This window comes from Neobacillus sp. MER 74 (assembly GCF_023714155.1).
Genome location: NZ_JAMAUV010000015.1, coordinates 1 through 102226, shown reverse-complemented (window position 1 = coordinate 102226; position 102226 = coordinate 1). Strand labels below are relative to the sequence as shown.

General features: G+C 39.5%; 93 protein-coding genes. 76 read left to right on the top strand and 17 right to left on the bottom strand.

Going from position 1 to position 102226, the window contains the following annotated elements:
* The first annotated feature begins 149 nt into the window (after positions 1–149).
* The 10 genes from M3610_RS20595 (at position 150) to fabF (ending at position 10804) form a co-directional block, all read left to right on the top strand.
* Positions 150–1469 (top strand): MFS transporter, encoded by a 1320-nt coding sequence (locus tag M3610_RS20595; protein WP_251462026.1) that lies wholly within the window; start codon positions 150–152, stop codon positions 1467–1469.
* Between the two features lie 214 nt (positions 1470–1683).
* Positions 1684–2715, top strand: coding sequence for a dihydroxyacetone kinase subunit DhaK (locus M3610_RS20590; RefSeq protein ID WP_251462023.1), 1032 nt, complete (start codon positions 1684–1686; stop codon positions 2713–2715).
* Positions 2705–3373 carry a dihydroxyacetone kinase subunit DhaL gene (gene dhaL / locus M3610_RS20585; RefSeq protein WP_098576094.1) on the top strand — a complete coding sequence of 223 codons (669 nt, stop codon included), beginning with the start codon at positions 2705–2707 and terminating at the stop codon, positions 3371–3373. Before M3610_RS20590 ends, dhaL begins: the two co-directional genes overlap by 11 nt.
* A gap of 45 nt (positions 3374–3418) precedes the next feature.
* Positions 3419–4342 (top strand): dihydrodipicolinate synthase family protein, encoded by a 924-nt coding sequence (locus M3610_RS20580; protein WP_251462020.1) that lies wholly within the window; start codon positions 3419–3421, stop codon positions 4340–4342.
* Positions 4343–4417: 75 nt separating this feature from the next.
* On the top strand, positions 4418–5230 hold the full coding sequence (locus tag M3610_RS20575; RefSeq protein ID WP_251462017.1) for a class I fructose-bisphosphate aldolase: 813 nt from the start codon (positions 4418–4420) through the stop codon (positions 5228–5230).
* A gap of 86 nt (positions 5231–5316) precedes the next feature.
* Positions 5317–6216 (top strand): sugar phosphate isomerase/epimerase family protein, encoded by a 900-nt coding sequence (locus M3610_RS20570; RefSeq protein WP_251462014.1) that lies wholly within the window; start codon positions 5317–5319, stop codon positions 6214–6216.
* A 47-nt stretch (positions 6217–6263) separates the two neighbouring features.
* Positions 6264–7055: a triose-phosphate isomerase gene (locus M3610_RS20565; protein ID WP_098576090.1), complete on the top strand. Its 792-nt coding sequence runs from the start codon at positions 6264–6266 to the stop codon at positions 7053–7055.
* A 319-nt stretch (positions 7056–7374) separates the two neighbouring features.
* Positions 7375–8160, top strand: a complete 786-nt coding sequence (locus M3610_RS20560) for a DeoR/GlpR family DNA-binding transcription regulator (RefSeq protein ID WP_098576089.1) — start codon at positions 7375–7377, stop codon at positions 8158–8160.
* A gap of 190 nt (positions 8161–8350) precedes the next feature.
* Positions 8351–8734 carry a hypothetical protein gene (locus tag M3610_RS20555; protein WP_098576088.1) on the top strand — a complete coding sequence of 128 codons (384 nt, stop codon included), beginning with the start codon at positions 8351–8353 and terminating at the stop codon, positions 8732–8734.
* Between the two features lie 825 nt (positions 8735–9559).
* The gene (gene fabF / locus M3610_RS20550) at positions 9560–10804 is read left to right on the top strand and encodes a beta-ketoacyl-ACP synthase II (RefSeq protein WP_251462053.1); all 1245 of its coding nucleotides are present in this window, start codon (positions 9560–9562) and stop codon (positions 10802–10804) included.
* Between the two features lie 231 nt (positions 10805–11035).
* Here fabF and rlmN read toward each other — a convergent pair whose 3' ends face one another.
* Positions 11036–12094 carry a dual-specificity RNA methyltransferase RlmN gene (rlmN, locus tag M3610_RS20545; protein WP_251462011.1) on the bottom strand — a complete coding sequence of 353 codons (1059 nt, stop codon included), beginning with the start codon at positions 12092–12094 and terminating at the stop codon, positions 11036–11038.
* 321 nt (positions 12095–12415) lie between these two features.
* On the opposite strand from rlmN, the gene M3610_RS20540 reads away from it, so the two are divergent.
* The 3 genes from M3610_RS20540 to bioB all read left to right on the top strand — a co-directional run bounded on the left by M3610_RS20540 (position 12416) and on the right by bioB (position 15301).
* On the top strand, positions 12416–13777 hold the full coding sequence (locus M3610_RS20540) for a D-serine ammonia-lyase (RefSeq protein ID WP_311315844.1): 1362 nt from the start codon (positions 12416–12418) through the stop codon (positions 13775–13777).
* A gap of 69 nt (positions 13778–13846) precedes the next feature.
* The gene (locus M3610_RS20535; RefSeq protein ID WP_251462008.1) at positions 13847–14005 is read left to right on the top strand and encodes a hypothetical protein; all 159 of its coding nucleotides are present in this window, start codon (positions 13847–13849) and stop codon (positions 14003–14005) included.
* 297 nt (positions 14006–14302) lie between these two features.
* Positions 14303–15301, top strand: a complete 999-nt coding sequence (gene bioB / locus M3610_RS20530; RefSeq protein WP_251462005.1) for a biotin synthase BioB — start codon at positions 14303–14305, stop codon at positions 15299–15301.
* 69 nt (positions 15302–15370) lie between these two features.
* On the opposite strand, the gene M3610_RS20525 is transcribed toward bioB, so the two are convergent.
* On the bottom strand, positions 15371–16204 hold the full coding sequence (locus M3610_RS20525) for an RMD1 family protein (RefSeq protein WP_251462001.1): 834 nt from the start codon (positions 16202–16204) through the stop codon (positions 15371–15373).
* Between the two features lie 260 nt (positions 16205–16464).
* Between M3610_RS20525 and M3610_RS20520 the strand changes: the two genes are divergently transcribed.
* The 8 genes from M3610_RS20520 to M3610_RS20485 all read left to right on the top strand — a co-directional run bounded on the left by M3610_RS20520 (position 16465) and on the right by M3610_RS20485 (position 25163).
* On the top strand, positions 16465–17631 hold the full coding sequence (locus M3610_RS20520; RefSeq protein WP_251461998.1) for a M24 family metallopeptidase: 1167 nt from the start codon (positions 16465–16467) through the stop codon (positions 17629–17631).
* 48 nt (positions 17632–17679) lie between these two features.
* A complete protein-coding gene (locus M3610_RS20515; RefSeq protein ID WP_251461995.1) occupies positions 17680–18678 on the top strand; it encodes an ABC transporter ATP-binding protein in 999 nt (332 codons plus the stop codon).
* Entirely contained in the window at positions 18671–19657 is a 987-nt protein-coding gene (locus M3610_RS20510) for an ABC transporter ATP-binding protein (protein ID WP_251461992.1), read from the top strand. The genes M3610_RS20515 and M3610_RS20510 overlap by 8 nt, the downstream gene beginning before the upstream one ends.
* A gap of 34 nt (positions 19658–19691) precedes the next feature.
* Complete coding sequence (locus M3610_RS20505) at positions 19692–21299, top strand: ABC transporter substrate-binding protein (RefSeq protein ID WP_251461989.1); 1608 nt, start codon at positions 19692–19694, stop codon at positions 21297–21299.
* Positions 21300–21367: 68 nt separating this feature from the next.
* A complete protein-coding gene (locus M3610_RS20500; RefSeq protein WP_251462047.1) occupies positions 21368–22372 on the top strand; it encodes an ABC transporter permease in 1005 nt (334 codons plus the stop codon).
* A 23-nt stretch (positions 22373–22395) separates the two neighbouring features.
* Positions 22396–23292 (top strand): ABC transporter permease, encoded by an 897-nt coding sequence (locus tag M3610_RS20495; protein ID WP_251461986.1) that lies wholly within the window; start codon positions 22396–22398, stop codon positions 23290–23292.
* A gap of 74 nt (positions 23293–23366) precedes the next feature.
* Positions 23367–24533: an amidohydrolase gene (locus M3610_RS20490; RefSeq protein WP_396953664.1), complete on the top strand. Its 1167-nt coding sequence runs from the start codon at positions 23367–23369 to the stop codon at positions 24531–24533.
* Positions 24534–24635: 102 nt separating this feature from the next.
* A complete protein-coding gene (locus tag M3610_RS20485; RefSeq protein ID WP_251461984.1) occupies positions 24636–25163 on the top strand; it encodes a GbsR/MarR family transcriptional regulator in 528 nt (175 codons plus the stop codon).
* 118 nt (positions 25164–25281) lie between these two features.
* Here the strand turns inward: M3610_RS20485 and M3610_RS20480 are convergent, their stop codons facing one another.
* On the bottom strand, positions 25282–26730 hold the full coding sequence (locus tag M3610_RS20480) for a L,D-transpeptidase family protein (protein ID WP_251461973.1): 1449 nt from the start codon (positions 26728–26730) through the stop codon (positions 25282–25284).
* Between the two features lie 303 nt (positions 26731–27033).
* Between M3610_RS20480 and M3610_RS20475 the strand changes: the two genes are divergently transcribed.
* On the top strand, positions 27034–27948 hold the full coding sequence (locus tag M3610_RS20475; protein ID WP_251461971.1) for a fumarylacetoacetate hydrolase family protein: 915 nt from the start codon (positions 27034–27036) through the stop codon (positions 27946–27948).
* A gap of 101 nt (positions 27949–28049) precedes the next feature.
* On the opposite strand, the gene nspC is transcribed toward M3610_RS20475, so the two are convergent.
* From nspC to M3610_RS20455, 4 genes are all read right to left on the bottom strand, one after another.
* Positions 28050–29177 carry a carboxynorspermidine decarboxylase gene (gene nspC / locus M3610_RS20470; protein ID WP_251462041.1) on the bottom strand — a complete coding sequence of 376 codons (1128 nt, stop codon included), beginning with the start codon at positions 29175–29177 and terminating at the stop codon, positions 28050–28052.
* 1 nt (position 29178) lies between these two features.
* Entirely contained in the window at positions 29179–30417 is a 1239-nt protein-coding gene (locus M3610_RS20465; RefSeq protein ID WP_098576058.1) for a saccharopine dehydrogenase family protein, read from the bottom strand.
* A gap of 678 nt (positions 30418–31095) precedes the next feature.
* Positions 31096–32082: a glycoside hydrolase family 43 protein gene (locus M3610_RS20460; RefSeq protein WP_251462040.1), complete on the bottom strand. Its 987-nt coding sequence runs from the start codon at positions 32080–32082 to the stop codon at positions 31096–31098.
* A 131-nt stretch (positions 32083–32213) separates the two neighbouring features.
* The gene (locus M3610_RS20455) at positions 32214–32975 is read right to left on the bottom strand and encodes an IclR family transcriptional regulator (protein WP_251461969.1); all 762 of its coding nucleotides are present in this window, start codon (positions 32973–32975) and stop codon (positions 32214–32216) included.
* A gap of 243 nt (positions 32976–33218) precedes the next feature.
* Between M3610_RS20455 and M3610_RS20450 the strand changes: the two genes are divergently transcribed.
* The 10 genes from M3610_RS20450 to M3610_RS20405 all read left to right on the top strand — a co-directional run bounded on the left by M3610_RS20450 (position 33219) and on the right by M3610_RS20405 (position 46677).
* The gene (locus M3610_RS20450) at positions 33219–35213 is read left to right on the top strand and encodes a YjhG/YagF family D-xylonate dehydratase (protein WP_251461967.1); all 1995 of its coding nucleotides are present in this window, start codon (positions 33219–33221) and stop codon (positions 35211–35213) included.
* Positions 35214–35328: 115 nt separating this feature from the next.
* Positions 35329–36264, top strand: a complete 936-nt coding sequence (locus tag M3610_RS20445; protein ID WP_251461965.1) for a dihydrodipicolinate synthase family protein — start codon at positions 35329–35331, stop codon at positions 36262–36264.
* 383 nt (positions 36265–36647) lie between these two features.
* Positions 36648–38030 (top strand): glycoside-pentoside-hexuronide (GPH):cation symporter, encoded by a 1383-nt coding sequence (locus tag M3610_RS20440; protein ID WP_251461962.1) that lies wholly within the window; start codon positions 36648–36650, stop codon positions 38028–38030.
* Between the two features lie 5 nt (positions 38031–38035).
* The gene (locus M3610_RS20435; protein ID WP_251461959.1) at positions 38036–39637 is read left to right on the top strand and encodes a glycoside hydrolase family 43 protein; all 1602 of its coding nucleotides are present in this window, start codon (positions 38036–38038) and stop codon (positions 39635–39637) included.
* Between the two features lie 29 nt (positions 39638–39666).
* Positions 39667–41148: a glycoside hydrolase family 5 protein gene (locus tag M3610_RS20430; RefSeq protein ID WP_251461956.1), complete on the top strand. Its 1482-nt coding sequence runs from the start codon at positions 39667–39669 to the stop codon at positions 41146–41148.
* A 775-nt stretch (positions 41149–41923) separates the two neighbouring features.
* A complete protein-coding gene (gene xylA, locus M3610_RS20425; protein WP_098576050.1) occupies positions 41924–43255 on the top strand; it encodes a xylose isomerase in 1332 nt (443 codons plus the stop codon).
* A 71-nt stretch (positions 43256–43326) separates the two neighbouring features.
* Positions 43327–43512 carry a hypothetical protein gene (locus M3610_RS20420; protein WP_251461953.1) on the top strand — a complete coding sequence of 62 codons (186 nt, stop codon included), beginning with the start codon at positions 43327–43329 and terminating at the stop codon, positions 43510–43512.
* 16 nt (positions 43513–43528) lie between these two features.
* A complete protein-coding gene (gene xylB, locus M3610_RS20415) occupies positions 43529–45028 on the top strand; it encodes a xylulokinase (protein WP_098576049.1) in 1500 nt (499 codons plus the stop codon).
* A 48-nt stretch (positions 45029–45076) separates the two neighbouring features.
* Positions 45077–46060, top strand: coding sequence for an aldo/keto reductase (locus tag M3610_RS20410; RefSeq protein WP_098576048.1), 984 nt, complete (start codon positions 45077–45079; stop codon positions 46058–46060).
* Positions 46061–46074: 14 nt separating this feature from the next.
* Positions 46075–46677 carry a polysaccharide deacetylase family protein gene (locus M3610_RS20405; RefSeq protein ID WP_251461950.1) on the top strand — a complete coding sequence of 201 codons (603 nt, stop codon included), beginning with the start codon at positions 46075–46077 and terminating at the stop codon, positions 46675–46677.
* 64 nt (positions 46678–46741) lie between these two features.
* On the opposite strand, the gene M3610_RS20400 is transcribed toward M3610_RS20405, so the two are convergent.
* Positions 46742–47356: a YesL family protein gene (locus tag M3610_RS20400; protein WP_251461947.1), complete on the bottom strand. Its 615-nt coding sequence runs from the start codon at positions 47354–47356 to the stop codon at positions 46742–46744.
* 173 nt (positions 47357–47529) lie between these two features.
* Between M3610_RS20400 and M3610_RS20395 the strand changes: the two genes are divergently transcribed.
* The 6 genes from M3610_RS20395 (at position 47530) to M3610_RS20370 (ending at position 53563) form a co-directional block, all read left to right on the top strand.
* Positions 47530–49308, top strand: coding sequence for a sensor histidine kinase (locus M3610_RS20395; RefSeq protein ID WP_251461944.1), 1779 nt, complete (start codon positions 47530–47532; stop codon positions 49306–49308).
* Positions 49274–50065 (top strand): response regulator transcription factor, encoded by a 792-nt coding sequence (locus tag M3610_RS20390; protein WP_396953662.1) that lies wholly within the window; start codon positions 49274–49276, stop codon positions 50063–50065. The genes M3610_RS20395 and M3610_RS20390 overlap by 35 nt, the downstream gene beginning before the upstream one ends.
* Positions 50066–50201: 136 nt before the next feature.
* On the top strand, positions 50202–51491 hold the full coding sequence (locus tag M3610_RS20385; RefSeq protein WP_251462035.1) for an extracellular solute-binding protein: 1290 nt from the start codon (positions 50202–50204) through the stop codon (positions 51489–51491).
* A gap of 78 nt (positions 51492–51569) precedes the next feature.
* Positions 51570–51761, top strand: a complete 192-nt coding sequence (locus tag M3610_RS20380) for a hypothetical protein (RefSeq protein WP_251461941.1) — start codon at positions 51570–51572, stop codon at positions 51759–51761.
* A 15-nt stretch (positions 51762–51776) separates the two neighbouring features.
* The gene (locus M3610_RS20375; protein WP_251461939.1) at positions 51777–52652 is read left to right on the top strand and encodes a carbohydrate ABC transporter permease; all 876 of its coding nucleotides are present in this window, start codon (positions 51777–51779) and stop codon (positions 52650–52652) included.
* A 17-nt stretch (positions 52653–52669) separates the two neighbouring features.
* Entirely contained in the window at positions 52670–53563 is an 894-nt protein-coding gene (locus M3610_RS20370; RefSeq protein ID WP_251461936.1) for a carbohydrate ABC transporter permease, read from the top strand.
* A 473-nt stretch (positions 53564–54036) separates the two neighbouring features.
* On the opposite strand, the gene M3610_RS20365 is transcribed toward M3610_RS20370, so the two are convergent.
* Positions 54037–54930: a LysR family transcriptional regulator gene (locus M3610_RS20365; protein WP_098576042.1), complete on the bottom strand. Its 894-nt coding sequence runs from the start codon at positions 54928–54930 to the stop codon at positions 54037–54039.
* Between the two features lie 131 nt (positions 54931–55061).
* On the opposite strand from M3610_RS20365, the gene M3610_RS20360 reads away from it, so the two are divergent.
* The 14 genes from M3610_RS20360 to M3610_RS20295 all read left to right on the top strand — a co-directional run bounded on the left by M3610_RS20360 (position 55062) and on the right by M3610_RS20295 (position 69867).
* A complete protein-coding gene (locus M3610_RS20360) occupies positions 55062–56108 on the top strand; it encodes a YeiH family protein (RefSeq protein ID WP_251461933.1) in 1047 nt (348 codons plus the stop codon).
* Positions 56109–56519: 411 nt separating this feature from the next.
* Complete coding sequence (locus tag M3610_RS20355; RefSeq protein WP_251461930.1) at positions 56520–57305, top strand: sulfite exporter TauE/SafE family protein; 786 nt, start codon at positions 56520–56522, stop codon at positions 57303–57305.
* A 34-nt stretch (positions 57306–57339) separates the two neighbouring features.
* Entirely contained in the window at positions 57340–58548 is a 1209-nt protein-coding gene (locus tag M3610_RS20350; RefSeq protein WP_251461928.1) for an NAD(P)/FAD-dependent oxidoreductase, read from the top strand.
* 57 nt (positions 58549–58605) lie between these two features.
* Positions 58606–60036, top strand: a complete 1431-nt coding sequence (locus M3610_RS20345) for an MBL fold metallo-hydrolase (RefSeq protein WP_251461924.1) — start codon at positions 58606–58608, stop codon at positions 60034–60036.
* A gap of 230 nt (positions 60037–60266) precedes the next feature.
* Positions 60267–61451, top strand: coding sequence for a MalY/PatB family protein (locus M3610_RS20340; protein WP_251461920.1), 1185 nt, complete (start codon positions 60267–60269; stop codon positions 61449–61451).
* 59 nt (positions 61452–61510) lie between these two features.
* Complete coding sequence (locus M3610_RS20335; protein ID WP_251461917.1) at positions 61511–62950, top strand: sigma-54 interaction domain-containing protein; 1440 nt, start codon at positions 61511–61513, stop codon at positions 62948–62950.
* 208 nt (positions 62951–63158) lie between these two features.
* Positions 63159–64637, top strand: a complete 1479-nt coding sequence (locus M3610_RS20330; RefSeq protein ID WP_098576035.1) for an amino acid permease — start codon at positions 63159–63161, stop codon at positions 64635–64637.
* Positions 64638–64736: 99 nt separating this feature from the next.
* On the top strand, positions 64737–65114 hold the full coding sequence (locus M3610_RS20325; RefSeq protein WP_098576034.1) for a RidA family protein: 378 nt from the start codon (positions 64737–64739) through the stop codon (positions 65112–65114).
* Positions 65115–65204: 90 nt separating this feature from the next.
* Positions 65205–66200 carry a D-cysteate sulfo-lyase gene (gene cuyA, locus M3610_RS20320; RefSeq protein ID WP_251461915.1) on the top strand — a complete coding sequence of 332 codons (996 nt, stop codon included), beginning with the start codon at positions 65205–65207 and terminating at the stop codon, positions 66198–66200.
* 119 nt (positions 66201–66319) lie between these two features.
* Complete coding sequence (locus tag M3610_RS20315; RefSeq protein WP_251461913.1) at positions 66320–67093, top strand: amino acid ABC transporter substrate-binding protein; 774 nt, start codon at positions 66320–66322, stop codon at positions 67091–67093.
* An 11-nt stretch (positions 67094–67104) separates the two neighbouring features.
* Positions 67105–67788: an amino acid ABC transporter permease gene (locus M3610_RS20310; RefSeq protein ID WP_251461911.1), complete on the top strand. Its 684-nt coding sequence runs from the start codon at positions 67105–67107 to the stop codon at positions 67786–67788.
* Positions 67789–67808: 20 nt separating this feature from the next.
* Entirely contained in the window at positions 67809–68276 is a 468-nt protein-coding gene (locus tag M3610_RS20305; RefSeq protein ID WP_396953661.1) for an ATP-binding cassette domain-containing protein, read from the top strand.
* 271 nt (positions 68277–68547) lie between these two features.
* On the top strand, positions 68548–69474 hold the full coding sequence (trxB, locus tag M3610_RS20300; RefSeq protein ID WP_251461909.1) for a thioredoxin-disulfide reductase: 927 nt from the start codon (positions 68548–68550) through the stop codon (positions 69472–69474).
* A 57-nt stretch (positions 69475–69531) separates the two neighbouring features.
* Positions 69532–69867: a thioredoxin family protein gene (locus M3610_RS20295; RefSeq protein ID WP_251461908.1), complete on the top strand. Its 336-nt coding sequence runs from the start codon at positions 69532–69534 to the stop codon at positions 69865–69867.
* 272 nt (positions 69868–70139) lie between these two features.
* Here M3610_RS20295 and M3610_RS20290 read toward each other — a convergent pair whose 3' ends face one another.
* The 4 genes from M3610_RS20290 to M3610_RS20275 form a co-directional block, all read right to left on the bottom strand.
* Positions 70140–70949, bottom strand: coding sequence for an AAA family ATPase (locus M3610_RS20290; RefSeq protein ID WP_251461906.1), 810 nt, complete (start codon positions 70947–70949; stop codon positions 70140–70142).
* A gap of 53 nt (positions 70950–71002) precedes the next feature.
* Positions 71003–71566, bottom strand: a complete 564-nt coding sequence (locus M3610_RS20285; RefSeq protein WP_251461904.1) for a helix-turn-helix domain containing protein — start codon at positions 71564–71566, stop codon at positions 71003–71005.
* A 22-nt stretch (positions 71567–71588) separates the two neighbouring features.
* Positions 71589–72140: a recombinase family protein gene (locus M3610_RS20280; protein ID WP_251462032.1), complete on the bottom strand. Its 552-nt coding sequence runs from the start codon at positions 72138–72140 to the stop codon at positions 71589–71591.
* 337 nt (positions 72141–72477) lie between these two features.
* Positions 72478–73032 carry a helix-turn-helix domain-containing protein gene (locus M3610_RS20275; protein ID WP_251461901.1) on the bottom strand — a complete coding sequence of 185 codons (555 nt, stop codon included), beginning with the start codon at positions 73030–73032 and terminating at the stop codon, positions 72478–72480.
* Positions 73033–73146: 114 nt separating this feature from the next.
* Here M3610_RS20275 and M3610_RS20270 point away from each other — a divergent pair, with 114 nt between their 5' ends.
* From M3610_RS20270 to sdaAA, 12 genes are all read left to right on the top strand, one after another.
* Positions 73147–73734, top strand: a complete 588-nt coding sequence (locus tag M3610_RS20270; protein ID WP_251461898.1) for a LysE family transporter — start codon at positions 73147–73149, stop codon at positions 73732–73734.
* Positions 73735–73743: 9 nt separating this feature from the next.
* Complete coding sequence (locus tag M3610_RS20265; protein WP_251461895.1) at positions 73744–74127, top strand: Rid family detoxifying hydrolase; 384 nt, start codon at positions 73744–73746, stop codon at positions 74125–74127.
* Positions 74128–74349: 222 nt separating this feature from the next.
* Positions 74350–74517 (top strand): aspartyl-phosphate phosphatase Spo0E family protein, encoded by a 168-nt coding sequence (locus M3610_RS20260; protein ID WP_251461890.1) that lies wholly within the window; start codon positions 74350–74352, stop codon positions 74515–74517.
* A 40-nt stretch (positions 74518–74557) separates the two neighbouring features.
* A complete protein-coding gene (locus tag M3610_RS20255; RefSeq protein WP_251461888.1) occupies positions 74558–75856 on the top strand; it encodes an aminotransferase class I/II-fold pyridoxal phosphate-dependent enzyme in 1299 nt (432 codons plus the stop codon).
* A 175-nt stretch (positions 75857–76031) separates the two neighbouring features.
* Complete coding sequence (locus M3610_RS20250; RefSeq protein WP_098576026.1) at positions 76032–76619, top strand: cysteine dioxygenase family protein; 588 nt, start codon at positions 76032–76034, stop codon at positions 76617–76619.
* Positions 76620–76858: 239 nt separating this feature from the next.
* Entirely contained in the window at positions 76859–77308 is a 450-nt protein-coding gene (locus tag M3610_RS20245; RefSeq protein WP_098576025.1) for a YaiI/YqxD family protein, read from the top strand.
* Positions 77309–77610: 302 nt separating this feature from the next.
* Positions 77611–78795 carry a sulfite reductase subunit alpha gene (locus tag M3610_RS20240; protein WP_098576024.1) on the top strand — a complete coding sequence of 395 codons (1185 nt, stop codon included), beginning with the start codon at positions 77611–77613 and terminating at the stop codon, positions 78793–78795.
* A 501-nt stretch (positions 78796–79296) separates the two neighbouring features.
* Positions 79297–80478 (top strand): glycine C-acetyltransferase, encoded by a 1182-nt coding sequence (locus tag M3610_RS20235; protein WP_251462029.1) that lies wholly within the window; start codon positions 79297–79299, stop codon positions 80476–80478.
* Positions 80479–80560: 82 nt separating this feature from the next.
* On the top strand, positions 80561–81541 hold the full coding sequence (locus M3610_RS20230; protein ID WP_251461886.1) for an L-threonine 3-dehydrogenase: 981 nt from the start codon (positions 80561–80563) through the stop codon (positions 81539–81541).
* 196 nt (positions 81542–81737) lie between these two features.
* Positions 81738–83135, top strand: coding sequence for an amino acid permease (locus tag M3610_RS20225; protein ID WP_251461884.1), 1398 nt, complete (start codon positions 81738–81740; stop codon positions 83133–83135).
* Between the two features lie 112 nt (positions 83136–83247).
* A complete protein-coding gene (gene sdaAB / locus M3610_RS20220; protein ID WP_098576021.1) occupies positions 83248–83907 on the top strand; it encodes an L-serine ammonia-lyase, iron-sulfur-dependent subunit beta in 660 nt (219 codons plus the stop codon).
* A gap of 53 nt (positions 83908–83960) precedes the next feature.
* Positions 83961–84860, top strand: coding sequence for an L-serine ammonia-lyase, iron-sulfur-dependent, subunit alpha (gene sdaAA, locus M3610_RS20215; RefSeq protein WP_098576020.1), 900 nt, complete (start codon positions 83961–83963; stop codon positions 84858–84860).
* A gap of 415 nt (positions 84861–85275) precedes the next feature.
* On the opposite strand, the gene M3610_RS20210 is transcribed toward sdaAA, so the two are convergent.
* Positions 85276–85743, bottom strand: coding sequence for a phage tail protein (locus tag M3610_RS20210; protein ID WP_098576019.1), 468 nt, complete (start codon positions 85741–85743; stop codon positions 85276–85278).
* A gap of 274 nt (positions 85744–86017) precedes the next feature.
* On the opposite strand from M3610_RS20210, the gene M3610_RS20205 reads away from it, so the two are divergent.
* Genes M3610_RS20205 through M3610_RS20195 form a run of 3 tightly spaced genes read left to right on the top strand, consistent with a single transcriptional unit; the run spans position 86018 to position 90210 of the window.
* The gene (locus M3610_RS20205) at positions 86018–88114 is read left to right on the top strand and encodes a DUF4179 domain-containing protein (protein WP_251461882.1); all 2097 of its coding nucleotides are present in this window, start codon (positions 86018–86020) and stop codon (positions 88112–88114) included.
* A 14-nt stretch (positions 88115–88128) separates the two neighbouring features.
* Positions 88129–89511: a M14 family zinc carboxypeptidase gene (locus tag M3610_RS20200; RefSeq protein WP_251461881.1), complete on the top strand. Its 1383-nt coding sequence runs from the start codon at positions 88129–88131 to the stop codon at positions 89509–89511.
* 57 nt (positions 89512–89568) lie between these two features.
* Positions 89569–90210: a pyridoxamine 5'-phosphate oxidase family protein gene (locus M3610_RS20195; protein WP_251461879.1), complete on the top strand. Its 642-nt coding sequence runs from the start codon at positions 89569–89571 to the stop codon at positions 90208–90210.
* A gap of 150 nt (positions 90211–90360) precedes the next feature.
* Here M3610_RS20195 and M3610_RS20190 read toward each other — a convergent pair whose 3' ends face one another.
* A complete protein-coding gene (locus M3610_RS20190) occupies positions 90361–90993 on the bottom strand; it encodes a histidine phosphatase family protein (RefSeq protein WP_251461878.1) in 633 nt (210 codons plus the stop codon).
* A 337-nt stretch (positions 90994–91330) separates the two neighbouring features.
* Here M3610_RS20190 and M3610_RS20185 point away from each other — a divergent pair, with 337 nt between their 5' ends.
* Genes M3610_RS20185 through M3610_RS20160 form a run of 6 tightly spaced genes read left to right on the top strand, consistent with a single transcriptional unit; the run spans position 91331 to position 97395 of the window.
* Positions 91331–92434: an amidohydrolase/deacetylase family metallohydrolase gene (locus M3610_RS20185; protein ID WP_251461876.1), complete on the top strand. Its 1104-nt coding sequence runs from the start codon at positions 91331–91333 to the stop codon at positions 92432–92434.
* The gene (locus tag M3610_RS20180; protein WP_251461874.1) at positions 92412–93521 is read left to right on the top strand and encodes a DgaE family pyridoxal phosphate-dependent ammonia lyase; all 1110 of its coding nucleotides are present in this window, start codon (positions 92412–92414) and stop codon (positions 93519–93521) included. The genes M3610_RS20185 and M3610_RS20180 overlap by 23 nt, the downstream gene beginning before the upstream one ends.
* Positions 93518–94273 (top strand): 2-dehydro-3-deoxy-phosphogluconate aldolase, encoded by a 756-nt coding sequence (gene dagF, locus M3610_RS20175; RefSeq protein WP_251461873.1) that lies wholly within the window; start codon positions 93518–93520, stop codon positions 94271–94273. Before M3610_RS20180 ends, dagF begins: the two co-directional genes overlap by 4 nt.
* A complete protein-coding gene (locus M3610_RS20170; RefSeq protein ID WP_251461870.1) occupies positions 94266–95279 on the top strand; it encodes a sugar kinase in 1014 nt (337 codons plus the stop codon). The genes dagF and M3610_RS20170 overlap by 8 nt, the downstream gene beginning before the upstream one ends.
* Before the next feature lie 15 nt (positions 95280–95294).
* On the top strand, positions 95295–96017 hold the full coding sequence (locus M3610_RS20165) for a GntR family transcriptional regulator (protein ID WP_251461869.1): 723 nt from the start codon (positions 95295–95297) through the stop codon (positions 96015–96017).
* A 52-nt stretch (positions 96018–96069) separates the two neighbouring features.
* The gene (locus tag M3610_RS20160) at positions 96070–97395 is read left to right on the top strand and encodes a GntP family permease (protein ID WP_251461868.1); all 1326 of its coding nucleotides are present in this window, start codon (positions 96070–96072) and stop codon (positions 97393–97395) included.
* Positions 97396–97522: 127 nt separating this feature from the next.
* Here M3610_RS20160 and M3610_RS20155 read toward each other — a convergent pair whose 3' ends face one another.
* Complete coding sequence (locus M3610_RS20155) at positions 97523–98143, bottom strand: TetR/AcrR family transcriptional regulator (RefSeq protein ID WP_098576000.1); 621 nt, start codon at positions 98141–98143, stop codon at positions 97523–97525.
* Positions 98144–98395: 252 nt separating this feature from the next.
* Between M3610_RS20155 and M3610_RS20150 the strand changes: the two genes are divergently transcribed.
* The 3 genes from M3610_RS20150 to M3610_RS20140 all read left to right on the top strand — a co-directional run bounded on the left by M3610_RS20150 (position 98396) and on the right by M3610_RS20140 (position 101392).
* Positions 98396–99049 (top strand): HlyD family secretion protein, encoded by a 654-nt coding sequence (locus M3610_RS20150; protein ID WP_251461867.1) that lies wholly within the window; start codon positions 98396–98398, stop codon positions 99047–99049.
* 308 nt (positions 99050–99357) lie between these two features.
* Complete coding sequence (locus tag M3610_RS20145) at positions 99358–100914, top strand: DHA2 family efflux MFS transporter permease subunit (protein WP_396953663.1); 1557 nt, start codon at positions 99358–99360, stop codon at positions 100912–100914.
* Positions 100915–100993: 79 nt separating this feature from the next.
* Complete coding sequence (locus tag M3610_RS20140; RefSeq protein ID WP_251461865.1) at positions 100994–101392, top strand: DoxX family protein; 399 nt, start codon at positions 100994–100996, stop codon at positions 101390–101392.
* A gap of 110 nt (positions 101393–101502) precedes the next feature.
* On the opposite strand, the gene M3610_RS20135 is transcribed toward M3610_RS20140, so the two are convergent.
* Positions 101503–102000 carry an acyl-CoA thioesterase gene (locus tag M3610_RS20135; RefSeq protein WP_251461864.1) on the bottom strand — a complete coding sequence of 166 codons (498 nt, stop codon included), beginning with the start codon at positions 101998–102000 and terminating at the stop codon, positions 101503–101505.
* Positions 102001–102226: the final 226 nt, after the last annotated feature.

Sequence of the window (102226 nt, the reverse complement as noted above, 5' to 3'; positions counted from 1 at the left end):
GATTAGGTGTTCGGTGTGGTAACCTCACTTTTAACCTAATTTCACGGGGGTGGCAAGTTTTTTGCATTTAAATCCCTTTAAATCAAGGATTATTAACTTTTTTAATATAAAAGTTTTGACAATACGAAAATAGATGTAGGAGGAATAACATGAAAACAGAACAAGCGCTTCAGACGGATTTCCCGGTCAAGGCAGCGAAACCAAAAAAGAATTTCCGTTGGACCGTTGTTATTTGGCTATTAATCGGTGGAATTATTAACTATTTAGACCGAACCAATCTTTCGATTGCAGCACCAGCGATGGTTGAAGATTTAAACCTAAATATGACGCATATCGGTCTATTAGGAACGATCTTTTCTTGGACATATGCTTGTATGCAGCTTCCTTCCGGCTGGTTAATTGATAAATTCGGTGCAAAGCGAATTTACTCGATTGCTGTTTTGTGGTGGAGTATTGCTACTGCTTTAACAGGTGCGTGTAACAAGCTGCTTACCTTAGTTGGAGCAAGGTTCTTACTTGGAGTCGGGGAAGCGCCATGTATGCCTTCTAATGCTAAGATTACTGCCCAATGGTTCCCTAAGAGTGAACGGGGATTAGCAACTGGGTTTTGGGATGCCTCATCAAAGGTTGGTCCTGCTATTGCACCACCTATTTTAGTGGCTATTCAGGTTGCATTTGGCTGGCGTGCATTATTCTTCATTACTGGTGCAGTTGGTATTGTCTTTGTCCTTTTATTTATGAAATTCTACAAAACACCTGATAAGAGTAAGCTGCTTTCTAAAGAGGAATATGATTATATTAAGGCTGAAGGCGGCGCAAGCAATGATACTGTTGAATCAACCAATATCAAATGGAGAGAGTTATTTAAATATAGAAGTGTCTGGGGAATGATCGGCGGCTTCTTCTGTACGATTTGGATTTGGAATATTTTCCTTACGTTCTTACCTTTATATCTATTAAAAACACAAGATATTACCTTTAAAGAACTCGGTATTTATGCGGCTATTCCATATTTCGGAGGGATTGTCGGAAACTTAGGCGGCGGTTACATCACAAAGGTGTTAGCGGATAAAGGAATTTGTTCTCCAATTAACGCGAAACGTGGTCTGATTGCGATCAGTGCACTTTTAGCTGCTGCGTTTGTTATTGCACTTCCATTTGTACATGGGTTAGGGATCACGATTACTTTGATGACTTTAGCACTTTGTGTGGTTTCAGCGATTACTGGCAGTGCATGGGCATTGTCTGGTGACGTAGCACCTCCTGCCATGGTTGGATCTGTCGGTGCGATCCAGAACTTCGGTGGATACTTCGGTGGAGCATTTGCGCCATTAGTAACAGGTATCATTTTAGATGCAACAGGTTCTTATTCCATAGCCTTTATTTCCGGTGGGGTTATTGCTGGATTTGCAGCTATCTTCTATTGGTTTGTTGTGAAAGAACCAATTAAACCAACTAAAGCAGCATAATGATGAAGAAGAATAAGAGGGCTGCTAATTGTAGCCCTCTTATTCTTTTAACAAGAAATGTTGATATTTGTCGAAGAAAGAGAGAAAATTTAATTTATTTTTAATAAAATGAAAATTGACACAATAAAACATGAAGGTTATGATTATAAATGAAAACAAATAAAAACAAATGAAAATACAAAGAGTTTTGTTTTAATAGAAAGGGGAGTTTAGTTTGAAGAAGATTATTAACCAACCCGAACGCGTAGTTGAAGAAACAATTGAGGGCTTTCTAGCAGCTTATAAAAGTACTTATCAAAAAGTTGAAAATGTAAACGGAATCATTCGGCGGAATCTCAAGGATAAAGTGGCGATCGTTACTGGTGGCGGCAGCGGCCACGAACCATTGTTTTTGGGGCTGATTGGGGAAGGACTAGCTGATGGGGTCACATTAGGGAATGTTTTTGCAGCTCCGCCGCCAACGAATGTATTTGAAGTAGCGAAGGCAGTGGATTCTGGCAAGGGAGTTCTATTTATCTACGGAAACTATTCTGGCGATGTATTAAACTTCGGCATGGCAGAAGAATTACTTGAAATGGAAGATATTCAGACAAAGACAGTCCTCGTAACTGATGACGTAGCATCCGCTCCTGTTGAACGAAAAGGAGATCGCCGGGGGATTGCCGGAGATATTTTCGTCGTTAAGATTGCTGGGGCTGCGGCGGAAAAAGGACTGTCATTAGAAGAAGTTACACAAGTAACCCAGAAAGCGAATGACCATACGTTCTCCATTGGTGTTGCCTTAGCTCCAGGATCGATTCCCGGTGCGGTAGAGCTGCCATATACACTAGGTGACGATGAAATTGAGATTGGCATGGGCATCCACGGGGAGCCGGGAATGGAACGCACGAAAATGATGCCTGCTGATGAGTTAACAGATAAGTTATTGGCAAAGCTGCTTGAGGAAAGCAATATTGAGGCTGGCGATGAAGTGGCTGTATTAGTGAATGGCCTCGGGTCCACAACACTAATGGAACTATTAATCATAAACCGCAGAGTGGCACAAATTTTAGAAGAAAATGAGATTAAAGCGTATGACATGGATGTAAATAGCTATTGTACAACACAAGAAATGGCTGGATTCTCAATCACATTACTGAAGTTGGATGATGAATTAAAAGATTTATATAATGCACCTGCAGATTCACCGTATTACAAAAAAGGATTAATACCTGCAAAAATCGGAGGGAACGTTTATGCCAAATAGTGTCCAAGAGGTTAAGTTGAATGCTGAACAAGTAAAGAATATGTTCTTGTATGTTGGTGAACAAGTCATTGAGAACAAACCGTTTTTAACCAAAATTGATAGCGCTATTGGTGATGGAGATCATGGAATTGGCATGGCAGTTGGATTTACAAAGGCAGAAGAAAATTTGACCAAAAAAGAGTTTACAACCATCAATGACGTCTTTAAAACAATAGGTATGTCGATGATTGCGAATATGGGCGGGGCTTCTGGTGTTATTTTTGGAACATTGTTTACTGGCGGTGTGAAAGGTCTTGAACCACAAGAGGAACTGTCCCTGCCGCTATTAGCGCAAATTCTTGAAGGATCCGTGAAATCTATTAAAGAACGCGGGAAGGCTGAATTAGGAGATAAAACGATGATTGACGCACTAGAGCCTGCCGTGGACGGACTTAAACTAAGTGTGGAAGCAAATCATAGTTTACTAGAAGGACTTGCCCTTGCTGAAAAACATGCAGCAGGCGGTGTAGAAAAGTCGAAGCAATATGTCGCGAAGTTTGGCAGGGCAAAATCACTTGGAGAACGAGCAATCGGTCACCAAGATGCCGGAGCAACAACCGTCTGGATCATGTTCAAATCAATGAGAGAATGGGTCGAGAAAGCCGCCGTTCAACAATAAAGTTGGTATTGTGATAAAACTATTAAACAGGCAGGAGAAATTAAAATGACAAATAAAAAATTCCAGGGAGTTATTCCACCAGTATCAATTATTGTTGATGAACAAGGCAGACTTGATAAAAAAGGAATGGCAACTGTTATTGATTTCTTAATTGAAGCTGGTGTGGATGGTTTGTTCTTTTTAGGAACAGGCGGCGAATTTTCACAAATGTCTGTGGAAGAACGCAAAGAAGTAGCTTCGTTCACAACCGAATATGTAAACGGCAGGGTGCCAGTTTTAATTGGTACAGGAAGCACGAATACACGTGAAGTCGTGCTGCTCAGTCAACATGCCGAATCAGTAGGAGCAGATGCGGTAGTGGTCATCAACCCTTACTTTTGGAATTTAACTGAAGAAAACTTATTTGCTCATTATAGTGAAATTGCCAATTCTGTTAACTTACCGATTTTACTTTATAATTTCCCAACCATGACAGGACAGGATTTAACTCCGGAATTTGTCCTTAAATTGGTTGATGCACATGAGAATATCGTTGGAATCAAGGAAACAGTTGAAAGTGTTTCACATATTCGCGACATGATTTTAACCGTGAAAGGGAAACATCCGGATTTTGTGGTGTTCTCTGGTTTTGACGATCATTTCCTACAAACCTTGACTCTTGGCGGTGATGGTGCGATTAGTGCTTCTGTTAATTTCGCTCCGGAATTAGCGCTTGGTGTTTACAAGGGGTTCAAAGAGAACCGTATTGATGAAGCAGTATCATTCCACCAACGAATGGCCGTATTGCCAACTATGTACAAACTTGATTCACCGTTTGTAAGTGTGGTAAAGGAAGCCATGAAATTGCGGGGAATGGATATTTCCACGAACGTTCTAGCACCAGCAAGGCCATTAAGTGCTGAAAAGATTGAGGAGCTTAAAAAGATTCTCGTTCAAGCGGACCTATTAGAAAGTGCACCAGTTAAATAATTTAGAAGAAAAGATCTCCACCGTGGGATCTTTTTTACAAGGTTTAGAGATGTGAACAAAGAAAGGGAGCCGGTTATGTCCAAAACAAGAAGAATGTCACGCATTTTTTCAAATGATGGTAAATCAATTACACTGGCGTTGGATGGATACTATTTCTCCACCAAGACGGCAGGAATTGATCAAACGATTGCCCTTTTGCCACAGCTGATTGAGAACGGGCTTGATGCTGTCATTGTTACATATGGAATGGCAAAATTATACGCAGAGTCCTTTAAGGACGTTGGGTTGGTTGTCCGTGCTGACTTATCTACCAGCGTATTTGATGCACGGATTCCCCAGACTACGGACATTCTTTCGGTTGAAGATGCACTAAAGCTTGGGGCAGACAGTGTTATTTCGATGACTTTCCCCGGTGCGGATGGTGAAACGGCCTCACACAAAATGGCCTGGGAACTTGCCAAAGCGGCAGATAATTGGAATGTTCCATATATGTGTGAGACGCTGCCGTATAGCTATCATGTGACAAGCCCAGAATCCAATCAAATCGAGACGATTGCCGCAGCAGCACGGATCGGGACAGAGTTGGGAGCAGATATTATTAAGACTAGATTAACTGGAGATCCAGCTGATGTGAAAATCATTGAAGCTGCCAAACGGCCCGTTCTTGTGTTAGGGGGGCCAAAAACGGATAACATCCTTGACTATTTCAATTATGTAAAACATTGCATGGATGTGGGCGCAAAAGGTGTGGCTGTTGGTCGGAATATTACCCTAGATGAAAATCCAATTGGTGTCGTGGCGGGGTTAAATACAATTATTCATCAAAATGGAACGCCCGCAGATGCTTACCAAAGCTATCAATCTAGCTTTGCTCTGCTTCAAGCCTAAGACATAGGATGGCTGTGTCATTTAACTGATAGTTAGGAATAACAAGAGAAGCATTTGATAACCTATCGATAAAGGAGAAATGTAAAATGAGTACCCGGTTTATTCCATCCCTGCTTGTCCCTGAAATTTATTTTCCAATGCAACAAGAAAAAGATTTCACTGTCAATTTGCTAGAAAAAATGGCTGTTGATGGTTTTTATCGCTCGTATGAAATAGCAGACGGGCAAAACCATCAAGAGAGAAAACGTATTTTGGCCTTAAAGGAACAATACAACTTTCAACTAACACAATGGTTAACCTTTTTAATAGATAAAAACAAGCTGGATGTTTCCTCGTTGGATTCACAATTGCGCTCTGAATCCGTTCGTCAGATTAAAGAGAATATCTATTTGGCTGCAGAGTGCGGGGCAAGCAATATTGCCTTTGTTCCAGGTCCAGATCCAGGCCCAGAGCGTCGACTTGAAGCGATGGAAGGCTTTTATGAAGCGTTATGTGATATTTGCGAGGAAGCCGGCAAATATCGAATGAATGTGTTGGTCGAACATTTGGATCGCTTTGCCCATAAAAAACGTCTGATTGGTCCAATGAGTGATACCGTTGAATTGCTTTCAAGTGTGGCTAAAAAGCACAGCAATATTGGTTTAGCCTTTGATACCGCGCATGCTGCCTTAAATAAGGAAGACATTTCGGAGGCATTAGAACTAGCAAAAGCACAAATTCATCAGATTCATTTTTCCAATGCGGTGGTCGATCCGACCAGTGAATTATATGGGGATTTCCATATGCCTATTGGAGAACCAGGCTTCTTAACTATTGAGAAGATCAGTGATATTTTACGAAAAGCTGACGAACTTAGTCTCCAATCCGAACATGGGCTCCGTGTCGCTGTGGAAGTAAGAGGGAAAGATAAGGACAATTACCAAGAGAATGAAACAATCGTCCGGTCAATTTTAGAAAAAGCATTAAATTTAGTAGCCAGTAGATAATGATAGAATCAACAAGAAAAGATTGGACGAGGGAGGTAGGTTTCTAGATGAATAAGATTTGGATCGGGACTAATTGGAAGATGACAAAGACCATCGCAGAAGGAATCGACTTTACGAAAGGACTTAGACAGATTTCAAAAGCGATCACTTCGAATCTCCAATTATTTATTATTCCTTCTCATACATCCCTTCTTCCTATTAAAGAGATAACCGCTGGTTCCGATATTTATTTGGGGGCCCAAAACATGCATTGGGAAGATAGTGGTGCATTTACAGGAGAGATTTCTCCGCGAATGCTAACTGAAATTGGTATTGATATGATTGAGCTTGGCCATTCGGAACGCAGACAATATTTTAATGAAACGGATGCAGCAATTAATAAAAAAGTTCATGCTGCCTTACGCTATTCAATGAAGCCTCTGATTTGCATTGGAGAAAACATAGAGCAGAAGAAACAGCAGATTTCGAAAGAAACATTGGCAGCACAGCTAAAGGTTTGCCTGCAGGGAGTATCCAGGGAACAGGCAAGGGAGGTTCTGGTCGCTTATGAACCTGTCTGGGCGATTGGCGAGCAGGGCGTTCCTGCAGATGCCGGGTATGTTTCTGAAATCCATGACTTTCTTCGACATACATTAGAAGGGCTTTTTGAAGAAGTTGGCCGTGAAATACCGATTTTGTATGGCGGCAGTGTGAATCATGATAATTTTCTTGAATATATCGATTTAGAAAATGTGAATGGACTCTTTATTGGCAGAGCTGCTTGGAACATCGACAGTTTCCAAGTCATTCTAAAGCAACTTGAATTACATCTAGAAAGTAAAGCAAGTCAAGTTCTATGATTGAATCTCCTCTTTAGTAGGAAGAGAAGCGAAGTCTTCTCTCTACTTCGGAGGGGACTTTTTTTTCCGATTTTATTGGTTATTTTGCTAAGAAGTATGAAATTTTGTTTTCCTTTATTTTCAAATATAGTTAATTAACGCGGTAAAGCAAAATAAAACAAAATAAAGTGAAAGTAGATTTAAATGGAAAAAATAAATATTTTAGCATATTCGGTGATTAAACAGGACTTTTTAGCCATTTAGCTATATAATATGAATAAATATATTATTTCGGTAGAATGTTTAGTAAACTTTCGAAAATAAATGAAAGGGTGGAACTATGTTCGCAGATCAACGCAGAAATTTAATAATTGAATTACTGACAGAAAAGGGAGTCGTAACTGTAAATGATTTGACCGGTTTGCTTAATATTTCTGCAGCCACCATACGATCGGATTTAAACCAAATGGAGAAACAAGGCTTGCTTTTACGTACACATGGCGGGGCGATGCTGAAAGCGGAAGAAACCAATAAAGAATCGGATCAACTTGAAAAAAACTATGAAATTCGCGAAAAGAAATTCCGCGCGGAAAAACAAAGGATCGGAAAGAGTGCGCTTAAGTATATACAAGAGGGGCAATGTATTCTTTTAGATGCGAGTACAACCTGTTTCGAACTAGCCAAATTTTTGTGTGACACAAAAAAGAGATTAACAGTCGTGACAAGTGGAATTGCAACAGCGGCGATGTTAAAAGAGAATCCATATTTAACCGTCATTATCATTGGCGGAATTGTTAGGAACAATTCTAATTCCATCGAAGGGTTATTAGGGGAGGAGCTATTACGGAAAATTAATATTGATATTTTATTCACATCTGCCCACGCTTTTAATATTCGCGATGGCCTCTCTGATTTTAGCTTATATGAAGTAGAATTAAAAAAGGTTATGGTTTCCGTTGCGAATAAAGTCATTGGATTGCTGGATCATAGTAAAGTTGACAAAAGCTCCATTGCAACGTTTGCGCGTCCTAATGAAATCGACATTTTTATTACGGACGAACCTGTTTCTGAAGAAATAAGTTATTTTTTCACTTCCAATGGAATTGAACTGGAAATTGCAGAATAAGGCATAATAATCAATGTTAAAGTTAAGACAAGGGCAGAACTGCTCTTGTCTTCTTGGGTTTTTTTGAAATAGGTAGAAGGATCTTTCTATATTAATAATTAATTAGGGAATCATATACAAAAGTGCGATGAAACCTTATGGGGATTTGTTCGTATAAATATAACAAAGGTTAAAAGGAGAGGTACGTGTAATGTTTTTAGAAGAACTAGAGAAAAGGGAAAAAATCGCATTTCTTGAATTGGCTGCAATGATTGCCAGAATTGATGGCAAATTATCCATATATGAAAATTCCTTGCTAAAAAAATATCAAAGGGAAATGGAGCTGGACGATTATGAGCTCGAGGGTCTCTCTATAGAAGAAATTTTAACGGAATTTAAAAGTGAACGCTCTAAATATATCGTCTTAACTGAAATCTTTCAGCTTATTTATTCTGATGGAGTTTTTCACGATCATGAAAGCGAATTTGTCCATATAATAAAGAGGCACTTTGGATTCGATGCAAGTGAATTTGGAACGTTCAAGGATTGGGTTGAGAAAATAAAAGAATTATCGGTAACAAAGCGAGAGCGTTAGAATACCCTTAATTGAGTACATGATCACTTTAGATAAAAATACAATGGCCCCTATCCTTATTGGACTAGGGGCCATTTATGCTTTAATTGTTATTCCTCTTCTGTATATGCTTCCGTGGTGGTATCCATGCACTCCCAGCATTCACTTCGATTCCTTTCATACTTGGATAATTCACTCCCACAAGAAATACAAAAATCCATAAGAATTGATTCCCCTTTCAAGTGAAGTTTATATATATGTTTATTTATATTCCAACATAGCTTGTTAGAGAACCATGTACCTGTAAGCAAAAATAAATTCCTATAGGAATGTGGGCTGCAGCTGTGATTAACATCTTTTTATAAAACGAGTCTAATCAGGTTTTTTATTTTTTCATATTAATATAGTAATCAATTTCTAGGAGGTGGAGATATTGACACGGAGAAAAAAGAGCCTGCCCCTCTGTATTTTCCCAAATTATCGCTGGTGCGGTCCAGGATGCAGCGGGCCGGGAAGACCCATTAATGATGTAGATAACTGCTGTTACCATCATGATCGCTGTTTAAGCCAAGGGAATTCCTCATGTTATTGTGACAAACAATTCATAAAATGCCTCAGCACAAAAATGAATCCTCATACCCAAAAGGGTAGAAATGCACGATTAATGTATATGTTCATGAAACTGAAAACAACCTTCTGTCCGAAATAGTTCTTATATTGCTAAAGCATTTGCTTCCATTTGAATAAACTAAATCCTAAAATCGTTTGCAATCAATTTGTCCATCCTCTCTGAATTCGATACACTATAGAGTGTAGGTAACTTATAACTGGGTGGGAGAGAGCATTATTATGAGTAAAAGAGTAGTGATTACAGGTATTGGAGCAGTCACTCCTTTGGGGAATGATGCTCAAACAACATGGGAAAATATTAAAAATGGTGTATCGGGTGTTGGCCCAGCCACTATCTTTGACGTAGAAAAGGTCGATATTAAAATTGCGGCGGAAGTAAAGGGCTTTGTACCAGAAGAGTTTATGGATAAAAGAGAAGCAAGAAGGATGGGGCGTTATAGCCAGTTTGCGGTGGCAGCAAGTCAAATGGCTGTAAAGGATTCGGGGATTCAGATCGGAGAAGACATTCCAGCAGAACAGGTCGGTGTCTGGATTGGTTCAGGAATTGGCGGACTAGGTGAATTCGAGGAACAACATAGAAAGTTTATTGAAAAAGGACAAAGAAGAGTCAACCCGTTTACCATTCCGATGTTTATCCCAGACATGGCAGCTGGACAAGTTTCCATTGCACTGGGTGCTAAAGGAATCAACAATTGTTCGGTGACTGCATGTGCATCCGGGGCCAATTCCATCGGTGATGCATTCCGCGTTATTCAAAAAGGGGATATGGAGATGATAATTGCGGGTGGAACAGAAGCAACGATTACTGAAATGACCGTAGCTGGTTTTTCGAATATGACCGCTCTTTCTAAAAATCCTGATCCGAACACAGCAAGTCGGCCTTTTGATAAGAATCGCGATGGTTTTGTAATTGGGGAAGGCGCAGGAGTTGTGGTCCTAGAAGAACTAGAACACGCAATTGCCCGTGGTGCTAAGATTTATGGAGAATTGATCGGCTATGGCGCAACCGGTGATGCCCATCATATTACCACGCCTGCACCCGACGGAGAAGGGGCTGGCAGGGCAATGAAATTGGCATTAGACGATGCGGATATTTCCCCTGAACAAGTGGACTATATAAATGCACATGGGACATCCACTTATTATAATGATTTGTATGAAACGTTAGCCATTAAAGAAGTTTTCAAAGAACATGCCTATCATTTATCGGTTAGTTCCACGAAATCAATGACTGGTCACTTATTGGGTGCTACTGGTGCAATTGAAGCGATATTCTCTGTTTTAGCCATCAATGAGGGAATCATTCCGCCAACCATCAACTATGAAACGCCGGATGAAGAACTGGATTTAGATTATGTTCCAAATGAAGCAAAGAAGAAAGATGTTCAAGTCGTTTTATCCAACTCATTAGGATTCGGCGGACATAATGCTACATTAATTTTTAAAAAGTTTACCGAGTAACGATAGCAAATAGCAAAAAAAAAGGGTGTCTAAAGATTATTTAGATACCCTTTTTCTATGGGTTTAGACTATTTCCGACAAAAATAAAACTAACCAAACGTTTGATTAGTTTTAGTATAAACACTTGTATCAACTGAATTTTTTCCCGGGAAATGGAGGGGAAAGTGTCGAAATCCGAATCGACAAAAAAAGACCGGGTATCGCTACCCGGTCTTACCTAAAAAACTATGCTTAAGCATTTCTTATTTGTTTGCTTCGTAATTGACCGCACGCGGCATCAATGTCTGTGCCATGCTCTTGGCGGATCTTACAATTAACCCCGCCCTTTTTCAACGTATCATAAAAGGACAATACCGATTCCTGTTCACTTCGTTGATATTGACTGTGTTCATCAACCGGGTTATATGGAATTAAGTTTACATAGACTTTCTGACCGAGTGGACGAAGCAGGTCGACAAGCTCCACAGCTTCTTGTTTATGGTCATTAACATCTCGCAACAGAATATATTCAATCGTAATCCGTCGATTTGTTTTGTCTACGTAATACTCCATCGCCTTCATTAATTTTTCAATCGGAATGGCCCGGTTTATTTTCATAATACGCGTACGAAGTTCATTATTTGGCGCATGTAATGACACTGCAAGGTTTACCTGCAGCCCTTTATCCGTGAACTCAATCAGCTTGTCCGCAAGACCGCTTGTGGAGACGGTGATCCGTCTAGCCGCGATGGCTAGTCCTTTATCATCTTTAATTACCTTGATAAAATCTAATAGGTTTTCAAAATTATCAAAAGGTTCCCCAATGCCCATCACGACCACATGACTGACGGTTTCTCCCCGGCCTTTTTTGTCCAGATGCAGCTGCACATTCATAATTTGCTCAACAATTTCCCCACTGGATAAATCGCGGCTTTTCGCTAATAACCCACTTGCACAAAAGCTGCAGCCGATGTTACAGCCTACTTGTGTTGTCACGCAAACGGAAAGGCCGTATTTCTGCCTCATTAAAACCGTTTCGATTAAATTGCCATCCTGCAATTTAAACAAAAACTTAATCGTGCCATCAGCGGATTCTTGTTTAATGTGTTCCTGTAAGGTTTGGATCACGAAGTTGTCTGCTAAAAGTTGAACACACTCTGGATTAACTTCCGTCATCTCCGAGAATGCTGTGACACGCTTTCGATAAAGGTACTCCCAAACTTTCTGTGCCCTTGACTTCTTCTCGCCGTGGGCCTCAAGCCAGGCGGCTAATTGATCGATCGTTAATCCGTATATACTCTGTTTATTCATATGTTCCTCCTCTTTTCGTAACGATAAAACTTACTAAAATTTATCTTTACCTACTATATAAATAGTGAATTGACTCTAAATCAGTTAATCACCATACATGTAATTTTAAAAACATTATCTATTATACCAAGAAAAGACACATTATAAAAAAATACCTTTAATTGGTTGTTATTGAAGTGTAGCCGTTTGTTAAATAAAAAAATTAAAAAATTGGCGGGGTCACCGTTTTCAAATATATGTTAAACTGCATTTAACAATTATTAAATTATATTTTACGTTGTGCTGAAGACTATAATCAAGTCAATGAGGAGGACTATCAAAGTGAAAGAGATTGAATTCGGAGATTTACAAACATGGAGAGAAAACTATCCTTTACTAAACAAACTCATTTCGATGAATGAAATATTATGGTTAAATCCTAAACTTGAAAAGTTTAAAACAGGAATTAAAAAATCCCCCCTTACTCAAGTTGATGTAAAGGATGCAGATGAAAGATTGAAACGTTTTGCTCCATATATTGCCAAGGTTTTCCCAGAAACCAAAAAGAAGAATGGGATAATAGAATCTCCATTGGTGAGAATTCCTTCTATGAAACAATCTTTAGAGCAGAATTATCGACAACCGATATTAGGTGAATTATTGCTTAAGTGTGATAGTCACCTCCCTATATCAGGGTCTATAAAAGCAAGAGGCGGGATTTATGAAGTTCTCAAACATGCCGAAGATTTAGCTCTTCAACATCAATTGTTGACGATTCAAGATGACTATTCCATTTTAGATAGTGATAGGTTTCGAACTTTCTTCTCCCAATACTCCATCGCAGTAGGTTCGACTGGAAATTTAGGACTTAGTATAGGCATCATAAGTGCAAAGTTAGGTTTTAATGTGACCGTTCATATGTCGGCTGATGCAAAACAATGGAAAAAAGACTTACTTCGAAGCAAAAATGTTAATGTAATTGAATATGAATCGGATTATAGTAAAGCAGTAGAGGAAGGTCGACTCCAAGCAGATAGGGATCCTGCATGTTATTTTGTAGATGATGAAAATTCTTATGACCTATTTTTAGGATACGCAGTAGCAGCATCTCGATTACAAAAACAATTAGAAGAGTTAGAGATAACAATTGATGAAAATCATCCTTTGTTTGTTTACCTCCCATGTGGAGTAGGCGGTGGTCCTGGCGGAATAGCTTTTGGTTTGAAGTTAGTATATCAAGACCATGTTCACTGTTTCTTTGCAGAACCTAGCCACTCTCCATGTATGTTACTTGGTTTAATGACTGGACTTCATGATAAAATTTCTGTGCAAGATATTGGTCTTGATAATGTAACAGATGCTGATGGACTTGCTGTAGGAAGACCATCTGGATTTGTGGGTAAAACCATAGAACCGTTTCTAAGTGGTAATTATACGGTTAGCGATGAACAGTTGTATAAGCTATTAAAGGAACTAGTTGATACAGAGGGGATTCGTTTAGAACCTTCAGCACTAGCAGGCATGATAGGACCAATTAAATTATCTAAAGATGGAACGAATTATTTACTGAAGCATAATTTAACGGAAAAAATGAGTAAAGCTACTCATATTATCTGGGGGACTGGTGGAAATATGGTTCCTGAAGAAATGATGAAGCAATATTATCAAAAAGGATTGAATTTATCGTTAGACAATCAAAAGTAATTCAACACAGGGGTTAGTTGACCCCTGTGTTTTTATTGAGAAAAATTTTTTATTTGAACGGGAACTTGAATGTATCCTTTGGCCAAGCATCGCCCTTTTGATGAAGAGGGAAAAGAGAAGTTTTTAGAAGATATGATTGGTTGGTTAGACGGTCAGATTGATAAAAAACAAAAGGTGCGTTACCGGGAGGGTGTTCAAGGTATGGTAAGAGGCACTTTGCCTGAATAGAGACAAAAGAGTGTTTATATTTTCAATAGAATACGTGATTTTCAAGAAAAAGCGGAGATATTCCCGCTTTTTTTTGCGCCTTGTCACCGATTTCTCTAATCAACGGGCGAATTTTTCAGGTTAATGGGCGAATATGGGGTTCCAATCAGCGAATTTTAGAATGCATCGAGCGAATCTAGTATTTCAATGAGCGAATCTATTTTTATTTACGATTATATCGTTTTATTGTTAACCTATTTATTATTATAGTTTACAATAAAAGAATAGATATATTTATTATAAAATGGAGGGATAAAGATGAATAAATGGATGAATCTTGCAGAGCGAGTATTAGATGGGATGGATATAACCAATCAAGAGGCACTTTCCATATTAGAATGTCCAGATGATGACGTTCTTCTGCTAATGCACGCTGCTTTTCAAATCAGAAAGCGATATTATGGAAAAAAGGTAAAACTTAATATGATTATGAATGCGAAATCTGGTCTCTGTCCCGAGAATTGTGGCTATTGCTCTCAATCATCTATTTCGACAGCACCGATTAATTCTTACAGAATGGTAGATAAGGATACGATACTTGAAGGCGCAAAACGTGCACATGATTTAAATATAGGGACGTACTGTATTGTGGCTAGTGGCAGAGGGCCAACTAATAAAGATGTTGCACACGTAGTGGAGGCAGTTAAAGAAATAAAGGAAACATATGGATTGAAAGTTTGTGCCTGTCTAGGGCTGTTAAAACCAGAGCAAGCGAAGCAGCTGAAAGAAGCAGGTGTGGATCGTTACAATCATAATATCAATACATCAGCGCGCAATCATGCAAACATCACAACATCGCATACATACGATGATCGAGCCAATACGGTGGAAACAGTAAAGGAATCCGGAATGTCCCCATGTTCAGGTGTCATTGTTGGGATGAGGGAGACAAAGCAAGATGTAGTTGATATGGCTAATAGCTTAAAAGCTCTTGATGCGGATTCCATTCCAGTTAATTTCTTACATGCGATTGATGGCACTCCATTAGAAGGAGTAAAAGAATTGAGCCCGCTATATTGTTTAAGGGTATTGGCATTATTTCGTTTTATCAATCCAACAAAGGAAATTCGGATCTCAGGTGGAAGAGAAGTCAACCTACGTTCGTTACAAGCATTGGGTCTTTACGCGGCCAATTCCATCTTTGTCGGTGATTACTTAACGACCACTGGACAAGAAGAATCCGAAGATCACAAAATGTTACTTGATTTAGGATTTGAGGTAGAAACCGTAGAAGAAATGAAAGCGAGCTTAAACTAGAGGTTTATTCTAATACTAAATCAAAGGGAAGAGGCACCCGGTCCGAAGTCACCGGGTGTCACCTTTTATTTATAGCCAGCCGCCAATTTCCAAAACCGTCAGGACAATCTCAATGACAATAAGAGTGACGATGATCCATTCCACGAATAATCCTCGAATGGAATGGCTGATGGTGGAAAAACCGTCCATGATGTTATATAAAATCTCCGTTTTGCTCTTCAATATTTTATAGCGATCGTTCAATTCAAAAAACTCCACCATTCTGTCGTAAAAACCGCTGGCCGCACTGCTCGTCCAGGTAATATCAGGCTTATCCAAAATCATAATATACGCAAGGGTATTGTACTCGTGACGGACGATTTTTGCTGTAGTCCGGGCCAGCTCCTTGTTGCCAATTCTCAGGTTGCCTTTCTCCAGTCTGTCGATCATGGTTTCGAGTTTGTCATGGATTTGCCCAAGTTGTTCCTCTGTCTTTTCAAGCGCGACGGACTTTGCTATTACTGTAGAAATCAATTCAGGGTAAAATTCCTCATATTCAGGGACGACTACATATTCATCCGTCAATTCAAGGCTTTCCGTTTCTGTAATATGAAGGCAGTAATCGTCGCTATATCTGTCCGCTTGTTTAATGTCAAAATCTGGTTCGAAGGAATGGATGTAATGCAATAAACTCTCGATCTCATCAGCACATAAATGATTAATGAAGACGATACTTCCAAAGGAAAAGATCAGGACCATTTGCGAATCGTCGACATGGTTATGGAGAATTGATTCTAGAATAGCGCCTCTGAGGATTAACGGTTGTTCCCAAGTGAATTTTTTGGGAATCCCGCAATGAATGGCAATTTTGTTCAAGTCAATTTCATGGGTGACAGCAAATGCTTTAAAGGTTATTTCTTTCACTTTGATCACCCTTCCAGTGATTTGTCCTTTTTTCGATTTTATTCTACTTCTTTCAAAAACATGCTTACACTGAAAAGGAGTATTTTAACGTTTAGAAAAAATTAAATGTTTTAAATTTTAGAAATATTTGTTATACTATGAAAGAAGAGTCAATATACTGGTTTGGCATTAGTGTATTGCCAATTTTTATTGCCTGTTCGTTTAGAAAATATTAAACGTTTTAAACGTTTGAAAAATATAATAGAGAAGGAGGTTTGTACATGGTATTTGAGGCCGGAGAATTTAAAGAGCGATTACATAAAACAAAGGCTGAAATGCAAAAAAGAGAGATTGATATATTAATAACTACAAATCCAGCAAACATGAATTACCTTTCAGGTTATGATGGCTACTCCTTTTATGTCATTCAAGGTGTAGTCGTTCTGATGGATGAGCCGGAACCGCTGTGGATTGGCAGGAAGATGGATGTTCCCGGTGCAGAATTTTCCACATGGCTCAGTATAGAGAATATCTTCGGCTATGGAGATGATTTCGTCCAATCTAACACGAAACATCCGATGCACTTTTTTGCTGATGTTTTATCTGAAAAGGGTGTTACCAACAAAACGATTGGTCTCGAATGGTGTCAGGACTCTCTAAGCGTTACCTCTTTTATGGAATTCCAAAAAAAACTACCTAATTGCCAGTTTAAAGATGCATCCTTTTTAGTCAATCAGGTGAGAATGATTAAATCGGATATGGAAATTTACTATATGAAACTAGCAGGAGAAATTACTGCTAACGCGATGAAAATGGCCATCGACTCTATTAATGAAGGAGTAAAAGAATCAGACGTTGCTGCGAGAATTTATCAAACCCTGATTAAAGGGACTGAATTACAGGCTGGAGATTATCCAGCGATTATTCCTCTCATGTCTTCTGGTAATAAAATATCGGCACCACATTTGTCTTGGACAAACAGTTCATATAAAAAAGATGATATTGTTACCCTAGAATTATCCGGCTGTGTTCATCGTTACCATGCACCATTAGCAAGAACCGTTTACATAGGCACTCCTCCTCAGAAATACATCGATATTGTAAATATTGTTCTAGAAGGCTTACAAGAAATGCTTCAAGTGATTAAAGCAGGGGTAACCTGTGATGAGGTTGCTAGGAGCTGGAACAAGATATTAGCAAAATCTACAATAACAAAAGAATCCCGCGTTGGTTATCCCATTGGAATCGGTTATCCCCCAGATTGGGGTGAACAGACGATTAGTATTCGTCCTGGAGACCGAACGAATTTACAAAAAAATATGACCCTTCATATCTTACCAGCACTATTTCAAGCTGACACAGGATTTGTCGTCAGTGAATCGATCAGAGTAACAGAAGATGGATCTGAACTTCTTACACACTTACCTCAAAATCTTGTTCATAAATAAGAAGAATGAATTAACCGAGATATACCATGTCATTAGAGAGGTGAAACGATGAGGAGTAAACCTGTATTAGAAGTGAAAAACCTAACGACATCATTCTTTACGGATGAAGGAACCATCCCGGCAGTAGATAATATCAGTTTTCATATTAATAAAGGGGAAATTCTAGGTGTTGTCGGTGAATCTGGGTGTGGAAAAAGCGTTACATCTTTATCGATCATGGGATTGGTTCCAAATCCTCCGGGAAAAATCGTAAGCGGTGAAATATTATTAAACGGTGAGGACCTAACGAAACTACCTAAAAAAAGAATGCGGCAGATTCGCGGAAATGATGTTGCGATGATTTTCCAAGAACCAATGACCTCTCTTAATCCCGTTTATACAATAGGCAATCAATTAGTTGAAGCCGTTCGACTTCATCAAAAAGTGGATAAAAAACAGGCTAGGAATCGGGCGATTGAAATTATGAAGCTTGTGGGTCTGCCGAGAGCGGAAGAATTAATTGATGAGTATCCCCACCAATTATCTGGTGGAATGAGACAACGTGTGATGATTGCAATGGCAATGGTATGTGAGCCTAAATTATTGATAGCGGATGAACCAACAACCGCACTGGATGTGACAATCCAGGCTCAAATATTAAGACTTATGAAAAGATTAAATGAAAACTATCAGACAGCCATCATGCTGATTACCCACGATTTAGGAGTCGTCGCGGAAGTCTGCAAAAGGGTAATTGTAATGTATGCAGGTAAGATTGTTGAGGAGGGGGATGTTGAATCGATTTATGAAAATCCAAAACATCCTTATACGATTGGATTAATAAAATCAGTTCCTGATGTCAATCAGAAGATAGACAAGCTATATTCCATCCCTGGTAATGTACCAAAGCCTGGATCCATCAAACAAGGATGTGCATTTGCAGCGCGCTGCGAATTTGCGATGAATCGCTGTTTTTCAGAAAATCCCCCATTACTTGATAGTGGTCAAGGACAGAGTGTCCGCTGCTTCTTACACGAAACAGTAGAGGATGTGAGCTACAGTGTCTGATACTTTACTAGAAGTTAAGAATCTAAGGAAGCACTTCCCGATTAAAGGAGGCATCATAGGTAAGCAAGTAGGCTCGGTAAAAGCCGTTGATGGTGTTTCTTTTCATATAAAAAAAGGGGAAACATTGGGATTAGTAGGTGAGAGCGGCTGTGGGAAATCCACTACTGGCCGGCTATTAATGAGATTACTAGAACCGACAGATGGTGAAATTTACTTTGAAGATCAGGATATTACAAGACTTTCAAGGAAAGAGATGAAAAGCCTTCGAAAAGAAATGCAAATGATTTTTCAGGATCCTTTTGCTTCATTAAACCCAAGACATACGGTAGAACGAATTTTATCAGAGCCCTTAATTGTACAGGGAATTGGCAGTGCGGAGGAGCGGAAAAGAAAGGTCAGAGAAATGCTGGAGGTCGTGGGCTTAAGCAGCTATCACGCCAAGCGTTATCCTCATCAATTCAGCGGAGGACAAAGGCAGCGGATTGGAATTGCCAGAGCATTAATGACAAGACCCAAATTAATCGTAGCGGATGAACCTGTTTCCGCACTAGATGTCTCGATCCAATCACAGGTTTTAAATCTCCTGCAGGAATTACAAAAGGAATTTGATTTGACGTACCTTTTTATTGCTCACGACCTAGGAGTTGTCAGGCATATTAGTGATCGGGTTGGCGTGATGTATTTGGGGCATTTAGTGGAACTGACCGAGAGTGAATGCCTTTATGAAAGCCCCTTGCATCCCTATACCAAAGCTCTATTATCAGCTGTACCAATTGCGGATCCGAAAGCTGTTAGAAATGAAAAAGAGATTTTAACCGGTGATATTCCAAGTCCTTCTAATCCTCCTAAAGGGTGTCCTTTTCATACAAGATGTCCTAAAGCCATGGATGTTTGTCAGTCACAGAGTCCTAAACTTCAGGAGGTTGAGCCATCTCATTATGTTGCTTGTCACCTTTATCATGATGGGGAACTGCAATAATAAATTATAAAAGATAGGGAGAGGGATTGATTAAATGAAAACTAGTCGGTTACTTTTTATTCTTCTGGGTGCTTTTTTACTATCTATTGCATTAGTGGGATGCTCAAAATCAGGAAAAGGAAATCAAGTTGACTCAAAAGCCCAAGAAGGTAAAAAGACCTTTGTCTTTGCCCGGGGCGGCGATTCGGTTTCTCTGGATCCATCAGAGGTTACTGATAGTGAATCGGAAAATGTCTCCCAAAGTATTTTAGAAACATTAGTGACATTTGCTGAAGGAAAAACAACGATTGCTCCACTATTAGCAACAAAATGGGAAGAAACCAATAATGGATTGACGTATACCTTTAAACTTCAGGAAGGTGTTAAATTTCAAGACGGGACAGATTTCAATGCAGATGCAGTCGTTTATAATTTTGAGCGTTGGATGAATGGAAAAGATGTTGCGAAATTCCCTGTGTATGGTTCTGTTTTTGGAGGGTTTAAGGGAGATGAGACTCATAACCTTCAATCTGTAGAAGCCGTGGATGCCACTACAGTGAAATTTACATTGAAACATGTTATGCCGACATTCTTAAAAAGCCTCGCCTTAACACCGTTCTCCATCTCAAGTCCAGCAGCAATAGAAAAATACGGTAAAGATTATAGCACCCATCCAGTGGGTACCGGTCCGTTTGTCTTCGATGAGTGGAAAAGAAACGATCGAATTGTTTTAAGTAAAAATAAAAATTACTGGGTAAAAGGTTATCCGAAAATGGATCAAGTTATTTTCCGGACAATTGGAGATAATACAGCTCGCTTAAATGCATTAATGAGTGGGGAAATTGATATGATGGACGGAGTAGATCCTGGAAATATTCAACAAATAGAAGCGGATAAAAATTTTAAGATTCTATCCAGGCCTTCTCTTAATATTGGATATTTAGGTTTAACAGTTACGAGAAAGCCCTTTGATAATAAGTTGGTTCGCCAAGCATTAAATTATGCCATTGATAAAGACGAAATGATTAAAGCATTCTTCGGCGGTCAAGCGATTCCAGCTAAAAACCCAATTCCACCAGCAGTCGAAGGATACAATGATGAAATTGCTGCCTATCCATACGATGTAAATAAGGCGAAAGCGCTCCTAGCTGAGGCGGGATTCCCTAATGGTTTTAATATGGAATTATGGGCAATGCCCGTCTCTCGTCCTTATATGCCTGATGCAAATAAAGTGTCAGTTTTCCTTCAATCAAGCTTTGCTAAGATTGGAGTCAAAGCAAAAATTGTTACTTACGAATGGGCGACATATTTAGAAAAAGCGAAAGCTGGGGAAGCAGATGCTTTCCTCCTTGGATGGACAGGTGCGAATGGTGATGCGGATGACTTCATTTACTCATTATGGCATAAAGACAATATCGGTAGCCTAAACTCAACTCGTTATTCAAATGATGAGGTAAACAAGACTTTAACTGAAGCAAGATCGATTACAGATGAAGGAAAACGGAACGAAATGTATCAGCATGTACAACAAATCATGCATGATGATGCCCCAATTATTCCTTTAGTGCATACAACACCGGTGTTAGCAGCAAGAGGTGATATTACTGGCTTTGATCCTCATCCGACAGGAAGAGTAATTACAACTAAAATTGATTTTAAATAATGGAATAGGCGGGAGGGTGGAGTGCCCTCCTGCTCAACTAATAATGAATATGTTAAGAGGTGATTACGATTATTTCTTATACCATACGGCGCCTATTAATGTTAATACCTGTCTTATTTGGGATGACCCTTATCGTATTTTTTATATTACGACTCATCCCCGGTAATCCTGCCCAATTAATTTTAGGTCAGCGAGCCACCAAAGAATCCCTTGCAAGCATGACCAGCCAATTAGGTTTGGATCAGCCATGGTATGTTCAATATTTTTCTTATATTAAGGGCCTGTTTACAGGTGATATAGGTACATCTATACGGACGGGAGTCCCAATAAGCCAGGAGATATGGCCATTTTTCATCGCTACGATCGAATTATCTGTTGCTGCTCTTCTCATTGCCATCATTATTGGGATGAATGCTGGCATAATTAGTGCCTGGTTTCAAAACTCATGGTTTGATTATACTGCTATGGTGATTGCTTTAATAGGGATATCGATGCCTATATTTTGGTTGGGATTAATGGATCAATGGTTTTTCTCAATTGACTTAGGCTGGCTGCCGTCTACAGGCAGAGAGAATGTTCGAGATCCTGTTATTCCGATTACTAATTTTTATTTAATAGATACCTTGATACAAGGGGATTTTAGTCAATTTAATGTTGTGGTAAAACACTTGATTTTGCCGGCATGTGCCCTTGGAACGATTTCCATGGCGATTATCGCTAGGATTACAAGGTCCAGCATGCTTGAAGTTATGCGCTCAGACTATATCCGTACGGCACAAGCTAAAGGAATGCGCATGTTTTGGGTAGTTTACAAACATGGATTAAAAAATGCATTAATCCCAGTACTTACTATTATAGGGATGCAAATGGGGATTTTATTAGGCGGTGCTGTTCTAACAGAGACGATTTTTGGCTGGCCGGGAATTGGCCGATATATTTATGAGGCGATTAATTTTAGGGATTATCCTGTTATTCAAACTGGTATATTAATCGTCGCTGCTTTCTTTGTTTTGATTAATTTAGTCGTGGACTTGTTGTATGCAGCCATTGATCCAAGAATTAAATATCATTAACCATTAGAATGGCAGGGATGTTCATGCAAGAGATAATAAAAACTCGGCAATTTAAGCAAGTAAAAGAGGTTGAGGGGATTCATTCCCCCTGGCTTGAGTCGTGGCGGAGGTTTAGAAAGAATAAGCTGGCGGTAATTGGTCTCGGGATCATATCGTTTTTTGTAATTATCGCTATTATTGCACCCGTGCTTGCACCAGAAGGAATTAATGACCAAAAACTAGCTGAAAGATTGCAATCTCCGTCAGCCGGCCATTGGTTAGGTACAGATGATTTTGGGCGGGACATATTATCGAGAATTATTTACGGTACAAGAATTTCTTTATGGATTGGGACTTTCTCTGTACTAGGCTCCATCATTGTAGGGAGTATTTTAGGTATATTGGCAGGTTATTATGGCCGCTGGGTGGATACACTTATTTCTCGCGCATTTGATATCATGCTTGCATTCCCAAGCATCTTGCTTGCGATTGCGATCGTAACCATCCTGGGCCCCTCATTATCCAATGCGTTAATTGCCATTGCTATTATCAATATACCGAACTTTGGCCGGCTCATTCGTTCGAAAGTTTTAAGTGTGAAACAAGAGGAATATATTATCGCTGCAAAAAGTATTGGAATGGGAGATTTACGAATTCTATTCCATCACGTATTACCTAATAGCATGGCACCAGTCATCGTTCAAGGGACACTTGCGATAGCAACATCAATCCTAGAAGCTGCTGCTCTTGGCTTCCTTGGTTTAGGTGCAGAAGCACCCAATCCCGAGTGGGGAAAAATGTTGTCTGATTCCAGACAGTTTATCACCCAAGCCCCATGGACAATGGTGTCACCAGGTATAGCTATTATGCTTGTCGTTATTGGTTTTAATCTTTTGGGAGATGGACTGCGAGATGCCCTTGATCCCCGAATGAAGCACTAGAAAGATAGAGTTTTACACAACTACTAGGATGATAGAAAGGAGTTTTTATTTTGTTACAAAATGGTGTTATTACTATAATGCAGAAGGCATTTGATTCCCTAGAAGGTATCTATTCGGAACTTGTTGAAATTCGAAGAGATTTACATATGAATCCTGAACTCTCTTTTCAAGAGAAACGAACTCCAGAATTCATTGCAAACTACTTAAAAGATTTAGGTTTAGAGGTAAGAACCGGTGTTGGCGGAAATGGAGTAGTAGGGTATTTAAAGGGCGGCAAGCCTGGGAAGACCATTGCTCTTAGGGCGGATTTTGATGCGCTGCCCATCGATGATGAAAAGGATGTTCCCTATAAATCAAAAGTACCCGGTGTCATGCATGCTTGTGGACACGATATTCATACTGCCGCCTTACTCGGAGTAGCAAAAACATTAAGTAAAGTGAAAGATGAAATAAAAGGAACAGTCGTCTTTCTCCATCAGCATGCCGAAGAATTGAGTCCAGGCGGTGCCGTCGGCATGATCGCAGATGGATGTTTGGAGGGAGTCGATGAAGTTTATGGTGCACATGTGGAAGTGAATTTTCCAATTGGAACCGTAGCATTGAATGATGGATATGTACATGCGGCATCGGATGCCTATGATATTACCATTTATGGTAAGGGTGGGCATGGGGCAGAACCACATCGTTGTATTGATCCAGTCGTCATCGGCAGCCATCTTGTTATCGACTTACAGAACATTGTGAGCAGACGGATTGACCCTCTGCATCCAGCAGTAGTCACAGTTGGAGCTTTCCATAGCGGGAATGCCCATAATGTCATCCCGGATAAAGCCTATTTAAAGGGTACCGTAAGAACGTACGATAAAGATGTTAGACTACAAGTCGAGAAAGAGCTTAACCGGATTGCAGAGCAAACAGGAGCAAAGCATGGCGCTAAAATCGATGTAAAGTACACAAAGGGTTATATCTCCTTGTATAACCACCCGAAGGAAACAGCCTTCATTAAAGAACTTTCTATCGATATTTTCGGGGAAGAAAATGTGGTTGTTAAACCCGCTGATATGGGTGGAGAAGATTTTGCCTATTACGTTGACGCGGTTCCCGGAACATTCTTTTGGGTAGGGGGAGGAAATCCGGACTTAAATGCCGTGTATCCTCATCATCATCCGAAATTTGATGTAGATGAAAGGTCAATGATAAATATCGGGAAAATCTTTATTTCAGCGATATTAAGCAACTAACCATCGATTTTTTTATAAATTTAGTTTAAATTAATAGGTAGAAGTAATGTGAGAAAATTTAGGTAAAGATGGTGAAATGGATTGAATGATGAACTCAAGAGGGTGAGAGACCAAATAATTGATCATAACTCAGATCATCAGACATTATTCTCCATGCCTCATACCGTTAGACGTTTAATGTCTGTGATGTATTATTTTGAAAAACCGATGACTTTAGATGATATGACAGAACTGTTAGGCATGAGTAAAGCAAGTATGAGTATTGCTGTAAGAGAACTGGATGAAATGGGCTTAGTAAAAAAGGTTTGGAAAAAGGGAGAACGAAAGGATATCTACCAGGTTGAAGAAGACAATTATGACAGTTTTATCAAATTCTTTTGTTATCATTGGCGGAAATCCGTCTTTCCACAAACCACTGCACTGAAAAAGTTTATTGATGAATTAAATGAGATAAAGGAAAAAGGCGATCTAGATGAGGAATCGAAAGAGTTAATTGAGAAGGACTTAAATAAGCTTCATTCTGGTTTGGAGTATCTTGATTGGCTTAATCGTCTAATCCAATCGTTTGAATCACATGAGATTTTTGATTTTATTCCAAAAGTGGGAGTAGATGAAAAAATATTGAAATAATGTTTTGATCTTATTTACCTTAAGATATTTTTCCCCTGAGAAAAATAGCGATGTATAAGGTACATTTTAAAGCACAAAAAAGAGATTGGAAAATTCCAATCTCTTTTAATTTACAGTCTTAATAGACGATAACCGGCTCGTATGTGCTGAGATTATTATATACGGTACTCATAGCACTTGGCGGTGTATTAACGCAGCCATGCGATCCTGCATTTAAGTAGGCATTACTTGCCCAGTTTGATCGAAAGCCGGCATCGTGAAATCCTTGTCCATCATTCGTAAAAGGTGCCCAATAATCAACTTGTACTTCATAACTCGGTTTTCCTCCGAGCTCTCTGCCTGTTAGTGTGGCAGGTGTTCGTTTATAGAGGATATACCACACTCCTTTTGATGTATCATTCCCAGTGCTGTGTTTACCAGTAACGACATTCGTTGTGATGACTAATTTACCCTTTTTGTAAATCCAAATACGCTGTTCGGCAATCGAAACTTCCGCATATGTATCACCGATGCCATTGTTTGTTGTGGTATCGTATCCGTAGCCTTCACCACTCCAGCCATGTCCGACCGTATTAGATGCAGAAACGGAGGTCGTTCCTTTTTCAAAAGCGGACTTTACCTGTTTGGTTTCTTTAGCCACGTCTAATGCCCAGCCATAACCTTGTCCTTTAACTGAAATGACTGAACCTGAATGGGTTTTAAATTTAAAATTTTTATCTAATGTGGATTGAGACTCATTTATTTCTTCGATTTTCTTTTTAAGAACACCTTTGTCAATCTTAACCTTCATGTCTTTTGAAACCGTAGCATTTTTTATTAATTCGCTGCCTTTTAAAGAATAAACCTTGTCCTGGACTTTGTACTCAACGGTTTGTTGAAGAAGATCCTGCAGCTTTTTCTCTTCATTTTTGACAATCTGACTGTCTTCTTTAATTGGCTGGATGTATACAGGGCTCAAATGGATTTCACTAGTATATCCATGCTTATCGAAGTCTTTTAAAAGACTGGCAACATCATACTGCTCACCATTCTTACTTTTTGAAATGATGACTGTACCTTCTTTCAAAATGGCCTTTGCATCTTTAGGTGGAGTTAAGTTCTTATTCATTTTTACAAGCTTCTCTTCAACTTGTTTCTTCATTTCTTGGCTTCGATACTGATCGATGTTACTCGGCAATAAGGAATATTCTTTCACCTTTGAAGAGGGAAAAATTGACCATTGGCTTTTTAATAACTTTTTAACACCTGGCAGATCTTCCTCTGTAAATTCCATCTTCGTATCTTTTCCATCTAAAATTTGTTGTTGTCCAACGTAGACCTTATTTGTTAAGATAGACGATTTTAATTTATTGAGTGCTTCATCAGGAGTTAATCCTCCGACATTTGTGCCATTAATTTCAATATGTGAATTAAAGTAATTTGCCTGATAATAGCTGATTGCCGCAAATATGATTGCGATGATAACGATTATACCGGTTGTGATAAATTTCCAGTTCTTATACCATTTCGTTGATTTCGACTGGCGTTGACCTATTTCTCCTACTGATTCTTTTGCCACATTTTCCACAAATATTCCCCCCAAATTACCTAACAACCCAGCTTTCGACGTCCTTCGACTTTTAAGCCTTTGGTTCTGCATCCAAACTTCAATATATTATATTATACTTAAATTTTAATACTATTCTACTAGATTTTATAGTGTGAACTTTGTCACATTTTGTCTAAGAGTGAAATTTTATATGTCTGAAAATTCAAAACACTAGCCTTGCTCGCCAAAAATCTCCATGATATAGTAAATGTATGGAAATACGGAGTTTACCCTTATAATTCTAATGTAAAAGGGGAAATATGGAAAGGAAACTAAATCAATATGAAACTAGTAAATTATAAAGTGAATTCGAATGATCCATCTAAATTTGGTGTGAAGACAGATTCCGGCATTGTCGACATTGCCAAGGCTTGGAAAGCTGCTAATGAATCCTATTCAATTCCTCTTACTTTAGAGGAGTGGTTGCAAGCGGATGAGAACTCTAAAAAACTTTTTCAAGATTTCGTTCACTCAAACAAGGATTTCAGCACTTTCACCCTGGCAGAGAATCAGGTTCAATATGGTCCATGTGTACCGAAAAGTGCAAAAATTATTTGTGTGGGCCTAAATTATCGGAAGCATGCAGAAGAATCAAATATGGAACCGCCTAAAACGCCTGTACTTTTTAACAAGTATGGCAACTCCCTAGCTGGTCATGGAGACAAAGTTGAGATTCCCGCAGATGCGAAGCAAGTTGATTTTGAAGCAGAACTTGGCATAGTGATTGGAAAAAAAGCCAAAAATGTATCAAGGGAACGTGCACTAGATTATGTGGCAGGGTATTGCAATGCTAATGATTTATCCGCAAGGGACCTTCAATTCCGTACGAATCAATGGCTATTAGGAAAAGCAATTGATGGGTTTTGTCCGGTTGGGCCGTATCTTGTGACTGCAGAGGAAGTCGGCAATCCAAACCAGTTGAAAATTGAAACGATTGTAAATGGTAAGGTAAGGCAATCTTCCAATACTGCTGACATGATTTTTTATTGCGATGAGATTATTAGTTATATTTCCAACTATATAACCCTAGAGCCGGGTGATTTGATTATCACTGGAACACCTGAAGGAGTCATACTTGGACTACCGGAGCATGAACAGGATTGGCTGTCAGCAGGAGATGAAATAACCATTAGGATAGAAAAACTTGGTGAGCTGACAAACCAGATGACATTACCATTGGTAAAAAAAATGAAGTAAAAAAGCATTCAACAATGTAATAGGGGACTTTTAAGAGAATGCTGGGCAAAATAAAAGGGAGAAGTGCATTACTCGCACTTCTCCCTTTTTCTACTATTCTATTAAGCTAGTCTCATTTTAAAATCTTGATAGCCAAATTGCTGCACAACCTGACAATCCCCATCTTTATCTTGAACAGCGATGGCAGGTAATGGCATCCCGTTAAACGTGGTGTTTTTGACCATTGTATAGATCGCCATATCACCGAAAACTAAGCGATCACCGCTCTCTAATGGCTGATCAAAAGAATAATCGCCGATCACATCTCCTGTAAGACAGGTTTGCCCGCCAAGACGATATGTATATGGCTTTTCTCCAGCTTCTCCTGATCCAAAAAGAGGAGGACGGTAAGGCATTTCCAAGACATCAGGCATATGGCAGGTAGCAGAAGTGTCAAGAATCGCAATCTCTAATCCGTTTTGATGTAAATCAAGTACGGAGGTAATTAAGTACCCGGCATTAAGAGCAATTGCTTCTCCAGGCTCAAGGTAAACCTCTAAACCGTATTTATCCTGCATTCTTTTAATGCACGCTTCCAGCCGCGGAATGTCATAATCTTCTCTTGTGATATGATGACCACCGCCAAAGTTGATCCATTCCATTTGCGGAAGAAACTCACCAAACTTTTCTTCGACCGCATTAAGTGTCGTTTCTAAGTCATCAGAGTTTTGCTGACAAAGGGTATGAAAATGCAGCCCTGAAACACCCTCCAGCAAATCGGGACGAAAGTGTTCTATCGTGACACCGAACCTTGAACCTGGTGAACAAGGGTCATAGATTTCATGTCCTACTTGAGTAGAACATTGCGGATTGATGCGTAAGCCAACTTTTCTGCCAGCTTGAAGTGCTTTATCTTTAAATTTCTCCAATTGTGAGAAAGAATTGAAAATAATATGATCGCAAATTGAGATAATCTCATCGATTTCATCTGCACGGTAGGCAGGGGCAAAGACATGATTCTCTTTGCCCATTTCCTCGTAACCTAGTCGTGCTTCGTACAAACCGCTTGCGGTTGTTCCACTTAGATACTCCCCAATAAGAGGGTAGAATTTTGTCATCGAAAATGCCTTTTGCGCTAAAACAATCTTAGCACCTGTGCGTTTCATGACACCGTTTAGGATTTTGAGATTTTTTTCCACAAGGCCTTCATCAACGACATAACACGGTGTTGGTAATTCTTCAAACCGCATCTTAACGAACAAGCTCCAACTCTTTTGCTTCTTCAGGCAATGCATCAACAAGCACAGGATTAAAATCTTCTACCCATGGAAGGCCCCATTTGTTTAACTCTTCCATGAATGGATCTGGATCAAATTCTTCAATATTGAATACGCCTGGTTTATTCCATTTGCCAGTCATAATCATTGCAGCACCAATCATTGCAGGAACACCTGTTGTATAAGAGATGGCTTGAGAGCCGACTTCTCTATAGCACTCTTGGTGGTCACAAACATTGTATACATAATAGGTTTTATCTTTTCCGTCTTTTTTCCCTTTGAAGATACAGCCGATGTTGGTTTTACCAACTGTACGTGGACCAAGGGAAGCTGGGTCTGGTAATACAGCCTTCAAGAATTGAAGTGGAATGATTTGTTGTCCTTCAAATTCAATTGGCTCGATAGAAGTCATTCCCACGTTTTCAAGGGCTTTTAAGTGTGTAATATAACTTTGGCCAAATGTCATGAAGAAACGGATACGCTTAATCCCTGGGATATTTTGCGCAAGAGATTCAAGCTCTTCATGATATAGCAAATACATATCCTTTTGACCAACTTCAGCGAAGTTATATTCGCGTTTGATTTCCATTGGCTCGGTTTCAACCCATTCGCCGTTTTCCCAGTATCTTCCGTTAGCAGAAACCTCACGGATATTGATTTCAGGATTAAAGTTAGTTGCAAATGGATAGCCATGGTCACCGCCATTGCAGTCAAGAATGTCGATATATTCGATTTCATCAAAATAATGCTTTAGAGCGTAAGCGGAGAATACACCTGTTACACCAGGGTCAAAGCCGCTGCCTAAAAGAGCTGTGATTCCAGCTTTTTCAAAACGCTCGCGGTATTCCCACTGCCATTTATATTCAAATTTAGCGGTATCTTCTGGCTCATAGTTTGCTGTGTCCATATAGTGTGTCTTTGTTGCAAGACAAGCATCCATAATTGTTAAGTCCTGGTATGGTAAAGCTAGGTTCATTACGATATCTGGTTTTACTTCATTGATTAAGGCAATTAATTCATCTACATTGTCAGCATCTACTTGTGCAGTCGTGATTTTTGTTTTACCGCCATCTAATTTCGCTTTTAATTCATCACATTTCGATTTTGTACGACTCGCGATGCAAATCTCTTCAAATACTTCACTGTTTTGTACACATTTATGAATTGCTACTGATGCCACGCCGCCGGCGCCAATAATAAGTGCTTTTCCCATTCTCTTAATCTCCTAACTGGTTAATTTTTTTTTAATGCAGAGAGAAATTGAATTCCTCTTAAAATTTCACAACAAAAAAAGCAAGTGAATCATAACGCATAACCGCGCACAACACTTGCTTTAGATATAATCATCAATATTAAAAAAGCATACGTATACCGTAATAGAAATCATACCACTACGATAAAGGTCCTTATAAAATCAGTAAGGAAGCTCTATAATATTCAAAATATATCTTATTAGGATCAGAGTCTATATAGCAAATAATTACTTTTACTACTCTTATTGACCGTTTCACAAGTTGTGTGCATATGCACTGGTTGTAAAGTAACCAACTTATAAAATTTGAGCTTTTAACTCAATCAATAAGGCAACTAAAGTTGCCATTCGGCATTTGACCCGGCTGTCCGTATGGCCTTAACTTCTTGAAGGAAGTGGTCAAAAATTATCTGCTTGGAAAGATCCAGACATATTGAATAACAGCTTTCCAATTTACGCACCTTCAATAATATCAGCAACTATTATAAATGGCAATAAAAAATTCAAAAAAAATGTCGGAAAATATTAGTAGGGAAACCAGTGCATGGTTATTGGGCCATTTAATAGTGGCAAGTGATCTAAAAAACTCCCAAAGATTAAAAAAACTGACCCCTTTATGAGGGTCAGTGGTCAATCTACTTATTTATTCCCATAAGGGTCAATCGTTTGAATCGTTCCATCCTCGTTATATTTTAGTTCCGTGTATTTCACAGAACGCTTATGATTCACGCCATCTGATAACGAGCAATCATGATAGAACAGATACCATTTATCATTAAACTGGACAATCGAATGATGTGTGGTCCAGCCAATTACAGGTGTAAGAATTGTCCCTTTGAACACAAATGGACCCTGTGGATTATCACTTACAGCATAAACAATTTTATGCGTGGTACCAGTAGAATAGGATAGATAATAAAGATCATTGTATTTATGAACCCATGGTCCTTCAAAATATCTTCGGTCCTCATCACTTGCAAGAATTGGATTACCGTTCTCATCGACAATGGAAATTTCTTTTGGTTCGCTTTTAAAAGTAAGCATATCGTCGCTTAGTTCAGCTACTCTTGGTCCTAAAGCAGGTTCTGCAGCGGCTGGACCTTCAGCATCTGGGATAAAAGTTCCTGTCTGCCATTTTTCTAATTGTCCTCCCCAAAGCCCGCCAAAATAAACATATGCTTTGTCATCTTCATCCACCAAGACAGCGGGATCAATGCTGAAGCTGCCTGGTATATAATTTTCTTCTGGTGTAAAAGGTCCAGCCGGATTAGGGCTAGTTGCGACGCCAATTCTGAAAATCCCCTCTTTATCTCTTGCAGGGAAAAATAAATAATACGTGTTATTTTTGTAAGCAGCGTCTGGTGCCCAAAGTTGTTTACTTGCCCAAGGGATATCTCTTAAATGAAGAGCTTCCCCGTGGTCTACACATGGTGCACCTGCGTCATCCATGGATAAAATATGGTAATCTTCCATCTTATATTGGTCACCATTATCATTAGATGGCTCATCGTGATCAAGGTCATGAGAAGGATAAATATAAAGCTTACCTTCAAAGACATGTGCGGAAGGATCTGCTGTAAAAATATGCGTAACTAATGGTTCATTGGGCTTTGAGTTTTTCATCATCATATCTCCCCATCAAATAATTTAGAAACATACCATGTTATTATATCCGAAGTTAGATGACTTTGTATATCCAAACAACTAACTTTTTTATTAGCCCATGCTTTTTATTAGTTTTTAACTATTAAGAAAAATCATTCATATCCATATCTCATTTGTTCCGATAGTTCATTACAGGATGTTTTAAGAAGATCAATAAATATCTGCAGCTCCGGATCGTTTACACGAGAAATTAAAGTGGAAATACTAATTGCAGCCAGGACCCGGCCCTTCCCGTTGAATATGGGTACAGCAGCACAACGAACACCTTGCTCGTTTTCTTGTTCATCTACTGCATAGCCCTGCTCCGTGACTTTTTCAATTTCTTTTCGAAAAACAGCTTCATTGATGATCGTATTTGCAGTTTGATACTGGTAGTTATAATTTTTTAATAAGTGCTCCAATTCATTAGGGGGTTGATAGGCTAAAAGTACTTTTCCAATCGCAGTAGAGTGGAGGGGGAGTCTTCGGCCAATACGAGAATAACGAATAATTGATTGTTCCCCTTCTACTTTATCTATATACACGCCTTCCCGACCATCCAATATCCCCAGGTGTACTGTTTGCCCCGTTTTTGCAGAAAGATCGAGAAGGTATTTTTTTGCCGTTTTTCTTATATCCATATTGCTGATGACTAAATTCCCTCGTTCAGCTAGTTTCAATCCTAATCTATATTTACCATTATCTGGATTTTGGTCGATATAGGAATACTCATGTAGTGTTTTTAGTAGGGAGTGTACAGTACTTTTATGCAACCCCATCTTTTCACTAATTTCGGTAATTTTTAGCTCCGACTTATGCTCATCAAATAAATCTAGAATCTTCAGAGCCCGTTCAACAGATTGAATAATAGGCATAAATAACTCCTTTTTGTTTTATATTGTAAAATTATATCTTATTATAACAAACATTATGGATTAATAAATGTGGATAAAAAATTTTGAAAAAACAATTTTTAGGTTGTAATGGAATAGGCACAATAAATAAAGATATGATATAATCAAATCACAGCCAAATAATAAAACTTAGTTTTATATTATAAAACTATAGGTGTACATAAAATCATTACTTGGTAGTAAATAAATTCCTCGGAGGTTACTATGTCATTAAATTCAATATTTGACGAAGGAAATCAATCCCTTTATAGCATAAAGACTCATGGCGCAGGGCCGGAAGGTTCACTTCCACTGACGCCCGAAATGTTAAGAGAACTTCCAAGCGGTGATATTTTTGGTATGACCCAAAATGCCGGAATGGGCTGGGAACCTTCCAAGCTCCTTGGAAAACAGGTGCTGATTATCGGAACATTGGCAGGAATTCGGGATCATGATGGCACTCCCATTGCATTAGGATATCATACTGGAAACTATGAACTAGGATTGCAAATGAGGGCTGCTGCTGAAGAAATTACTAAGCAAGGAGGCGTCCCATTTGCCAGTTTTGTAAGTGATCCATGTGATGGCCGCTCTCAAGGGACAACAGGCATGTTTGACTCCCTTCCATATAGGAATGATGCAGCCCTTGTGATGAGACGCCTAATCCGGTCCATCCCGACAAGACGGGCCGTTATAGGTGTTGCCACCTGTGATAAGGGTCTCCCGGCCGTGATGATTGCCCTGGCATCCATGCATAATCTTCCAACCGTCCTCGTTCCGGGAGGTGCAACACTTCCGCCTACAGATGGGGAAGATGCGGGCAAGGTTCAAACGATTGGTGCAAGGTTTTCAAATGGTGAGCTTTCATTGGAGGATGCCGCAAGACTTGGTTGTGTGGCATGTGGCTCATCCGGTGGTGGTTGTCAGTTCTTAGGAACTGCTGGAACCTCACAAGTGGTTGTGGAAGCACTGGGATTGGCACTGCCGCATTCTGCTTTATCACCGTCTGGCCAGCCTGTTTGGGAAGAAGTCGCGAAACAGTCAGCACGGGCAGCGTTGGAATTGGAAAAGAGAAACATTACTACTAAGGATATTATTACAGATAAAGCAATTGAAAATGCAATGGTGCTTCATGCGGCATTTGGCGGTTCAACCAACTTGCTGCTGCATCTTCCTGCTGTTGCACATGCTGCCGGCTGCAAAATTCCTACTGTAGATGATTGGGAAAGAATTAATAAATTGGTGCCTCGCTTAGTAAATGTATTGCCAAATGGTCCGGATAATCATCCAACCGTTCGTGCTTTCTTAGCTGGAGGAGTACCTGAAGTTATGCTTCATCTAAGGAAATTAGGCCTGTTACATGAAGATGTTCTTACGGTGACAGGGGAAACTCTCGGAGCAAACCTTGATTGGTGGGAAACCTCAGAAAGACGTGCGAAATTTAGACAACTATTGGTGGAACATGATGGAATTCAACCAGATGAGATCATCATGAGTCCAATTCAATCAAAACAACGAGGATTAACCTCAACAGTTACGTTTCCGAAAGGTAACATTGCACCTGAAGGTTCTGTCATAAAATCAACTAGCATTGATCCTTCCGTGGTCGGAGAAGACGGCGTTTATCGTCATACTGGTGAAGCAAAGATTTTTACTTCTGAAAAAGCAGCGATCAGGGCGATTAAAACAGGCGGAATCGAAGCAGGTGACATCATGGTTGTTATGGGTGGAGGACCATTAGGGACTGGAATGGAAGAAACGTATCAATTAACGTCTGCATTAAAACACTTATCTTATGGGAAACATGTTTCCTTACTTACAGATGCACGTTTTTCAGGCGTTTCAACTGGGGCATGTATCGGACATATTGGGCCAGAAGCGTTGGCAGGGGGACCAATTGGTAAATTACGTGATGGAGATGTAATTGAAATTATTATTGACAGAGAACAATTGGTCGGTACTGTTAACTTTATCGGGACAAAGGACAATAGATTGTCGATTGAAGAGGCAACTAGAGTATTAGATGAACGTGGGACACATCCAAGCGTTAAGCCAGATCCTGGCTTACCGGATGATACTCGATTATGGGCTGCACTTCAATCCGCGAGTGGAGGAACTTGGCGAGGTAGTGTTTATGATACTGATCGAATCATTGAAGTATTGAATGCAGGCATGAAAGCATTAGCGGACCAAAAAAAAGAAAAAAGTGTGATTAAGTAATTTTTAAGAGAGTAAAAATTTCATTAGATGTATTATAGCTCATTAAACAAATATTTTTATCTTAGCGGGCTCAGGTAAAATTAGAGCCTGCTGGGTATCCAAGGAGAGAGATTCATTGAAAAAAGCACAATTTCTAACGCCGGTTGTTACTGCTTTTACTGCTGAGGGCAAATTGGACCATCAGGCTAACAAAAATATCTATGATTTTTTAATTAATGGGGGAGTAGACGGTTTAGTCATTATGGGCAGTACTGGAGAGTTTTTCGCCATGAATGATGCCGAGAAGAAAGAATTGATCGACCTTGTGGTTAACCATGTGAATCATCGGACCAAAGTGTATATTGGGACTTCGTGCATGACGGTGGAAGATACGATACAGCTTTCCAACTATGCAATTGATGCCGGTGCGGATGGTGTTATGATTATCAGTCCATATTATTTTTCACTTTCGGATGAAAGTGTTGAGTACTATTACGATCAGGTTGCCGATTGGGTAAATGGTGATATTTATTTGTATAATTTCCCTGCAAGGACAGGCCATGACTTGTCTCCGCAAGTGACTCTCAATCTCTTGAGGAAACATAAGAATATTAAAGGATATAAAGATACTGTCACGGAAATGACGCATACAAGAGAATTGATTCAAACGGTGCGGGACGAATTCCCTGAATTTATTGTCTACTCCGGATTTGATGAAAACTTTGCCCATAATATACTTTGTGGTGGTAATGGCTGTATTGGGGGGCTCTCCAACTTATATCCAGCAGTATTTTCTGAGTGGGTAAAGGCCATCAACTTGCGTGACCTGGAAAAAGTGGCTGAAATCCAAAAGATTGTCGATAAAATGATGGGGCTATACGATATTGGGACTCCGTTTATCCCGATTATGAAGCAAGCGATGGTTCTTCAAGGGATTGAATTAGAGGGATATTGTCAAAAACCGCTTATCTTGCCAAATGACAAACAAATAGAGTCCATCAATCTGCTTTTGCAAGAATTAGATGCATTGATTGTTCAAGTTATTCCTAATTATAACGGGGTTTTAGTTTAAATTCGTAAATAATAGGTTAGAAAATATGTCCTAAGTAGGAATAGATTTCCTTGGTGTAAGGTGTTATAATCTAGCTAAATAAGGTTATATTATAAAATTGTATTTTATAATATAAAACTATTTTGTGTTCTATTCATATTGCACTGGCAGAAAGCCCTTTCTTAGCCAGTGCAGGCACACATAAATAGAGTAAAAGGAGTGAAGTGGAAGGTACAAGGGATACAAAGCACAACGGTCCTGCATTGTGGCGTGAAAATGCCATGGAAGGAAATCCATAAAGGTTTTTATCCAGTTTGGTAGATTGGATAATAATATTATCATAACTTTGTTTATAGGACCAACAAACTAAGAGTTTGTAAATAATAATTAAAAGGGGAATCAGAATGAATACAAGTGTTGCTCAGCAATTAACAGTAGTTCAACCCGAAAAGATCAAAATGAAGGAAAAGATTGGCTATGGTACGGGTGATTTGGCTTGTAACTTCATTTATCAAACGGTAAGCAGCTATCTATTATTTTTCTATACTGATGTTTTTGGAATAACAGCAGCAGCTGCTGGATTAATGTTCCTAGTTGTTCGGTTAGTTGATGCGGTTCTCGATCCATTTATTGGAGCAGTTATAGATAAGACCAAAACAAAATACGGAAGATTTCGTCCCTATCTTTTATACGGTGCCTTTCCATTTGCGGGTGTAGCGATTCTCTGTTTTACAACTCCAGGATTTTCTGATCCTATGAAACTTGTGTATGCATATGTAACTTATATTTTATTATCGATTACGTATTCAGTGATTAACATTCCTTATGCAGCGCTTACTTCAGCCATAACTCAAGATAACAAAGAAGTCGTTAGCTTGACTTCAGTCCGGATGCTGTTCGGAAACACAGGTGGATTGATCGTTTCCTTCGGTGTACCCCTTTTAGCCGGAATCTTCACAAATATGACTGGAGAAACGGGCTCAGGATGGCAAATCACCATGACAATCATGGGGATTTTAGGAGCTTTTTTGTTGATATACAGCTTTTATAACACAAAGGAACGTGTTCCGCTTAATCATTCAAAAGAAGCAGAGATTAACTTTAAAGATATCTGGATTCAATTAAAAACAAATCGTCCACTATTAATCGTTTGCTTTTTCTTTATACTTAATTTTGGTGTAAACTCCATTGTTAACTCTGTTGGAATTTATTATGTCACGTATAACGTTGCCAGACCGGAATTAGTAAAATGGTATGGTTTAATGGGAACGCTTCCTGCACTTATCCTTATGCCATTAATGCCATTAATGTACAAATGGATGGGTAAGAAAAAGCTATTATTTACAGCTTTATCATTAAAGGCAATCGGCTTAATAGCTCTTTTCCTTATTCCGCCAACCATGGTTCCATTTGTATTTGCAGGACGTTTAATTGCAGCACTAGGTACAATAACTGCAGGTGCATTTACATGGGCGTTAATCCCTGAAACCATCGATTTTGGCGAATATAAGACTGGTAAACGTGCAAGCGGTGTCATTTATGCGTTGGTTGGATTCTTCTTCAAGTTTGGTATGGCAATTGGAGGAATTGTTCCAGGATTAATTTTGGCTAAATTCGGTTATGTTGCTAATCAAGCCCAAACTCCAGAAGCATTAAATGGTATTTTGATTACCATGACTGTCATTCCGGCCGTATTTGTTATCATCGAGCTAGTTGCCATCTTCTTATATAAATTGGATGAAAAGGAACATAAACGAATTCTTAATGTATTAAAAACGAGAGGATGATCACAATGAAAATCCAAAATCCTGTATTAAAAGGTTTTAATCCAGACCCTAGCATTTGCAGGGTCGGGGATGATTATTATATCGCGGTATCTACCTTTGAATGGTTCCCTGGGGTACAAATCCATCATTCTAAGGATCTAGTAAACTGGCATCTTGTATCACGTCCATTAAACCGGGTTTCCCTTATTGATATGAAAGGGAACCCCAATTCCGGCGGAGTGTGGGCACCATGCTTAACCTATGCTGATGACAAATTCTGGTTGATTTATTCCGATGTGAAACAACATTCGGGTGCGTGGAAGGACACTCATAATTACTTGACTACTTGTGAAACGATCGATGGCGATTGGAGCGACCCGATCTATTTGAATAGTTCAGGTTTCGATCCTTCCTTATTCCATGATGTGGATGGGAGAAAATACATCATCAATATGCTTTGGGACCAAAGAACGTATAAACACTCTTTTGGGGGAATTGTCTTACAAGAATATTCTCATCAGGAAGGTCGTTTAATTGGAAAGCCGAAAGTGATTTTTGAAGGAACCGACATTAGACTGACTGAAGGACCGCATTTATATCATATCAATGGTTATTACTATCTGCTGACAGCAGAGGGTGGAACGAGATATGCTCATGCAGCAACACTAGCAAGATCAAAAAATATTGAAGGACCTTATGAGTTGCACCCAGATCATCCATTCCTTACTTCCTGGCATGATCCTAGAAATCCTTTGCAAAGATGCGGACATGCCTCTATTGTTCAAACACATACAGATGAATGGTATTTAGCGCATCTCACTGGCAGACCGCTGCCTAAAGATGATAAACCGGTACTTGATTATCGAGGTTTTTGTCCACTGGGGAGAGAGACGGCCATTCAAAAACTTGAATGGCGAGACGGCTGGCCATACGTTGTGGGAGGAAAACAAGGCTCTGTTGAAGTAGAAGCACCAAAGATGGAAGAAGTTAAATGGGAAAGAGATTATGACGAAGTTGATCACTTTGACAGCCCAACATTGAATCATCATTATCAGTCCTTAAGGATTCCATTAACAGATGATATTATGTCCTTAACTGACAGACTGGGGAATTTACGCCTTTATGGAAAAGAGTCATTAACGTCATGCTTTACGCAAGCCCTGGTTGCCCGTCGCTGGCAGTCCTTCCATTTTGAAGCTGGTACAGCGGTTTCCTTCCAGCCAAATACATTCCAACAGGCTGCAGGCTTGGTTTGCTATTATAATACAGAAAATTGGACATCTGTTCAAATTACCTGGAATGAAGAAAAGGGCCGGATCATTGATATCATGAATTGTGATAATTTTGCTTTCACACAACCGCTTCAAGGGTCAGAAATTCAAGTTCCAGAATCGGTTGAGTATGTTCATTTAAAAGTTAAAGTCAAAAAACATACCTTTCAATTCGCTTATTCTTTTGATAACCAAACTTGGACGGATATACCTGTCACCTTTGAATCTTATAAACTATCGGACGAATATGTCCGGCTTAATGGATTTACGGGAGCATTTGTTGGTATGCATTGTCAAGATACAAGCGGAACAAGTCAACCTGCTGATTTTGACTATTTTTCATATAAAGAAATTTAGTACATTGCATTGAAGGGAAGGGAATAGTTATGGACTTGCTTCAAGTAAAAAATGAAAAAATTACTGATTCTACTGGTAATACCATTCAACTAAGAGGCACATGTATTGGCGGATGGATGAATATGGAAGACTTTATTAATGGCTATACCGGGACGGAGCACGCTCTTCGTCATACTGTTGCAGAAGTGATTGGTAAAGAAAAAGCTGAATTTTTATTTGACCGGATGCTGCATTACTTTTTCGGTGAAGATGATATTCAGTTTATTAAAAGCTGGGGAGCAACTACCATACGCATTCCTTTAAATTATCGTCATTTTGAGGATGATGAGGCACCCTTTACTTACAAGGAATCAGGATTTAAACGCCTAGACAAGATCATTGATTTATGCGAAAAGTATGGGCTTTACGTTATACTTGACCTTCATGCTGTGCAGGGCTTCCAAAATACTCACTGGCATTCCGATAATGATGTACGTCATAGTTTTTTCTGGCATGATAAAACGTATCAAGACAGATTTGTCTCTTTATGGGAAGAGTTTGCTCGACGTTACAAAGGAAGAGGAGTTATTGCTGGGTATAATGTTATGAATGAACCATGTGTGAATACACCTCATGGCGATTTCCCACATACATTCTTTGGCAATTATCAACCGGACTGGGACAGGATGAATCGTATTTATCGACGCGTCGTTGAAGCAATTCGCGCAATCGACCCAGACCACATTATTTTCCTAGAGGGGGATAACTATTCAAAGCTGTTTGCTGGTTTAGAGGCTCCCTTTGCAAAAAATCTTGTATACAGCAGCCATAACTATACGGCAGCCGGTTTCGGGCCAGGGGCTTATCCAGGAGTAGCTGACGCGAAGACAGCCCGTGTAGAAAGTGGAAAGTATTGGGATAAGGCTGTCCAAGAGGAAGTATTTTATGATCATCAAGGTACAAAGTTTGCACAAAAATATCATGTGCCTTTATGGGTAGGGGAATTCGGTTCCGTTTATAATGGACCAGAAAATGAAATTAGGGATCGTCTGGGTGCGATGGATGACCAACTTAGTATCTTTGAAGAATTTGGAGCACATTGGACCACTTGGACGTATAAAGATGTCGGTGTAATGGGATTAGTGACACTTGATCCAGAATCGGAATACATGCAGAAGCTTTCTTCCATTTTTAAAATGAAACATGCATTAAATACGGACGATTGGATGATTTGGCTGCCAGGCTTTAAGGCAAGACAATCTGTTGAGGAATTAGCTAACCATTTGGAAGAGGTGGTCAATCCGGAAATGTCTCACGCGTATAATCTTTCCAGTCTTTCTCAAGTCATTCTGACTGTCTATGCCGGCGCACTAATCCAGCCAGAGTACGCAAAGATTTTTAAAGAACTTTCTGAGGAAGAAATTGACCTGATCATGCAATCGTTCTCCTTTAAAAACTGTAAAGTTAACGAAGGCTTGCTCGAGGTATTGAAAAAACACACATATGAAAAAGTTGAGGTAGAAAATAATTAGCAGTAAATGAAGAGTGTCCCCATTTCCCGAGTGAAGGGAAAAATAGGGCTAAGCAGTAAATGAAAAGCGTCCCCATTTCCCGAGTGAAGGGAAATGGGGATTAAGCGGTAAATGAAGAGTGTCTCTATTTCCCGAGTGAAGGAAAAAGAGGGCTAAGCGGTAAATGAAGAGTGTCTCCATTTCCCAAGTGAATGGAAATGAGGATTAAGCGGTAAATGAAGAGTGTCCCCATTTCCCGAGTGAAGGAAAAAAGGGGCTAAGCGGTAAATGAAAAGTGTCTCCATTTCCCGAGTGAAGGAAAAAAGGAGTTAAGTGGTAAATGAAGAGTGTCTCCATTTCCCAAGTGAAGGAAAAAAGGGGCTAAGCGGTAAATGAAAAGTGTCTCCATTTCCCGAGTGAAGGGAAAAATAGGGCTAAGCAGTAAATGAAAAGCGTCCCCATTTCCCAAGTGAAGGGAAATGGGGATTAAGCGGTAAATGAAGAGTGTCCAGTCTAGCAAAATTAGGAGATTTCTTCTTCGCATCAACTAAAAAATAGAGCATTTGATAACCTTGAAAAAACATCTGAAAATGCGATCAGATTAATGTATATAGTGTATAAATAAATGGGGATGAAAAAAAAGGAATTATGGCAGATGAAGCCCATGTAAAAAATACTTTCTTAAACTTAGTTTATCTAATAGACAAACTAAGTTTATGGTGCTATAATCTGATTAGAAAGTGAAAGCATTTGCAAAGTTATTCTGAACCCATAAAACTCTAGGAGGAATAATCTCATGGCTTATTTCGAAACAATTAATAAAATTCAATTTGAAGGTGCAGCATCTAAAAATCCATTAGCATTTAAGTATTATAATCCAGAAGAAAAAATAAATGGCAAGACAATGGAAGAAATTCTTCGTTTCTCTGTAGCATATTGGCACACATTTACTGCAGATGGTACCGATCCATTTGGTGTAGGTACAGCAATCCGTTCGTGGGATCACCTGAAAGGATTAGATTTAGCGAAAGCACGTGTGGAAGCTGCATTTGAACTTTTTGAAAAATTAAATGTTCCTTTCTTTGCTTTCCATGACGTTGATATTGCTCCTGAAGGAAGCACGTTGCAAGAAACAAACGAGAACCAAGATGTAATCGTTGCAATGATAAAAGAATACATGAAAACCAGCAAGACAAAATTATTGTGGAACACGGCAAACATGTTTACTAACCCTAGATATGTTCATGGTGCGGCTACTGCTCCGAATGCAGATGTGTTTGCTTACTCTGCAGCGAAAGTGAAAAAAGCGTTAGAAGTAGCAAAAGAGCTTGGAGCAGAAAACTATGTATTCTGGGGCGGCCGTGAAGGGTACGAAACACTTCTCAATACAGACATGAAGCTGGAACAAGATAACTTAGCACGCTTCTTTCATATGGCAGTAGATTATTCGAAAGAAATTGGTTTAAACGTTCCATTCCTAATTGAGCCAAAACCAAAAGAGCCTACTAAACATCAATATGATTTCGATGTGGCTACTGGTCTAGCATTCTTGCAAAAATATGATTTAACAGACTACTTCAAGTTTAATATCGAAGCGAACCACGCTACTTTAGCTGGTCACACGTTCGAACATGAATTAAGAACAGCTCGTATTAACGGAATGCTTGGTTCTGTCGATGCCAACCAAGGGGATACACTGCTTGGATGGGATACAGATGAATTTCCAACTGACTTATATACAAATACATTAGCTATGTACGAAATTTTGAAGAATGGCGGCTTAGGAAAAGGCGGCTTAAACTTCGATGCAAAAGTAAGAAGAGGTTCATTCGAAGCAGAAGACCTATTCCACGCACACATTGCAGGTATGGACGCATTTGCGATTGGCCTAAAAGTTGCTAACAAGTTAATCGAAGATAAAGTTCTTGATAGCTTTATTGAAGAGCGTTACAGCAGCTATACAAATGGAATTGGCTTAGACATCGTAGAAGGAAAAACAAACTTCCGTGAACTTGAAGCATATGCTCTTCAATTAACAGAAATTAAAAACATCTCAGGCAGAACAGAGCGCCTAAAAGCTTTAATTAATCAATATCTACTAGAAACACTTTCAAGTGTAACTGTTTAATAACTACTTAATATAATCATCAAAAATGTGCTGGCAGTCTATTACTCCAGCACATTTTTATAGGATAGGCTGTGTTAAAGGTTCGCGTTGATTTTAACACTCTGTTGATTGGAGAGGAAGGCGCGAAGACTCCTGCGGGAGTACGGGGCAGGGGAGACCCCGCAGGCGCTGAAAGCGCCGAGGAGGCTCCCCGCAACGCCCGCGGAAAGCAAAGCGCCTGGAACGGAAATCAACAGACCAGTTTAACACAGCTATAAGGAAAGGATGATCCGGATGAAATACGTAATTGGTGTTGATCTTGGAACGAGTGCCGTAAAGATATTACTTGTCAATCAACATGGTGAAGTTTGCAAAGAAGTGTCTAAATCATATCCTCTTATTATTGAAAAATCAGGCTATAGCGAACAAGACCCGGAAGAATGGGTAGACAAAACCTCGGCAGGATTAGCAGAGCTTATTGAACAATTCGATGGAGACATAAACGATATCGAGGGCATCTCTTTCTCTGGGCAGATGCATGGCCTTGTTTTATTAGATGAAAACAACCAAGTACTAAGAAATGCCATTCTATGGAATGACACAAGGACGAGTAAACAATGCCAGGAGATTTACGAAGTTGTTGGCAGTCAGCGTTTATTAGAAGTAACGAAAAACCCTGCGCTTGAGGGCTTTACTTTACCTAAGATCCTCTGGGTAAAAGAAAACGAACCTGAAGTATTTGAACGGGCCAGCGTATTCTTGCTTCCAAAGGATTATTTGCGTTACCGAATGACTGGAAATATCCATATGGAGTACTCTGATGCCGCAGGGACTTTATTGTTAAATGTAGCCAATCGTAATTGGAGCAATGAATTAATTGAAACGTTCGGTTTAACCGCTGATTTCTGCCCTCCACTGGTAGAATCACATGCATTTGTGGGTAGGGTTAAAGCTGAATTTGCCCAAGAAACGGGATTGTCTGATGCGGTAAAAGTTTTCGCAGGTGGAGCGGACAATGCCTGCGGTGCAATTGGTTCAGGGATTTTGGCGGAAGGTAAAACCTTATGCAGTATCGGTACTTCTGGCGTTGTTCTTTCCTATGAAGAACGAAATGACCTCGATTTTGAGGGGAAGGTTCATTATTTTAATCACGGTGAAGAAAATGCTTACTATACGATGGGAGTAACGCTTGCAGCCGGCTATAGTTTAAGCTGGTTTAAAGATACGTTTGCTAAGGAAGAGGCATTTGAACAGTTATTAGCAGGTGTGGAAGAAGTACCGGCAGGAAGCAATGGTTTATTATTTACTCCTTATCTTGTAGGGGAAAGAACACCGCATGCGGATTCAACCATTCGAGGCAGTTTTATAGGTGTCGATGCTTCCCATGAGCGTAAGCACTTTGCCCGTGCAGTGCTTGAAGGTATTACCTTCTCCTTACATGAATCGATTGAGATTTTTAGAAGCAGCGGTAAGACGATTGATTCTATTATTTCTATTGGCGGCGGAGCGAAAAATGACACATGGCTGCAAATGCAGGCAGATATTTTTAACGCAAAAATTGAAAAGCTTACAAGCGAGCAAGGTCCTGGAATGGGGGCAGCGATGTTAGCTGCTTACGGCTGCGGCTGGTATCCTTCCCTAAAAGAATGTGCGCAAGAATTTATTCAAACTTCAAAAACCTATACTCCGATTCAGGAAAATGTGGAAGCATATAAAAAGCTTTTTACCATTTATCAACATGTTTATCCACAAACAAAGGAATTGAATGAGCAATTAAGAGAGTTTAGAAAGTAACGGAGAGCTGGCCTGGGTCAGCTCTCTTTATAAAGGAGTGATTAAAAATTGAATTATCGTGAATTAGGTAATACAGGAATCATGATTAGTGAGGTTAGTTTTGGCACATGGGCAATCGGTGGTGCTTGGGGGAAAACAAATGACACAGAAGCACTGAAATCTTTGGAATATGCCATTGACCAGGGGGTTAATTTTTTTGATACGGCCGATGTATATGGGGACGGTCATAGTGAAGAGTTACTGGCCAAAGCCACAAAAGGCAGGGAAGACCAGATTTATGTCGCAACAAAGTTCTGCCGTCAGGGTGATATTCATGATCCAAAAAATTATAGCTATGAAAAAGTTAGTGCCTATTGTGAAGATAGCCTTCGCCGTTTGAATAGAGAGGCGATTGATTTGTATCAAATTCACTGCCCGGCAACGGAGATTTTAAAAGATGGCAGTGTTTTTGAAGTACTGGATCGGCTAAAGCAGGAAGGAAAAATCCGTCAATATGGAGTTAGTGTGGAAACCGTTGAAGAAGGGTTAATTTGTTTGGAATATCCAAATGTTAAGAGCCTGCAAATCATCTTTAATATGTTCCGCCAAAAGCCATTAGAGAAATTAATCCCGGAGGCTTATCAAAAAGGGGCAGGACTTCTTGTTAGATTACCGCTTGCCAGCGGTCTGCTTACTGGTAAGTTTACGGCCGAGCATGTTTTTGAAGCTGATGACCACCGCCATTTTAATGAAAATGGGGAGGCTTTTAATGTAGGAGAAACCTTTGCAGGCCTTGGATTCCGAAAGGGAGTAGAATTAGCTGATCAGTTAAGGTGGATTGGCGAAGGCAGGAAATCGATGGCAAGTGCGGCACTGCGCTGGATTTTAGACCAAAAAGAAATTACTTGTATTATTCCTGGGTTTAAAAATGTGAAACAGGTCGAGGACAATCTCTCAGCACTTGAGACAAAACCTTTTTCAGAAGATGAAATGCAAGAGATTGAACGTTTCTATCAGGAAAAAGTAAAGGGTCATATTAGAGGTCCGTATTAAGGGGTGCTCACATTATGATTAACGAAGTTCATACATCTCGTAAGGCAGTGGCGATTACGTTTGATGATGGGCCCAATCCCATCTACACACCTCAAGTATTAGAGATATTTTCGGAGGCAGCTGGGAAAGCTACCTTCTTTATGATTGGTGATCAAATGAAGAAAAATCCTGAGGTGGTAAAACAAGTGGCTGCCCTAGGACATGAAATCGGAAATCATACGTTTACCCACCCGAAATTATCTCTGTTAAGCACTGCTGAATGTTTAGAGGAAATCGAACAAAATGAGGTATTAATAAAGGAGCTGACCGGACGAAAGCCAGTTGTCTTCCGGCCTCCTTACCTCGATTATAATCAGGACACAGTTTCATTACTCATGCAGAAGGGATATCCGATGATTGGTGCAATAAATTTAGAGGCACAGGACTGGGAACAGCCCGGTGTGATGCATATCCTGGAAAAATCAAGAGAAGGGATCGAAAATGGCAGTATTTTCATTTTTCATGATGGCTATGGGGACCGTTCAGAAACGATAGAAGCAGTTCGAATGCTAGTTACCGAGTTGACATTACAAGGCTATCAACTTGTAACAGTGAGTGAACTATTAAAATGGGCATAAAAAGAGGAAGCACATTAAGAGTTTGTGCTTCCTCTTGCTACTTCAGTTTCTAATCGTATGAGTGTTAAGCTGCGGCCTGCCCTTTTTTCTTTTCGATTTTTTGAAAGGCTAGATAACAGGATGCCATGATGATTCCCGCCGTAATGCTCCCGCCAAAGATAAACCATAGTGCGGGTATAAACCTCATGACGAAGATTGCAGCGATAAATCCAATAATCATTATCATGTTAGGAACCGGATTCACTATCATGATGAAGAAAGCGTTTTTAAACATCTGGCTAAATTTCACTTCATAGTGAACGTAAACGGGGAATATATACAATACCGTCATAATCATCGCGAAAATAATTAAGTATAAAGGAATTTGAATGCTTATACCGATTTTGATATAGTTCAAATCAATATAAATAATACTGGCTAATATAGTGAGAGCCAATCCTAATCCATTACTTCTAAGAAACTCTTTTTTATAGGTGCTCCAAAAGGTTTGAAACACTGGGATATCACTTTCACCCATGATCCATTTCCGAATAACCGTAAACATCGCAGTGGTTGCAGGGCTAATTCCAAACAACCCGAGTCCAAGGAGAGAGCAGCCAATCCATAATAGATTCACATAGGCGAATTTAGTGATCCACTCGGTAAGGGTATAAAGTCCACTCATAGATAGCTTATTCATAAAAAGTCCCCTTCTGATGATGCTTAGTTTTATACAATTATAGACCATTGAAGCTATATTGAACATGACCAACTTTTAAAAAAATTGACATATCTTTGATTTTTAAACTAATTTAACAGAATTTTACAATTTTTCTATATAGCAGGTAAAAACTATCCTAGAAGGGCGATTATATGTTCTCAAGATTACAAAAATGGAACACATTACGAAATCAAATACTCGTCGTATTTTTAGTCGTTATGGTAATTGTTTTATTGATTGTCGGACTGTTAACTTTTAATAAAGTGTCCACGTTGCTTAAAAATAATGCCGAAAAACAAATTCAACAGACAGTAGTAGAGGCAAATGGAAGATTAGAATCTTTGTATAAACAAATTAACATGGCTTCGAAGCTAGTCATGACGAATGATACGATTCAACGGACCTTAACTAAGGCATATGGAGGGAACCCTATTTCTTTTGCCGAACGCCAGCAATTAAAAGGAATTGTGAATACCATTCAAGCTAATACAGAGGGGATTTTTTCCTTTGAACTTTATACCAATATGATGAACAGTTTAGTTCCAATAGATGATACGAATCTAGTCACTAGGATTGACGGGAAGTGGATCCAGCAGGCTGATAGCGCGCATGGACGACTGGTTTGGATTGGTGATGATCCGCGTAACTCAGATAACATCCTTGCCTTAAGACGCGTGAATTTAATGGGTCGCGGCTATGCAAATGGCGGATATCTGCTCATTAGTATTTATCGAAATTATCTACAGTTTGTCGACCTAGATGAAACCAAAATTGAGAACCAGTATTCGATATTATTAGATCAAAATTCAATGGTGATCCTATCAAATTACAATAGTCCTCTCGAGCCGATTATAAAGAATGCAGCTCCAACTCTTTCTTTAAACAACCAGGAGTATATGATGACAAAACAAACGTCTAATGATACCGGGTGGACAATGGTCATCTTAACCCCTGTTAAGGCACTTACAAAAGGAATTAATGTATTACGCTCGGTAATTATTATATCTGGGATTATTGGCTTCATTATCTTTTTAATTAGTTCACTCTTCCTATCGACGTTTATTACAAGGCCGATTATTAAATTAACAAAAACGATGCAGCAGGCAAGCGCAGGCTTATTAACAATGAACCCCAGTGTAAACACAGTCAATGAAATCAGTGAATTAAATAGTACTTATAATCAACTGGTGAAAGAAACCAATCATCTGATTAAAATGGTATATCAAAAGGAAATTACCCGAAACCGCAGTGAATTAAAAGCATTGCAAGCACAAATTAATCCCCATTTTTTGTTTAATACATTGGATGCCCTTAAGTGGACGCTAGAGGATAAAGATGAGGAAGAACTAGCAGAGTTTGTCGTTGCCATGTCCAATTTATTCCGTTATACGATCACCAAGCAAAACGATGGAGATTGGGTTTCTATAAAGGACGAAATCCAACATATTGAAAACTATATGGAGATTATGAAGATGCGTTTCGGCGACCACTTAAAATGGAAGTTAAACATGCCTCTTGAAGCAGGGCATGTGAAAATTCCAAAGCTGTTAATCCAGCCATTAGTCGAAAATGCGGTTCTCCATGGAGCAGGAAATACAATGCAGCCATGTACGATATCGGTTACAATCCAGCCCTGGGCGGATCATGAGTACCTGCAAATACTTGTAGAGGATGACGGTCCAGGAATCCATCCGGAAAAATTAGATTCGATAAAACAGGCCATTCAATCAGGCGGGATCATCTCTAAAAGCGGCAGCGGAATGGCAATTTCCAATGTACACAAGCGTTTAGAATTATACTATCCTGATCGTCTAAGAAGTGGACTTACTATTATGAGTGAAGTGAACATTGGAACAACAGTTTCATTTGTCATACCGGTAAAGGGGGAGGAAAGCCATGTTGAAGACAAAGACAATTTTAATCGTAGATGATGAACCAAGAACACGCCATGGGCTCAAGAAAACATTGGATACTTGGGCAAATGGGCAATATCAAATAAAGATAGCTTCGAATGGAGAAGAAGCGATTGAACTGATGAAGCAACAACAAAAAGTGCATATCCTCATCACAGACATCCATATGCCAGAAATAACGGGTTTACAATTATTAAAAATCGCCAAAGAACAAAATATATCCCCGGTCATCATTGTGATTTCGGCATATTCTGAGTTTGAGTATGCCCAGGAAGCCCTTCGTTTAGGTGTTATTAACTATTTACTAAAACCCATTAGTAAAAAAGCGTTAATAGAGGCCGTAGAGGAAGCGGTTCAAACGGTGGAGAAAAAGGAACGGGCGGGATTGATTGAGAAAGTGGTGGATACGAAACTCGTTGATGCAAATGCCCAAATTCCTTCTAATCGTGAACCTGTCAGGGAAGCGATAGATTATATCAACAACCATTTAAAAAATGAGCTATCCCAAAAGGAAGTAGCCGATCATGTACATTTAAATCCAAGTTATTTAAGTGTCCTATTTAAAGAGCATGTCAAATTAACCTTCAGTGAATATGTAACCCGGCGAAGAATCCAGCGAGCAAAGGAACTATTGGTATCTACTAATCTTCCCATTAACGATATTGCAGAAGAATCCGGGTATAAAACGGCAAAATATTTTATTAAGATCTTTAAAGAACTAGAGGGAATGACACCAAGTGCATACCGAAAGGATAATAATGAAAAGGCTTTCTAAAAATAGTAGTATTTTTCCTAATCGTTGTGACCTATTTTTCAGAACTGTCTGAATGTAGACTATAAGTGTAAGGAATATCTAGAAAAGGTCATAGGGGGGAATCACATTGTTAAAAAAGAAAACGGTTGCAATATTTATGTCTGTAATCATGCTTGTCTCTTTAGTGCTTGCGGGTTGCTCTTCCTCAAGTTCATCCAAGGAAAGCAGTTCAGATGACAAAAAAGTTATTAAATTCATGCATTTATGGCCGGAAGGCAGCTCGAATGCTCAATTCTCCATAGTAAAAGACATCATTAGTGAATATGAAAAAGATCATAATGTAAAAATTGAAACAGAAATTTTAAATCCTGATCAATACAGAGAAAAGCTTAAGGTGTTAGCTTCATCTAATGAGCTTCCTGATATTGGGATGACTTGGTCAGATGGGTTCATTAAGCCTTATGTAGAAGGTAATATGTTAGCACCGCTAGATGATATCGTAAGCGGAGATGCAGATCTTAAAGATGCATTTATCCCAGGTGTTAAAGAATCATATGCAGTGGACGGAAAAACATATGGTCTTCCACTAGAATTAAATATTTCCTACGTGTTCTACAACAAAGAAATTTTCAAAAAATATAATCTCGAAGTTCCAAAGACTTTCTCCGAGTATAAACATGTTGTGAAAACTTTAGCAGAAAATGGTGTGATTCCTGCGACGGTTGGTGCAAAAGACGGCTGGCCAGCATCTTTCTGGTTTATGTATCTAGCTGACCGGATTGGCGGATCTACCATTCTAACAGATGTAATAAAAGGGAAAGCAAAAATGGATGATCCGGCTATCGTAAAAGCAGCTGAAGAGGTACAAAACCTAGTTGATATGGGTGGTTTTGTTAAAGGCGCAAGCGCATTATCAAATGACGATGCTAAAGGATATTTCATGAACGAACAAGCAGCGATGTTCTTAACAGCTACATGGGAGTTGCCGAACTACACAACAAGCCCAGATGTTAAGCAAGAATTTAAAGATAAGATTGGCTATTTCAAGTTCCCAACTTATGAAGGCGGAAAAGGGACAAGCATCAACAGCTATGTAGGCGGCCCTGGAGTTGGTCTATTCGTAGCTAAAGATTCTAAAGTTCAAAAGGAAGCAAAAGATTTTGTGGGCTATCTTGTGAAGAGATGGGGAGAAAAATCAGTTACCGATGCTGGTGTGATTCCTGCAACGAAAGTAGACACATCTAAGCTGGACCTTGCACCAATGTACATTGATATCTTGAAAGATTTAAGTGAAGCATCAAACGTAACAACTTATTTTGATACTCAATCAAGCCCGGCTGTAGCAGAATTACACCACGACTTAATGACAGCACTATTCGGAAAACAAGTGACACCGAAGGAATTTGTTAAACAGCATGCGGATGAACTTGCTAAAGAGAAAAAGTAAAAATTGGCCTAATAAATCCAAATGAAGGGGGCATACAGGTTATGCCCTCTATCATTTTAACTTCTTTTCAAAATGGCTGTGTTAAAGATTAATGTTAATATTTGCACTCTGTTGATTGGAGTGGAAGGCACGAAGACTCCTGCGGGAGTACGGGGCAGGGGAGACCCCGCAGGCGCCAAAAGCGCCGAGGAGGCTCCCCGGCACGCCCGCGGAAAGCGAAGTGCCTGGAACGGAAATCAACAGACAAGTTTAACACAGCCTCTCAAATAAGAAAGGAGTATTCAGATGAGAAGTGTAATGTCAAATAAATGGGTAATCAGCCTGTATGTACTTCCTGCCTTAATTCTTATTCTCTTATTAATCTATATCCCAATTGTCTTAACTGGATATTATGGTTTGATGGACTGGAACGGCATCGGAAAGATGAAGTTTATTGGTTTAGAAAATTACATTGAATTAACAAAGGACACAAAGTTTTGGCAAAGTGCATGGCATTCCCTGTTACTCGGTCTTTTTTCAACTTTAAGCTTGGTGGGTTATTTAATTTTATCCTTGATTTTAGCAAGTAAAATCAAAGGTGCTAACTTTTTAAGAAAAATCTACTTAATCCCGATGTTATTATCTTCAGTAGCAATCGGACAGCTTTGGGCGAAGATTTTTGACCCAACGAACGGTATGCTTAACAGATTGCTAGTGTTGGTTGGCGTTGAAAATCCTCCGCTTTGGCTAGCGGATTCTAAAATAGTATTATTTGCGCTATTCCTTCCAATCGTTTGGCAATTTGCAGGTTTTTACATCATTATTTTCTATGCAGCATTAAAAAATGTTCCCGAAGAACTGATCGAAGCGGCAAAAATAGATGGGGCAACTCCGATTCAAATTGCTTATAAAATTAAGGTTCCTCTTATTGCAGGTGTCATAAAAGTCATGGTGATCCTAGCCATTGTCGGTTCGTTAAAATACTTTGACTTGATTTTCGTCTTAACCGGAGGCGGTCCTAACGGAGCGAGTGAGGTAATGGCATCTTACATGTATACAGAAGCATTTAGTAAATATAACTTCGGTTACGGAAGCGCAATTGGATTCGGATTATTAATCATCTGTCTTGTGGTTACATGGATAATTCAAAAATTACTTAATACAAAAGATGTTGACTATTAAAAAGGGGAGTGAAAAGGATGAGTAAGGTTGCAGTTGAAATACAAAAAACGACCCTATCAGCTTCTTATAGAACCAGTAAATCATTCGGAAACAAAATAGGATACGGAATCTTGTACTTTGCCCTGGCAGTCATTGCGATTATTCAGGTGTATCCGCTGGTATGGCTATTCCTGTTTTCCTTAAAGACCAATCAAGAAGTTTTTGGAATGTCACCGTTTGCGCTGCCACATGCTCCGCAATGGGGCAACTATGCAAAGGCTTGGACAGCGGGTCACATCGATGTTTATTTCTTTAACAGTGTGTTGTACACGGTGGCCGCGGTTGTACTTACGGTGATTCTTGCGAGCTTTGTAACGTTCGCGATCACAAGAATGGAATGGAAATTAAGTGGATTAGTTCTAGGTTTGTTTATGGCCGGATATATGATTCCACTTCATTCAACCTTAATTCCATTATTTAATTTCTTTAAAACGGCCAATATGATTGATAATCCAATGTCCGTGATCCTATCGTATGTAGCCTTTAACTTGCCGATTACGATTATGATTCTATCAGGATTTTACAGGACAATCCCAAGAGAGATAGAAGAGGCAGCGGTTGTGGACGGCTGTTCGATCCACCGAATCTTCTTCCAAATTACACTTCCAATGACAGTACCTGTTCTCTCTACTACTGTCATTATCAACATGATTTACAACTGGAATGAATTCGTATTTGTTAACACATTCCTAAGCTCTGATAAATGGAAAACCATCACTGTTGGGGTAAACAACTTCGTAGGGCAATATTTGACTGACTGGGGTGCGATTGGTGCAACGCTAATGATCAGTATTATCCCAGTATTGATTGCGTACTTTATTTTAAGTGACCGTATTGTAGAGGGGATTGCTGCAGGGTCTGTAAAAGGGTAATAGTTGGAACAAAGGGGAAGGGTTCGTTTTGAGGCGCTTTTCTTAAATACGTGCTGAAATAACAGTTGTATTGGTATATAAAAAGTAAAACTCGCCATATTAATTAATTGGCGAGTTTCTTTATTTAAGAATACCAAAACCTTATTTAAATAAAACCTCACCTTAATGCATGAAAACAACTCACTTCATATTAAATGAGATGTCTTGTCTCTCGAGTAACAAGCAAAAAAGTAAAATAAGCGAAGATTTTCCGGTTAAGTGCAGTATGGAGCTCGTTTTCGGGGTAAATAAGCGGAGGTTTTCCGGTTATGCAAAGCAGAATCTCCCATTTGCGAACTTTTCAGGCCAATAGGCGGAATCTCTCCGACTATTTAAGCGTTTTTTAATAGTTTTTATTAATTAAGCGGAATCTTTCCGTCTATTTCATAGATCGGGTACAAACCTGATAATGAACCTAAACTGCAACCACTTCATCAATCAGGTATGGCCTTATTACTGTCTCTTACTAGTTCTAAAAATACGCTTAACGCTTTAGTCTGGAATGGGGATCGTAAGACAATTGAAAATTTCCGTTTAATTGGAAGTTGTTTTACGTTTATGACATGTAAGGAGCCCATTGAACATTCCTTACGAATCGCCCAGTAAGAAAGTAGACTAACACCAAGACCTGCTTCTACAGATTCCTTAATTAGTTGTGTACTTCCAAACTCCAATGATTTTTTCGGAATGACTTCAGATAATCTGAACATTTTCTCAGTCACTTCTCTAGTTCCAGAACCATTTTCCCTGACAATCCACGTTTCTTCCTCTAATTCTGATATGTTAATTTCACCATTTTTTTGTGCCAAGCAATGTTTTGGCGATGCCACCAGATACATGGAATCTTCTGCAAAAGGTTCGATTACTAAATTTTTATCTTTGAAATCCCCTTCGACAATTCCCACATCTAATTGGTGCTCCAAAACTAATTTTGCTATCTCTTTTGTATTCCCGATCGTAATGGTTGGAGTGATTAATGGATATTTCCTGTGCATTTTTGCAATAACATGCGGCAAAACGTATTCCCCATATGTATAACTGGCACCAATTGAAAGCGGTCCACTCGACTTGTTGGTTAGATCATCTATTAAGTAATGCATTTTTGTGTAGAGACCTAATATCTCTTTTGCATGATGATAGACAATTTCCCCAGCTTTATTTAAGCGTACAAATTTATTACTGCGCTCTAACAATTTTGTCCCCATGGTACGCTCAAAAGATTGAATATATTGGCTTACTGCAGGTTGAGTCATATGTAATTCTTCTGCTGCACGTGAAAAGTTTTCCATCTCAACTACCGTTACGAAGACTTGTAACTGTTGATCCATTTTTATCCCCCCTTTTTCCGTTTATTTTTTATTATATAGTTTTACTTATGATAAGTATCATAAATAATTATTTTTCTTATGCATGGAAAAGGTTTAGTCTGAGATTGTAAATAAATATAGGTGGTGATGGTATGGAAGCGCAATACACTAGAGTAAATAAAGAGCCTATCCAGCCCCTAAAGAAAACCACGTCTTTTGGCCAATGGATCGGTGGAATTGGCTTTACCTTTATGATTGCCTTACTGGGCTACTTATTGGCAAAAACGCCTGGATTTGATCATGTTGGTCAACTAGCATCCGCGATTGTGATCGCAGTCTTGTATCGGCAATTTTTTGGTTACCCTGAACTCCTCCGTTCAGGTATAGGATTTTCTTCAAAAAGATTATTACGGTTTGCGATTATTTTGTATGGACTTAAGCTCAATATAGTTATGGTTTTACAGGATGGTTTAGGATTACTTGTTCGAGATACTGGGGTTATTATCTTTGCTATCTTGGTAACATTAGGGCTAGCTCGAATGTTGAAAGCAGATAAAAATATATCACTTCTACTTGGAGTAGGTACAGGGGTGTGTGGTGCGGCAGCCATAGCTGCGATAGCACCAATTATTAAATCAAAAGATGAAGATACCGCAATGGGTGTTGGTATCATAGCTTTAGTTGGGACGATTTTTGCGATTTCTTATACGATATTACGGCCCTTTCTAGCGTTGTCAGACATAGATTATGGCATTTGGTCAGGAATTAGCTTACATGAAATTGCTCACGTAGCCTTAGCTGCAGCACCAGGGGGACAAGATGCACTAGCTATTGGTTTACTTGCAAAATTAGGTCGAGTGTTTTTACTTGTTCCACTGTGCTTTCTTTTGATGTACATCATGAAAAGGAAAAGCTCTAGGGATGAATGTTCTGAAACGAAGGTTGAATTTCCATGGTTTTTAATAGGGTTCATTATCATGAGCATTATTGGAAGTTATGTTCTTGGTACAACTATTCCAGTATCAAGTGAATTTATGAATGGTATTTCCAAGCTTACTACCTGGTATTTAACAGCAGCAATGGTCGGACTTGGATTAAATGTAAGTCTTCGGGATCTTCGTACGAAAGCATTAAAACCGTTAATCGCGATGGGGATTACATCGATCTGTCTTTCCATTCTAGCTTACTTTATTGTATAGGGGAATTTAGGTTCGGTTAGCTTTAATATTGATAATGTAAAAAGCTTGAGGACAAAAATTTTTCTCAAGCTTTTTTTATTTCTAGTTAATTAGCTTGATCGGTAAATGGTGCTATCCCTATCAGAGGTAACACAATAACATGTTCATGTATTTCAGTTATTCGAAATCTAAAAAGGTTTATCACAGATGCAAAACTGGTTCCTAGTCCTAGGAAGAGGCTGAGCTTGATGGTAAAGGATTTTTTAAAATGAATGATTCAAAATTGAGAATTTTCAAAGATTGGGGTGCGCAAATCAAGCGGTTTTACAGAAGAAATCAGTTGGCATGGTTCTTGCAATATAAATGATAAGTAAATAGAGAAGGGAGGGAGGAGATGAATCACCAGCTGCTCTGTGAGAGTCTCAGAAAAGAATGACAACAATTCAAGTATTCCTTTCCATTTTTTCTGGAACGATTGTTGGTTTCGTACTTGGTTTGCTCGGTGGAGGAGGATCTATTCTTGCAGTTCCTCTTTTGCTTTACGTTGTCGGTATGAAAGATCCTCATGTGGTCATTGGCACGACAGCATTAGCTGTAGCGATAAATGCCTACGTAAACCTTATTCCACACTCACGTGCCGGTAATGTGCAGTGGAAGGCAGCAATTGTTTTCGCCATCCCTGGTGCCTTGAGTGCATATACAGGATCAATGATTGGAAAGTTGGTACCTGGGAAACAGTTGTTGTTTCTTTTTGCCATTCTGATGATTGTTATGGCTGTAAAAATGGTTTTGCCAAAAAAAGAGGAGAGTAGTCAAGCAGACAATGTTAAAAATCAAATCAAAATGCCACAGTTGATCATTATGGCGATCTTGGTGGGATTGTTATCCGGATTTTTCGGGATTGGCGGAGGATTTTTGATTGTTCCTGGGTTGATTTTTGCGGCCAAAATGCCAATGATCGCGGCAATTGGAACTTCTTTGGTATCAGTCGGTACATTCGGACTTGCAACCGCAGTGAATTACAGTTTTTCCGGCCTCATAAACTGGTGGGTGATGTTGGCGTTTGTTGGAGGCGGAGTTGGCGGTGGATTGGTGGGAGCAAGGCTTGCGGCACGCTTAAGTAAGCAGCGGCGCACACTCCATTATATATTTTCCGGTGTCGTTATGTTCGTCGCCATTTACATGCTGATTATTAATGCGGAAGCCTTAGATTTGTGAGCTGCTTTACTAAAATGGAGATGAGGAAATAAAAATGCCAAAGGTGAAGAATGAGACACATTACAAAATTTTGATTATAGGTGGAGGGAGTGCTGGAATTACGGTTGCAGCCCGTCTCCTGCGTGAATCACGCAGCCTAAGTGGAAATATTGCCATCGTTGAACCCGCAGCAAAACATTATTATCAGCCATTATGGACGCTTGCCGGAGCTGGCGAAGCGGATAAAACGGTGACACAAAGGGAAGAAGCCTCCGTTATTCCGAGTGGAGCCGTGTGGGTGCAAGAGGCGGTTACAGAATTTCAACCAAATGAAAATACGGTTGTAACAGCATCTGGAAAGAAACTGCACTATGAGTATCTAGTTGTTGCTGCAGGGATTCAAATTGATTGGCATAAAATCAAGGGGTTAAAAGAAAGTATGGGAAAGAATGGGGTATGTAGTAATTACTCTTATGACTATGTTGATAGCACGTGGGAAACGATTCGCAACTTCAAAGGAGGTACTTCCATCTTTACGAATCCGAATACTCCGGTGAAGTGTGGTGGAGCCCCTCAAAAAATCATGTATTTGGCGGATGATTATTTCAGAAAGTCAGGAGTGCGGCCACACTCTTCAGTTATTTTTGCTTCAGGAAGCCCAAGCATATTCAATGTAAAAAAATATGAACAGGCACTTAACAAAATAATAGAACGAAAAGAAATCGAGACATGGTTTATGCACAATCTCATTGAAATCGATGGTGAAAAAAAGCAGGCGACATTCGAAAATTTGAACACACAAGAACGTGTAAATATCCAATATGACATGATTCATGTGGTACCACCAATGAGCGCCCCTGACTTTATTAAGAATAGCCCGCTTGCGGCAAGTAATGGCTGGCTGAATGTAGACAAATATACGCTGAAGCATCCATGCTTTGACAATGTTTTTGGCATTGGGGACTGCACCAACCTGCCTACGTCGAAAACGGGGGCTGCGATTCGTAAACAAGCACCCGTTCTTGTGAAAAATTTACTTGATCAGATGGGGGCCAAACCATTGGTTCATCAATATGACGGTTATACATCATGCCCGCTTGTTACTGGATATGGACGGCTTATACTGGCTGAATTCAATTATGATTTACAGCCGCAAGAAACCTTCCCAATCAATCAGGCACGCGAGAGGTACAGCATGTATGTATTGAAGAAAAACTTCCTTCCCGTTATGTATTGGAAGGGAATGCTCAAAGGTAGGATGTAATCATGTTTCTGATGGTCATTACAAAACAAAAGCAAGCGCTTAAAAGGAGGATGACTGATGTTACTCAAATACTTTTATGATGAGAAACTGGCTCAAGCTTCATACCTGGTCGGATGTCAGGAGACCGGAGAAGCGATCATTGTTGATCCATCACGCAATATAGAGCCTTACATAGAAACAGCAAGAGAACATGGTGTTCGGATTGTGGGGGCAACGGAAACACATATCCACGCGGATTTTTTGTCTGGTTCGCAGGAGCTAGCTTCCAGACTGGGAGCCACATTGTATTTTTCTGATGAAGGAGGACCGGACTGGAAATATAAGTACGCAACTGGGTATGAACACTTTTATCTTAGAAATGGAGATGTTTTTGCCATTGGAAATATCCAATTTGAGGTGATGCATACACCAGGACACACACCTGAACATATTTCGCTGCTTGTAACAGATGGCGGTGCATCTATCAAAGGCCCAATCGGCATATTTACCGGAGATTTTGTGTTTGTTGGTGACGTGGGGCGTCCCGATTTATTAGAAAAAGCCGTGGGGGTACGAGGTTCCTCAGAAAAAATGGCAAGTATGATGTATCGGTCACTAAAGCAGTTTAAAAAGCTTCCTGACTATCTGCAAGTATGGCCAGGACATGGAGCAGGCAGTGCCTGTGGGAAAGCGTTAGGAGCAGTACCTTCTTCAACCATCGGCTATGAAAAACGGACAAATTGGGCATTGCAATATGAGAACGAGAATCGTTTTATAGAAGCGCTGTTGGCTGGACAGCCGGAGGCACCTCCTTATTTTTCAATGATGAAGCGGTTGAATAAAGAGGGGGCACAGCAAATTCAAAGGACGGCAGTACCGCTTCGTATGGAGGCTTCGGTCGATATTGTGCAGGAATGGGTGCAGCAAGGGATGGTCGTTGATACGCGTCCAGCCGGTGATTTTGCCGCAAAACATATACGAAGCGTGTTGAATATTCCGTATAATAAATCATTTGTAACTTGGGCGGGATGGTTACTGAATTATGATCAGCCAATCTATCTTCTAGCAACCAATACAGATGTGGCAGATATCGTGAAGGATCTCCAGTCCATTGGATTGGATGGTATCGTTGCCACAATGGATCCGTGTGTGATGGAGCTGCTAGGTGAATCTGATACGCGTGGAATGAAATATGAAGAAGTGACATGGGATCAGGTTGAGGGAGCAATTCAAACGGAAGGCATATATGTACTTGATGTCCGAAGTAAAGCTGAGTGGGAAGACGGTCATATTCCGCAGGCGAAGCACGTGATGCTCGGTCATCTGCAGGAGCAGGCACACACCATTCCACATGATAAACCCATTTTAGTTTATTGCAAAACTGGCGGTAGATCTGCTATCGCTGCCAGCCTTCTGCAAACTCATGGTTTTAAAGACGTACAAAGTCTTGTGGGTGGTTATGAGGAATGGAGAAAACAGGAAAAGCTGCGAACCACTAGAGATGTTTAATTGAAATCTTTGAATGTTATCATCTATGCGAAATATTTACCATGTTTGCAAACTTTCCATGCCTATTATGAAAACGTTTATTAAACTAACACTCGCAGTATTCGGAATTCAATTAAAAATTTTATAAAAATAAGGCGATTTTATAAGGGGAATAAGTTGGCATGAAAATTGCTTGTATAAATGACGTAATGAGTTTATGCATAAGCAAACATGAAAAGGAGAGATACTTCATGAAATATAATTTTGACCAAGAGATTTTTCGCCGGGGCACGGATTGTGAAAAATGGGATCATCTTAAAAATCAATTTGGCGAAAAGGATGTTATTCCGATGTGGGTGGCCGATATGGATTTCCAGTCTCCCCAACCTGTCATCGAAGCATTAAAACAGCGGGCAGAGCACGGTGTTTATGGCTACGGGCTTAGATCAGACTCGTATATGGAATCCATTGTTGACTGGATAAAAAGAAGACATCGATGGTCCGTTGAGAAAGAATGGATTACCCACAGCCCAGGTGTAATTCCGGCCTTATCGCTTGCGATTCAGTCCTTTACGAAGCCAGGAGATAAAATTATTATCCAACCGCCTGTATACCATCATTTTGCCCGTGTGATCCAAGCGGCCGGCCGTGAAATTGTCAGCAATCCGCTTATGCTTGAAACTGGGCATTATTCCATGGATTTCGAGGACTTAGAGGCAAAGATAGATGCAAAGGTAAAAATGTTAATCCTGTGTAGTCCTCATAACCCCATCGGAAGGGTATGGAGCAAAGAAGAATTGACGAGGTTGGGACAGCTTTGTATAAAGCACAACATTCTCATTATAGCGGATGAAATTCATTTTGATTTTGTCTTTAAGACACATACTCACATTCCTTTTGCTTCTATTTCAGAAGAGTTTGCGAATCATTCCCTTTCCTGTATTGCGCCAAGCAAAACTTTTAACCTAATGGGTGTGCAGACGTCGAGTATTATTATTCCAAATCAGCAACTGCGCGATAGGTATAATCAGGAACTTCATACATTATCCATTGGCTCGCCAAACATATTTGGCGTTGTTGCGTTAGAGGCTGCTTACCGCTATGGAGAAGAATGGCTGGAACAGCTCCTAGAATATTTGCAGGAGAATCTGGAGTACACTCTAAATTACTTCCGCAACAACATCCCGCAAATCAAGGTCATCCAGCCAGAAGGCACATACCTTGTATGGCTGGATTGCCGAGAATTGTGTTTTTCAGTTAAGGAACTGGATGAATTTATGTTACAGAGGGCAAGAGTTGCAATGAACGGGGGCCACATTTTCGGTAGGGAAGGGGAAGGATTTATGAGGCTAAATATTGCTTGTCCGCGTTCGATGTTAAAAAATGCGCTGGGTGGAATAGAAAACGCTGTCGCTTCTTTATGCAAGGTTCATTAAGTTACTTTTGTTGATGCTTATTATTCTAAATGAAGAACGCTATAGGAAAGGAGGATTATATGGCAGGCTTTATTGGCATACAGCAGTTTATTCAAGACTACACGGAGAACACGGCAGAAATCCTTGGTTTGGATATAACTGTACTTGATGAAAAGGGCGTTCGCATTAGCGGGACCGGCTATTATAAAGAGCTTATTGGCAAAGCGGCTCCGGAAGGCTCCTTTTTCAAAATGATATTGGAAACTGGAGAGCCTGGAGTAATCTACAATGTAAAAAAAGATGAATCCCAATGTATGAAGTGTCAATTCGTTAATCAATGCAAAGAACTCGCCACCATTGGATTTCCTATTGTAAAGCAAGATAAATTAGTTGGCGTCATCGGCATAATTGGTTTTTCTCATAAACAAAAGGAAAAAATGATTATAGAATCAGAGAAGCTGATACGTTTTTTAAGCAATGGTAGTACATTGTTAGGCAATAAATTATCGATGCTGGAACTTGGTAAAGAAAAGGGATGTAAAATTCAAGAGGATATCCCGGTCCCCCCAAATACCATTTCTTTTGAAAACATTCTTGGTAAAGATTCTGGGCTTCAAGATGTGATTAAAAAAGCAAGAAGGATTATAAACAGCCCATCCACTGTCCTGATAAGGGGAGATAGCGGTACGGGGAAGGAATTATTATCCAAAGCGATTCATTATGAAAGCAAGCGCCGGGCGTATCCATTTGTAGCAGTCAATTGCGCCGCCATACCTGAAAGCTTATTGGAAAGTGAGTTGTTTGGTTATGAGGGGGGATCATTTACCGGTTCAAACCGGAATGGGAAAATAGGAAAATTCGAATTAGCGGACAATGGAACCATTTTTCTTGATGAAATTGGGGATATGCCTCTATTCTTGCAACCTAAATTATTACGGGTTTTACAAGAAAGAGAGATTGAAAGAATCGGTGGAAAAAAAGCAATCGGGATTAATGTACGGGTGATTGCGGCTACTCACCGAAACTTGGAAGAAATGGTGCAGAAGGGCACTTTTCGCGAGGATTTGTACTATCGTCTCAATGTCATTCCCCTTCATACTAAATCCTTACAAGAGCGGCGTGATGATATTGCCTTGTATCTCGACCATTTCATTCAAAAACATTGCAGGATCATGCGAAGGTCTCCACTGAGTCTTGACCCTATGCTTGAGCGATGGCTTATACGCTATGATTGGCCGGGGAATATAAGGCAGTTGGAAAACGCCGTAGAATATATGGTCAATATGGCTGAATCAGATGTGATCGGCTTCCATGATGTACCTGATTATATACTTCAACAGGATCGTCTCTCTGTCGAGAGTAGAGGAATGAGTTTAGAACAAATGATTTCAGAATATGAAAGAGATGTAATCCAGAGCTACTTCTTAGCTGAAAAATGTGATAAAGAACAAATCGCCCGAGAACTACAGATTAGCCTGTCTACTCTTTATCGAAAATTGGAAAAATATAATTTATGTTAACTTCATTCAAATGGTAATTGAAATTGAAAGCGGGAAAGTGCTTCGATCATTTTCCCGCCTGGATTTTTAGAGAGGGGTGAGGACAAAGGAATCAGGTAAAGCTATGTTTTAAAATAACTGAAATTTCTAAAAAGACTCATGAGAGATCAACAGTCAGAGGAGACAATACAATTTGCATTTGAACTATGAGTAAATAGGGGGACATGCTATGGCGAAATTAGAAGCTGAGCTAAGTAATGTAATAGAAGAGCGAAATTCAAAAGGATCATTACAACGGAAGCTGAAATCTAGACATTTAACGATGATGGCTATTGGGGGCGCTATTGGAACGGGATTGTTTGTATCCAGCGGATCAACGATTAGCACTGCAGGGCCGGGAGGAGCGCTTGCTGCATACATTCTGGTTGGCATTATGGTCTATTTTGTCATGAATAGTTTGGGAGAGCTATCGGCCTTTTTACCGGTTCCAGGGGCCTTTGACATTTATGCCTCAAAGTATGTTGATCCTGCGTTTGGCTTTGCGTTAGGCTGGAACTATTGGTATACAACCGCGATTACGGTTCCTGCTGATTTGGTGGCCTCTACCCTTATAATGAAGTATTGGTTCCCACACGTACCTTCTCTCTGGTGGAGCGCACTATTTCTGGGGTTGCTGCTAATCTTAAATATTTTATCAGTCAAGGCATTTGGGGAATCTGAATATTGGTTTGCCGGTATTAAGGTCATCTCGATCATCGTGTTTCTCGTTATTGGGGTTGCTATGATTTTTGGAATTATGGGAGGACAAGCGGTCGGATTCAGTAACTTTACCCAAGGAGATGCTCCTTTTCATGGAGGGCTTATATCTATCTTTAGTGTAATGCTCGTCGCTGGTTTTGCATTTCAGGGAACCGAAGTAATTGCGACGGCTGCTGGTGAAACCGATAATCCTTCGAAAAACGTACCAAAAGCGATTCGTTCAATCTTTTGGCGAATCCTTATCTTCTACGTATTAACGATTTTTGTAATTGGCTTGATTATTCCCTATACAGATCCGAACTTACTTAAATCCGGAGTTAAAAATGTTTCTATCAGTCCCTTCACGCTCGTTCTTCAAAGAGCTGGTCTGGCATTTGCGGCCTCAGTTATGAATGCCGTGCTCCTTACGTCTGTTTTATCGGCAGCTAATTCAGCAATGTATGCGTCTTCACGAATGCTATGGGCATTGGCGAAAGAAGGAAAGGCACCACGTATCTTTGGACGGCTTAACCGGAGGGGAATTCCCATGTTGGCTCTGTGTACGACGGCGATTTTAGGCCTTATCTCCTTTTTGGCTTCCCTTTTTGGAAATGGTTCGGTTTTTATTTGGCTGGTAAATGCTTCAGCTCTTACCGGATTTATCAAGTGGTTAGGTATTGCCGTAAGTCATTATCGTTTTCGTAAGGCATATGTGGCACAAGGAAGAGATTTAAATGAATTGCCGTTTAAAGCCAAATGGTACCCGCTGGGTCCGGTTATCACGCTGTTATTTTTTGTGGTTTTCATTCTTGGACAGCATCTTTTTTCCGGACATCAAGTAAGCTGGGCAGAACTTCTCGCGACATATATTGGTCTTCCTATTTTCTTGCTTCTCTGGCTTGGTTATAAATTCATTAAGAAAACAAAAGTTGTTCCACTTATGGAGTGTGATTTTGAACGCAAAGAATAGCAGGGAAAGCTTCATGTAATGTAAAGCGCATATTTTTCAGAGGAATAGTAAACTCAATTCCGTTTAATAGGATTACATAAAAAAAAAGAGGTGGTTTTTATGTTAAAAGAAACAATCATGACCAAACAAGCTCCCAAGGCTATCGGCCCTTATTCACAAGGTATTAAAGCAGGAAATGTAGTGTATACGTCAGGGCAGCTCCCGATCCATCCGGAAACCGGAGAAATGCCTGATAATATTGAGGAACAAACAAGGATGTCACTCGAGAATCTCAAGCAGGTTATAGAAGCGGCGGGAGCAAGCTTACAGCAGGTAATAAAAACAACGGTTTTTTTAAGCGATATGAATCATTTTGCCACGATGAATCAAGTATATGGTGAATTTTTTTCCGGGAATTATCCAGCTAGAAGCGCGATTGAAGTTGCTCGTTTACCAAAAGATGCTTTGATTGAAATCGAAGCAGTTGCTATGACTTAATCATAATAATTGAAAAGAGAACGTCAGATTGATACTCTCTTTTCTTAATTTATATATGGCTGTAAATAGAGGATCCAGGAGGAGATTAATATGAATTTAGCACAATTTTCTAGACAACGATATACACCAACATATACACCCATTGAGAAATTACATCATTTTTCTGAAGTTCTGGGCGGCCCTTCGGTTTATATTAAACGAGATGATTTACTGGGGCTGACGGCCGGTGGAAATAAAACAAGAAAACTAGAGTTCCTCGTGGCCGATGCATTGGAAAAAGGCGCGGATACGTTAATTACATGTGGAGGCATTCAATCAAATCATTGCCGTTTAACGCTTGCCGCTGCCGTTAAAGAGAAAATGAAGTGTGTTCTCGTATTGGAAGAGGGGCTTTTAACAAATTCTGAGCCGGATTTTAATGGTAACTATTTTCTGTATCATTTACTGGGCGCTGAAAAAGTCAAGGTTGTACCTAATGGGACAGACTTGATGAAAGAAATGCTGGAAGTAGCAAAAGAGGTAACGAATGAGGGAGGTAAACCTTATATCATTCCGGTTGGGGGATCGAATGGTATTGGGGCAACGGGATATGCTGCTTGCGCTCAGGAGATTTTGGCACAGTCCTTTGATCAAGGAGTCAATATGAATGCTGTTGTTTGTGTAAGCGGCAGCGGAGGAATGCATGCGGGTTTGGTGACTGGCTTTTATGGAAACCAAAGTAAAATACCGGTAATCGGAATGAACGTAAGCAGAGGAAAAGTGGAACAAGAAGAGAAAGTTTTTCAACTTGTTAAAGAAACTTCAGCACATATAGGCATTCCAAATTCAATCCCTGGTGAGGCTATTACGTGTTTTGATGAATATGTCGGACCAGGCTATGCTTTACCTACGCCTGAAATGGTGGAAGCGGTCAAGCTCATGGCAAGAACAGAAGGAATTTTGCTGGATCCGGTATATACAGGTAAAGCAGCAGCGGGACTCATTGATTTAATACAAAAAGGCACTTTTAAGCCGGACGATAACATCCTGTTTATACACTCTGGCGGAGCCTCAGCGTTATACGCCAATACTTCGCTCTTTTATTGAAGTTTAAGAGGGAACTGCAACTGAGTTTTCCAGGAGAACATTTGAACGCATTACAAAGGGGGATATTTTTATAAAAAAAGAGTTTAAAAATAGTCGCTTTTTCGTTACTCGTTTCACTTATGTTAACTGCATGTGGAAAAACTCAAAATCAAGCAACCACTCAAACGGATAATCAGGCAGCTGGGAGTAAGAATCTGCTAAAGCAAATTAAAGCAGATAGAAAAATTAAAATTGGAACAGAAGGAACGTATGCACCGTTTAGCTACCATGATGCTTCAGGAAAATTAACTGGTTTTGATATTGAAATCGCTGAGGAAGTAGCGAACAGACTTGGTGTGAAACCAGAATTTATTGAAACCCCATGGGACGGTATATTTGCAGGACTTGATTCGAAGCGATTCGATATCATTGTTAATCAAGTTGGAATACGTCCTGACCGTCAGGAAAAATACGATTTTTCAGAGTCGTATATTGTGTCAAAACCCTTCTTGATTGTTCACAAAGACAATGAAACTATTAAATCATTTGCAGATTTGAAAGGAAAAAAAGCAGCTCAGACACTAACTAGTAATTTTAAGGATATAGCACTATCCAACGGTGCTGAGATTGTGGGGGTCGAAGGATTTAATCAATCCGTTGATTTAATACTTTCAAAACGCGCTGATGCGACTGTAAATGATGGATTGTCCTATCTCGATTTCAAAAAACAAAAGCCTGATGCACCTATTAAAGCTGTAGCAGAGCTAGATGAACCGGCACAAATGGGAATTATGCTTAGGAAAGGGAATAAAGAATTGGTAGAGGCGATAAATAAAGCACTTTCCGATATGAAGAAAGATGGTACGTATTTAAGCATCTCACAAAAATACTTTGAAACCGATGTTTCAAAATAAGGAGTGTTCCAATGTTTGCTGATGAAAGAATGCTGCGAATTATTGACATCATTGTAAACTCATTTTTACCGATGTTAAAAGCAGGGATCGCTTTTACCGTACCATTGACACTTATATCTTTTTTTCTGGGACTCATTCTTGCTTTGCTTACAGCACTGGCTCGAATCTCGGGAATTCGGGCTCTCGACGCTGTTGCAAGATTTTATGTATGGGTAATTAGGGGAACGCCTCTGCTGGTTCAATTGTTTATTATTTTCTATGGTCTTCCAAGTGTTGGGATTACAATTGGTCCGCTGCCATCGGCTATTATCGGTTTCACTATTAGTGTTGGCGCCTATAACTCAGAGATTATTCGCGCAGCTATACTTTCAATTCCCAAGGGTCAATGGGAGGCCGCTTACTCAATTGGGATGAGCTATCGTCAAGCATTAAAAAGGATTATTCTTCCGCAGGCAACAAGGGTGTCTGTCCCACCCATGTCAAACAGTTTTATTAGCTTGGTGAAGGATACATCATTGGCTGCTACCATAACAGTGACCGAAATGTTTAGAATCGCGCAGCAAATTACAGCAACAACCTATGAACCATTGGTACTATATTGTCTAGCAGGATTTATTTATTTGATTTTCAGTACAGTTCTTTCTAACGCTCAAGGACGTATGGAAAAACGACTTGATCGATATGTAGCGGGCTGACTTGATAGGGGGATATTCAAGTGATTGAGATAAAGAACCTGCATAAGAAGTTTGGGCAAACAGAGGTTTTAAAGGGAATCGATTTGAAAATAGAGGAAGGCAATACGGTTTGTATTATTGGGCCTTCGGGATCAGGCAAAACAACTTTGTTACGCTGTTTGAATTTACTGGAAATGCCTACAAAAGGAACTATCAAGCTTGGAAAATATTCTTTGGATTTTCGGGATAAAAAACAAGTTCCAAAAGATAGGATTATAAAGTTCCGTCAACAAACAGGTATGGTTTTCCAAGGTTATTATTTGTTCCCTCATATGACTGCACTTGAAAATGTTATGGAAGGTCTCTTAATCGTTCGTAAGCAAGACAAGGAACTTTCACGTACGAAAGCTCTTCACCTGCTAGAAAAGGTAGGATTAAAGGAACGGGCAAACCACTACCCATCAATAATGATAAAAGCAAACAGAAGTCGCTCTGTTTGCTTTTTTTAACTAAGTTCTTGGGGAACTAAGACATTATCATTGTTAAACTATTCTTCCTATCTCGTATTGGATGCTATTTCAGCTAAATTAATATCTTCAAAGAATGTCTGAAGATGTTTTTCTTAATCTTGAAAATATTTTTCTCAATCGTAATAGATGTGGGACTGATTGATCTATAGATCGGTTGTAAAAATAGCGTTATTACAGGGATGGAAAGTTGGCATAAAAATTGCAAATAAATATTTATGACTAAGAGATTAGCACAACGAGGAGGTAAGTGATGTATAAAACCGTTATTTTAGGAACTGGCCCTGCTGGGCTGACTGCAGCAATCTATCTAGCACGTGCTAACCTAAGTCCTTTAGTCATCGAAGGACCTGAACCAGGGGGGCAATTGACATTGACAACAGATGTTGAGAACTTCCCTGGTTTTCCGGAAGGGATTATGGGACGAGAGTTGATGCAGAACATGCGAAGGCAAGCTGAGCATTTTGGAGCAAGGTTTAAAAGGGGGTGGGTTAAAAAAGTCGACTTTTCAAATAACCCTTTTACCTTAACGCTGGAAGGGATAGGGGAGCTCAAAACGCAATCATTAATCATCTCAACGGGAGCTTCTGCGAAACTTTTGGATATTCCAGGGGAAAGGGAAAATATTGGCCGTGGGGTAAGTACCTGTGCAACGTGTGATGGATTCTTCTTTAGAGGAAAGAAAATTATCGTTGTCGGTGGCGGAGATTCAGCTATGGAGGAAGCAAATTTTTTAACGAAGTTTGCTTCGGAGGTTCGTATCGTGCACCGCAGAAAGGAGCTTCGTGCTTCCCAAATTATGCAAGACCGTGCCAAAAATAATCCAAAAATTACTTGGAGTTTAAATTACATTCCTGAAGAAGTGATGGCAGGAGAACGACATGTTACTGGCTTGAAAGTAAAAAACAGTGAAACTGGAAAAAACGAATTTCTGGAAACTGATGGTATTTTCATGGCAATCGGGCATAAACCGAACACATCTTTTTTAGACAATCAAATCAAAACGGACGATATGGGATATATCATTGTGAATCCTGGTACAACAGAAACAAATATTCCTGGTGTATTTGCCTGCGGGGATGTTCAAGATCATAAATACCGCCAAGCCATTACTGCTGCAGGAAGTGGTTGTATGGCCGCGCTGGATTGCGAAAGATACCTTGATACAATTGCGTTTTAGTAGTGGGAACTATCAAAATAAAACATTTGAGAAGAAAATATAGGGAGGATTTTAATTATGAAAGAGATCAAAACAAAACAAGAATTTAATGAGGCGATTTTATCAACAAAACCAGTAATGGCCAAATTTTATGCTGAATATTGCCCAGACTGTCAGCATACCGATTTATTCATGCCGATTTTGGAAGAAGCATATAAAGAAAAAGTAGATATGATCGCAGTAAATCGAGAACATTTTCCGGAACTACTAGAAAAGCTAGATGTGTACGGAATCCCAAGCTTTATTGTTTTTAAAGGCGGGAAGGAACTTAATCGCTTTGTTAGTAAACTCGGAAAAAGCCAGGAAGAGGTTGAACAGTTTCTCAACCAAATCTTAGAGGAAAGTAGAAAATAAGAATGCATTAATCTGAAGCCAATAAATATTGAGTAGTCACCCAATATTTATTGGCAATATATTCGAGAGTATCGATTGTATTGACATGTTTTTTGTATAGGCACTATTTTGACTCTAGGTCTAGAATCACCATATCTAATGTACATTTAGGGGGAATAAAAAATGGAACTTATGTGTCACTTTTGGAGGTAATTTGCACTTGTTTTAAGTGCTATTTTGCACATCCAACTTTAAAAACCCAGCAATCTCACATAAGAAGCTGGGTTTCTTCATTATTTACGTCCAATCACTAAGCTATTTCGTGCAACCTCTACGACTTCCGTGGTAATAGATGTAAGATGGTTGATTTCGAGAATACGTTCAATTTGAGTAAATAGCCGGTGAATAAGTCTAAAATTACCGTTTGTAATTTTCATGATATTAGTAAGTGCCTCATAGTCGGAAAAGTCCTCCCGTTTGATGGAGATGCCTAGTTCATCCCATTTATATTCTAAAATATGGTGCATCTCGTCTTTACTGAGTTTCTGAAATTCGTGAGCAAAACCGATACGAGAGTAAAGTTGAGGGTAACGCGCTAACCTTTTTTCAATCCCTGGCATTCCAATGAATATCATAGCTACGTTATGTTGATCATAGATATCACGAAGTTGTTCCAAATGTTGTAGTTTTAATCGATCGATTTCATCCACTATAATTAAGTTAATCCCCTCCAGAGCATAAGAAGTGGTCATTTCTTTCTCACCAATACTTTTCCGATAGACGTCTTTTACTATATTTAATCGTATCCCCATGTCATGAATGGCACCGGTTAATTTCGTTGCATTGAAGGAAGGGGCCGTATAGAAAAGTGTATGACAATCTAAGATTTTATTATCAGTACGAGCATCTATCAATTTAACATTTTCATAATTGATTTGCTTTTCGAGATAATCCCACTGGGCATACTGTCTAGCTGATATTGTTTTCCCGACACCTGGTAGTCCATAACAAATGCCCATATATTGATACTTGATACAGGCGTCACAAAACTCGGAAAATTTCTTATATTCCTTCGTTTCAATAAATATTTGTTTGTTATTCATTGAAATACCTCTTTAATTTTGACTTCAATGACTTAGGTAGCTCTGAATCTCCTTCATATTGGCTTTGTTTGGACTGAACAACTTCTTTCATTGAGCACAAGAATATCGAGTAACGTATGGTCAGCTTGCCAAATCTCATTAGGATATCTTGCTTCTCTTCGATGAATTAAATCAAATTGATTTTCGTATGCTTTTGGGCCATCATGCGCTAATTTCTTCAAGCTTTTCGAAAGGGATTGCGAAACCATATACACTTGGTAATAACTCGGTTGCTGCGAGCTTTGTTTCTGAAATTGCTCACAGATCATTCGATGAATAGACGTCAGTGAATTCCTTTTATACTTTAAAATTAGTTGTTCAATCGCTATGACAATCTCCGGATCTAAATGTATTTTGCCAGCATCACTTCTTGTTTTTCGAATTAACCCTGTTAATCCAAATTGTTCATAGTCCCGAATCCAGTATTGTAGCGTTCTTTTTGCGATGCCGGTTTCTTCTACAATAACAGTCAATGTTTTCTCAGAGCGAAGGTACGGAGCAATAACTTGATACTTCGTCATCGCTGCTTGTCTTTGTTCTTCAGAAAAACATGTTAATGAAGGATGTTCATTCTGCATAGATATCAACCCTTCCGATTTACTATCTTTCTAAATATCGATAAATCGTTGTGCGAGACACACCCCACTTTTCAGCAACATCTTTTATTGGTGTGCCACTTTCAATTAAAGCCTTCATCATTTCAATATCTTTTGGTCCATACTTCTCAGGACGACCACCAAGACGACCACGTGCTCTTGCAGCTGCTCGTCCTGCAGCCGAGCGTTCCTCAATCAGATTCCGTTCAAATTCTGCAAAGGCTGCAAATAAATGAAACATCAATTGCCCCGTTGCATTGCTTTTGTCCAAGGTCAAGTTTTCTTGTAAACTGTGAAAGCCTATTCCTCGTTCGTTCAATGTATTTACAATTTGTATTAAGTCTTGCATGTTGCGACCAAGACGGTCTAATCGCCAAACGACAATTGTATCTCCTTCACGTGCATACTGAAGTGCTTCCTCTAACCCTGGACGCTTCTTTTTTGTCCCACTCATTTTATCGTGAAAGATTTTCACACAGCCATGTTGCGTTAACGCGTCCATTTGTAAATCTAAATTTTGTAATCCTGTTGACACACGTGCATATCCAATTAACACCAAACTCACTCATTTCTCATTCTTCCTTTGATTTTAGTGTAACATAAGATAAATAATAATAGGTTAATAGACATAGAATAATGAACAGAGTTTTGTTGCATTTTTGATGATAAAAAGCGTCCCTTTCGAAGTAAAAAGGAGCGTGTTCAGAAAAGGGAGAGTTTTGTAACAAGCAGGAAATTCTATAAAACGGAAATGGAGTTTATGAGTGCTTTTTTAATTTTATTCATCAATCCGGGCCATTTAATGAAACAAGAATCTCAAGCATAATTGAAGAAAAAAGATAATAAAACAGACCCCCTTGGTAATTTTGAAAGGGGGTCTTCTTAATTATTCTCTAAATTGGATAATGAATCACCATGCTTATCCTTGTAATTGTATTTCCGGAGTTATGGTAAACATGGGGCCTATCAGCTCTGAAGCGTATGGAATCACCATTTTTTACTGAATATTCTTCATTATCTATACGGATAGTCAATTCCCCATCAAACACTGTAATAAATTCCTGTGTACCTTCCCTATGTGGTTCAGCACTCAAATAAGCACCTCTTTCCATCTCTACCGAATACATTTCAAATCGTCTTCCATCTTCAAAAGGAAAAAATGGATACAGTCTGTATTTTCCGTTATCTTCATTTAACTCCTGAATCTCATTTTTGAAAACGATAACTGTATCTGGTTGCGGCTCATTAATAAGGGAAGTAAAAGAAACTTTTAGTCCGTTAGCTATTTTCCATACGGTGCTAATAGATGGATTTGATTCCCTCCGTTCTATTTGCCCCAACATGGTTTTACTTACACCTGTCATCTCAGCAACCTTATCGAGACTAAGTTTTTTTTGTTCCCGAAGGGTTTTAAGGTTATTTGCAAGTACAACATTGATGTTTTCCAAAAAATATTCACACCTTTCTATTGTGCATTATAACGTCTATATTGTATAATCAAAGAGCACGAACGTTAAAACGTACATTTTGTACAATTATAACATATAAGGAGTGGATACCAAATGCCATTAGTTCCGTTTTTGCTTTTTGTTTTTGTTACTAGCTTTACACCCGGCCCCAATAATATCATGGCTATGTCAAATGCAAATAAATATGGATTTAAAAGGTCTCTCAATTTTGTTTTTGGAGTAGCTATCGGTATGTTGGTTATAATGCTTTTTTGTGGTTATTTCAATCTTCTATTGTATAGTTTCATACCTAAAATTAAGTTTGTGATGAGTATTTTGGGCAGTTTGTATATGATTTACCTTTCATTTAAAATAATGAAGAAAAAAAAGCAGAATAAAGGTGATGATGATGAAAAGTTAAATTCGTTTTTATCTGGAATGCTGTTACAATTTATCAATTTCAAGGTAATTTTGTACGGTATTACTGCTATCTCCCTTTTTATCATCCCATTTTACAAATCAAATATAAGTATGATTTTATTTTCGGTTGTTCTAGCTTTTGGTGGATTTGCGGGTACCTCGTGTTGGGCGATTTTCGGGTCATTGTTTCAAAAATTCCTATCAAAATATGAAAAACCATTTAATGTAGTGATGGGTTTAATGCTCATTTATAGTGCAATCTCAATTTTATTTGAAGGGTAGGAACAAAGAATGATTAGAAAACTTATCGAAACCAAACATGCACCACTGCCAGTTGGTACGTTTTCTCAAGCGATAATCGCAAATGGCTGGCTTTACGTGTCTGGGCAGCTTCCCCTCAATCCCATCACGGGTACACTCGTTGAGGGTGGTACACTTGAACAAACAAAGCAAGCGCTCCAAAATGCTCTAGCCATTGTTGAAGCTGCGGGCTTAACGGTAGATGATGTAATAAAGGTAACCATTTTTCTTCATGACATGGACAGCTACTCGAAGGTGGATAATTTATATCGGGAGTTCTTTAGTCAGCCTTATCCAGCTCGTTCATTAGTTCCAATGGGAAACTTGGTTAGAGGCGGTGAAGTGGAAATTGAAATGATTGCTGTATTTCCATAACGCGAGGAATACTAACTTATCGCGATCCCCTAATATGTCGAAGTATTCCGCAATCGGGCGCTATTGCTGAACAACGAACAGACCGATAAGAATAGTTCTATAAATAAGATTGGATGTAAATAATTAAGAAACCCATCTATTTTCCTCAGTGAAGATAGATGGGTTTTTAAGTGCAAAATATCGCTTAAAATACGTGCAAAATAACTCCTAAAGTGACAACTTATGAAATATGTGAAGGAATACAATCATCTAAAAGTCAATATGGAGAAATCAGGATTCATGTATGGACTGTGTGATACAAGAACCATTAAATATAGTCAAGACTTAGATGTATTACTTAACAAATTAATGGAAATTAGATATCCAGGATTAAAGAAAAGAACGAATTAAATGAAGCCAGACAATTGCTAATAAAAGGAAGGCGAATAAAGTGCTAAACCCATTGGCTTTAGAATTAAATCAAGTCATTGAAGAACGCAATAAACCAGTATATGAGATGTTGTCATTGTTGGGAAAATCATTGTATTTTCCAAAAGGGATTGTCAGCCAGGCTGGAGAGGCAAAGGGAAAAGCAGACCGATTCAATGCAACAATCGGGATGGCTTCAGAGGGTGGACAACCAATGTATTTAGATGTCATCCACAAGAACCTCTCCTCCTACGATCCGATAGACCTGTATCCATATGCACCAACGGCAGGAAAACCAGAGTTGCGTGAAGTTTGGAGAAAGAAGCTTCTTAAAGATAATCCTTCCCTTGAAGGAAAGGAATTTGGCACTCCGATCGTGACGAACGCGCTGACCCATGGATTGAGTATCGTATCCGACCTGTTTGTCGAAAAGGGGGATCCTATTTTACTACCAGATAAGTATTGGGATAATTATCATATAACATTCAACGTCCGCCGCGGCAGCCATACAGTGACCTATCCATTATTCACCAAAGCAAACCTATTTAATGGAAAAGGTTTGCTGGAGGCCCTTTTATCCTGTAAGAGCGGAAAAGTCATCCTGGTGCTTAATTTCCCTCATAATCCAACAGGCTATACTCCGTTGGAAAAAGAAGTGGAGGAAATCCTTCATGCCATCAAGCAGGCAGCGGATCTGGGGATTAACATTGTTGCTGTTATTGATGACGCTTATTTTGGATTATATTATGAAGATTCAATCAAAGAATCTATATTTGCTCGTTTAGTAGGGTTACACCCTCGTGTCCTCCCCATTAAAATTGATGGGGCAACCAAAGAAGAATATGCTTGGGGCTTTCGTGTTGGGTTTCTCACATTTGGAATCCAAGATGCTTTGGTTTTGGAAGCGCTGGAGAAAAAGACGATGGGTTCCATTCGTAGTACCATTTCTTGCAGTCCCCACCTTTCCCAAACAATCATTTTGGATGCCTTGTTAAATCCCGAATTTGAAGTGCAGCGCAGACAGAGAAATAAGGTTATGGAAGCTAGGGCGAAACGAGTCAAAGAGATTTTAGCAGACGGGAAATATGCGGATGCATTCGAACCCTATCCATTCAATTCAGGGTATTTCGTGAGTCTTCGAATCAAGCATTCCGATGCAGAAACGCTGCGGATCCATTTGCTCAAGCGGTACGGAGTGGGGACTATCTCCCTAGCCAAAACGGATCTTCGAATCGCATTTTCCTGTGTTGAATTAACTGATTTGGACCTGCTTTTTGAACTTATCTATCGGTCATGTAAAGAATTAGAATCCATAGTGTAATAGAGACCCTTACATAAGGTCCTTTTTCTTCCTTGGTATTATCGGAAATGTTTTTCAGACCTGAGATAAAGATTTCTCATATTAAAGAATTAACAAAGGTATCCATAGTGGTTATGGAAAGGTTTATCCCATAATTTACAATAAGAAATTATCCTTCATAGGAGGACAATGTATCATGACAAATCAAACGACGGAATATACTCTGGTCGACTTTATTCGAGATATGACATGGATCATAGAGAGAAATGAGAGTGAGGCCGTTCGGGTGGCAGAGGCAGAGCGTTTGCTCGGTGAGCTGCTTCGTACCACATCCTGGCTCTCACCCGAAAAGTGCAAGCCCAGCTCGGAAGGTTATGCCCGCCACTCCCTATATTGTGATCCGCAGGATCGTTTTGAGATCATTGCACTTGTCTGGAAGCCGGGGCAGAAAACGTTACTCCATGATCACGATGGTACTTGGGGAGCCGAAGGGGTTGTGGCTGGACAGATCAAGGTGACGAACTATCTTCGAGTGGATGAGATTTCAGAAAGTGTAGTAAAGCTCAGGCAAACGGATACATTGATTGTAAATCAGCAAATGACTGGCAAACTCCTGCCCCCAGCGGATTGTCATATCCTTGAAACCCAGGGCGATCAAACGGCAGTAACCATCCATGTTTATGGAAAACAACTCCGTAAGTTTCGGGTATTTAAACCTTTACAACAAGAAGGTATTTTTTCAGCCCACGATTCCTTTTTAGGATATACCCCAGGGCCAATCTAAGTTTATAAGGTATGAAGTTACTATTGTTGAGAAAGAAGCATTAATTCGTTTTAATAAATCCTGATTAACTAAATTAATGTTAATTAGGATTTTTCTAATTGGCTGGTAATTTCTAAACATACTGGATGTTAGGTACTATACAAAGCAAAGCACCGTACTTCTGATTCCATAGTTTGACAAAAGCGTAATTTACCAATAGTATCACAAGTAATTCGAACTTCTTTATAGGAGAGATAAAGATGAAAATTTATGTAGATGCGGATGCTTGTCCGGTAAAAGATATTATTATATCGGAAGGAGGAAAAGCAGGAATTCCTGTTATCCTTGTTACGAGTTTTTCGCACTTTTCTAATGCGGAACAACCTTCAGGAGTGGATATTATTTATGTTGATTCTGGAGCGGATGCTGCCGATTATCGGATTATGAAGTTAGTCGAATCAGGTGATATGATTGTTACGCAAGATTATGGATTAGCATCGCTAGGTTTACCAAAAGGCTGTATCGTCCTTCACCACAAAGGATTTAGGTATACCAATGAAAACATTGATCAATTATTACAAACACGATACTTAAGTGCAATGGCTCGAAAAGGCGGAAAGCGGACAAAGGGACCAAAGCCGTTTACGGCAGAAGATCGGGAGCAATTTAGGAGGCTTTTTAAACAAGCTATTTCTAAAAAAAATAACTAAATCTATCGTTTAAAATTTTAGCCATATTCAATTACCTGATATAATCATTAATAAGGCAAGTACAATCGCTGGAGTAAATATTTCCTTACTATTGCTATTATCTCCAATCTATCGATTTTATCATGTTGTAATTATATATATTTGCTAACTTTATTTTAAAAACTTTGAAATAAAAGCTCTTACCCATTTTAACTTTAATTGGGAAATTCATTTGGAATTGGAAAGAATATTGTGAAAAAATATACATCTAATTTCCAAAATTAATGTTAAAATGTATATATTACTTTTGGAGGTTAAGAACCATGCAAAAAACATTGGATAACACAAAGACTGACCAAAAAGACAAACAAGTTCCAACAACATTTTCACGAACAAATCCGTTTCAAGCAAAAATTCTTAAAAACATTAATATAAATGGTGCAGGCTCTAGTAAAGAAACAAGGCATATTGAGTTATCACTAGAAGGGTCGGGGCTTTCTTATGTGCCAGGTGATGCCCTTGGTATTATTCCTTCAAATGATCCAGAACTTGTTGCTTCCCTGCTTGAAGAGATGCACTGGGATGAAGCAACGCCTGTAACAATCAATAAGCAAGGTGAAACACTTCCACTAATGGAAGCGTTAACTACCTATTTTGAAATTACACTGCTATCTAAAAAGGTCTTACAGCAGGCAGCTGCCTTTACAGAAAACGAAGAGTTACAAAAGCTCATCCAGGTTGAAAATGCAGCCCAATTGAAGGAATATTGCTATGGGCGGGATTTACTTGATATGGTACGTGAATTCGGTCCATGGAAAGCAACTGCTCAAGAATTTGTCTCTATTTTAAGAAAAATGACGGCGCGGCTCTACTCGATTGCGAGCAGCATTGCAGCGAATCCAGAGGAAGTTCATTTAACTATCGGTGCTGTACGCTACACAGCTCATGGACGCGACCGTAAAGGGGTTTGCTCTGTGTTATGTGCGGAACGTGTGAATGAAGGAGATACGCTTCCAGTTTTTATACAAGCAAATAAACATTTTCATCTGCCAGAGTCTCAAGATACTGATATTATTATGGTTGGACCTGGGACAGGTATTGCACCATTCCGTTCTTTTATACAGGAACGTACAGTGAATAGAGGAACAGGCCGTTCGTGGCTATTTTTTGGGGACCAGCATGCAGCTTCTGATTTCCTTTATAAAGATGAGTTGGAACAATATCTGCAAGAGGGAGTACTTTCTAAATTAGATACGGCCTTCTCTCGCGATGGCGCTCAAAAAGTATATGTTCAACATAAAATGCAAGAACACAGTAAAGAAATATTCGAGTGGCTGCAAACAGGTGCTTATTTCTATGTGTGTGGAGATAAGGAATACATGGCGAAGGACGTCCATGAAACACTTACTAACATAATTGAGAAAGAGGGTTCCATGAGCCGCGATGAAGCAGAAGCGTATCTGAAAGATATGCAGAAGCAAGGGCGTTATCAGCGTGATGTGTATTAAATGGTAAGTAAATATATTTACAAACGACCTTTGTCCCGTTCGGTATGAAGGTTGTTTGTCCTGTTTCAGGATTAATGTGAATTTGTTGCTGCCCAATAGATTTTCCAAAAGCAAAAAATGATTTCTAGCCAGCCTTAATGAACCCTTTATTTCTCTATCTTTCTTTAATCGAGGCATTAGTCTGAATGATTCGTCTTTTTCTAACAGTATTGACACTTTTCCGACATAATTATAGAATAGCACTGAACATATGAATCAACTAAACAAGTTTATTATGACACATCCAATTCAATAGCATAACTTCATTCGGTCAAAAAGTACGATTTGAAAATTTAGGGAGTAATTATTTATTGAAAACTAATTGCTTTTTTTTGGAAGGTGGCTGAAATCGCTTTCAAGTAAAGCGGTATTAAAATGATGTTCCCGATAAAAAATACGAGTAGTTGTTATGTGAAGAACCCTTAGTAAGGTAATTTAAGAGGAGGAATTATTTTGGCGAAAATGGTTTTAAAGGACTTCTTAACACCCCAACTGAACGAGTTGAGGGAAAATGGTCTTTACAATGTTATTGATACTGTAGAAGGACCCAATGGCCCTATAGTTACCATCAATGGCAAATCACTAATCAATATGTCATCCAATAACTATCTTGGTCTTGCCAATAATGAAAGAATGAAGCAAAAGGCGCATGAAGCAATCGATAAGTATGGGTTGGGAGCAGGTGCAGTCCGTACAATCAATGGTACATTGAGCATTCATAATGAATTAGAGAAAACAATTGCCAAGTTCAAACATACCGAAGCGGCAATTGCCTTCCAGTCGGGGTTCAATTGCAACATGGGTGCTATTTCAGCTCTTATGACTAAGAAGGATGCTATTCTCTCGGATGAATTAAACCATGCATCGATCATTGATGGATGCAGATTATCTGGAGCGAAAATTATCCGCGTCAAACACCAGGACATGGACGATTTACGCCGAGTTGCGAAAGAAACGATTGAAAGCGGCTTATACGAAAAAGTCATGTACATCACGGACGGAGTTTTCTCAATGGACGGTGATGTAGCAAAGCTTCCGGAAATCGTTGAAATTGCTGAAGAGTTTGGGTTAATCACATATGTAGATGATGCTCATGGCTCAGGTGTAATGGGTAACGGTGCTGGTACAGTCAAGCATTTTGGCCTCTCAGACCGAATTGATCTGCAGATTGGGACCCTTTCAAAAGCGATTGGCGTCGTTGGCGGATATGTAGCAGGGTCAGAGCAATTGATTGACTGGCTGAAAGTCCGGGCACGTCCGTTCCTGTTTTCAACTTCATTGACTCCTGGCGATGCTGCCGGTTGTATTGAAGCGATCAATATTATGACTGAATCGACAGAAAAAGTTGAAAAGCTTTGGGAAAACGGAAGATATCTAAAAGAAGGCTTAAAGAAACTTGGTTTCGATATTGGCCATTCCGAAACTCCAATTACTCCATGCATTATCGGAAAAGAAGATCTTACCCAATTATTTTCTCGCAGGCTGATGGAAGAAGGCGTGTATGCAAAATCGATTACCTTCCCAACGGTTCCTAGAGGTACAGGCAGGGTTAGAAATATGCCTACGGCTGCACATACCAAGGAAATGCTCGATGAGGTTCTGGCAGTTTATGAAAAAATTGGCAAAGAGTTGTCTATTATCTAATCATTTAAAATTTTACAAAGAATAACAGAATACTAGAATCAATTGCAAAATTTATAGTAGAAACCTTAGGAGGTAAAGTCTTATGAAAAAAATTCTTATAACTGGCAGTCTTGGACAAATCGGTTCTGAATTGACACACCGTCTCAGAGAAGTGTACGGAACAGAAAACGTTATCGCAACAGACATCCGCCGTATTGAAGGCAATCCAGTCATCGAAAGAGGTACATTTGAAATCCTTGATGTGATGGATTTTAAAGCAATGCTTGACCTTTGCAAAACATATAAAGTCGACACTCTCATCCATCTTGCTGCGCTGCTGTCGGCGGTAGGTGAAACAAAACCAAAATTCGCATGGGATCTAAATATGGGCGGTCTTATGAACGCACTTGAAGTTTCCCGTGAATTAAACCTAAAACTCTTTATACCGAGCTCCATCGCAGCTTTCGGACCGGAAACACCGGCAGATATGACACCTCAGGATACAGTTCAAAGGCCTACCACAATGTACGGTGTTACTAAGGTAGCCGGAGAATTGCTCTGTGACTACTATTTCTCCAAATTCGGTGTAGACGTACGCGGAGTAAGGTTCCCTGGTCTGATTTCTTACAAGACTCTTCCAGGTGGGGGAACAACCGATTATGCAGTTGACATTTACTACGAAGCTCTGAAAAACAAGAAATATACATCTTTCATTGGCAAAGGAACGTTTATGGATATGATGTATATGCCAGATGCAATCGAAGCAATCATTCAATTGATGGAGGCTGATCCTTCACGATTGAAGCACCGCAATGCATTTAACATCACTGCGATGAGCTTTGAGCCAGAACAAATTGCTGCATCAATTAAGAAGTTCATTCCTGAATTTGAAATGTCATACAATGTTGATCCTGTACGCCAAGGCATTGCAAACTCATGGCCAAATAGTATTGATGCCTCTGCCGCACGTGAAGAATGGGATTTTAATCCACAATACGACTTGGATCGTATGACAAAAGACATGTTGGAAAATTTATCAGAGAAATTAGGCATTCCTTTTAGAGAACTTGTATTAGCCTTTTAATTTCTGCAAACTGTACAAACTTCCGTCTACCAGTCTATTATAATCCATCTCTAGAAAAAAGACAATTGTATTTTTCGGGTGGACTACTTTCTGGTGATTATGTTATCTTAAGTTATCTTGCAATAATAAATATGAACATGGGGTTATATGAATCTTGCTTGAATTTTGACAATAAGCGTACAGGGGAGGAAACGAAATGGCAAACAAGGAATTGAGTAGGGGCTTAAGTTCGCGCCATATTCAAATGATTGCTTTGGGTGGAACGATTGGGGTAGGTCTATTTATGGGATCATCCAGCACAATAGGCTGGACGGGTCCATCCGTTATGTTAGCATATGGAATTACAGGAATTTTTCTTTATTTGATAATGCGCGCCATGGGCGAAATGCTCTACTTGGAACCAAGTACAGGTTCATTTGCAACATTTGGATATAAGTATATCCATCCAATAGCAGGATATATGACTGCCTGGAGCAACTGGTTCCAGTGGGTAGTTGTTGGTATGGCGGAAGTTATCGCAATCGGCACATATATGCAGTATTGGTTTCCAGATCTTCCAGCGTGGATCCCAGGCCTAATCGCAATGGTTATCCTTGGGGCAGCGAACTTTATTTCTGTTAAATCATTTGGTGAATTCGAATTTTGGTTTGCGTTGATTAAAGTAGTTACGATTGTATTGATGATTGTTGCAGGTTTTGGCCTGATTTTCTTCGGTCTTGGTAACGGAGGAGAATCAATCGGCTTATCGAACCTCTGGAAAAATGGCGGTTTCTTTACTGGCGGTCTTAAAGGATTCCTCTTTGCCCTATCACTCGTTGTTGGTGCATATCAAGGTGTAGAACTTATTGGTATTACAGCTGGTGAAGCGAAAGATCCTCAGAAAACAATAAGGAACGCGATTCAAAGTACAATTTGGCGTATCCTCGTATTTTATATTGGTGCAATCTTTGTTATTGTCACAGTTTATCCATGGGATCAATTAACTTCTTTAGGAAGCCCGTTCGTAGCAACTTTTGCAAAAATCGGTATTACAGCGGCAGCCGGAATCATTAACTTTGTTGTTATCACTGCTGCGATGTCCGGATGTAACAGCGGTATCTACAGCGCAGGGCGCATGCTTTATACTCTTGGTGTTAATGGTCAAGCTCCAAAAGCGTTTGCAAAGGTTTCGAGTAACGGAGTGCCTTTATTCGGTACAATTGGCGTTCTAATCGGCCTTGGCGTTGGTGTAGTGTTAAGTTATATTGCACCAGAAAAATTGTTTGTGTACGTCTATGCTTCAAGTGTTCTTCCAGGTATGGTTCCTTGGTTTGTCATCTTGATCAGCCAAATCAAGTTCAGAAAGGTTCATGCTGATAAAATGGCCAGCCATCCATTCAAAATGCCTTTTGCACCTGTCACTAACTATGTGACAATTGCTTATCTGACAGCGGTGCTTGTTGGTATGTGGTTCAACGAAGACACTCGTATTTCACTAATTGCGGGTATCGTCTTCCTGGCTATTGTGGCAATCAGCTTTTATGCTTTCGGAATCAACAAGCGTGTACCTGCGGAACTTCAAAAAGAAGATCGGTCAGATAAGAAAGCAGTGTAAATTTTAATACAGAATAGGGACAGTTTTTAAAACTTGTCCCTATTTTTCCTTAAAGGCTGGATGCAAAAGGAATATGAGTAAAGAATCATAAGTATAGGAACGGGTGAAAACAATGAAATATCGATCAGCATTTGAAATCATTGGTCCGATTATGATTGGACCTTCCAGTTCACATACTGCTGGTGCAGTCCGAATTGGCCGCGTGGCCAGAACCCTGTTCGAGTGCCAGCCGAAAAGGGCTGTCCTCTCGCTGTACGGCTCATTTGCAAAGACGTATAAAGGACATGGTACTGACTTAGCTCTCGTAGCGGGATTATTGGATTTTGATACATTTGACGAGCGGATCCCCGAGGCTATGGAAATAGCAGAACAACTGGGCATGGAGGTCATCTTTCAAGAGGAAGAAGCCATTACAGAACATCCCAATACAGTAAAGATTAATCTTTTTGCGGAAGATAAAGAGCTGGAGATCATTGGCATCTCCATCGGCGGAGGAGCCATTGAAATAACAGAAATCAACTCCTTCAAACTAAAATTATCGGGTGACCCTGCAATCCTCGTCATTCATAATGATCGTTTTGGCGTCATCAGCTCGGTAACAAGCATTTTTTCGCAAAATAAAATAAACATCGGTCATATGGAAGTGGCCAGGAAAGATAAAGGCGACATGGCCATCATGGTCATTGAATCGGATGAAAAGATAAATAACCAGTTGGTAAGCGATCTGCAAAAGCTGGACAACGTTGTAAGTGTCATCCGTATTGTTGAATGATAATATTTTCGGGCATTAAACATAAATGATTAGTAGATTCAGGGGGAAATGCTATGTTTCGTAATGTAGCTGAACTTGTTTCGCTGGCGGAACAACATCAGGTAAAAATAGCCGAAATTATGATTCGGCAGGAAATAGAAGTTTCTGGCCTTTCCCGTGAAGAAGTGCTTGCCAAAATGGATCAAAACCTGACCGTAATGGAACGGGCGATCGAACGGGGCATAAAAGGAGTAAAATCACGCACAGGACTCACAGGCGGCGATGCAGTATTGCTGCAAAACTATATTCAAAGCGGGAAATCTCTTACCGGCACATTGCTGTTGGATGCGGTGAGCAAGGCGGTTGCCACGAATGAAGTCAATGCAGCAATGGGCATCATTTGTGCCACACCGACGGCAGGATCGGCGGGAGTCGTTCCAGGTACATTATTTGCAGTAAAGGATAAACTCAATCCAACTAGACAGGAAATGATTGAATTTTTATTTACGGCAGGGGCGTTTGGATTTGTCGTTGCAAACAATGCATCCATTTCAGGGGCTGCAGGCGGTTGTCAGGCAGAAGTAGGTTCGGCTTCAGGGATGGCAGCAGCTGCAATTGTTGAAATGGCTGGAGGTACGCCTAAGCAATCAGCCGAAGCGATGGCCATTACCTTAAAAAATATGCTGGGCCTTGTTTGCGATCCGGTTGCTGGTCTCGTTGAAGTGCCTTGCGTGAAACGGAATGCAATGGGTGCATCCAATGCTTTGACAGCTGCCGATATGGCCCTTGCTGGGATAACCAGCAGGATTCCATGTGACGAAGTTATTGGAGCCATGTATGCGATTGGACAGTCAATGCCTTCTGCGTTAAGGGAAACAGCCGAAGGCGGGTTGGCGGCTACTCCGACCGGACGGAGGCTAGAAGCAGAAATCTTTGGCCATCCGAAAGAAAAACTGATTGATTATTTAGTATAACTCCTTTAAAAAGCTGCCGGTCATTCCAGGCAGCTTTATTTATAGGAATCTATGAAAGGATAGAGGGGAATCTGGGATCATGTGAATCCGCTCGTATCGGAGGGGGCGTGTTAAGCATCCAATCAGATAAATAAAAGGAAAAATTCCGCTTAATTTGTAATTATCATTAAAAATAGCTTAAATAGACGGAGAAATTCCGCCTATCTACTCGTAAAAATTGAAAATGGGGGATTTTGCGCTGAATAGTCGGAAAAACTTCCCTTATTTACCCCGAAACAAGCTCCGTTCCACATTTAACCGGAAAAAATCCGCTTATTTTTGCTGGTTACTTAAAGGAAGATGCTGCTTTATTTTAATTCACGCGGCAAGGAATATGAATAATGGCAGGATTCCTTGACTATCCCTTTTCCTTACTTTAATATTCTCGTTTAATTACAAAAAACGAGCCCCGAATTGTTCCAGCTAGTTTAGATTTCTGTCTAGCAAACTTAAACTTCCCTTCTAACTCCTTGGGTACCTCCATCCCCTCCGAAAGCTTAAAACCAACGGCACGTTTCGGCTTTGAGCCATCTAACGTATACAAGACGTTGACCTCAAGACCATCCTCATAAAAGACGTAAGCCCAATTGATATTTTCCACTTGAAAACGCGAAGTTTCTAAAGGTTTGGCCGCAAACTCTATATCACGTTCTTCTTTCAAAATCCGGTTCACATAATCAATGGTCTCCTGGCTTTCGTCAGCTGGTTCAACCGTAAACTCATGCTTGTATTTATTCATAAAATAACGGGCTTCATTCGCGCGTAAACCAGCAAGCGCTTCTGCTATAGGTGAGGACTCTAAGCCAACTGTAGACACATTTTTAAAATCAACTATATAGGTCATTTCCCTCGCTCCTTTTTCACTTATCTCTAACAATTATTAACACTTCACAGAACTTAATACACATCAAGTAACAAGGTTTCTTCCTGCATCGGTTCCTTCAGATTGAAATCCGGGATTTTATTAATTAAAATGCTTGGAAAATATAGCAGATAGTGGCAGGATACTTTTGTTAAGAAAAGGAAATATAGACCAATTTTAAATGAAATCTATTATAATAGGAAGATAATTCAAAGTATAAATACCATATAGAGAACGAAAAGGGGGGAACGCATGAATGATCCCAGCAAAGATAGATTCTACTTCAATCACTTCAATAAGCAAAAAAAGCGTGGAATCCATCTTCGATTGGTTGGATCAGCATAAACAGGCGTTCTATACGCTTGGTTGGTCCTATCTTAGTAACCAGAAGGAAATGGAAGAGCTTTTTTACCGGTCCATTTTAAAAATCCACAAAGAATTGCCGCGCTTTAAAAGTGAAACATCATTCGAAACATGGGTTACATCCATTTTCATACATATTTGTCGTGAGCTTTCTATTGATAGAGGTTTACAAGCTTCTGGGGAAGGTGAACCACGTCAGAGTATATTTAAAGCACTTGATCAATTGAAAGACATTGAGAAAGAAGCGATGGTCCTTACCTATGTAAAAGGTCTCTCACATGTGGAGGCGGCACAGCTTCTCCAAATATCAGTGGAAAAGCTGAAAGAGCTTTTGTTTTCCGGAATTCAGTCACTTAGGATAGAAATGGGGTACGGTTCATCCTTTAATGGCTGTAAGGAATATTATAAGGATTACATCGATTATTTAGAAAGAACTCTAGATCGCCCGAAAAAGATTGATTTAGAGATACATATTTATCATTGTCAAGAATGTCAGGTGGATTTGGCTGGCTTTCAAGATGTCATGTTAACCATGATAGATCTAACCGATGGGATGAAAGATTTGCATATACCATCCGGTTTCATGGAGAACGTCAAAACAAGGCTGGTAGAAAAGGAAAAGGACAGACAACAAAAGAACAAGAAACGTTTAAGAATGGGCATTGTATTTGCAAGTTTTATAGCATTATTAATAGGTATAGAAGTTTTTACAGGGAGTTTTACTAGCCTCTACTATACTTGGACAGAAAAAGATCAGGAATTGCGTCCCTTTCTGCAACAGGACCTTGGTGAAAGGCTGAACCTGGAAGCGGAAAGTAATGGGGTGAAAATTAAGATCAGAAGTGCGATTGCTGATGATGTTCAGACGCTTGTCTTTTATGAAATCGAAGATACAAATGAAGAAAATCAATATATGATGAATTATGATGATGGGGTTATTGTGGAGAATGAACTTGACCTCATGAATACGGAAGGTCATCCTAGGTACTATCCCCCTGACCTTAAATCAGATGGCAATAAAAAAGAGATGAATGTGTATCAAGGAAAAATTAGTCTGCTGCCACTCAATAAGGAGAATGGAACGATCAAACTAAAAATCACAAGGCTCTTGAAATTGATTCGTGATTCATCTGACCAGAAAGTTATTAGCACTCCCTTGTACCCTGGATATGAAACTGGGGAGTGGAATTTCGAGATTCCTGTGACAAAACAGCCTTCCGTTGAATATGCCTTGAATGAAGAAACAGAAGTCGAGGGGATCCCGGTTCGATTTGATAAACTAACCATTGCCCCAACAGCAACGATTCTGCAATATGGTATTAATAATGAAAAGCCAGAGAAGATGATTGATGTTCTTAATTTTGGCAATCTGGAAGTGAACAATAAAATTGTAAAAACTGATCTGTATGGCAGCTCTTTTATGAATTCACAGCAAGACATGAATTGGACGACTTTTCAAACAAACTTTGAACCCCTTTTCGGAGAAAAGCCAAAAGAGGTTCACGTTCAACTCGCATCTATTAATTTAACGTTTCAAGACCCAAAAACCATCGAACTGGATGCTGCTAAGCAATATCCTCAAACTTTTGAATATGCAGGCAGTACAATCTCTATCGACAAACTGGAAGTTGGACAGCCCTCCATTATTGTCATAAGCGATCATGAAGTGAAGAATCGAGCGTATGAGGCGCTTAACTTCAATATTGTGGGAGAAGATGAAAACGAGCCGATTACTACGGAGATGAATACGGATGGAGTGCTCGTTGATAAAAATGGGACGGAATACGATACGAATGAATTCCCAGTCCCTTTTGATGAAATCGAGCAGCCTCGTTATTTCGTAACCGTTCAAAGCATGAAGTTGGACGGTAACGGCACTGGTGAGAAAGTGGTTCCTAAAAAGCTGGAGATTTTTGGATATAGTGCAACGAAATATTTGGAAGATGTGGTGAAGATTTCGTTGAAAAAAACTCGGCATAAAAAGAAATGAAAGGAAGCTATTATATGAATTTTCAATCTGTTGTTGCTAATGTTCCTGATTATAAAGCTTTTCTGACGGTTGATGAAATGGATGAGAGCTGCAGGAAGCTTGCTAATGAGTTTCCCAATCTCGTTACCGTATTTGAAGCTGGAAAATCTAGAAAGGGACATTCGATTTTATGTATGAAAATTGGAGATGGTCCAAAGAATGCTTTATGCTTTGCCTGTCCTCACCCTAATGAACCGATTGGTGCCATGACACTTGAGTACTTTTCACGTGCTTTGGCTGAGAATGACGAATTACGAGAAGGATTAGGCTTTACATGGTACATGATTAAATGTATTGACCCTGATGGTGTTCGTCTAAATGAAAACTGGTTCAAAGGGCCGTTTAATGTTTATACTTACGCGAAAAATTATTTTCGGCCCATCGGCTATGAACAGGTGGAGTGGACTTTTCCGATTGATTACAAAGAGCTGCATTTTCACAACCCGCTTCCTGAAACCCAAGCTTTAATGAATTTAATACAAGAAATCAAACCAGAGTTTATGTATTCCCTCCATAATGCAGGGTTTGGGGGAGCTTATTGGTACTTGTCACATGATCTGCCAGAACTGTATGAAGGTTTGAGGGAATCAGCTATTAAACAAGGGATCCCCTTAAATTTAGGAGAGCCAGAGGAACCATTCATTACAAAATTTTCTCCCGCAATCTTTAAAAATATGACAATCGCTGAAGCGTATAATTTCATAGAAACATTTAGCGGTGAGAAGCCAAATATAAAAAATGGAACTTCAAGTTCAGACTACGCAGCGGGCGTAGCAGACTGTGTAACTCTTCTTACTGAGCTTCCTTATTTTTTTGATTCTCGAATTGAGGACTTGAGTGAGGGAGAAATCACACGGAAAGAAGCCATTTTACAGGGGGTAAAGCAATCACAAGCTCATTTTGCCCGTCTAGATCAGCTTCTAACAGAAGTCCGTCCTTATATCTGTGAAGAAAACCCATTTGTAAAACTAGTAGAAGAAGTGATTCAGTATATTAAAGAAGGCAGTGATGCCAAAATCAACTGGGCTGAAAGTAATCCCGAATTTGAAAAAAATGCTTCCATTGCAGAGATTTTTGATAATTTACAGGCTGCAAAGTTTTATAATGGCTTGTACTTAGGTTTAACCGTTCGTACGTGTGAATATGAAATCGAACGGCTTAGGCAGCAAAAAAATAAAGAAGAGATGGCCTTGAGCAAACTCATGGCCACCTGCGAGAAAGGTCAACAGTTCTTAAAAGAGTATTGTGAAAACCTTGACTGTGGGCTTGATTATACGGCGATTCCCATACAAAAGCTTGTCCGTATTCAAGTAGAGAGTGGACTGCTAGTGGCTAATTATATTCGTGAAAATCGATAAACATCAACACGGAGGAACCTTGTTATTATTGCTAGGATAAGGAAGGGGAGTGTGGTAATGCCGGTACCTAATCTTACATGTAAAGAAAAAATTGAAACAGAGGATGAATTACGTTCGATTATAGGGGAACCGAGTGAACTAGTTAGAAAAAAAGTGATTTCCTATGTAGACGATCATTGTAAGGATTTTATTTCCCGTTCTCCTTTTCTAGTGATCTCTACTTCTGATGCTTCTGGATATTGTGATGTTTCACCTCGTGGAGACACGCCTGGGTTTGCTCTTGTCCTTGATGAAAAGCATATCATTATACCAGAACGGCCAGGGAATAAGAGAATAGATACATTGCGAAATATTTTATCCAATCCAAAGGCAGGTCTGCTTTTTCTTATTCCTGGTCTGGGGGAAACGTTAAGAGTCAATGGAAAAGCATACTTGGTGAAAGATGACATTCTCCTTGCACAAATGGCCCATCAAGGAAAGAACCCCTTGGTTGGAATCTGCATTGAAGTGGAAGAATGCTTTATTCATTGTGCAAAAGCGATGAAACGATCAGGCCTTTGGGAACCGGAAACATGGAGTGAAAAGGGGTCACTTCCAAATGCAGCAAAAATCCTATTAGAACATTCAAAAATCCCCGACATGACCGAAAAGGAACTAAACAAAGTGCTCGAAGAAGATTATTTGAACGAACTCTACTAGAGTTCAAATAAGGCGAACAGTGACTGACACTGTTCGCCTTATCCGTCATATACTTGCGAAAAATCTATGCTGATTCTTGATCGGAGGCTTTTTCCTGAATTAAACTCTGAGAATTGCTTTTCTTTTAACCAATAGAGTTATGATTGGATTTTATTTTTTGTAGTTTTTATCTCTAAAAGAAGTATCAGCAATCCTGTCTACATAAAATTCACCGTTCAAATAGCTGATTACAGAAACACTGCAATTATCATGGTGAATATAACTGCTCATTTTTGCTAATTGCATTAAATAGTTGCCGATTGTAACTCCGTGTGAAAATACTAGAACATTGCCACCGTCATGTTTATGTTTATGAACAATCTCATTGATAGCAGTGTTTGTCCGTGAAAAAAGCTGTAAGTAGGATTCTCCTTCAGGTGCTGATAGATTTAAATCGCTAATGCTGAATAATGTTTCTAGGATATTCCCATATTGAGCTAGAATTTCCGTTTGTAATAGGGATTCCAATGCACCGAAGTTCATTTCCTTTAGACGTGGATCCGTTATGATGGGGATGTTTCGATGGCCAATGGCATACCTAGCCGTATCTACTACTCTCTGGCTTTCACTTGCGTATACTGCTTTAAATTCGATATCAGATAAACCAATTCCTACAGATTTCGCCTGTTCAATTCCTTTATCCGTAAGAGGTGAATCACAAAATCCTTGTAATCGTTTCTCTACATTAAAAAGGGTCTCTCCATGCCGAACAAAATAAAGCTTCACTTCTTTTTCAGAGGACACGCGTAACCACCTGCTTTGTATTGGATTTAATAGATTGATAAATTGAATTTTACCACACCATTGAAGTAGTTTGTAATTAAATTCACCAAGCAATTTCAAGGAAATTTAAATCATTGGATGAAGTGAAAGGCATTTTTGTGCCTGCATTTGCTTTTTTCAAGGAATAATAAATTCAAAGAGATTTTTTAGAAGCTAAATATAACCTCTAAACATTATAACGTTATATTGACCGAAGTGAAAATACGTGGTAACCTAATCCTGTAAGTAAAACAAACGAGGTAGATAAAACCGCATACAAGTACCCACTTTATTAGGTTTACCGAAAAGGATGAGGGAAATGAAAGATTGTTTTGTATTGCAGAATGTAAAACTGATCACTGGAAATTCTGTAGACATCATCGTAGAAAATAAAAAAATCCAAAACATTGTTCCGGCAGGTACTGGAAATGGCGGAAATGTAATGAACTTTAAACATCAAGTGGTGGTTTCCAGCGGCTGGATTGATATGCATGTCCATGCCTTTCCAGAATTTGATCCATATGGTGATGATGTAGATGAGATTGGCTATAAAACAGGGGTAACAACGATTGTAGATGCCGGCAGTACGGGTGCTGATCGTTTGCCTGACTTGGTTTACAGCTGTAAAAAGTCGAAGACGAATGTTTTTGCCTTTATAAATATCTCACGAATTGGCCTTAAGCGTATCGATGAATTATCCGACCTTTCGTGGCTCGATGAGGATGCGTTAAAAGCAGCCATAGCCGAACACAAAGATTTTATTGTTGGACTGAAAGCGAGGATTAGTAAAAGTGTCGTGGGGCCAAATGGAGTAGAACCACTAAAAGTGGCCAGAAAATTTTCTAAGGACACTGAGCTGCCATTGATGGTTCATATTGGTTCAGGACCGCCGGATATTAATGATGTCCTTGATTTGCTTGAGAAAAAGGATATTATCACCCATTACTTAAACGGGAAAGACAATAATTTATTTGATGAAGCAGGAAAACCTCTTCCCAAGCTGCTGGATGCAATGAAACGAGGAGTACATTTGGATGTTGGCCATGGGAATGCAAGCTTTTCTTTCCAAACGGCAGAGCGAGCGAAAGAGTATGGTATCCACTTTGATACCATCAGCACGGATATCTATCGGAAAAATCGCTTGCACGGCCCGGTGTATAGTATGGCCAGTGTATTATCTAAATTTTTGTATTTAGGCTATCCCTTAAAAGAGGTCATAGATGCCGTTACAGTTAAAGCGGCAGACTGGTTGAATAAGCCGGAACTAGGCAGGATTTCTGCGGGAGATTTAGCCAACCTCACTTTATTTTCAATAGAGGATGGAGTGACTACGCTGATGGATTCCGAAGGAGATGAACGAACAGCAGAGCAGAAAATTGTCGTAAAAGGAGTGGTTATTAATGGAGAATACATTGAATGCTAAATATGGCTTGAAGAGGGTTATCAATGCAAGCGGCCGGATGAGTATTTTAGGTGTTTCAGCCCCAACAGACACCGTAATGGAAGCTATGAAAATAGGCGGTCAAAATTATGTTGAAATCGCTGATTTAGTTGATAAGGCAGGACAGCATATCGCTGATCTAATTCAATCAGAGGCAGCTGTCGTCGTGAATTCGGCATCGAGTGGAATCGCTCTTTCTGTTGCAGCAATCGTGACGGAAGGAAACCGGCGAAGAAGTGAAAGACTTCATCAAGAAACTATTCAAAAAAATGAAATCATCATGCTGAAGGGCCATAACGTTCAATACGGGGCTCCGGTGGAAACAATGGTTTTCCTCGGCGGCGGAAAATTAGTGGAAGTCGGATATGCCAATGAGGGTAAAGCGGAGCACATTGCCGATGCCATAACTGAAAATACGGCGGCGATTCTTTTCGTCAAATCCCACCACGCTGTTCAAAAAAATATGATTTCTGTTGAAGAGGCTTTTGAAATAGCGCAAGCGAATCATGTTCCATTGATTGTCGATGCAGCTGCGGAGGAAGATTTAAAAAAATATGTACAAGTTTCTGATTTAGCAATTTATAGCGGCTCGAAAGCGATTGAAGGTCCAACGTCCGGAATAGTTGCCGGAAAACAAAAATATATCGATTGGGTAAAGGTTCAATTGCATTGCATAGGCAGAAGCATGAAGGTCGGCAAAGAAACAACCTTTGGATTATTGCAGGCATTAGATGAGTATTTTGTCAAAACCGACAATAGCGTAAAGGAAAAAGCCAGCCTAGAAGTTCTTAAATCACTTGAATCAATTGACGGTGTAAAAGTTACGATTGTACAGGATGAAGCAGGCCGTGCCATTTTCAGAGCTCGGATTCACATTGATCCGGCTGTGACGAAAACAACTGCGAAGGAAGTAAATGACAAGCTAAGAAATGGTGAAATTGCGATCTATACCCGTGATTACGGAATTCGACAGGGCTTTTTCGATCTTGATCCACGACCATTACAGGGTGACGACATTTACGTAATTGAAGGCCAATTAAGAGCAATTTTAGGAGGAAACAAACAATGACAAACATTGAAAAACGTTTTTATCACAACCGCGTTGCCTTGAATGTTCTAGCTAATAGCATTGAAAATGCGGTCGAAGTTTTTGAAGCGGCGGAAGGACATGTACTAGTTGGGGTGCTTTCAAAGGATTATCCTACGGTAGAGGCTGCTGTAACTGCGATGAAGGAATATGGGGCAGCGATTGATGAAGCCGTATCAATTGGCCTTGGTGCGGGTGATAATAAACAAGCAGCAGTGGTCGCGGAAATCGCAAAATCCTATCCGGGAAGTCATATCAATCAAGTGTTTCCTACGGTGGGGGCAACACGTGCCAATTTAGGAGAGAATGATAGCTGGATTAATTCTCTCGTATCTCCAACAGGAAAAGTAGGGTATGTGAATATTTCGACTGGTCCTGTAAGTGCTGCAGCGGATGAAACAGCAATTGTTCCTATCAAGGCGGCAATTGCGTTGGTGCGGGATATGGGTGGAAATGCTTTGAAATACTTTCCAATGAAAGGCTTAAAGCATGAGGATGAGTTCCGTGCAGTTGCGAAAGCTTGCGGTGAAGAAGGGTTTGCGTTAGAGCCAACTGGTGGAATTGATTTAGATAATTTTGAGACCATTTTAGAGATCGCTTTGGAAGCAAAAGTGCCTAAAATTATTCCTCACGTATATTCCTCTATTATTAATAAGGAAACAGGAAAAACAAATCCGGATGATGTGAGATTACTACTTGCCATTACGAAAAAATTGGTTGAGAAATATGCCTAAACAAATTGTTGCTTTCGGGGAAGTCATGATGCGTTTGCAGGTGCCGGGATACGAATTACTGACTCAGGCTAACACATTACAATACTCTTTTTCAGGCACGGGGGTAAACGTTGCTTCTGCGATGACTAAGTTAGGCCATAATGGCTATCTTGTGACAAAATTACCAGATAATCCTTTAGGTGATGCGGCAATTTCTTTCTTACAGCGATTGGGCATCAATCAAAGATTCATTTCTAGAGGCGGAAAAAATCTTGGTTTGTATTTTTTAGAAAATGGTTTTGGGCAGCGGGCGAGCAGGGTTACCTATACGAATCGCCTAGAGAGCAGCTTTAATACTGCCTGTGGTTCGGATTACGATCTGGACTTGATTGCAGATCAGGCAGATATTATTCACTTTTGCGGTATAACGCTTGCCATGACCGATGGGGTCCGTGATAGTATGAAAGTACTGGCTAAAAAGGTAAAAGAAAAAGGCGGATTAGTTTGTTTCGACTGTAATTACCGCCCTTCCTTATGGGAGGGGGGCTACAGCGAGGCGAAACCCCATTATGAAGACATGCTAGACTTGGCTGATATCGTCATGATGAATGAAAAAGATGCGCTGTATATTTTAGGAATGGAAACAGCAGAAACGTCCCGGGAGGAACAGCTGAAAGACCTCATTCCTAAGGTGGCAAAACACTTCGATATTCAAACGATTGCGGGAACACACAGAGGGATTAATAGTGATAATACCCATTCTTTACAGGGATATATGTATAAAGACGGGCAGTTTCACTTCTCAGAAAAGATTTCTTTTTCCGTATATGATCGAATTGGAGCCGGAGATGCGTATACTAGCGGGATTCTACATGGCGAGCTGGCTGGATTTTCACATGAGAAAACAGTCCAGTTTGCAGCAGCAGCAGGAATGCTGGCCTGCACCATCGTTGGCGATACCCCGATGTCGACGGAAGCTGAGATTTTGTCCGGCATGACTGGAACCATTAATGATATAAAGAGATGAAGGAGCGAATAGGGAATGAATGTGAAGCGAAAAAAGGGCCCATTGTATTTACAAATTAAAGAAATTTTGAAGGATCGTATTTTACATGGTGTTTATTCGATTCACACCAACATTCCCTCTGAGCCCCAATTAGAAGAAGAATTTAATGTTAGCAAAATTACCATACGTAATGCCATTAAAGAACTGGTTCAAGAAGGATATCTGGAGAAAAAAAGCGGCAAAGGAACAAGGGTCATTGCGAACGTTTCGATTGCCAAGCTTTCAAAAGGGAAACGCTTTACGGAATTATTAGTAGAAGATGGCCACCACATTACCAAAAAGATATTAAGTATTAAAAGGCTTGAATTGGTTCAGGATTCAGAACTTTATTCTTTATTTGGGGACCATTGTATTCAAATTGAACGACTCTACATATTGGACAATGAGCCTTATATTCATTTTACTCATTACATCCTATTAGACATGAGTGAGGCAGATGTAGAGGATGTCAATATCGGATCGTTATACCGCTTTTTAGAAGAGAAAAATATTCGACTAGAATCATTCCGTGACGAATTTGCGGTTTCGATCGCATCTAGTCATGTTAGCGAAAGACTAAATTTAGAAAAAGACACAGCTGTATTAAAAAGAATTCGTCGTTCTAGTGACGATGAAGGAAATGTAGTGGAATATAGCGAGGGTTACTATAATACAACTAAACAAAATTATATTGTTACGTATAATGATTCCATGCAGTAACCCGATTTTCTGTATTTAATGTAAGCGATTACCTAGGGGAGAGTGAGAAAAGATGAGTTTATATTTAATAGGTATTACATTGGCAGCCATTGTAATCGTTATTTTAGGAGTATCCTGGTGGAAATGGCATGCATTTATCAGTTTAACGGTAGCAGGCCTGTTTCTGGCTGTTTTTTCTGGCGTACCAATGGACAAGATTGTTACTGCCTATGAAACGGGAGTGGGCGCTGTCCTTGGACATCTAATTGGAATTTTAGCCTTGGGAACCATCTTAGGTAAAATGATGTCCGACTCAGGTGCGGGCATGCAAGTAGCCGATTTCTTTATCAAGAGATTTGGTGTGAAATACCTGCCATGGGCGATGCTTCTTTCTGGATTTATTATCGGGATTCCTGTATTTTTTGAGGTTGGTCTAGTAATCTTGCTGCCTTTGGTTATTTCGATTCGCAAATCTACGAAACAAAATATCCTATTAATAGGTATCCCGGTGCTTGCCGGATTGTCGATTGTACACGGATTAGTTCCTCCGCATCCGGGTGCGATGACTGCGATTGGCATATATAATGCAAACTTAGGACATGTAATGCTTTATTCATTAATTATTGCTTTTCCAACTGCTATCATTGCCGGTCCTTTATTTTCAAAATGGATTCAAAAACGGCTAACTCCTGATGGTGAACCTGAATTAATCCGAGTTGTGACAAAGTCAAGCGGATTACCAAGTACTTCGATTTCGTTTTTCATTATCTTACTGCCTGTTTTATTAATTATGTTAACAGTAATTGCTCCATATCTATCACTGCCAGGTGCGATAGAAAAATTCCTATTATTTATTGGCAGCCCGGTCATTTCCTTACTAATCGCCTGTTTTACAGCCTATTTCTTCCTGGGCTACCGACAGGGCATGGACAGGACGTTAATCAAAAAATTAACGGAAGAATGTTTATTGCCGTTAGCTTCGATTATTCTCATTATTGGGGCAGGTGGAGCGTTCAAGCAAATTCTAATTGAAAGCGGTGTCGGAAACGCTATTGCAGCAATGTCCGAGCAGATGTCCTTGTCACCGATTGTCCTTGCCTTCCTGGTTGCTGGATTAATCCGAGTCGCTACTGGTTCAGCAACAGTAGCGTTAACAACCGCTGCCGGAATTGTTTCTCCAGTAGTGGAACATATGTCAGGTGTTAACTTGGAATTATTAGTTATTGCTACGGGTGCAGGTTCACTAATGCTCTCACATGTAAATGATGCCGGTTTCTGGTTGGTAAAAGAATATATGGGTTTAACGGTTAAAGAAACATTCAAGACATGGACAGTCATGGAAACGATACTTTCTTTTGTCGCCTTTATTCTAGTTTTAATTTTAGATGTATTTGTTTAAGGTCATAGATTTCACTTTTTGAAAAAACAATAGAATACTATAAAAATAGGGAGTTCCATTAAACAGGAACTCCCTATTTATTTCTCATAATAATATATATTAATACCAAGTTTCAGTTTTCCTAAGTTTATTTAGGATCCTTATAAAAACCTTTTTTAAGTAATTCAATCTCCAACGAAAAGGTCTTTATAACATCTTTAATTTGCATCTCTTTTCCGAATGCATGGGCGAGATTCTGAAACGAAACAGCCATCAGCATTTTAAAGATGTGGTAGAGATCTTCCTCATTCGATATGTTTATATTCTCCGGGTTAATTAAGTGGATAATTTCAAAAAATTTGCTTTTTCTTCTTTCCCCATACATATTCTGAGTAAATGTTTTTTCGAATTTGTAATTCATATTTAAAAAGGCATTTTTAAAATATTGCCGATTTTCTGGTTCTTCAAAAATAATAAGAATGCCTTTAAACCAATCCATAATAGACTCAAATAAATCTCCATTGTTCATTTTGATGATTGCGATAAATCGCTCATAATTCCGTTGCGAATGCTCATGTAATAAATAGTAGAATAGATCTTCTAGGTCTTCAAAATATTGATAGAAACTTCCCCTGGGGATTCCAGCGTCCTTGATCACATTCGAAATGGAAGCCTCATGTAAAGGGGCCCTCGAAAACTCCTTCTTAGCAGCATTCATTAATGATCTTTGTTTTTCGTTTGATAAATTAAAAAAGGTTTGTTTTGGCATTTGACGAGCTCCTTTTTTGAAATGATAACGTGTCATAATAGAATTAAAAATATGATAATATTCCTATATTTATTTGTCAATATTCCAAATGACAATGTGTCATTTTGTTTATTGACGCTCAAAAATAGATTATTTATAATTCATTCTATACGTTATTAAGTAAGGAAAGCAAAGGAAGGGAGAGCGTGATTAGCGGACACATAATGAATGGAGAACACGAAACTATTCATCCATTAAGGGAGGAAAAAAGGAATGAGCACTAAAAAATTGCTGTTATTGAACGTTATTATTCTACTTATATTAGTGGGTGGTGGTGTTGGAGGATATGCTTATTATAATGGAGCAGTAAATTATTTATCGACGGATAATGCCCAAATAGCAGGACAACAAGTAACGATTGCTGCTCCGGCCAATGGCAAATTGACCAATTGGGAAGTCAATCTTGGTGATCGTTTTTCAAAGGATTCTAAAGTTGGAGCCATTGCAACAACGGATGAAAAAGGTAAACCTATTGACATGAAAGTGACAATGCCAACAGACGGGACGATCGTTCAGAATAGTGGAGTTCAAAATTCATTTGTGGCTGCAGGAACACCATTAGCGAAAGAATATGATTTTAATAATCTTTGGGTTACAGCAAATATTGAGGAAACCAAAATTGATGAAGTGACAATCGGGCAGGATGTCGATATCTATGTGGATGCCTTTCCAAATAACACGTTAAAAGGAAAAGTACAGCAAATTGGTTTAGCGACGGCTGGAACATTCTCTTTGTTACCAAGTTCGAATAATACAGGGAACTACACTAAAGTGACTCAAGTAATTCCAGTGAAAATTTCCATTGATGATAATAAAGGTGTAGCCATCGTTCCCGGTATGAACGTAACAGTACGGATTCATAAGTAGGTGATAACATGCTAATTTATATCACTGTTTATGTTGTCTTAGGCCTATTGCTGTTACTCTTAATAAATTTAAGAATATTCAATAAAAAGAGATTAAACAAAGCACAAACAAAAAAAATGAATGAAGAGGTAATCGAGAAGGCCGCTTTCCCTGAGACTAATGAAGAGGAGATTAAGGAAAATATACCTCAGATTGAAATCAAGGACATAACGGCTGAGGAGATTTCCTTAAAGGAAGTGTTGAAAGATTCTGCTCATCTGGAAGCAGAATTGGAAGATGCAGTGGAGGATGTTCAGCCGAAAGAAAGCATGAAAAAGCAGAAAGAATTATCTGCTTCCGATTCTGAGAAAGATTCAGGAAACGGAAAAATTCTTGTGGCTTTAATGCTAGGTGCGTTTGTTGCTATTTTGAATCAAACCTTACTGAATGTAGCGATTCCTCATATTATGAATGATTTGGGGATTTCAGCCAATACCGTACAATGGCTCTCCACAGGATATATGTTAGTAAACGGAATTGCGATTCCTATAACGGCCTATTTAATAGAGAAGTTTGGAACAAGAAAACTGTTCATCAGCGCCATTTTTCTATTTACATTGGGTTCAGTAGTTTGTTCAGTGTCAGCAAACTTTAGTATGCTCATGATTGGAAGGGTCATTCAGGCTTGCGGTGCAGGTATTATTATGCCCCTGTTAATGACTGTGTTTTTTGCCTTATTTCCTCCGGAAAAGCGCGGCAAGGCTATGGGGATTATGGGGATTGTTATGATATTTGCTCCTGCGATTGGTCCAACATTATCCGGTTGGCTCATTGGCCATTTTTCATGGCGGTTATTGTTTGATATTGTTATCCCAATCGGTGTGCTTGATTTAATTCTTAGCTTCATGTGGATGAAGGACGTTACTAAAGTCACAAATCCTAAATTTGATTTCTCAGGATTTTTATTTTCAACCCTAGGATTTGGGTTCTTGTTATACGGATTCAGTGAAGCGGGTAATGATGGCTGGTCCAGTAAAACGGTGGTTATCTCCTTAATCATTGGAATAATTTCTTTAATCTGTTTTGTTTGGCGGGAACTGACGGCAGAAAAGCCAATGCTTGATTTACGGGTCTTTAAATATGATATTTTCGCCTTAACAACCGTTATCAGTATGATTGTTAACATGGCTATGTTTGGCGCCATGATCTTACTTCCGATTTATTTGCAAAACATTCGAGGGTATACAGCTTTACAATCAGGTCTGTTGATGCTTCCGGGTGCCATCGTGATGGGCATAATGTCCCCTATCTCAGGAGCCCTTTTTGATAGAATCGGGGCAAGATGGCTTGCCGTTACTGGATTGGCGATTACTGTACTTACCACATGGGGATTTACCAGCCTGAGTATGACAACCAGTTATGGCCATATTCTGTTTTTATACGTAATGCGGATGTTTGGAATGTCCTTTATCATGATGACCGTCATGACAGAAGGACTGAATCAGTTACCACGTCACCTTGGTGCTCATGGGACGGCAGCCTCGAATACCGCAAGGCAAGTCGCTGGAAGTATAGGGACCGCCTTCCTAGTTACAGTTATGACGACAAGACAAGGATTTCATTATAGTGAGTATGGGGATGCCATCTCAAGTTCCAATTCTTTTATAACCAGCAGTTTATCGCAGCTAGCTCAAGGTTTGTCAGCTTTCACGAACCTGCCGGCTGCAACCGGAAAAGAGCTCTCCACCTATTTAATTTACGGTCAAACCATGCAGCAAGCTACGATTGAAGGGATAAATGATGCCTTTATTGTTGCAACTGGAATCGCATTTGTAGCCTTAGTTCTATCGTTCTTCATCAAACGGTCCCGAGTAAATCAACAGTAAAAAGTAGTAAGTTAAATGGAATATTTAGTTGTCCGGCTTTAATTATGTTGGGCTATCGTCTTTGAAAGAAGGGGTAGGAATGATAAATTTAGGGCTCTTGATAATTCGGTTGGCTGTTGGAATGACGTTCGCGGGGCATGGATGCCAAAAATTATTCGGCTGGTTTGGCGGTCCAGGTGTAGTCAAATTTGGTGAATATTTAGGGTCGATTGGAATCAAGACAGGCAGCAAGACATGGGCAATTTTAGCAGGAATATTTGAATTGGCTGGCGGACTGCTGTTTTCAGCGGGACTGTTCACCTGGCTGGGTGCAATCCTTATCATAATCGTTATGATTGACGCCATCTTCACCGTCCATGGCAAGAATGGCTTTTGGCTGACTGAAGGCGGTTATGAATATAACTTTATTTTGATCGCTGTAGTCCTTGGGGTGGCGCTCATTGGACCAGGTGAGTACGTATTAATTTATAAGGCATAGTTCAAACGGATCGTTCTGCTAGTTTTATTTGCGCAAATAATGGCCTTCATCCCATGATGAAGGCCATTTCCTTGCTTTTACTCGAATTTTTCATAGAAATCGAACTTCTATTAGTGTGTTAAGAAAGCAGCTAATGCTTTGCTCTTTTGTTTTCGCTCCTTTCGCATTATTGCTCGGTCCGGTGCAGATTCATGCAATTTTTTTTCTTCTTCAGTTTCAGGAATGACCTGTGGAACATGTGATGGACGTTTATGCTGATCAAGTGCAACAAACGTTAATAGAGCAGTAGCTGCAATTCTACGCTCACCACTTTTTAAATCTTCAGCAATAATCTTTACAAAAACCTCCATGGATGATGTACCCGTCCATGTCACATAGGATTCAAAACAAACCGAATCTGATGTATGAATGGGACATAAAAAGTCTACTGAATCGGTTGAGGCTGTTACACATTCTGTGCGACTATGACGAGCTGCGGAAATGGACGCTACCTGGTCCACATCACTCATTAATCGTCCGCCAAATAATGTATTGTGATTGTTTACGTCATTTGGGAATACACGACTTGTTCGTATAACTCTGGACTCTTTACAAAATTTTGCTTCCATTTAATTCTCCCCCTACTGTGTTTAAAAACTTCAGATGCTTTACGGATAAGGATAATATAATTATCTGAATAATTAAAATTGAAAAAAATTATACTTACTTGAATGAATTTCATATTTCCAATCCCTTGTCTCTCAAGCGTTTCAAGGCATGAAAAAAGGAGTACCTCCCCAAATTCTTGTATAATGTAAGTGACCAAACAAACATTACATGAATAGAAAAGAGGTT

What these genes read in the sequence shown, in the direction of transcription:
- bioB (WP_251462005.1), top strand. Translation starts at nt 14,303, where the DNA reads ATGAATAAATGGATGAATCTTGCAGAGCGAGTATTAGATGGGATGGAT.
- M3610_RS20265 (WP_251461895.1), top strand. Translation starts at nt 73,744, where the DNA reads ATGATTAGAAAACTTATCGAAACCAAACATGCACCACTGCCAGTTGGT.
- M3610_RS20195 (WP_251461879.1), top strand. Translation starts at nt 89,569, where the DNA reads ATGCCGGTACCTAATCTTACATGTAAAGAAAAAATTGAAACAGAGGAT.
- M3610_RS20145 (WP_396953663.1), top strand. Translation starts at nt 99,358, where the DNA reads ATGAAAAAGCAGAAAGAATTATCTGCTTCCGATTCTGAGAAAGATTCA.
- M3610_RS20565 (WP_098576090.1), top strand. Translation starts at nt 6,264, where the DNA reads ATGAATAAGATTTGGATCGGGACTAATTGGAAGATGACAAAGACCATC.
- M3610_RS20245 (WP_098576025.1), top strand. Translation starts at nt 76,859, where the DNA reads ATGAAAATTTATGTAGATGCGGATGCTTGTCCGGTAAAAGATATTATT.
- M3610_RS20560 (WP_098576089.1), top strand. Translation starts at nt 7,375, where the DNA reads ATGTTCGCAGATCAACGCAGAAATTTAATAATTGAATTACTGACAGAA.
- M3610_RS20575 (WP_251462017.1), top strand. Translation starts at nt 4,418, where the DNA reads ATGTCCAAAACAAGAAGAATGTCACGCATTTTTTCAAATGATGGTAAA.
- M3610_RS20450 (WP_251461967.1), top strand. Translation starts at nt 33,219, where the DNA reads ATGTCATTAAATTCAATATTTGACGAAGGAAATCAATCCCTTTATAGC.
- M3610_RS20325 (WP_098576034.1), top strand. Translation starts at nt 64,737, where the DNA reads ATGTTAAAAGAAACAATCATGACCAAACAAGCTCCCAAGGCTATCGGC.
- M3610_RS20135 (WP_251461864.1), bottom strand. Translation starts at nt 102,000, where the DNA reads ATGGAAGCAAAATTTTGTAAAGAGTCCAGAGTTATACGAACAAGTCGT.
- M3610_RS20345 (WP_251461924.1), top strand. Translation starts at nt 58,606, where the DNA reads ATGTTACTCAAATACTTTTATGATGAGAAACTGGCTCAAGCTTCATAC.
- M3610_RS20520 (WP_251461998.1), top strand. Translation starts at nt 16,465, where the DNA reads ATGGTATTTGAGGCCGGAGAATTTAAAGAGCGATTACATAAAACAAAG.
- sdaAA (WP_098576020.1), top strand. Translation starts at nt 83,961, where the DNA reads ATGTTTCGTAATGTAGCTGAACTTGTTTCGCTGGCGGAACAACATCAG.
- M3610_RS20440 (WP_251461962.1), top strand. Translation starts at nt 36,648, where the DNA reads ATGAATACAAGTGTTGCTCAGCAATTAACAGTAGTTCAACCCGAAAAG.
- M3610_RS20405 (WP_251461950.1), top strand. Translation starts at nt 46,075, where the DNA reads ATGATTAACGAAGTTCATACATCTCGTAAGGCAGTGGCGATTACGTTT.
- M3610_RS20270 (WP_251461898.1), top strand. Translation starts at nt 73,147, where the DNA reads ATGCCATTAGTTCCGTTTTTGCTTTTTGTTTTTGTTACTAGCTTTACA.
- M3610_RS20335 (WP_251461917.1), top strand. Translation starts at nt 61,511, where the DNA reads ATGGCAGGCTTTATTGGCATACAGCAGTTTATTCAAGACTACACGGAG.
- M3610_RS20185 (WP_251461876.1), top strand. Translation starts at nt 91,331, where the DNA reads ATGAAAGATTGTTTTGTATTGCAGAATGTAAAACTGATCACTGGAAAT.
- M3610_RS20330 (WP_098576035.1), top strand. Translation starts at nt 63,159, where the DNA reads ATGGCGAAATTAGAAGCTGAGCTAAGTAATGTAATAGAAGAGCGAAAT.
- M3610_RS20385 (WP_251462035.1), top strand. Translation starts at nt 50,202, where the DNA reads ATGTCTGTAATCATGCTTGTCTCTTTAGTGCTTGCGGGTTGCTCTTCC.
- M3610_RS20170 (WP_251461870.1), top strand. Translation starts at nt 94,266, where the DNA reads ATGCCTAAACAAATTGTTGCTTTCGGGGAAGTCATGATGCGTTTGCAG.
- M3610_RS20370 (WP_251461936.1), top strand. Translation starts at nt 52,670, where the DNA reads ATGAGTAAGGTTGCAGTTGAAATACAAAAAACGACCCTATCAGCTTCT.
- rlmN (WP_251462011.1), bottom strand. Translation starts at nt 12,094, where the DNA reads ATGAATAAACAGAGTATATACGGATTAACGATCGATCAATTAGCCGCC.
- dagF (WP_251461873.1), top strand. Translation starts at nt 93,518, where the DNA reads ATGACAAACATTGAAAAACGTTTTTATCACAACCGCGTTGCCTTGAAT.
- M3610_RS20505 (WP_251461989.1), top strand. Translation starts at nt 19,692, where the DNA reads ATGAAAACTAGTCGGTTACTTTTTATTCTTCTGGGTGCTTTTTTACTA.
- M3610_RS20535 (WP_251462008.1), top strand. Translation starts at nt 13,847, where the DNA reads ATGTATCCTTTGGCCAAGCATCGCCCTTTTGATGAAGAGGGAAAAGAG.
- M3610_RS20390 (WP_396953662.1), top strand. Translation starts at nt 49,274, where the DNA reads ATGTTGAAGACAAAGACAATTTTAATCGTAGATGATGAACCAAGAACA.
- M3610_RS20375 (WP_251461939.1), top strand. Translation starts at nt 51,777, where the DNA reads ATGAGAAGTGTAATGTCAAATAAATGGGTAATCAGCCTGTATGTACTT.
- nspC (WP_251462041.1), bottom strand. Translation starts at nt 29,177, where the DNA reads ATGCGGTTTGAAGAATTACCAACACCGTGTTATGTCGTTGATGAAGGC.
- M3610_RS20455 (WP_251461969.1), bottom strand. Translation starts at nt 32,975, where the DNA reads ATGCCTATTATTCAATCTGTTGAACGGGCTCTGAAGATTCTAGATTTA.
- M3610_RS20400 (WP_251461947.1), bottom strand. Translation starts at nt 47,356, where the DNA reads ATGAATAAGCTATCTATGAGTGGACTTTATACCCTTACCGAGTGGATC.
- M3610_RS20310 (WP_251461911.1), top strand. Translation starts at nt 67,105, where the DNA reads ATGTTTGCTGATGAAAGAATGCTGCGAATTATTGACATCATTGTAAAC.
- M3610_RS20570 (WP_251462014.1), top strand. Translation starts at nt 5,317, where the DNA reads ATGAGTACCCGGTTTATTCCATCCCTGCTTGTCCCTGAAATTTATTTT.
- xylA (WP_098576050.1), top strand. Translation starts at nt 41,924, where the DNA reads ATGGCTTATTTCGAAACAATTAATAAAATTCAATTTGAAGGTGCAGCA.
- M3610_RS20290 (WP_251461906.1), bottom strand. Translation starts at nt 70,949, where the DNA reads ATGAATAACAAACAAATATTTATTGAAACGAAGGAATATAAGAAATTT.
- M3610_RS20395 (WP_251461944.1), top strand. Translation starts at nt 47,530, where the DNA reads ATGTTCTCAAGATTACAAAAATGGAACACATTACGAAATCAAATACTC.
- M3610_RS20260 (WP_251461890.1), top strand. Translation starts at nt 74,350, where the DNA reads ATGAAATATGTGAAGGAATACAATCATCTAAAAGTCAATATGGAGAAA.
- M3610_RS20465 (WP_098576058.1), bottom strand. Translation starts at nt 30,417, where the DNA reads ATGGGAAAAGCACTTATTATTGGCGCCGGCGGCGTGGCATCAGTAGCA.
- M3610_RS20140 (WP_251461865.1), top strand. Translation starts at nt 100,994, where the DNA reads ATGATAAATTTAGGGCTCTTGATAATTCGGTTGGCTGTTGGAATGACG.
- M3610_RS20580 (WP_251462020.1), top strand. Translation starts at nt 3,419, where the DNA reads ATGACAAATAAAAAATTCCAGGGAGTTATTCCACCAGTATCAATTATT.
- M3610_RS20225 (WP_251461884.1), top strand. Translation starts at nt 81,738, where the DNA reads ATGGCAAACAAGGAATTGAGTAGGGGCTTAAGTTCGCGCCATATTCAA.
- M3610_RS20165 (WP_251461869.1), top strand. Translation starts at nt 95,295, where the DNA reads ATGAATGTGAAGCGAAAAAAGGGCCCATTGTATTTACAAATTAAAGAA.
- dhaL (WP_098576094.1), top strand. Translation starts at nt 2,705, where the DNA reads ATGCCAAATAGTGTCCAAGAGGTTAAGTTGAATGCTGAACAAGTAAAG.
- M3610_RS20250 (WP_098576026.1), top strand. Translation starts at nt 76,032, where the DNA reads ATGACAAATCAAACGACGGAATATACTCTGGTCGACTTTATTCGAGAT.
- M3610_RS20155 (WP_098576000.1), bottom strand. Translation starts at nt 98,143, where the DNA reads ATGCCAAAACAAACCTTTTTTAATTTATCAAACGAAAAACAAAGATCA.
- sdaAB (WP_098576021.1), top strand. Translation starts at nt 83,248, where the DNA reads ATGAAATATCGATCAGCATTTGAAATCATTGGTCCGATTATGATTGGA.
- M3610_RS20205 (WP_251461882.1), top strand. Translation starts at nt 86,018, where the DNA reads ATGATCCCAGCAAAGATAGATTCTACTTCAATCACTTCAATAAGCAAA.
- M3610_RS20295 (WP_251461908.1), top strand. Translation starts at nt 69,532, where the DNA reads ATGAAAGAGATCAAAACAAAACAAGAATTTAATGAGGCGATTTTATCA.
- M3610_RS20230 (WP_251461886.1), top strand. Translation starts at nt 80,561, where the DNA reads ATGAAAAAAATTCTTATAACTGGCAGTCTTGGACAAATCGGTTCTGAA.
- M3610_RS20240 (WP_098576024.1), top strand. Translation starts at nt 77,611, where the DNA reads ATGCAAAAAACATTGGATAACACAAAGACTGACCAAAAAGACAAACAA.
- M3610_RS20495 (WP_251461986.1), top strand. Translation starts at nt 22,396, where the DNA reads ATGCAAGAGATAATAAAAACTCGGCAATTTAAGCAAGTAAAAGAGGTT.
- M3610_RS20160 (WP_251461868.1), top strand. Translation starts at nt 96,070, where the DNA reads ATGAGTTTATATTTAATAGGTATTACATTGGCAGCCATTGTAATCGTT.
- M3610_RS20430 (WP_251461956.1), top strand. Translation starts at nt 39,667, where the DNA reads ATGGACTTGCTTCAAGTAAAAAATGAAAAAATTACTGATTCTACTGGT.
- M3610_RS20210 (WP_098576019.1), bottom strand. Translation starts at nt 85,743, where the DNA reads ATGACCTATATAGTTGATTTTAAAAATGTGTCTACAGTTGGCTTAGAG.
- M3610_RS20435 (WP_251461959.1), top strand. Translation starts at nt 38,036, where the DNA reads ATGAAAATCCAAAATCCTGTATTAAAAGGTTTTAATCCAGACCCTAGC.
- M3610_RS20180 (WP_251461874.1), top strand. Translation starts at nt 92,412, where the DNA reads ATGGAGAATACATTGAATGCTAAATATGGCTTGAAGAGGGTTATCAAT.
- M3610_RS20315 (WP_251461913.1), top strand. Translation starts at nt 66,320, where the DNA reads ATGTTAACTGCATGTGGAAAAACTCAAAATCAAGCAACCACTCAAACG.
- M3610_RS20365 (WP_098576042.1), bottom strand. Translation starts at nt 54,930, where the DNA reads ATGGATCAACAGTTACAAGTCTTCGTAACGGTAGTTGAGATGGAAAAC.
- cuyA (WP_251461915.1), top strand. Translation starts at nt 65,205, where the DNA reads ATGAATTTAGCACAATTTTCTAGACAACGATATACACCAACATATACA.
- M3610_RS20235 (WP_251462029.1), top strand. Translation starts at nt 79,297, where the DNA reads ATGGTTTTAAAGGACTTCTTAACACCCCAACTGAACGAGTTGAGGGAA.
- M3610_RS20555 (WP_098576088.1), top strand. Translation starts at nt 8,351, where the DNA reads ATGTTTTTAGAAGAACTAGAGAAAAGGGAAAAAATCGCATTTCTTGAA.
- M3610_RS20350 (WP_251461928.1), top strand. Translation starts at nt 57,340, where the DNA reads ATGCCAAAGGTGAAGAATGAGACACATTACAAAATTTTGATTATAGGT.
- M3610_RS20515 (WP_251461995.1), top strand. Translation starts at nt 17,680, where the DNA reads ATGAGGAGTAAACCTGTATTAGAAGTGAAAAACCTAACGACATCATTC.
- xylB (WP_098576049.1), top strand. Translation starts at nt 43,529, where the DNA reads ATGAAATACGTAATTGGTGTTGATCTTGGAACGAGTGCCGTAAAGATA.
- M3610_RS20460 (WP_251462040.1), bottom strand. Translation starts at nt 32,082, where the DNA reads ATGATGAAAAACTCAAAGCCCAATGAACCATTAGTTACGCATATTTTT.
- M3610_RS20285 (WP_251461904.1), bottom strand. Translation starts at nt 71,566, where the DNA reads ATGCAGAATGAACATCCTTCATTAACATGTTTTTCTGAAGAACAAAGA.
- M3610_RS20475 (WP_251461971.1), top strand. Translation starts at nt 27,034, where the DNA reads ATGAAACTAGTAAATTATAAAGTGAATTCGAATGATCCATCTAAATTT.
- M3610_RS20150 (WP_251461867.1), top strand. Translation starts at nt 98,396, where the DNA reads ATGAGCACTAAAAAATTGCTGTTATTGAACGTTATTATTCTACTTATA.
- trxB (WP_251461909.1), top strand. Translation starts at nt 68,548, where the DNA reads ATGTATAAAACCGTTATTTTAGGAACTGGCCCTGCTGGGCTGACTGCA.
- M3610_RS20360 (WP_251461933.1), top strand. Translation starts at nt 55,062, where the DNA reads ATGGAAGCGCAATACACTAGAGTAAATAAAGAGCCTATCCAGCCCCTA.
- M3610_RS20200 (WP_251461881.1), top strand. Translation starts at nt 88,129, where the DNA reads ATGAATTTTCAATCTGTTGTTGCTAATGTTCCTGATTATAAAGCTTTT.
- M3610_RS20355 (WP_251461930.1), top strand. Translation starts at nt 56,520, where the DNA reads ATGACAACAATTCAAGTATTCCTTTCCATTTTTTCTGGAACGATTGTT.
- M3610_RS20595 (WP_251462026.1), top strand. Translation starts at nt 150, where the DNA reads ATGAAAACAGAACAAGCGCTTCAGACGGATTTCCCGGTCAAGGCAGCG.
- M3610_RS20340 (WP_251461920.1), top strand. Translation starts at nt 60,267, where the DNA reads ATGAAATATAATTTTGACCAAGAGATTTTTCGCCGGGGCACGGATTGT.